We start from the raw sequence: 113,801 nt of genomic DNA, 5'->3' as shown, positions 1-113,801 counted from the left end.
CCCTACGGGCTGCGCGGTGAGCAGATCCCCGAGTTCGCCCGGATGGTCGCCGTCGCCGACGCCTTCGACGCCATGACCTCCAACCGCTCCTACAGCCGCGCCCGGCCGGTCCCGGTCGCCGTCGCCGAACTGGAGCGGTGCGCCGGCACCCACTTCGACCCCCGGATGGTCGACGCCCTCGTGCGGGCCCTGGACCGGCACGGCTGGCGGCCCGCCGTCACCGCCGACGAGACCCCGTCCGGCGGAAGCGTCCCCCAGGCCCGCGAAGCGTCCTCCCCCGCCGGCTCCAGGGAGCGCGCGTGAGGCCCGGCGCCCCCACCGTCGGCGCCGTCCGCGCGGCCGCCCTGCTCCTCGCCCTCGCCGCCCTCGGCTCCACCCTCTGGTCCGGCGTCGACCAGCCCGGCGAGGCCCTCGCCTTCGGCACCCTCGTCGCCCTCGGGGAACTGGCCCGCTGGGGCGCCGCCCCCGGCGAGCGGGAGCCCGCGCCGCTCGCCGCCGCCGGAGCCCTCGCGTACGCCCTGCTGGGGGAGAGCGCCGGGAGCGCCACCACCCACGGCGTCCTCCAGATCGTCGCCGTCGTCGCCGCCGCGAGCCTGGCCGGGATCGTCCCCCACCTCGCCCGGGGCCGGGGCCCGGGCCCCGACCACCTCGCCCGCCGCGTCCTCACGGTCGGCTTCGCCGCCGTCTGCTTCCAGCCCCTCTACAACTCCGGCGCCGTCGTCCGGCACCTCGGGGACGGCCCCCTGTACGTCCTCCTCCTCGGGCTCCTGCTCGTCCTCACCGCCCTGTGGGACGCCGTCCTCGCCGCCCTCCTGCTCCGCGCCCGTACGGGATACCCCTACGGCCCCCTCCTCCGGGACGAGCTGCGCGCCCTCCTCGGCATCGGCTCCGCCGTCTGCGCCACCGGCACCGTCATGGCCCTCGGCGTCGCCGCCGCCGGACTGTGGGCCCTGCCCGTGCTCGCCGTCCCGCTCCTGCTCACCCAGGTCTCCTACCGGCGGTACGAGGCCGTGCGCACCGTCAACCGGCAGACCATCGCCTCCCTCGCCCGGGCGACCGAGGTGGCCGGCTGCACCCCGCCCGGCCACGCTCACCGGGTCGCCGCCCTCAGCGCGGCCGTCGGGCGCGAGCTGGGCCTCTCCGGCACCGAGCTGACCGTCCTCGAACACGCGGCGCTCATGCACGACATCGGCCAACTCTCCCTGGTGGACCCGGTCGAGGGCGGCGCCACCGCCCTCCTGCCGGCCGAGGAGCAGCGCCGGATCGCCCTCCTGGGCGGCGAGGTCGTCCGCAGGACCGGGGTCCCGGCGGCCGTCGCCGTGATCGTCGAACGGCAGGCCGACCCGTACCGCGAGCAGCCGCTGCCCGCCCGGATCGTCCGGACCGTGAACGCCTACGACGACCTGGCGAGTGCCGGGCCGGGGACCGGGGTAGGAGGTGGTCCGGGCGCCGCCCTCGGTGCCCTGGAGCGGCTCCGGCTCGGCACCGCCCGGGACCACCACCCGGACGTCGTCGAGTGCCTGGCCAGGGTCCTGGCCCGGGGCGGGGCGGCTGGGGTGACCCCGGCCGTCCCTGGGTAACCCATGGGTAATGAGCGCGCGTCCGACCGGGCATGGTTGGATGCGAACAAGAGGGTGAAGCGACCGGCAGGCGGGAATCGTGAAGATCTTCGGGAAGGTACGGCATCGGCCCTCCGCCTCGTGGCGGCAGGCCACCGACCGCGCGTTCACGCTGATCGGTGACGGCCGGTACGAGGACGCGGGCGCCCTGCTCACGCGCGCGGCGGACCTGGAGCCCTGGCTCTCCGAGTCCTGGTTCAACCTGGCGCTGCTGCACAAGTTCCGGCACGACTGGGAGCAGGCCCGGGCCGCCGGGCTGCGCGCGGTCGCGCTGCTCGACAAGGAGACCGGCGCCCCCGACTGGTGGAACGTCGGGATCGCCGCCACCGCCCTCCAGGACTGGCCACTGGCCCGCCGCGCCTGGCAGGCGTACGGACTGCGGGTGCCCGGGGCCGCCTCCGGCACGGGCGAGCCCGCCGGCATGGAGCTGGGCAGCGCCGCCGTCCGGCTCTCGCCCGAGGGCGAGGCCGAGGTCGTGTGGGGCCGCCGGCTCGACCCGGCCCGGATAGAGGTGCTCTCCATTCCGCTGCCGTCCTCCGGGCGCCGCTGGGGCGAGGTCGTCCTCCACGACGGCGTGCCGAACGGCGAGCGGACCACCACCGCCGGGCCCTCCTACCCGGTCTTCGACGAGATCGAGCTGTGGGCGCCCTCGCCCGTCCCCACCTGGGTGGTCCTCCTGGAGGCCGCCACCGAGGCCGACCGGGACGCCCTGGAGCAGCTGGCCGCCGAGGCGGGCTTCGCCGCCGAGGACTGGTCGTCCTCCGTGCGGCTGCTCTGCCGCGCCTGCTCGGAGTCGACCATGCCGAGCGCCGAGGGCGAGGGCGAGCACTCCGACCCGCACGACCACAGCGAGCCGGGGCACCCCGGGCCGCTCGGCCACCGCTCGCCCGGCGAGCTGTGGGTGCCGGAGCGGGAGTGCGGCATCGCCGCCCCGGCCGGTCTGGTGCGCGGGCTCCTCGACGGCTGGGTGGCGGACAGCCCGGACAGCCGCGAGTGGCGGGATCTCGAAGAGGTCTGCTGAGCGGCCCGTCCCTTCCCCGTAGGCTGTCCTCCGACGGAATCGGGTTTTCAGGAAGGCGCGGCCGGACATGGCGCAGCAGGAGACGGACGAGCAGACGCAGATCAACGACGGCTTCGTCGTGGACACGGAGGACTGCGAGGCGCGTGAGCTCGCCTACCGTGAGCGCGGCACGGCCCGCCCGATCACGGTCGTCGGCAACCCCGTGCTGCACAAGGAGTGCAAGGACGTCACCGAGTTCGGCGACGAGCTCGCGGCGCTGATCGACGACATGTTCGCCAGCCAGAAGGCCGCCGAGGGCGTGGGCCTGGCCGCGAACCAGATCGGCGTGGACCTCAAGGTCTTCGTCTACGACTGCCCGGACGACGAGGGCGTCCGGCACACCGGCGTCGTGGTCAACCCGGTGCTCCAGGAGCTGCCGGCGGACCGCCGCGTCCTGGACGAGTCCAACGAGGGCTGCCTCTCCGTGCCGACCGCCTACGCCGAGCTGGCCCGCCCGGACTACGCCGAGGTCCACGGCCAGGACGCCCAGGGCAACCCGATCAAGGTGCGCGGCACCGGCTACTTCGCCCGCTGCCTCCAGCACGAGACGGACCACCTCTACGGCTACCTCTATATCGACCGCCTCTCCAAGCGGGACCGCAAGGACGCCCTGCGACAGATGGAGGAGGGCACCCCGCGCTACGAGGTCGTCGCCAACGACTGACCGCGCCTGGCTCGTACGGCGTGGTGGGTGACCTGCCACCCACCACGCTGTTTCGCATCCGAGGAGTGCCGACCGTCCGGTTCCTTCCGGAAACGACGGGCGCGCGGTCGGCTTTCCGCCGTATCGTGGAAACCCAGCAGCCTCTCCATCAGGAGGTACTGCCGTGGTCCGGAGGGGTGGGGCGTGTCCGATCTCCATGTGCGTATCACCGGCACCGAAGCCGAGTTGAAGGGGTTCCTGGGTCTCCTGGGCTACGAGGAGGGCCTCCGCGTCGTCGAGACACGAAGGAGCGCCCCGGTCCGACCGTTGGGCGACGAACCCTTCGGAGTGAGCGAGGTCGTCTCCCTGTGCGTCGAGATCGCCACCGCGCTGGGCACGACCGCCGCTTACGACATCATGTCGAGTCGCTTCCGCCGATACCGCGACGGACGTCGACACATGGAGATCGAACGCATCGACCCGGCGCCTGACGAGCAGGAGGGCGAGTCCGGCGACGGCCGGGAGGACTGATGCGCTGTGGACTTTCCTGACACGGATCACTTCTCGTGCAGCGTCTTCAACTCCCGTAGCGGATCGTACGCCTTCGACCCGGCCACATTGATGCAGCGGCGCCCCTCCTACGACAGGGAGAATCCGGTCAGCGAGGGGGTCACGTCGATCCAGCACGAACGTGCCCACTGGTTCCAGTTCTCCGGATCGACCTTCGGTGCCCTCTTGATGTCCCTGCATCGGGCGGAAGAGACACTGCTGCTCTTCGGTCTGCGGGAGAAGGTCACGGACCCGGCCGCCCTCGCCTACGTCCGTCGCGGGATTCGCACCCGGCGGTCGGTCTTCTCCCCACGGCAGGCGGATGTCCCGATGCCGGAGCAGGTCGCCGACCTCGCCGACACGTACGCGCGTCTGCGCACGGCGCGATTCCACCTCACGGACGGAGAGGAGGGGGGCCGCCGGTTCAGCGGCTCCGCGGAAGCGATTGCCGAAGCGTTCGTCGAGGCGGACAGCGTGTACGCCCAGCACACCGGAGGCGTGCGGCCCTGGCCCCGCGGGGCTGTAGCCGAGGTGTACCAGAGAGCGCTGCGTGCGCGTCCGGCGGTACGGGACGGCGTGGAGCTCACGGCCAGGAACCTCTTGGAAGCGGGAGCCGTCCTGAACGAGTTGGCGGGCATCGTCGTCTCCGGATGGCCCGAGTGGAGGTTCGAGGCGGGGAGCAGGTACCGGCCCATGCCGAGTGAATTCCGCTACCTCGTCGATGACGTCCTGACGACTCTTCCCCCGGGGTACGGCGCCCCTATCCGGCTGGCTCTGGAGGAGTGGGGGCCACATCTGCGCGGCTTCGGCGAGACGGCGGACAGATTCGGGATGGCGTTGCCGACCCTCGCCTGTTGCATCGACATCTCTGTCAACCCACCGATTCCTCCGCTCTGTCCGCCGGTAGGGTCTCCCTGGGCGGCGATCTATCCGCCCCTGCGTTTTCTGTCCGCCGTCAGAGCCGTCTCCGAACTGGGCTTGATCGAGGAGTTTCCCACGGCGGAGACCTACGAGGAGTACAGAAGGGAGGTCTGCCGGCTGTCGGGTCTCCGCGTCGGACACATGACGGCCAGATCGTTTCAGCATCCCCGGCTCACCACGGAGTTCTTCACCTCGGAAACAAGCGGTGTCGCCGCTCTCGAATTCTCTTCGTTCGACTACCTGATCTGGGCCGTCGAGTCGATGAACGTCTTCAGGTCCCAGCACCCGCTGCGGTGGTCCATGCCGTTTCTGACGAATGTTCTCTTCGACGGCTGGGACCCCTTCCAGGTACTGTTCGGAGAGTTCTCCGCCGTGATGTCCGCCCCGCTCTTCTGGACCGGAGAGGACTTGGGCTGGGGGCTGATCTCCTCACATGTCGCTCGCCGCATCGTCGTCGAGAAGGCGGTGTACGCCCTGGTGCAGGGGGCGGTACTGAGGGACGGAGAGGTCGATCTCGCGAGCCGGTTTCCCCTCCGTTTCCTGGGTGCCGAGGAGAACCGGGCACTGATCGCCGCAGTCGCGGCACATACGACCGGAATCCCGGAGTTCGCGGAGCGAGAAGTGTACCGGGAAACCGGACACGAGCCCGAGGAGTCTCCACGACCGCCCGAAGCCGCACCGAGACATCCTCGCGAGATCCACGTGTTCCGCGTCGAGCGGGAGGACGTCGTCAACGGCGATGTGGCGAGGCTGAATTCGTTCATCGAGCGACTTCGTGAGGACCCGCTTGCGAACGCGCGGACGGTCGACCTCCGCTTCGACTCCTACGGCATGGACGAAAACGAGCTGTGGAACATACCGGAGGTGACCGGGTTCCTGCTCGCCGTTCGGGAAAAAATTCCGCACTGGTCCTGGTACTTCACGGCGGAGTCAGACCTTACCCACTGCGCGGGGCTTGTCCTCATCTTCCTGGCCGGCGTCGAGAATCGATTCGCGATCACGGAAGATCACTGCATTCAGTGGCTGCTTGAGGTCACGGGCGACGCACTGGTGTCGGAGGGGGAGCGGGCCGGGGCGGATCTGGAGCGATTGACGGCCATGACGAACGACATCGCCGCCGCGGTGATCTCCCTCCTGAGTACGTCCTTCCCCTGAAACACGCCGAAGGCGGGCCCGCTCGGGAGCGGCCCCGCCTTCGATTACCCGGACGAGCCTCCGGACCTAGAAGTCCTCGTCCAGGTCCACCGAGCCCTCGACCGCCACCTGGTAGGCGGACGGGCGGCGCTCGAAGAAGTTGGTCAGTTCCTGGACGCCCTGGAGCTCCATGAAGGAGAACGGGTTCTCCGAGCCGTAGACCGGGGCGAAGCCGAGGCGCTGGAGGCGCTGGTCGGCGACGCACTGGAGGTACTCGCGCATCGACTCGGTGTTCATGCCCGGCAGGCCGTCGCCGCACAGGTCGCGGCCGAACTGCAGCTCCGCCTCGACGGCCTCCTTCAGCATGTCCGTGACCTGCTGCTGGAGCGCGTCGTCGAAGAGCTCCGGCTCCTCCTTGCGGACGGTGTCCACGACCTCGAAGGCGAAGTTCATGTGCATCGTCTCGTCGCGGAAGACCCAGTTGGTGCCGGTCGCCAGGCCGTGCAGCAGGCCCCGGGACCGGAACCAGTACACGTAGGCGAAGGCGCCGTAGAAGAACAGGCCCTCGATGCACGCCGCGAAGCAGATCAGGTTCAGCAGGAAGCGGCGGCGGTCGGCGGCCGTCTCCAGGCGCTCGATCTTCTCGACCGAGTCCATCCACTTGAAGCAGAACTGCGCCTTCTCGCGGATGGAGGGGATCTCCTCGACCGCGTCGAACGCGGCGGCGCGGTCGTCCGGGTCGGGCAGGTAGGTGTCGAGCAGCGTCAGGTAGAACTGGACGTGCACGGCCTCCTCGAAGAGCTGCCGGCTCAGGTAGAGCCGCGCCTCGGGGGAGTTGATGTGCTTGTAGAGCGTCAGGACCAGGTTGTTCGAGACGATCGAGTCGCCCGTCGCGAAGAACGCGACCAGACGGCCGATCATGTGCTGCTCGGCCGGGGTCAGCTTGGCGAGGTCGGCGACGTCCGAGTGGAGGTCGACCTCCTCGACGGTCCAGGTGTTCTTGATCGCGTCCCGGTAGCGCTCGTAGAAGTCCGGGTAGCGCATGGGACGGAGGGTGAGTTCGAAGCCCGGGTCGAGCAGGTTCTTCTCGGTGTTCGGGGTGGACATTACTGGCAGGCCTCGCAGGACTCGGGGTTTTCCAGGGAGCAGGCGACCGCGTCGGGGTCGGCGACCTGCTGGACGGGGATGGGCGCGGCGGCCGCAGTCGACGCCTGGGCGGCGCGGGCGATCCGGGTCGCCGGGCGGGAGCGCAGGTAGTACGTCGTCTTCAGGCCCTGCTTCCAGGCGTACGCGTACATCGACGACAGCTTGCCGATGGTGGGCGTCTCCAGGAACAGGTTCAGCGACTGCGACTGGTCCAGGAACGGGGTGCGGGCGGCGGCCATGTCGATCAGGCCGCGCTGCGGGATCTCCCAGGCCGTGCGGTACAGGTCGCGCACCTCGGCCGGGACCCAGGTGAAGCCCTGCACCGAGCCGTTGGAGTCGCGCAGCGCCTCGCGGGTCTGCGCGTCCCACACGCCGAGCTTCTTCAGCTCGTCCACCAGGTACGAGTTGACCTGGAGGAACTCGCCCGACAGCGTCTCGCGCTTGAACAGGTTGGAGACCTGCGGCTCGATGCACTCGTACACGCCGGCGATCGAGGCGATCGTCGCGGTCGGCGCGATGGCGAGGAGGAGGCTGTTGCGCATGCCGACGGCGGCGATCCGCTCGCGCAGCGCGGACCAGCGCTCCGGCCAGTTCAGCTCGACGTCGTAGTGGTCGGGGTGCAGCACGCCGCGGGCCGCGCGGGTCTTCTCCCAGGCCGGGAGCGGGCCGTTGCGCTCGGCGAGGTCGGCGGAGGCCTCGTACGCGGCGAGCATGATCCGCTCGGCGATCCGGGTGGAGAGCGCCCGCGCCTCGGGGGAGTCGAAGGGCAGCTTCAGCTGGAAGAAGACGTCCTGGAGGCCCATGGCGCCCAGGCCGACCGGACGCCAGCGGGAGTTGGAGCGGCCCGCCTGCTCGGTCGGGTAGAAGTTGATGTCGACGACCCGGTCGAGGAAGGTGACGGCCGTGCGGACGGTCGCGTCCAGGCGCTCCCAGTCGATGTCCGAACCGACCACGAACGCGCCGAGGTTGACCGAGCCCAGGTTGCAGACCGCGGTCTCGCCGTCGTCGGTGACCTCCAGGATCTCCGTGCAGAGGTTCGAGGAGTGGACGGTGTGGCCGGGCTCGGCGGTCTGGTTGGCCGTCCGGTTCGAGGCGTCCTTGAAGGTCATCCAGCCGTTGCCGGTCTGGGCCAGGGTCCGCATCATCCGGCCGTACAGGTCGCGGGCCGGCATCGTCTTGCGGGCCAGGCCGGCCGCCTCGGCCTTGCGGTAGGCGGCGTCGAACTCCTCGCCCCACAGGTCGACCAGCTCGGGCACGTCCGAGGGGGAGAACAGCGACCACTCGGCGTCGGCGTTCACGCGGCGCATGAACTCGTCCGGGATCCAGTGCGCCAGGTTCAGGTTGTGCGTGCGGCGCTGGTCCTCGCCCGTGTTGTCGCGGAGCTCCAGGAACTCCTCGATGTCCGCGTGCCAGGTCTCCAGGTAGACGGCGGCGGCGCCCTTGCGGCGGCCGCCCTGGTTCACGGCGGCGACGGAGGCGTCGAGGGTCTTCAGGAACGGCACGATGCCGTTGGAGTGCCCGTTGGTGCCGCGGATCAGCGAACCGCGGGCGCGGATGCGGGAGTACGAGAGGCCGATGCCGCCCGCGTGCTTCGAGAGGCGCGCGACCTGGTGGTAGCGGTCGTAGATGGAGTCCAGCTCGTCCTGCGGGGAGTCCAGGAGGTAGCAGGAGGACATCTGCGGGTGGCGGGTGCCGGAGTTGAAGAGCGTGGGGGAGGACGGCAGGTAGTCCAGGCGGCTCATCAGGCCGTACAGCGCGGCCACCTCGTCGAGCGCGCGGACGCTCTCGTCCTCGGCCAGGCCGCAGGCGACGCGCAGCATGAAGTGCTGCGGGGTCTCGATCACCTTGCGGGTGATCGGGTGGCGCAGCAGGTAGCGCGAGTAGAGGGTGCGCAGGCCGAAGTAGCCGAAGCGGTCGTCGCCGGCCCGGTCGATCGTGGCGTCGAGGCGGTCGGCGTGCAGCGCGACGAACTCGGCGGTGCGGTCGGCGATCAGGCCCTCGCGGTGGCCGACGGCGACCGAGGAGGAGAAGTTCACCGAGCCCTGGGAGGCGGCCTCGTCCGCGATGGTGATGGTGAGGAGCCGGGCGGCGAGCCGGGAGTACGCCGGGTCCTCGGCGATCAGGCCGGCGGCCGCCTCGGTGGCCAGCTCGCGCAGCTCCGCCTCGTCCGCGGCGGCGCTGCGGCCGCGGAGCGCGGCGGCGGCGACCCGGCCGGGGTCGGTGTCGGGGAGATCGGCGGTGAGGTCGGTCAGGGTCCGCAGCAGTACGGTCCCGGGGCCGTCGCTCTCGACCGCGGAAGCCTCGGCCGAAGCCGGATCGGCGGGCGCGATGGTCACGTGGGGGCTCTCCCTCGCTCGGCTCGGGGCCTCGGCGGGGGAAAGGGCGGACGGGCGGGCGTCCACGCACGACGCACCGCGTCCACCGGCCCACTCCGCGAGGCCCGGACGTCTGTGACACCCGGAACGGAAGGACCGGGCGCACTGTCGGCAGGTGTTCGGACTCACCCCGGACGAAACCGCACGAAGTACACCGTTGCGGGACAGTTCCGGATTCGCGCCGGATTCCCCTGCGTCGACAGCGAGGACGAGCATACATGTGGGGGGCGCCGCTCGCGGAACCCCCCACATGTTGTGTCGCCCCTGGGACGTGACGCGAGTTCAGAAGTCCAGGGAGTAGGTGCGCAGAGAGTGATCGGGGATCGGCTCCCAGTCCCGGTGCGGGGTGCGGACGAAGCCCATGCGCTCGTAGATCCGGTGCGCCGCGACCATCTCGGCGCCCGTGGAGAGCACGATCCTGGCACACCCCGGAAGGGCCCTCGCGCGGTCGACACAGGCCCGTACGAGTGCCTCCCCGACGCCCCGGCCGCGGGCCTCCCGGGCGACCGCGAGCATCCGGAACTCGGCCTCCCCGGCCACGGCGATGTCGGCCCATGGGGTGCCGCCGGGGGCGAAGGTCACCCCGCCGACGATCCGCCCCGCCGCGTCCCCGGTGTCCTCCGCGACGAGGACCTCGCTCTCGCGGGCCCGCCGCGCCGTGTCCCGCAGCACCGCCAGGTAGGAGTCGTCCGCCCCGTGCGCCAGCAGCCCGTCGTCCAGATAGGTGCGCCCGGTCAGCTCGCCGAGCACCTCGTACTCCTCGGGCCGTACCGCCCTGATCGTGAAGTCCATGGGGGAAAGTGTGCCCGCCGGGAACGCGACGGGGCCCGGGGCCTCCTGGCGGAGGTCCCGGGCCCTTGGCGCCGGTGGGTCAGTGCGTGGGGACGGTGACCTTCTCCATCTCGGTCTTCACGCCCGGGTCGCCGGCGTCGGCCGTGTAGTCCGACGGGGAGGTCTCGTCGATGCCCTCGGGGGCCTTGACGGCCTTGAGGACGAAGGTGAGGACGACGGTGACCAGGACGTTGAGCACGAAGGCGGTGAGGCCGATGTAGCCGATCTCGCCGATGCCCGGGATCTCGGCGGAGGAGCCGCCGAAGTGCTTCTGGGTCGGGCTGGCGACGCCGTACGCGGCGGCCGTGCCGTAGACCATGCCGACGGCCCAGCCGGCGAGCAGCGCCCAGCGGTGGAACCAGCGGGTGAACAGGCCGCCGACCAGCGCCGGGAAGGTCTGCAGGATCCAGATGCCGCCGAGCAGCTGGAAGTTGATCGCGACCGTCTTGTCCATGGTGAGGACGAAGGCCAGGGCGCCGACCTTCACCAGGAGCGAGACGATCTTGGAGACCTTGGTCTCCTGCGCCGGGGTCGCGTCCTTCTTGATGAAGTCCTTGTAAATGTTCCTGGTGAAGAGGTTGGCGGCGGCGATCGACATGATCGCGGCCGGGACGAGCGCGCCGATGCCGATCGCGGCGAACGCGACGCCCGCGAACCAGTCCGGGAACATGGTCTCGAAGAGCTGCGGGATGGCGAGCTGGCCGTTCTTCACCTGGATCCCGGCGGCGATCGCCATGAAGCCCAGCAGCGCGAGCAGGCCCAGCATCAGGGAGTACAGCGGCAGGATCGTGGTGTTGCGGCGGATGACCTCGCGGCTCCGGGACGACAGCGTCGCCGTGATGGAGTGCGGGTACATGAAGAGCGCGAGCGCCGAGCCGAGGGCCAGGGTCGCGTACGTCCACTGGCCGGCCTCGCCGGGCACGAGCGCGCCGCGCGGCTTGTCGGTCGCCGGGTTGGTCTGCGCGTACGCCTCGCTCGCCCTGGCGAAGATCTCGTCGAAGCCGCCCAGCTTGATCGGGATGTAGATGATCGCCACCGCGATGACGATGTAGATCAGGGTGTCCTTGACGAAGGCGATGAGCGCGGGGGCGCGCAGGCCGGAGGAGTACGTGTAGGCCGCGAGGACGCCGAAGGCGATGAGCAGCGGCAGGTCCTTGATGAACCAGTGGGTGGTCTCGCCGCCGCCGACGCCCATCACGTCCAGGACGGCCTGGATGCCGACCAGCTGGAGCGCGATGTACGGCATGGTGGCGAGGATGCCGGTGACCGCCACCGCGAGCGACAGGCCCTTGGAGCCGAAGCGGCCCCGGACGAAGTCGGAGGTGGTCACGTACCCGTGCTTGTGCGAGACCGACCACAGGCGGGGCAGGAAGGTGAAGATCAGCGGGTAGACGAGGATCGTGTAGGGGACGGCGAAGAAGCCGGCCGCGCCCGCCGCGTAGATGGCCGCCGGGACGGCGACGAAGGTGTACGCGGTGTAGAGGTCGCCGCCGAGCAGGAACCAGGTCACCCAGGTGCCGAAGGACCGGCCGCCCAGACCCCACTCGTCGAGGCTGTGCTCGTTCTCGGCCTTGCGCCAGCGCGAGGCCAGGAAGCCCATGACCGTCACGGCCAGGAAGAAGAAGACGAAGACGCCGAGCGCCACGCCGTTCACGCCGTCCTTCATCGCGCGTCACCCCCCTTGCGGGACCGCTGGTCCCGCTGCCACAGCTTGTACGCGACCATGGTGAGCGCGGTGGAGACCAGCACCCAGAGCATCTGGTACCAGTAGAAGAAGGGGATGCCGGCGAAGAGGGGTTCGGTCTTCGCGTAGGAGCTCACCCAGAGCATCGCCACGAACGGGGCGACGAGACAGAGCGCGATCACCACCCGCAGGGGGGTGATGGTCGGTTGTTTCCCTTGTGCCACTTCTGACATGGCGATTCCGTCCCCTCGCTGATCACCTCGGTAATGCTGGGGAAATCTAGGGGACGCGTCCGCTTCATGGAACCCCTGTCCGCATAACGGATGCGATTTGTCAGAACCGGCCCTCTTTGGTCGCCCGCGGTGCCGCGGGAAGGGAATACGACATTCCCGGAAACGCGGGACGGCCGCACCCCTCGGGGGTGCGGCCGTCGTCCGGGAGCCCTCGCGGCGGCTCAGCCGTTGGGGCGCTTGAGGCGGGCCACGAACTTGTACCGGTCGCCGCGGTAGACGGACCGCACCCACTCCACCGGCTCGCCCTGCGCGTCCAGCGAGTGGCGGGAGAGCATCAGCATCGGCAGGCCCACGTCCGTGCCGAGCAGCCCGGCCTCGCGCGGGGTGGCGAGGGAGGTCTCGATGGTCTCCTCGGCCTCGGCGAGGTGCACGTCGTAGACCTCGGCGAGCGCGGTGTAGAGCGAGGTGTACTTCACGAGCGAGCGGCGCAGGGCCGGGAAGCGCTTCGCCGACAGGTGGGTGGTCTCGATCGCCATCGGCTCCCCGCTGGCGAGCCGCAGGCGCTCGATGCGGAGCACCCGGCCGCCGGCCGAGATGTCGAGCAGCCCGGCGAGGGTGTCGTCGGCGGTGACGTACCCGATGTCGAGGAGCTGGGAGGTGGGCTCCAGGCCCTGGGCGCGCATGTCCTCGGTGTACGAGGTGAGTTGCAGCGCCTGGGAGACCTTGGGCTTGGCGACGAAGGTGCCCTTGCCCTGGATGCGCTCCAGGCGCCCCTCGACGACCAGCTCCTGGAGGGCCTGGCGCACGGTGGTGCGGGAGGTGTCGAACTCGGCGGCGAGCGTCCGCTCCGGCGGGACCGGCGTGCCGGGCGGCAGCGTCTCGGTCATGTCGAGCAGGTGCCGCTTCAGCCGGTAGTACTTGGGCACGCGCGCGGTACGGGTGGGCGTCCCGCTCTCTGTCTCCGTGCTGCCCGCGTCCGTGGCCATGGCCTGCCTTCCCGACTCCTGTGCTGTTGCCGTCACCGGCTCCTCCGTCTGTCGCGGCTCACATGGTGGCACGCTTCATGTGCCTCCACGGTTTCTCCTGCCGATATGTGCCGGTTCGGCGAGGAGGAGTCGTCCCCTGCTTCTTATACACCGTGATATCCCCCGTTGGTCTAGGCCATTCCGGCGAGAGGTGAGAGGCTTCCCCCGGCGGAACAGGAGGGCCCCTCCGCTCCGCCGGGGGTGCGTGCGGTGTCTCCGGAAGGGTGGCGACTGGCGTGAATCCTGCGGTCGTGGCCGGACGTAGACCAGGTGTCGGTCCGATAACGGACGCCCTTACCCGTCTTGCGCACCCTTGACACCCAAAAAGGTCTAGGCCAAGCTCCGAGTACTGGTCTAAACCATTAAAGACCAGGTCCCAGCCCCACGAGCATTACCCGACGTATGTCTTCGCGCGGTGGGCAGGGGGGTTGCAGGCATCCCTGAGGAGGGTGGCGTGAAGCGCAAGCTCATCGCGGCGATCGGCGTCGCGGGCATGATGGTCTCCATCGCTGCATGTGGTTCCGACAGCGACAAGGCCAAGGACGGCGACAAGGGCACGGCCGGGGGCGACAAGACCCTGACCGTCTGGGTGATGGACGGTTCCGCTCCGGACGCCTGGATGGCCGAGCTGAACAAGGCCTTCGAGGCCAAGCACCCGGGCGTCAAGGTCAAGGTCGAGAAGCAGATCTGGAACGGCATCCAGGAGAAGGTCACCACCGCCCTCTCCGAGGACACCCCGCCGGACGTCCTGGAACTCGGCAACACCCAGACCGCGGGCTACGCCGTCACCGGCGGCCTCGCCGACCTGTCCGGCGACAAGGACAAGCTCGGCTACGACGCCTGGAACAAGGGCATGGTCGCCTCCAACGAGCTGGACGGCAAGCTCTACTCCGCCCCGTGGTACGCCGCCAACCGCGTCGTCGTCTACGACAAGGCCGCCTTCAAGAAGGCCGGCGTCACCCCGCCGAAGACCCGCGCCGAGTGGATCGACGGTCTGAAGAAGCTCAAGGCTTCCGACCCGAAGTCGCAGGCGATCTACCTGCCCGGCCAGTCCTGGTACGTCCTCGCCGGTCTCATCTGGGACGAGGGCAGCGACCTGGCGGTCAAGGACGGCGACAAGTGGAAGGGCAACCTGTCCTCCCCCGAGGCCGTCAACGCCGTCAACTTCTACAAGGAGCTGGCGTCCTTCTCCACCGCTCCGAAGGACAAGGACGAGGCGACCCCGCAGCAGTCCACCGACGTCGTTCCCAAGGGCGGCGTGTCGTCCTGGATCGGTCTCGGCTGGGAGGCCGGCGGCGCGATCGACGCCATGAAGAAGGCCGGCAAGACGGCCGACTTCGGCTACTTCCCGATCCCGGGCAAGACGGCCGACAAGCCGGGCTCCGTCTTCCTCGGCGGCTCGAACCTCGCCATCGCCGAGCGCTCCAAGAACAAGGACCTCGCGAAGGAGTGGCTGGCCCTCGCCGCCGGCAAGGAGTTCATGACGAAGTACGCCGCCGCCACCGAGGGCGCGCTGCTTCCCAACTCCGACGCCGCGCAGTTCAAGCCGGCCGCGGGCTCCTTCGCCGAGGCCATGGCCCTCTCGTCCGCCTCCGGCAAGGTCACCCCGGTGACCCCGGGCTGGGCGAACGTCGAGACCGCCCCGAACCCGATCAAGGACTTCATGACCAAGGTCCTGAAGGGCGAGGACGCCAAGGCGGCCGGCGAGGCCGCCGACAAGATCATCAACGAGCGCATCAACCAGCAGTGATCCATAGCCCGGTGGTGCGGCCGGTGGCACGCCGGCCGCACCACCGGTGCTTCTCAGTGGTGCAGTGATCAGCGGCCCGTTCCCCCGGGCCGTGCCCCGGTGGGCGCGGGAGCCCCAGAACCGCGAGGAATAAGACCATGACCGTGGACTCCCAGGGGACGGCGACCGCCGGTCCTCAGGACGCGCCCGGAAGGGCGGCAAGGAAGTCTCAGACTCCGCCCCCTCCTTCGGGCCCGAAGGAAGTCCTTCAGCCTCCACGCGGCAGACGCTCCCTGCCCGGTGGGCTGCTGCCTTACCTGCTCGTCGCGCCTGCCCTGCTGTCCATGGCGGTGCTGCTGCTCTATCCGCTGATCCGCAACGTGATGCTCTCCTTCCAGCAGCTCAACCGGAAGGAATTCATCACCCGCGAGACGGTCTGGATCGGCTTCGACAACTACACCGATCTCCTCGGTGACTCGCACTTCTGGTCCGTCGCCGTCCGAAGCGTCGTCTTCACGGGCGTCAACGTCGCCCTGATCATGGTGATCGGCACCGGCATAGGCCTGCTGCTCAACCGCCTCGGCAAGAAGATGCGCCTGGTCCTCTCGCTGGCCCTGATGTTCGCCTGGGCCATGCCGATCGTCGCCTCCGTCACCGTCTTCCGCTGGCTCTTCGACGAGCAGTTCGGCGTCGCGAACTGGGTGATGCGTACGCTGGGCTTCTCCGGCTACGAGCAGCACAACTGGCTGGAGACCGGCTTCTCCACCCTCGTCATCATCCTGCTCCTGCTCGTCTGGGGCTCGGTCCCCTTCGTCGCCCTCAACATGTACGCCGGCTTGACCACCGTCGGGTCCGAGCTGTACGAGGCCGCCAAGATGGACGGCGCCAGCGGCTGGCGGACCTTCTGGGCCGTGGTCTTCCCGAACCTGAAGTCCTTCTTCATGATCACCACGTTCCTGGAGATCATCTGGATCTTCAAGGCGTTCGCCCAGGTCTACGCCATGAACGCCGGCGGCCCCGACCGCGGCTCCGAGACCCTCCCGGTCTACGCCTACATCGAGGGCGTCGGCCAGTTCCACTACGGTGTCGCCGCCGCCATCTCCATCCTGACGATCGTGATGCTCGTCGCGGTCATGTCCTTCTACTTCCGCCTGATCCTGAAGCAGGAGGAGGAGCTGTGAGCGCCACCACCCAGACTCCGCAGAAGCTGCGCACCAGGAAGCCGCTCACGGTCGGCGCGATCGCCAAGAACCTCAGCGCCCTCGTCATCGCCGTGGTGTTCGTCTTCCCCGTCTACTGGATGTTCTCGTCCTCGCTGAAGCCGCAGCACGAGATCCTGACGAAGGACCCCGTCTTCGTCTTCACGCCGACGCTGGAGAACTACACGACGGCGACCGGCGTCGACCTGTTCTGGACGTACGTCCGCAACAGCCTCACGGTCACCGTCGGCGCCGTGCTGCTCGCCCTCCTCGTGGCCCTGGCCGCGAGCTTCGCGATCGCCCGCCTGAGGTTCAAGGGGCGCAAGGGCATCGTCCTCATCGTGATGATGGCGCAGATGGCCCCCTGGGAGGTCATGGTCATCGCGATGTACATGATCTCCCGCGAGAACGACCTGCTGAACAGCATTCCGATGCTCACGCTCATCTACTTCGTGATGGTCCTCCCCTTCACGATCTGGACCCTGCGCGGCTTCATCGCCGCCGTCCCGGTCGAGCTGGAGGAGGCCGCGCAGATCGACGGCTGCACCCGGGGCCAGGCGTTCCGCAAGGTGATCTTCCCGCTGCTCGCCCCCGGCCTGATGTCGACCTCGCTCTTCGGCTTCATCACGGCCTGGAACGAGTTCGCCATGATCCTCATGCTGAACAAGGACAAGGAGTCGTCGACCCTGACGCTCTGGCTGACGCAGTTCCAGACGGCGTTCGGCAGCGACTGGGGCGCCACCATGGCCGCCTCCACGCTCTTCGCCCTGCCCGTGCTCGTCGTCTTCCTCTTCCTCCAGCGCAAGGCCGTCGGCGGAATGACCGCCGGCGCGGTGAAGGGATAACGGCTCCCATGACGACACTGCTCCACGCTCCGGACACCCTGACCCGCGACGCGCTCACGGTCCTCCAGCCCGGCTTCGTCGGCACCACCGCCCCCGACTGGCTGCTCCGCCGCATCGGCGAGGGCCTGTCGTCGGTCGGCCTCTTCGGACGGAACATCGTCACCCCCGAGCAGCTCACCGCGCTCACCGCGCAGCTGAGGGCCGAGCGGGACGACGTCCTCGTCGCCATCGACGAGGAGGGCGGCGACGTCACCCGCCTGGAGGTCAAGCAGGGCTCGTCCTTCCCCGGCAACTACGCCCTCGGCAGCGTCGACGACGTCGAGCTCACCCGGGCCGTGGCCCGCGAGCTCGGCCGCCGGCTCGCGCAGTGCGGGGTGGACCTCAACTGGGCCCCCTCCGCGGACGTCAACTCCAACGCCGAGAACCCGGTCATCGGCGTCCGGTCCTTCGGACCCGACCCGGACCTGGTCGCCCGGCACACCGTGGCGTACGTCGACGGCCTCCAGGGCGTCGGGGTCGCGGCCTGCACGAAGCACTTCCCCGGACACGGCGACACGAACGTGGACTCCCACGACGCGCTGCCCCGGATCGATGTGGACCTCGCCACACTGCACGCCCGTGAGCTGGTACCTTTCCGCGCGGCCGTCGCCGCGGGTACCAAAGCGGTCATGAGCGCGCATATCCTTCTGTCCGCGCTCGACCCGCACCGTCCGGCCACCCTGAGCCCGCAGATCCTCACCGGTCTGCTGCGCCAGGAGCTGGGCTTCGAGGGGCTGATCGTCACCGACGGCATGGAGATGCAGGCCGTCTCGGCGACGTACGGCATCGAGCGCGGATCCGTCCTCGCCATCGCCGCGGGCGCCGACGCCATCTGCGTCGGTGGCGGGCTGTGCGACGAGGACACCGTGCTGCGACTGCGCGACGCGCTCGTCACCGCGGTACGGACCGGTGAACTGCCCGAGGAGCGGCTGGCCGACGCCGCGGCGCGCGTGCGCGCCCTGGCGGCCTGGACCCAGGCGCAGCGGGTCAGGGGGGCTGGATCGGTGCCGGGCGCGGCAGTGCAGGAGGGGACCGCGCCCGGCGCCGACATCGGACTCGTCGCCGCCCGCCGGGCCCTGAAGGTGACCCGCGGGGAGCGCCCGTACACGCCGGTCACCGGCGCCCCGTACGTGGCCTCCTTCACCCCGGTCGCGAACTTCGCGGTCGGTGACGAGACCCCCTGGGGGATCGCCGCGGAGCTGGAGCGCCTGCTGCCCGGCACGGAGACCGGCTCGTACGACGAGTCCTCCGCCGAGTCCGTCCTCGCCGCCGCGGGGGAGCGGCGCGTGGTGGCGGTCGTACGCGACCTCCACCGGCACCCGTGGATGATCCGGGCCCTCGACGGCCTCCTCGCGGCCCGCCCCGACACCGTCGTGGTCGAGATGGGCCTCAACGAGGCGGAGCCCCGCGGGGCCCTGCACATCGCCACGCACGGCGCGGCCCGGGTCTGCGGCCGCGCGGCCGCCGAGGCCGTCGTCGGGACCGGCGCCTGACGGTCGCCCGCACCCGTCCCGTACGAAGGGGCCCGGCACCTGTCTCCAGGTGCCGGGCCCCTTCGCGTCGTCGCCGCCGGGGGTTCCGGGCGGCTCAGATGCCCTGCCAGGCCGGCTTGGCGGCGAAGGTGTGGCGGAAGTAGTCCGCGAGCTTCAGCTTGGAGGCGGCGGCCTCGTCCACGACGACCGTGGCGTGCGGGTGCAGCTGGAGCGCGGAGGCCGGCACGAGCGCGGCCACCGGGCCCTCGACGGTCTGCGCCACGGCCTCGGCCTTGCCCTCGCCGGTGGCGAGCAGCACCAAGTGGCGGGCCTCCAGGATGGTGCCGATGCCCTGGGTGATGACGTGGTGCGGCACCTGCTCGATGTCGTCGTCGAAGAAGCGCGCGTTGTCCACCCGGGTCTGCTCGGTGAGCGTCTTGATCCGGGTCCGGGAGGCGAGCGAGGAGCACGGCTCGTTGAAGCCGATGTGCCCGTCGGTGCCGATGCCGAGGATCTGGAGGTCCACGCCGCCGGCCTCGCGCAGGGCCCGGTCGTACTCCTCACAGGCCGCCTGGACGTCCTCGGCGGAGCCGTCGGGCCCCATGAAGGCCTCCGGGGAGAGCCCCAGCGGCTCGACGACCTGCCGGAGCACGGTGGAGCGGTACGACTCCGGGTGCCCGGCGGGAAGGCCGACGTACTCGTCCAGCTGCGCGATCCGGGCCCGCGAGGCGTCCACCGAGCCCGCCCTCACCTGGGCGGTCAGGGCGTCGTAGATGGGCAGCGGAGTCGAACCGGTGGCCACGCCGAGCAGCGCGTCGGGCTTGCGGCGCAGGAGGTCGGCGATGCCGTCCGCGATCAGCTCGCCGCCGGCCTTGGCGTCCTTGACGATGACAACTTCCACGCTGTGCCTGCCGATCTGGTGAGGGGCTGGGAAGGGGTCCGGTGGTATAGACCAATCTAAGGTCAAATCTAGCAGAGGAGCGGCCTCCCTCCCATGCCGTTCCGCCCCCCGGACGGCCCCGCTCCCATCGTCTGCCGCACCGGCCCCCTCAGCCACTCGACCCCCGGCCCCGGGGGTCCGAATCCGGGCGCGCCCGGCCGAGGAAAGCGACGGAGGCGGGGGTGGGGGAGGTGGGGGAGGCGGGGGCGCACGCCCGGGTAAGGGCCTCCGGGTCTCCGTGACGGCCCCTGAAACACCCGCGGGCCGCGGCGCCCGGCGGGACCCTCAGCCCGCCCGGCACCGCAGCCCGGAGTTGCTCGGCCGGGGGTGTGCGGTCCCTCGGCCGTGTGGGAGGTCTCGACGCAGTCAGGGCAGAGAGCGTCGGGTACCTCGTTCCACCCTCCTGTGCGGGGAGGATGGAGGCTCTGTTGCGTTCATTGTGGACTAGACCATTCTTGTCTGTCCATCCACGGGAACGCGGTGTTTCCCGGCCCATACTCCAACACGCGGCCCCGGAGATCCAGGTTCACCGCCCCCGAATTCCGCGGGTACGCTCGCACCGTGCCCTCCATGAACGACCTCGTGCGCCAGCACACCGCCCTGAGCGACTCCGACCTCGAGTGGCTCCACCTGCTGGTGTCGGAGTGGCAGCTGCTCTCCGACCTCTCCTTCGCCGACCTCGTCCTCTGGGTCCCGACCCTCGACGGCACGCGGTACGTCTCCGTCGCCCAGATGCGGCCGAACACCGGCCCCACCTCCTACCAGGACGACATGGTCGGCCACCTGGTCCCGCGCGGCCGCCGCCCGCTGCTCGACGCCGCCCTCGACGAGGGCCGGATCGTCCGCGAGGGCGACCCGGAGTGGCGCGAGGAGGTCCCGGTGCGGGTCGAGTCGATCCCCGTGCGGCGCGAGGGCCGGGTCCTCGGCGTCATCGCCCGCAACACCAACCTGCTGACCGTCCGCACCCCCTCCCGCCTGGAGCTCACCTACCTCCAGTCGGCCTCCGACCTCGCCCAGATGATCGCCGCCGGAACGTTTCCCTTCCCCGGCGAGCAGGTCGACATGGACTCCTCGCCCCGCGCCGGCGACGGCCTCGTCCGCCTGGACGCGGAGGGCATCGTCCAGTACGCCTCGCCCAACGCCCTCTCCGCCTACCACCGGCTCGGCCTCGCCGCCGACCTCGTCGGCCAGCACCTCGGCCAGATCACCGCCGAACTCGCGCCCTCCCGCGGCCCGGTGGACGAGGCCCTGGTCACCCTGGCCTCCGGCTACGCGCCGCGCGAGTTCGAGGTCGAGGGCAACGGCGGGGTGATCCAGCTGCGGGCGATCCCGCTCAAGCCCAAGGGCACCCGCATCGGTTCGCTCGTCCTGCTCCGGGACGTCACCGAACTGCGCCGCCGCGAGCGCGAGTTGATCACCAAGGACGCCACCATCCGGGAGATCCACCACCGGGTGAAGAACAACCTCCAGACGGTGGCCGCCCTGCTGCGCCTCCAGGCCCGCCGGATGGACTCCGACCGGGGCCGCGAGGCCCTCAACGAGGCCGTGCGGCGCGTCGGTTCGATCGCCATCGTCCACGAGACGCTGTCCCAGAACCTGGACGAGCGCGTGGAGTTCGACGAGATCGCCGACCGCGTCATCGCGATGGTCGCGGAGATCTCCCCGGGCAAGGTCACCTGCCGGCGCAACGGCCGCTTCGGCATCCTCGACGCCGAGGTCGCCACCCCGCTCTCCATGGTCCTGACCGAGGTCCTGCAGAACGCGCTCGAACACGCCTTCGCGCAGGGGGAGCAGGGCACGGTCGAGGTCTCCGCCGTCCGCGGCGAGGCCCGGGCCGACGCCCGCCTCCTCATCACGGTCAAGGACGACGGCCGCGGCCTGCCCGAGGGCTTCGACCCGCAGCGGGCCGGAAACCTCGGCCTCCAGATCGTACGGACCCTGGTGGAGGGGGAGTTGGGCGGAACCTTCGACATGCTGCCGGGCGCGGAGCGCGGTACGAAGGTGGTCCTCGACATTCCCGTACAGCCGCAGAAGTAGCGCCGGGCGGCGGCGCACAGCAGCGAGCCCCGGACCGAAGGGGATTCGGTCCGGGGCTCGAATGCTGTGGGTTACTACTGCGCGCTGCGACTCAAGGGCGGTGATTGCACACGCGATGTGTGCGCCGCTCGCCTGAGGCTGTGAGTGGGGCGTCAGGCGCTGGCGTTGCGCGCCCGGTTGCGAGCGGCACGGCGCTTCATCGCGCGGCGCTCGTCCTCGCTGAGGCCACCCCAGACGCCGGAGTCCTGGCCGGACTCGAGCGCCCACTGCAGGCACTGCTCCATGACGGGGCAGCGGCGGCAGACGGCCTTGGCTTCCTCGATCTGCAGCAGCGCAGGACCGGTGTTGCCGATGGGGAAGAACAGCTCGGGGTCTTCCTCACGACAAACGGCGTTGTGACGCCAGTCCATGGCTGCTACCTCTCTTGGTATTACGTGCAGGTTGCTTGTGAATGTGAACGCTTTCACGAATCCCCCCGCAAGGGAAGGGCCGACTGCCAGATCAACTGGTGTGGTCCTTGGACTGAGGAGGGGTTCTGGCTCTCAGTGGAGGCCGGTCTTGCGGGCCGTCCCGATCGCCAAGAAGAGACTCGCAAACCTCGGCAGCGGATACAAGCCCTTCTGGAAAGTTTTTTTTGATTCCTCGGTGTCGGCTAGGTCACAGCCGTACTTCTTAGGGGTGGATGCGCGCCTAAACGTTCGAGTGAAAGGACTTTGGGCCCTTCCACTCACACAATCACACGCAGTGCACGGCGAACGCCTGTGAACGTCACGCTCGTACGCAGTCCCAGGTGGTCTCCGTCCATCTGGAGGGGGAGTGGGACCTTCGAATGCAAGGTGAAGTCGGTCAGATCGTGCAGGGAGACCGCGTGCTTGCCGCGAGGCCCGCGTTCCGGGGACGAAGTGAGCAACTGGGTGGCATACCGGGCGACCGCCGGGGTAGAGAGACGCCTCAGTCCGAGCACGTCCAGCGCGGTTTCGAAGGAGGCCTCCGGAGACGCGTACACCGGACGATTGCCCAGGTAGGTCCAGGGGGAGGTGTTGCAGATTATGGAGAGGACCAGGTCCTCGACCGGCTCCGCGCCCGGGTGCTCCAGGGTGATCGTGCCGTGCCGGCGGTTCGTCTCCCCCAGGAACTGGCGCACCACCTGGCGCAGATAGAGGGCGTGGGTGGATCTCTTCCCGCGCTCCCGCTGCTGTTCGACCCGGCCGATGACGCTCGCGTCGAAACCGAGGCCGGCGCAGAAGGTGAACCAGCGGGACGGCACCGCTTCGTCGTCCGTGCCCGGCGTCCCGGAGGCGAGCCCGAGGCTCACCGTACGTGTTCGCTCCTCACGCAACGCGTCGAGCAGGGCACCGGTCGCCTCCACCGCGTCGTTCGGCAGTCCGAGCGCGCGGGCGAAGACGTTGGTCGACCCGCCGGGGACGACCGCGAGGCCGGGGAGCCGCTCCGGATCGGGCCCGCCGTGCAGCAGTCCGTTGACCACCTCGTTGACCGTGCCGTCCCCGCCGAGGGCCACGACCAGGTCGACGCTTCCGGTGTCGGCGGCCCGTCGGGCCAGGTCACGCGCGTGTCCGCGGTACTCGGTGGTGACCGCCTCCAGCTTCATCTCGCTGGCGAGCGCGTGGATGAGGACGTCACGGGTGCGGGCACTGGTGGTGGTGGCTGCCGGATTGACCACGAGAAGTGCGCGCATGGTCGCCAGCGTACCTACCCGGCGGTACCGGGCCCAGTCCCGGCCCGCTCGGCGGCACCCGGCCCCGGCGGTCCCGGGAGCGGCCCCGCTACCCTGCCTTCCATGAGCAGTGCGGAGCAGACCCCCCTCAGCGGTACGGAGCGGACCCCTGTCGGCGGTGCGGAGCAGACCCCTCGTCCCACCCGTCTCGCCGCCGCGGCGGCCGTGGCCGGCGTCGAGGCGCTCGGGCTCGTCGCCGGGGGTGTGTACATGCTGGTGAAGGCCCTGACCGGGACGTCCGGCGACCTCACCGGCGCGGTGACGGGCGCCGTGACCCTCCTCGTGCTCGGCCTGATCCCGCTCGCCGCCGCCCGCGGCCTGTGGCTGTGCCGCTCCTGGAGCCGGGGCCCGGCCGTCATCACCCAGATCCTGGCCCTGCCGGTCGCCTGGCAGATGCTCCAGGCGAACAGCGCGCTGATCCCGGCGGGCGCCGTCCTCGCCGTCCTGGCCGTCACCGGACTCGTCCTCCTGGTGAGCCCGGCCACGACCGAGGCGCTCGGCATCCGGCGCCCCGGCCAGGACACCCCGTGAACGGATCACCGGTGAACAGATCCCGGTGAAGAGAACGCCGGTGGGGATCCCGTGCATAGAGCTCTGTAAGCGGGGCAAGCGAACGGACAGCGGCGGGTCCTACTCCTCCACCAGAAGCTTCTCCCGCAGCTGGGCGAGCGTCCGGGCGAGCAGCCGGGAGACGTGCATCTGCGAGATGCCCACCTCCTGCGCGATCTGCGACTGGGTCATGTTCCCGAAGAAGCGAAGCAGCAGGATCCGCTTCTCCCGGGGCGGCAGGTCCTCCAGGAGCGGCTTGAGCGACTCGCGGTACTCGACCCCTTCCAGGGCCTCGTCCTCCGCGCCCAGCGTGTCCGCCACCGCGGGCGACTCGTCGTCGGTGTCCGGGACGTCCAGGGAGAGCGTCGAGTAGGCGTTCGCCGACTCCAGCCCCTCCAGGACCTCCTCCTCCGAGATTCCCAGCCGCTCGGCCAGCTCGTGCACGGTCGGGGAGCGGCCGTGCTGCTGGGAGAGCTCCGCCGTGGCCGTGGTCAGCGAGAGCCGCAGCTCCTGGAGCCGGCGGGGCACCCGTACCGCCCAGCCCTTGTCCCGGAAGTGGCGCTTGATCTCGCCGACGACCGTGGGCGTCGCGTACGTCGAGAACTCGACCCCGCGCTCCGGGTCGAACCGGTCCACCGACTTGATCAGGCCGATCGTCGCCACCTGCGTCAGGTCGTCCAGCGGCTCGCCGCGGTTGCGGAAGCGCCGGGCCAGGTGCTCCACCAGCGGCAGGTGCATCCGCACCAGCCGGTTGCGCAGCTCCGCCTTCTGGGGGGAGCCCTCGGGCAGCTCGCGCAGCTCGACGAAGAGGGCGCGGGCGCCGTTCCGGTCGTGCGGGGCGGGGGCGGCGCGGGTCTCCGGCGCCTCGCCGGCCCCGTCGCCGGTCCCGTCGTCGTCCGGGGAAGCGTCCTTCTCCCCGGCCCCGGCCCCGTCCTCGTGCCCGACGGCGCCGGGCTCCGGGGGCCCGGAAGCCTCCGCGGGCGCCTCGGAACCCGCGGAGACCCCGGGGACGCCCGGCGTCCCGGCACCCTCGTGCTGCTGCTCGTGCTCGCTCATCTGGTCCGCCCGCTCCGTAGCGACCTCATGCGGCCGCGCCTTCTGCCCGGGGATGCCGGCCGTCGCGTCCCCGCTCCTCACGCCGGGCCTGGCCCCGCGCCGCGCTGTTTGTACAGGCTGATCGAGACCGTGCGGTCGTCGGCCACCGACGACTCCACCTTCCCGGCCAGCGCCGACAGCACCGTCCAGGCGAAGGTGTCCCGCTCGGGAGCACGGCCGTCCGTCGTCGGGGCGGAGACCGTCACGTCCAGCGAGTCGTCGACCAGCCGGAAGACGCAGCTGAGGACGGATCCGGGCACGGCCTGCTGGAGCAGGATGGCGCAGGCCTCGTCGACCGCGATCCGCAAGTCCTCGATCTCGTCGAGGGTGAAGTCCAAGCGCGCCGCGAGGCCGGCCGTGGCCGTACGCAGCACGGACAGATAGGCACCCGCAGCGGGCAGCCGGACTTCCACGAAGTCCTGGGTCCCGGGCTCGCCTGCGATCTGGGACACCCTCACCTCCAAGGTGGCACAAACTCATTCGGGGCTCGGGGGTAGAGGCCCCCGAACCGGGCGGTACGCAGGGGGCTGCGCAGTCCGCCGTGACGCTATCGCGATCCGTCCCGCCGTGTCGCCGTGCGTTCTCCGACCCCGTCACGGCCCGTCACCCATGGTAGGCCCCTGGGTGCGGACGGTGGACGAAGGCCTGTGGACAACGGAACCGAGCGACCGGCGGAGGGGTGACGTACCCACGCGGGAGCCCGTCGAACCGCGCGCCGCGCAACCGTCAGACGATCGCACCGTCCACGAAGCACCAGCGCCACCGCTCGCCCGGCTCGAAGGTCCGCATCACCGGGTGCCCGGTCGAGGAGAAGTGCGCGGTCGCGTGGCGTCCCGCCGAGGAGTCGCAGCAGCCCACGTGCCCGCAGGTCAGGCAGAGCCGCAGCTGGACCGGATGCGTTCCGTCCGCCAGGCACTCGGGACAGGTGTCGGTCAGCGGCGCCGGTTCGGGGCGCGGCAGTTCGGCAAGGTGCGGGCACTCGCTCATGATGGCCAGGTTACGTCGCGGTACGGACGAGGCGGTACGGACGAGAGGGCGGACGGACGGGCATGGACGCACTGCAACTGGTGGGACTGGTGGCGGCGAGCGCCGCGATCGCGGGGGCGGCCCGCCGGACCCCGGTGCCCGCCCCGCTGCTCCTGGTCGCCGTGGGCCTCGCCGCCTCGTACGTCCCGGGCGTTCCCGACTACACGCTCGACCCGCACGTCGTGCTGCCGCTGATCCTGCCCCCACTCCTCTACACGGCCGCCGTCGACTCCTCCTACCTCGACCTGCGGGCCAACGTCCGGCCCGTCGCCCTGCTCTCCGTCGGGTACGTCCTCTTCGCGACCGTGGCCGTCGGCTGGCTCGCGTACGTCCTCGTGCCCGACCTGCCGCTCACCGCAGCCCTCGTGCTCGGCGCGGTGATCGCCCCGCCGGACGCGGTCGCCGCCACCGCCATCGCCCGCAAGCTGGGCCTGCCGAACCGGATCACCACGATCCTCCAGGGCGAGTCCCTGGTGAACGACGCCACCGCGATCACCGCCTACAAGGTCGCCCTCGCGGCGGCCGTCGGCGAGGGCGTCACCTGGGCCGGCGGGGTCGGGGAGTTCGCGCTCGCGGCCGTCGGCGGCATCGGCGTCGGCCTGGTCCTGATGGTCCCCATCCACTGGCTCCGCGTCCACCTGCGGGAATCCCTGCTCCGGAGCACCCTCGCCCTCCTCGTCCCCTTCGTCGCCTACGCGGCCGCCGAGGAGGTCGGCGCCTCCGGGGTCCTCGCCGTCGTCGTGGTCGGCCTCTTCCTCGGCCACCGCGCCTGGCAGGTCGACTTCGCCACGCGGCTCCAGGAGGAGGCCGTGTGGAAGATGGTCGCCTTCATCCTCGAATCCGCCGTCTTCGCCCTGATCGGCCTCCAACTCCCGTACGTCGTCCAGGGCCTCGGCCGGTACGGCGTCGGCGAGGCGGCCGGGTACGCGGTCGGCGTCTTCGTCGCCGTCGTCCTGGTCCGCTTCGTCTGGGTCTACCCGGCGACCTTCCTGCCCCGGTGGCTCTCCGCCCGCGTCCGGGAGCGGGAGCCCGGGGTGGACTGGCGGGCGCCGCTGGTCGTCGGCTGGGCCGGGATGCGCGGGGTGGTCTCGCTCGCCATCGCCTTCTCCATCCCCGTCGTCGCCGACGGCGAGGAGTTCCCCGCCCGCAACCTGGTCCTCTTCCTCACCTTCACCACCGTGATCGGCACCCTGGTGGTGCAGGGCCTCACCCTGCCGCCCCTCATCCGGCTCCTGAAGCTCCCCGGCCGCGACCGGTACGCCGAGACGCTGGCCGAGGCGCAGGCCCAGAGCGAGGCCTCGCGGGCCGCCGAGGAGCGCCTGGACGCGCTGCTCGCGGACGAGCGCAACGCCCTGCCGGAGCCCCTCGCGGACCGGCTGCGCACCGTCCTCGAACGGCGCCGCAACGCCGTCTGGGAGCGGCTCGGCTCGGTCAACGAGACCACCGGCGAGACCGCCGACGACACCTACCGGCGCCTCGCGCGCGAGATGATCGCCGCCGAGCGGGAGGTCTTCGTGCGGCTCCGCGACGAGCGCCGGATCGACGACGAGATGATGCGCACCCTGCTCCGCCGCCTCGACCTGGAGGAGGCGGCCGCCTACCGCGAGGAGGCGGACGGCTGAGCCCCGTCCGGGGCGCCCGTGACCACCGCCGCGATCCGGGTGCCCGGCGGGAACGCGCCCTCCTCGGCCAGGGTCACCAGGCCGTGCAGCATTTTGGCCACATACAGTCGCTCGATGGCGAGTTCATGCCGTTTCTCGAAGTCCTGTGTGAACGCCTCCAGAGCCGGGGACACGCGCGCGTAGCCCCCGCCGTGGAAGCGCTCGTCCAGGGACCAGTCGCCGCGCGGACCGCCGAACGCCGCTTCCTGGAGGGCCCGGACCTCCCCGCCCAGGAAGCCCCCCTTGAGGACCGGGAAGCCGAGGGCCCGCCGCCCGGGGCCGAGACCGGCCGCCAGGCCCGCCAGGGTGCCGCCCGTCCCGCAGGCGACGGCGACCGCGTCCGCCGCCCCCGCCAGCTCCCGGCCCAGCTCCGCGCAGCCGCGCACGGCGAGCGCGTTGCTGCCGCCCTCCGGGACCACGTACGCGCCCGCGGGCGCGCGCTCCAGGAGCGCCGCGAGGACGGCGGGATCGCTCTTCGCGCGGTACGTGGACCGGTCCACGAACTCCAGGCGCATCCCGTCCGCCGCGCACCGCGCGAGGGAGGGGTTGAGCGGGCGTCCGGCCAGCTCGTCGCCCCGGACCACCCCGACCGTGGGGAAGCCGAGCAGCCTGCCGGCGGCCGCCGTCGCCCGCAGGTGGTTGGAGTACGCCCCGCCGAAGGTGAGCACGGGCCGCCCGGCCGCCGCCTCCAGGTTGAGCGCGAGCTTGCGCCACTTGTTGCCGGGCAGGTCCGGGTGGATGAGGTCCTCGCGCTTCAGGAGCAGCGTGAGGCCGCGCCGGGCGAAACGTTCGTCCTCCACCGGCTCCAGGGGCGAGGGGAGCCGGGGCCGCAGCCGGGAGAGGTCGAACGCGTTCACCCGGCCATTGTGCCGCCGGGCCGCGCTCGGGACGGCGGAGGGCGGCCGGAAGCGGCAGGTGGAGGCGCGGGCGGAGGGCGGGCGGGGGACGCGGGCGGAGGGCAGGTGGGGACGCGGGAGGAGGGCGGCCGGAAGCGCGGATCACCGCATCCGCTCGGCGATCCGCTCCCGCATGGAGGCCATCGTGAAGCCTCTCGGATCCGACTTGCCCGGCTGCCACTCCAGGTGGCCGATGACCGACCGGTGGGTCCAGCCGTGCACTCGGCACACGGCCGCGGCCGCCTTCGCGATGGCCTCCAGCTGGACCTTCGGCCACGGATCCACGCCGTCCCCGAGGTTCTCGCACTCGAAGCCGTAGAAGTGCCGGTTGCCGTCCGTGGTGGCCTCGTCGTCCGGGGGCAGGCGGCGCTCGGCGATGACCGCCCGGAGCACCTCGTCGTCGCCGAGCCCGGCGTGGTTGGCGCGGCCGTAGCCGACGAGGTGGACCGTGCCGTCCTTGGCGATCACGCCGTGGCAGAGCGGCCCGGGCAGGCCCGCGTAGCCGTCCCGGCAGATGCGGACGGTGCCGGCGGTGCCCCGGGTCACGGTGTGGTGGATCATCACGCCGTGCACCGGGCCCCAGGGGCCCTTGTGGTTGCGGTTGTGGGTGGACCAGTCGCCTACCTGGACGACCGCGAGGCCCTCGGCGCGCAGCGCGGTGAGGAACCTGTTCGCGGACATGGGTGCAGCCATGGCTGACTCCTTCCGGAGGACGGGTGGGGTTCCGGAGTACCGGAGTCCGCCGCTCCGCCGCCATCCGTTCGGACGGTGTGCGAGCCGATCCGGACAGGGGGCCGGAGGGGCCGCCGTGACTGGACTGTCCGGATGGAAAACCAGTGACATGCCCCGAAGATCTTCGAACAGTCCCACTCGATTGTGTAATGGCGCCGACACGCTGCGTACTGAAAGGCTGCTCTCGCAACTCAGTCATACGAGAGGGAGTTCCATGTCCGTAGGTTCGGTTGGCGACGAGGTCCGCGCGGAGCAGCAGGCGCCGCAGCAGAGTCTCGGCACCGCCGCCGCGCGGAACCTCGCCACGACCACCAAGTCGGCCCCGCAGATGCAGGAGATCACCTCCCGGTGGCTGCTGCGGGCGCTGCCGTGGGTCCAGGTGCAGGGCGGCACGTACCGGGTGAACCGGAGGCTCAGCTACTCCGTGGGGGACGGGCGCGTCACCTTCGTCCAGACCGGAGAGCGCGTCGCGGTGATCCCCGCCGAACTCGGCGAACTCCCCGCCCTGCGCGGTTACGAGGACGAGGACGCGCTGTCCGAGCTGGCGTCCCGCTGCACCCAGCGGGAGTACGCGGCGGGCGAGGTCATCGCCGCCGCGGGTGCCCCCACGGACCGGGTGTACCTCCTCGCCCACGGCCGGATCGAGCAGATCGGCGAGGGGCCGTACGGCGACGAGGCCGTCCTCGGCGTCCTCGCCGACGGCTCCTACCTCGGCGAGTCCTCCCTGATCCGCGAGGACGCCACCTGGGAGTGGACCGCCCGCGCCGCCACCGCCTGCACGGTCCTGGAGCTCACCCGGGCCGACGTGCGGAACCTCGCGGACCGGGCCGGCTCGCTCGCCGCCCACCTCGCGACCGTCGCCGCCCTGCCCGAGCAGCGCACCAACAAGTACGGCGAGGCCGCCATCGACCTCTCCGCCGGCCACGTCGGCGAGGCCGTCGTCCCGCACACGTACGTCGACTACGACGCCTCGCCCCGCGAGTACGAACTGAGCGTCGCCCAGACCGTGCTGAAGGTCCACAGCCGGGTCGCCGACCTCTACAACCAGCCGATGAACCAGACCGAGCAGCAGCTGCGGCTCACGGTCGAGGCGCTCCGCGAGCGCCAGGAGTACGAGCTCGTCAACAACAAGGAGTTCGGCCTCCTCTCCAACTGCGACTACGAGCAGCGGATCCAGCCCCACGACGGCGCCCCCAGCCCGGACGACATGGACGAGCTGCTCTCCCGCCGCCGGGGCTCGAAGATGTTCCTCGCCCACCCGCGCGCCATCGCCGCCTTCGGCCGCGAGCTCAACAAGCGCGGACTGGTCCCCGAGACCATCGACGTCAACGGCAACCGCATCCCGACCTGGCGCGGCGTGCCGATCTACCCGTGCAACAAGATCCCGGTCTCGGACGCCCGCACCACCTCGATCATCTGTATGCGTACCGGCGAGGCCGACCAGGGCGTGATCGGTCTGCACCAGACCGGCATCCCCGACGAGATCGAGCCCAGCCTCTCCGTCCGCTTCATGGGCATCGACGAGCAGGCGATCATCTCCTACCTGGTCACCGCCTACTACTCGGCGGCGGTCCTCGTCCCGGACGCGCTCGGCGTCCTGGAGAACGTCGAGGTCAGCCGCTGGCGCTGAGCCCGTGACGCCCGGCGGCGGGGGCGGACCCCCCGCCGCCGGGCGCTCCCGGCCCGCCGCGGCGGACGACCGCCGCGAAGGACGCGAAGGAAGTGACCGTGACCATGACCAGCGCGGATGCCGCCACCGGCGGCCAGGGGGCCGTGACGCTCCTGGACCGGACGCGGACGGCCGTCCAGCCCCAGCTCCGCTCGACCGTCGAGACCCTGCCCGGCTCCATACGCCGGGTGGCGATGTACCACTTCGGGTGGGAGCACGCCGACGGCACCCCGGCCGCCGAGCAGGCGGGCAAGGCCATCCGGCCCGCCCTCGTCCTCGCCGCGGCCCGCGCGCTCGGCGCCGAGGAGGCCCGGGCCGTGAAGGCCGCCGCCGCGGTGGAGCTCGCCCACAACTTCACCCTGCTCCACGACGACATCGTCGACGGGGACCCGACCCGGCGCCACCGGCCCACGGCCTGGACGGTCTTCGGCATCCCGGACGCGCTGATAGCGGGCGACGCGATGAGCGCGCTCGCCCTGCGGCTGCTCGCCGAGGACCCGCACCCCGCCTCGGCGGCCGCCTCCGCGCGCCTCGCCGCCTGCATCATCGAGCTCTGCGCGGGACAGCAGGCGGACTGCGCCTTCGAGCAGCGCGGCCCGCGCGAGGTCTCCCTCGACGAGTGCACGGCCATGGCCACCGCCAAGACCGGCGCGCTGCTCGGCTGCGCCTGCGCCCTCGGCGCGCTCTACGCCGGCGCGGACGAGGAGGAGGTCGCGGCGATGGACGCCTTCGGCCGGGAGGCGGGGCTCGCCTTTCAGCTGATCGACGACCTCATCGGGATCTGGGGGGACCCGGAGCGCACGGGCAAGCCGGCCGGGGCCGACCTGGCCGCCTACAAGAAGTCGCTGCCCGTGGTGGCGGCGCTCGCCTCCGGGACCCCGGCGGGGGAGGAGCTGGCCGAGCTGTACTCCCGGCCGGTCCTCGACGTGGCGGGGGTGCGGGCGGCGGCGGACGCGGTGGAGCGGGCCGGCGGGCGCGACTGGGCGCAGGCCCAGGCGGCCGAGCGCATGGGCCGGGCCGTCGAGTACCTGGCGCAGGCGGTCCCGGACCTGGCGGCCGCGGGGGACCTGCTCTCCCTGGCGGAGTTCGTCACCCGGCGCACGCGCTGAGTCCCGTCCCGGCGCCCGGGACGGTCAGGCCTCGGGGACGACGCGGGTGACCACGGTCTCGATCAGGTCGTCCAGGTCCCGTTCGCCGTGCAGGTCGGGGACGGTGAAGTGGTCGAGCAGCAGCCCGGTGAGGGCGAAGTAGAGCAGCCGGACCGTGTCCGCGTCCCCGGGCATCCCGGAGTCGAGGTGCAGCCGGACGTTCTCGTCCAGGTCGGAGCGGAGCACCCCGGTGAGCCGGCTCCGCAGCTCCGGCCGGCGCACGGCTTCGAGGCGCAGTTCGAAGAGCCCCAGGTAGCAGGCGCGTTCGGCCGCCATGCGCCGGGCGAGCCAGCGCATCAGCTCGACCACCAGCTCCCTGCTGGGTTCGGGCCGCAGGGCGGTGTCGATGGCGCCGGGGGCCGGGGTCAGCCGGACGAAGATCCGGTCGGCGACCTGGGAGAGCAGCAGGTCCCGGTCGCTGAAGTAGTTGGACGAGGTGCCCGTGGGGACTCCGGCCCGGGCGTCGACCGCCCGGAAGGTCAGACCGCGGGCGCCTTCGTCCGCCAGTACCTCGATCGCGGCGTCGAGCAGGGTCGTACGGCGTTCCGGGTTTCTCGCCACGTGGGGCTCCATCCGTGCTGAGCGTGTGCGCCTCGACGATAGGGCTTGCGTAACCACTACAGATGAAGCACTATAACTGTCGTGGTTGCGAGAGCGGCCACGTCCAGCACCCCCGAGCACCCCCGAGGAAGAGGACCGGTTTGCGCAAGCTCACCTACTACATCGCCTGCACCATCGACGGCTTCATCGGCGACCCCGAGGGCGACGCCACCTCCATGTTCAAGTTCACCGAGGGGCCGTACGCCCAGTGGATGGGAGCCGAATACCCCGAGACGATCCCCACCCAGGGCCGGGAGGCCTTCGGCGTCGACGGCCCCAACAAGCACTTCGACACCGTCGTGCAGGGGAGCGGGTCGTACCGGCTCGCCCTGGACGTCGGTGTCACCAGCCCCTACAACCACCTGCGCGAGTTCGTCGCCACCCGCTCCCTGACCGAGTCGCCCCACCCGAACGTCGAGCTGATCCACGACGACCTGGTCGGCCGCGTCCGCGAACTCAAGGCCGAGGACGGCCCGCTGGGCGTCTGGCTCTGCGGCGGCTCGACCATCGCCGGGGAGCTCGTCGACGAGATCGACGAGCTGATCATCAAGACCTACCCGCAGGTGTACGGCACCGGAATGCCGATGTTCGGCGCCGGTTTCGAGCCCCGGGACTTCACGCTGGACGACGTGCGCGCCTTCGACAACGGCGTGGTCGTCCGCACGTACTCCAGGAAGCGGTAGCACGGACGTACGGGGCGGCCGGAGGCGTACGAAGGTGCCGGAAGCCGCGACACCGCACGTGACCGGCAAGAGCGGCGAGACCGGGAGAAGTCCGGCCCCGGGGCGACCGGACGCGCGGTGGAGCCGGTCATACCGCTACAGTCCGCGCATGTCATCGGAGTCGACGGAAGTCTGGACCGGCTGGTACCGGGACCGCAGCGGCGCGGAAGCGATCGTCATCACGGCCGACGGGCGGCGCGTCGCCGTCCGGATCAGGGGGGCCGAGTACGCGGGCGAGAGCTTCGCCGCGCTCGCGGCCGCGGACGGGCAGGCCCTCACCGGCTGTGTCCTGGAATGGGACCTGCCGCTCCCCGTCGTCGTGGACGGCGCCTCCCAACAGGCCACGCTGAGCTGTCTGCTGACCCTCGGCGAGCGGTCCGACCTCAGCCTCGCGCTGCACTACGGCGGCGCCGCCTTCGAGGCGTGCGTCGCGGGGGGCGACTTCGAGGGGGCCCTCGACCGGGTCCGGCGCCAGCTGCCGCCCGGCGCGGACTTCGGCCGTCGGCTCCTCCAGCCGGCCTGACGGCCCGAAAGCCCCGGAAACGGGGACGGCGGCGCCCGGGGAGGGACGCCGCCGCCGTACTCGTACCGGTCCTGCCCGTCAGCCCTTGAAGGCCGAGGCGAGGCCGTAGCGCCACAACTGGTCGACGCGCGCCCGCTCCTGCGCGTTCGGCTGGGCGTTCCGGCAGGACGTGCCGGGGCCGCCGCCCGACATCAGCTCGCTGCACGGACCGCTGTAGCGGTCCGGGAGCCCGAGGACGTGCCCGGTCTCGTGGGCGGTCACCCGGGTGGAGTCGTACTGCTGGTTCTGCCGGTAGTCGAGGAAGATGTAGCCGCTGCCGTGGCCGTCGGTGCTGGCGTACGAGCCGCGGGAGTCGTTCCCCTCGTAGTAGCGGAAGTCGGGGTTGCTGCCCTCGACGAGCCGGACGTTCACCACCGAGCTGTTCCATATCTGGGTCGAGCGGGCGATCTGGGTGCGGAAGCTCGGCGCGTTGGAGGCGCTGTAGACGACCGTGACGGCGGCCGCGCCGGGGGCGGCGGCCCGCTTCTTCGCCACCGACTTCACGACGGCGTCGAAGAAGGCCTGGTTGGCCTTGGCCTCCTCGGCCGAACCGGCGTACGCCACCTTGCCGTTGGCGGGGGACACGGCCCGGTCGTCGGGCGCGGCGGCGGCCGGGGACGCGCCGAGGGAGACGGCGAGACCGAGGCCGAGGGCGGTGGTCAGCGCGGAGGCGAGGACCTTGGAACGAGGCATGGGGGGCTCCTCCTGTGTGGGGTTGGGGAGAGTCTGGGGGGAGCCGGGACGCGCGGGGATGATGTCAACCGCCGATAGCCCCACCGCATCACCTCCCTCCTCCACCGCATCACCTCCCTCCCTCACCGCATCATTTCCCTCCTCCTCCCCAACGACCTTGGAATGAAAGGTGATTGAGGGGTTCCGGGTATCTGGTGCGACTCAGGGAGCCGCCCTACCCTCGGGGCATGGAGCTGGAGGTGAGACATCTGCGCGCGCTCTGCGCCATCGCGGACGCGGGCAGCCTGCACAAAGCGGCACGTCAACTGGGCATGAGCCAGCCCTCGTTGACCACCCAGCTGCGCCGGATCGAGAACTCCCTGGGCGCCGAGCTCTTTTCGCGCGGCCGCACCGGCTGCCGCCCCACCCCGCTCGGCCGCTCGCTGCTCAGCCGGGCCCGCCCCCTGGTCGCCGACATGGCCGCGCTCGTCACCGAGACCCGGGCCGCGGCCGCCCGGGCCGGCGGCCCCGGGCTCCGCGTCGGCTCCACCGCCAGCCGGGCACTCCCCGGCTGGCTGCGCCGGCTCCGCCAGCGGCTGCCCGGCACCGAGGTCGGCCTGCGGGTGGACGTCTCCGCCCACGCACTGCTCCGCATGGTCGCCGCCGGGCAGCTCGACGTGGCCTTCGTGCACGAGGTGGAGGGCTGCCCGTTACAGGTCCCCGAGGGCCTCACGGGACGGGTCCTGGTCGCCCGCGAACCGCAGTTCGTCTCCATGGCCCGCGACCACCCGGCCGCCGCCCGGCCCGTCGTGGACCTCACCGACCTCGCCGACGACCACTGGATGGTCGACCCGACCGTCGACGGCGAATGGGACGGCCTGCGCCGGGTCCTGCACGCCGCCGGGATCGACCCGCCGCTGCTGCACGGCGACTACCACACGGCCGCCTCGCTCATCGTCCTCGGCGAGGCCGTCGCCCCCTGCCAGCCCACCTCGGGCCCGCGCGAGGACATGGCCGTCCGCCCCCTGCGCGGCGACCCCCTGGCCGTCCGCCTCCTGCTGTACGCGCGCCCCGGCGCGCCCCTGGACGTCCTGTACGCGGAACTCGCCGCCGCCTACCGCGAGGCGGCCCTGCGCGCGGCCCCGTACCGCGAATGGTTACGGGGACAGGGGGCGGCGGCGGGCCTGTCGGTGGGGCCGTGCCTGACGCCGGTGTGAACGGCGGTGTCCGTGCCGGTGTCCGCTCTTGTGCCCGTACCCGTGTCCGTACCCGCGCCGGTGTCTGTGCCCGCACCCGTCCCCACGCCCCGGAAATCCCTGGCCCGCCCGCCGCGCGCCGACGCACACTCTCCGGGTGATCACCCTGCACCCCGTCCTGGAGACCCGCCCGACCGCCGGCTTCGACCTGTGGCCGGTGGCGGCCCTCGCCCCGTACGGCTTCCTGCCCCTGAGTGGCGACCTGACGCCGGCCGAGATCGGTACCGCCGTCATGAGCATCGCGATGGCCAACGACATCGAGCCGGAGGACGGATCGCGAAAGCCGCAGGACCCGCTGGGGTCCCTCCTCCACGGCCTGCTCACCCTGGACGACCTCTTCGTCCCCGGCGGCCTGCAGGTCACCGACACGGAGACCGGCGTCGTCCTGTCCCCGGGGTGCTGCAACGGCCTGGAAGAGCGCGGCGACTGGTCGGAGGTTGTCGACGGCGACGGGGCGGCCTCCTTCGGCCACGACCCCTTCCCGACCGCCGAACGGACCGGCGCCCGGGCCCGCCTCACCGTCGACGCGGACCGCGAGGACAGTCCGGTGATCGACCTCCCCCTCACCGACCTGCGCCGTCTCCTCACCACCGCGGAACACGACCTGACGGCCTTCCTCCACCTGACCGCCCGATGGGCGACCACCCACCTCCCCACCCACGCGACCCGTCTTCACGGGGCCCTCGCCCGGGCCCTGGACCTGTCCGGCCGGCCGACGCTCCCGCCGCCGGGCACGGAACCGGCTGGAACACTGCGGCCATGAGCGACGCAACGACACCGGACCCTCCCGGCCCCCTGCCGCCCGGCGCACGGGCGGAGTTCGCCGGTACCGCCTGGGAGGAGCTGCCGCACGTCTGTACGGGGCGGCACGGGGTGGCCGACACGCAGGACGTCCTCGTCGGGGTGCTCGCCGCCGACCCGGCCCGGCGGGCGCGGGCGGTGGAGGACCTGTACCGGCTGCTCCTCCACCGGGAGCGGGTGTTCCCGGCGACCGCTGCGCGCCGAACTCCTCAACTGGCTGGCTTCGTTCGCCGACATCGCCCGCCTGGACGTCGAGGACGGCGTCGGCACGGCGCGGGATCTGGCCGCCGCCCGTGCGGCACGGCCGGCGCTCCACGACCGCGTCGCGGATTTCTGCGCCGCCGACGATCCGCTGGTGAGGGAGGCCGCGCTCGCGGCCACCGCCCTGCTCCTGGCCGATCCCGCCCTCGCCCCGTCCGTACCCCGGTACGCGCCCGCCGTTCGCGAGGTTCTTGCCGTAAGCGCGGACTCGTCCTACCGGTGGATCGCCCGGGAGCGCCTGGCGGCCTGGGGCGAAGACGTCACCGGTCTCGTCGTCGCGGAGGAGGAACGCCGCGCGGCCCTGGGCCGGGCACGCGAGCTGGCGGACGACCCGTTCGCGGAGGGGCAGGGACAGGCGATCCGCCTGCTGGAAGAGCAGCCCGAGGACACCGCGGCACCGGAGCGGTTCGGCCGCCGGGGCAGGGGCCGGGGTGCGCCGACGGTCCCGTACGGGCCGGCCCCCGAGCCGCCCGTGGCCGCCCCGGGAAGTGAGGAGGGGTACCGGGGCCCGTGGCGGATCGCCCGGGAGGAGGAGCGCGCCGAGTGGACGTTCACGCCGTACGTAGGGGTGGGCCCCCTGCACTTCGGGATGAGCTTGGAGGAGATCATCCGCGCCCTCGGCGAAGGGCCGGCCGTCTCGTCCTCCTCCCACCACGGCGAGGGCCGACGGCTCGACTACGCCGACTTCACCGGGAGCGGGATCAGGGCCCTCTTCCGGAACGGCCGCCTGGGATGCGTCGCCGTGGACGCCCTCACCGGCCCCCAAGTGCGGCTGGACGCGGCCCCGCTGACCGGCTGTGTACCCTCCCGCGTGGAGGACTGGCTCGTCCGCCGCACGGCACCACGGCCCGGCAGCCTGACGTACAGCCCTGCCGCCGATCCGGTCTTCGCCGACCTCGGCCTGGCGATCCGGTCCCAGCGGGCCGGTGACGTCGTCCTGGCCCGGCCCCTCTTCCTGCTCCACGACTGGCTCGACCTGTGGCACGCGCTCCCCGGCGAGGAGTGGAACCACTCCTGAGGGTCACCGGGGGAGGTTCCGCCGGACGAACGGCGCCGTCCCCAGGACGACCGCGGCGAAGACGACCAGGCGCTGGAGGCCTGGCTGAGCGGCGAGATCACTGTGCCGGAGGCCGTACACCGCGTACCAGTTGGCGGCGAGGTCGGTCGCCACGACGACGCAGGCGAGGTCGAGCCCCCGGCGTTCGCCCCGGAGCAGGAACACGCCGGCGAGCGCGTCGAACAGCGCCGGCGACGACCAGTAGAGGTTCAGCCACCCCGGCGCCCAGCCGTACGGGCGCAGACCGTGGCGCAGGAGGTCGGCGACGTGCGCGGAGGCACCGACGAAGAGCAGGACGGCCGCGATGCCACAGGCCGACACGGCGACCCAGCGCGGGGCGTGGCGCATCCATCCGGTCACGTCGCGGATCGTCTCACCCGCCGACCCGCCCCGTCAGCACGCGACGGCGACCGCGACCCGCTGAACACGACCGCACCCGGGCCGCCGTGGACGCCTTGTTCGGCGGCCTGCGGACCGGGTGCGGTCGGATGAGCGGCGCGGGTCGCGCCGCTCGGTGGGAGATCAGGCCTTCTTCGTCTCCCAGAAAATCCGGTCGATCTCGGCGATGAGCTCCAGCGCCTTCTCGCCCGTCTTCGGGTCCGTCGACGCCTTGGCGGCCGAGAGGGCCTTCAGGGTGTCGTTGACCAGCTGGTTGAGCTCGGGGTACTTCTCGAAGTGCGGGGGCTTGAAGTAGTCGCTCCAGAGCACCGAGACGTGATGCTTGGCGAGCTCCGCGCGCTGCTCCTTGATGACCGTGGCGCGGGCCCGGAAGTGCGGGTCCTCGTTGGCCTGGTACTTCTCCTGGACAGCCTTGACGGACTCGGCCTCGATGCGGGCCTGGGCCGGGTCGTACACGCCGCACGGGAGGTCGCAGTGGGCGCTGACCTTCACCTTGGGGGCAAACAGGCGGGAGAGCATTGAGCCGTCCTTCCTCGTGATCGTCTTCTCAGGTGGGACATTACTCGGTGAGAAGGGCGTTTTCTCGGGCGCCCCCTGGGGCTTAGGTCAAAAGTCCAGGGTCTCCATGGGACTCGTGTACGAGTGGACGAGTGGATCGGGAGGTGCCGGATGAGCGGGTCGGGGCGGGAGCGGGCGGGGGAGGCCGGGGCTCCGTTCGGGATCGCCGAGGTGACGGGCGTGTCGATGGTGCCCACGCTGCTGCACGGGGACCGGCTGCTCGTGCACTACGGCGGGCGGCTGCGGCCCGGGTGCGTGGCCGTGCTGCGCCATCCGCTCCAGCAGGACCTGCTCGTCGTGAAGCGCCTGATCGAGCGGCGCGACGGCGGCTGGTGGGTGCTCGGCGACAATCCGGACGCCGAGGGGGACAGCCGGGTCTTCGGCGCCGTACCGCCCGAACTCGTGCTCGGGCGGGTCCGGGCGCGCTACCGGCCGGTGACGCCGGGGCGTCAGCGTTCGGCCGGGGTGGTGCTCTCCTGGCTCGCCTCGTGCGTCAGGCCCGTGCGGTCCGTGCGCTCCGCCTCCAGGCGCTTGCGGGCCCGGTAGGCCGCCACGTTGGCGCGGGTCGCGCAGCGGTCGGAGCAGTAGCGCCGGGAGCGGTTGGTGGAGGTGTCCAGGTAGGCGTTGCGGCAGGGCGGCGCCTGGCACAGGCCCAGCCGGTCCGCGCCGAACTCGGTGAGGTGGAAGGCGAGGCCCATCGCGCAGATGGCCGCGTACCCCGTCGTCGCGTTCGAGGAGTGGTCGGCGAGGTGCATGTGCCAGCGCGGCCGGCCCTCCTCGTCGAGGAAGTCGTGGCCCGAGATCTGGGGGCTGACCGGGAACTCCAGGAGCAGCGAGTTCAGGAGGTCCACGGCGCCCGTGTGGTCGCCCTCGTCGGCCGCGGTGAAGACCGCCCGCAGCCGCGTCCGGATCGCGCGGAAGCGGGGCAGGTCCGCCTCGGTGACCCGCCGGGCCATCTGGGAGGCCTCCCCGAAGAGGTCCCGCACCACCTCGACGGAGGTCAGGGAGTCCTTGCCGCGGGCCGGCTCCTCGGTGTTGACCAGACGCACGGCGAAATCCGAGTAATGGGCCAGTTCCACTTGTAGTCCTTACTTCGGCGGGCTAGTGTCTCGGTCGAAGGGGGTAACGACTGTTTTCCCTTCGAGGGTATTACGAAGTGGGGAGGGCGCGGCGATGACCGGAACCGACTGGGCGGGCTGGCAGCAGAGCTGGGACCGTCAGCAGGAGTGGTACATGCCGGACCGCGAGGAGCGGTTCCGCGTGATGCTCGACATGGTCGAGGCGGTGGTGGGACCGAAGCCCCGCGTCCTCGACCTCGCGTGCGGTACGGGAAGTATCACGGATCGGCTCCTCAAGAGGTTCCCGGAGGCGACCAGTACCGGCGTCGACCTCGACCCCGCCCTCCTCGCCATCGCCGAGGGACACTTCGCCGGGGACGAGCGCGTCGCCTTCGTGACCGCCGACCTCAAGGACCCCGCGTGGGCCGCGGACCTGCCGTACGACGCGTACGACGCCGTCCTCACCGCCACCGCCCTGCACTGGCTCCACAGCGAGCCCCTCGCCGCCCTCTACGGGCAGCTCGCCGGGCTCGTCCGGGACGGCGGCGTCTTCATGAACGCCGACCACATGATCGACGAATCCACGCCCCGCATCAACGCCGCCGAGCGCGCTCAGCGGCACGCGCGCATGGACCGCGAGAAGGCCGCCGGCGTCCTCGACTGGGCCGACTGGTGGGCCCTCGCCGCGCAGGACCCCGTCCTCGCCGGGCCCACCGCCCGCCGCTTCGAGATCTACGGCGAGCACGCCGACGGCGACATGCCCTCCCCGCGCTGGCACGCCGACACCCTCCGCGCCGCCGGCTTCGGCGAGGCCCGGACCGTCTGGGCCTCGCCCTCCGACACCCTGCTCCTCGCGGTGAAGTAACCGCCGGGTACGCGGGAAGGGGCGGTACGGGAGATCCCGTACCGCCCCTTCCCGTACGCCCTACAGCACCTTGGACAGGAACGCCTTCGTCCGGTCGTGCTGCGGGTTGCCCAGGACGTCGCGCGGGTTGCCCGACTCGACCACCACGCCGCCGTCCATGAAGACCAGCGAGTCGCCGACCTCGCGGGCGAAGCCCATCTCGTGCGTGACGACGACCATCGTCATGCCCGACTCGGCCAGGTCCCGCATGACGTCGAGGACGTCGCCGACCAGCTCCGGGTCGAGCGCCGAGGTCGGCTCGTCGAAGAGCATCAGCTTCGGCTCCATCGCCAGCGCGCGGGCGATCGCCACGCGCTGCTGCTGGCCGCCGGAGAGCTGCGAGGGGTAGTTCCCCGTCTTGTCCCGCAGGCCGACCCGGTCGAGCAGGCGCTCGGCGCGCTCGCGCGCCACCGCCTTGGACTCGCCCTTGACCTGGATGGGCGCCTCCATGACGTTGGCCAGGGCCGTCATGTGCGGGAAGAGGTTGAAGCGCTGGAAGACCATGCCGATGTCGCGGCGCTGGAGCGCGACCTCGCTGTCCTTCAGCTCGTAGAGCTTGTCGCCCTTCTGGCGGTAGCCCACCAGGTGCCCGTCGACCGAGAGCCGGCCGGCGTCGATGCGCTCCAGGTGGTTGATGCAGCGCAGGAAGGTCGACTTGCCGGAGCCGGACGGGCCGACCAGGCAGAAGACCTCGCCGTTGCGGACCTCCAGGTCGATGCCCCGGAGGATGTGGGCGGCGCCGTAGGACTTGTGGACGCCTTCGGCCTTGACCATGGGCTCGCCGGTCATCGGGACACCTCCGGGCGCTTGAACGTGCTCAGGTTCGCCTTGATCCGCTGCCAGGGGGTGGGCGGCAGGTTGCGGGTCGAACCGCGGGAGAAGCGACGCTCCAGGTAGTACTGGCCGACGCTGAACACGCTGGTCAGCGCGAGGTACCAGATGGAGGCGACGAAGAGCATCTCCATCACGGCGCCGGCCGTGCTGCCGATGTTCGACGAGGCCCTCAGGAGTTCGGTGTACTGCACGGCCGAGACCAGCGACGAGGTCTTCAACATGTTGATGAACTCGTTGCCCGTCGGCGGCACGATCACCCGCATGGCCTGCGGAAGGACGATCCGGCCCATGGTCTTCGTCTGGGACATGCCGAGCGCGTGCGCCGCCTCGGTCTGGCCCTCGTCGACCGACTGGATGCCGGCCCGGACGATCTCCGCCATGTAGGCGCCCTCGTTCAGGCCGAGGCCGAGCAGGGCCACCATGAACGGCGTCATGACGTCCACGGTCTCGTTCTTGTAGATCGGCCCGAGGTCGATGTACTGGAAGATCAGCGACAGGTTGAACCAGACGAGCAGCTGCACGTAGACCGGCGTGCCGCGGAAGAACCAGATGTAGAGCCAGGCCACCGCGCCGGTGACCGGGTTCTTGGACAGCCGCATCACGGCGAAGAGCACGCCGAGGACGAGGCCGAGCGCCATCGAGGCGACGCTGATGAGGATGGTGTTCCACAGGCCGCTGATGATCGACGGGTCGAACACCTTGTCCCACACCGTGTCCCAGATGACGTTGCCCTGGGAGAAGGCGTAGACCAGCCAGCCGAGGAGGGCCACGACCACCACGGCGCTGACCCAGCGGCCGTAGTGCCGCACGGGAACGGCCTTGATCGCCTCGTACGGGCTGGAGCCCGCGGGGTCGGACCCGGCCGGAGCGGCGGCCGGGTCCTTGTTGATCTTGTCAGTCATGACGACTGCCCTTCAGTGGTGCGACGAGGTCACTTGCCGGCGTTGACGGTGGCCGACTTGACCGCGCTGTCCTCGACGTCCCACTTCTTCAGGACCTCGGCGTAGGAGCCGTCCTTGATGATGGCGTCGAGCGCTTCCTTGACGGCGTCGCGTAGCTGGGGCTTGTCCTTGGAGACGCCGATGCCGAAGAGGCCGACGTCGCTCTGGCTGCCGACGACCTCGAAGTCGTTGCCGCCGCCCGAGGTCTTCGCGATGTACGCGGCCACCGGGTAGTCGTTCAGGTCGGCGACCGCCCCGCCGGCCTTGACGCGGGTCTGGGCCTCGGCGTCGGTGTCGAAGGCCTGGATCGTCAGCTTCTTGTCGCCGCACTTGGCGGCCTGCGCCTTGAAGGTGTCCTCGTAGATCGTGCCGCGCTGGACGGCCACGGTCTTGCCGCACAGGTCGTCGAGGGAGTTGATGCCCTGCGGGTTGCCCTTCTTGACCAGGAGGGAGACGCCGGAGCTGAAGTAGTCGACGAAGTCGATGCCCTTGCCGATCTTCTTCCCGGCGTCGTCCAGGCCCTCCTGACGCTTCTTGTTGTCCGTCATCGAGGACATGATCAGGTCCTGGCGGCCGGTGTAGATCGAGGTGATCAGGCCGTCGAAGGTGCCGGAGACGAACTCCAGCTTCACGCCGAGCTGCTTGCTGAGGGCCTGCGCGATGTCGGGGTCGACGCCGACGATCTTGCCGCCCTCGGTGAACTCCATCGGGGCGTACGAGGCGTCCGTGCCGACCTTGATGACGCCGGACTTCTGGATCTCGGCCGGGAGCTTCGAGAAGAGCGGGGCGGTGGAGGCCGGCTTCTGGGAGGGCGAGGTGCCCTCCGCCGAGCCGCTCTCGGTCTGGTCGCCGCAGGCGGTCAGCAGCATGGAGCCGGCGACCGCGATGGCGGCGACCGCGGCAAGACGGGACGTGCGGGTCTTGGCGGCGGTCGTACAGCGCGTGGAGCGTGCGGTCATGGTCGGGTTCCTCCGGCGTATCAGGGAGATGCCAGGTGGCCACGTACGCATCTTCGAGTGTCGCGGCCTTGTGTGATTACGGCATCTTGCCATTCGGACTGCCTCAAACAGGCGGCCACGGATGTCAAAATCGGGTAACGGGTGACCCCCGAATCGCGACGGACCGCTCCATCAGGGCCGGACCTTCTGCGGAATCCCTTCCCCGGCACCGAAAAATCTCCGGTTGATCTCGCCATTCGGACGACGGGAAGGCCACCAATCGGGTGCCCTGGGCATCTATGCGGACATCGTGTGACGTGTCATCACCCGACCGTGCCCGGATGCTCTCGGTATGAGTCGTGTCACCGAACGGGTATGGACTCGTCTGCGGTGCCGTCCGTCCGGTAAGAAGGATCCTTACACCCCTCATCCGGGGCTCAGGGCGCGTTGTGCGGCGTGCCCGAGCGGCTGCCCGACCAGGCGGCCGCGGTGCCTCCCCACCCCTCCTCAACCAGGAGCGGCCACCCTCAAATGAAACAGACTCAAGGGGTCAACCCAATGGCAGCGGAGATCGTCAACCCTCGCAACGACAGCGGTACGGAAGCTCCCGAGGAGCCCTTCGATCCTGTCTTCGCCCTCCACCGGGGCGGCAAGATGGCCGTGCAGGCCACCGTTCCCCTCCGGGACAAGGACGACCTGTCCCTCGCGTACACGCCCGGCGTCGCCAAGGTGTGCACCGCGATCGCCGAGCAGCCCGAACTGGTCAACGACTACACCTGGAAGTCCCAGGTCGTCGCGGTCGTGACCGACGGCACCGCGGTGCTCGGCCTCGGCGACATCGGCCCGGAGGCCTCCCTCCCGGTCATGGAGGGGAAGGCCATCCTCTTCAAGCAGTTCGGCGGCGTGGACGCGGTCCCGATCGCCCTCGCCACCACCGACACCGACGAGATCGTCGAGACCGTCGTCCGGCTCGGCCCCTCCTTCGGCGGCGTGAACCTGGAGGACATCTCGGCCCCCCGGTGCTTCGAGATCGAGCGCAAGCTCCAGGAGCGCCTCGACATCCCGGTCTTCCACGACGACCAGCACGGCACCGCGATCGTCACCCTCGCGGCCCTGCGCAACGCGGCGAAGCTGACCGACCGGAACCTGGGCAACCTGCGCGCCGTCATCTCCGGCGCCGGCGCGGCCGGGGTCGCCATCGCCAAGTTCCTCCTGGAGGCCGGCCTCGGCGACGTCGCCGTCGCCGACCGCAAGGGCATCGTCAGCCGCGACCGCGGCGACCTCACGGACGTCAAGCGCGAGCTCGCCGAGATCACCAACAAGGCGGGCCTGACCGGCTCCCTGGAGGACGCCCTGGCCGGCGCCGACGTCTTCATCGGCGTCTCCGGCGGTACGGTCCCCGAGGCGGCCGTCGCCACCATGGCCCCGAACTCCTTCGTGTTCGCCATGGCCAACCCGAACCCCGAGGTCCACCCCGACGTCGCGCACAAGTACGCGGCCGTCGTGGCGACCGGCCGTTCGGACTACCCGAACCAGATCAACAACGTCCTCGCGTTCCCCGGCATCTTCGCCGGCGCGCTCCAGGTCCGGGCCTCCCGGATCACCGAGGGCATGAAGATCGCCGCGGCGAACGCGCTCGCGGACGTGGTCGGCGACCAGCTCGCCGCCGACTACGTGATCCCGTCGCCGTTCGACGAGCGGGTCGCCCCGGCCGTCACCGCCGCGGTCGCCGCCGCCGCCCGCGCCGAGGGCGTCGCCCGCCGCTGACGCGCCTCCGGCACGCCCGAAGGGCCCCGTTCCGCACACCGGGACGGGGCCCTTCGGCGCCCGAGGGGCTTCGGTTCGTGCGGGGCCCGTACGGGGTGCGGATCCGGCGTCCGGGGGCTTCGGGGGCCATGCGGACGGGGTGCGGGCCCGTGTCCAGGAGCTTGTACGGGGACGGGCCCCGTGTCCAGGGATCGCCGGGCGACACGGGTCACACCGGGGCGTGGTTCCCCCGCCCGCCCGCGCGCCCTAGGGTCGGGGCCATGTTCGCTGCCTACGCCGCCCGAATCGACCGTGACCAGCCGCTGAACGGCCTCGAGTTGGGCGAACGCCCCGAACCCGAGGCGCGGGCCGGATGGACCACCGTCACCGTGAAGGCCGCCTCGCTCAACCACCACGACCTGTGGTCGCTGCGCGGAGTGGGCCTGCCCGAGGAGAAGCTGCCGATGATCCTCGGCTGCGACGCCGCCGGAATCGACGAGGACGGCAACGAGGTCGTCCTGCACTCCGTGATCGGCCAGACGGGTCACGGCGTCGGCCCGGACGAGCCCCGGTCCATCCTCACCGAGCGCTACCAGGGCACCTTCGCCGAGCGGGTCACCGTCCCCCGCTGGAACGTGCTGCCCAAGCCGAAGGAGCTCTCCTTCGAGGAGGCCGCCTGCCTCCCCACCGCCTGGCTGACCGCGTACCGGATGCTCTTCACCAACGCCGGTGTGCGGCCCGGGGACTCGATCCTCGTGCAGGGCGCGGGCGGCGGCGTGGCCACCGCCGCCATCGCCCTCGGCAAGGCCGCCGGCCTGCGGGTCTTCGCCACCAGCCGCGACGAGGAGAAGCGCAAGCGGGCCGTCGAGCTGGGCGCCGTCGAGGCGTACGAGGCGGGGGCGCGGCTCCCGCAGCGGGTGGACGCGGTCATCGAGACCGTCGGCGCCGCGACCTGGTCCCACTCGGTCAAGTCGCTGCGGCCGGGCGGCACGCTCGTCATCTCGGGCGCCACGAGCGGCGACCGCCCCTCGCACGCCGAGCTGACCCGGATCTTCTTCCTGGAGCTGAAGGTCGTCGGCTCCACGATGGGCTCCAAGGACGAGCTGGAGGACCTGCTGTCCTTCTGCGCGGCCACCGGCCTCCGCCCGGTCATCGACGACGTCCTGCCGCTGGACCGGGCGCGGGAGGGCTTCGAGAAGATGGCCGCGGGCGACCTCTTCGGAAAGGTCGTCCTGACGACCTCTTGATGACTCGTCAGTAGTACTGATGGGATCTCCGGCACGCGCACCCCGAACACACCGCCGTGCCGGAGGTCTTCCATGCCGCGAACCACCTGGCGAACCACTCTGCTCGTGAGCGCCCTCGTCGCCGCGCTGCTCGCCCCGACCGCCGCCCGCGCGGAGCCCCGCGCCGGGGCCGCGGGCACGGGCGGCGGCATCCCCGCCCTCACCGACGAGCACGGCCGCGTCCTCACCCTGCGCGGCTGGAACGTCGAGGACAAGGCGAACCGGGGCGACGCCGCCCTCTCCGCCGTCACCGAGAAGCACTTCCGCGACATGCGGGCCAAGGGCTTCAACTTCGCCCGCCTCCTGGTCTTCTGGGACGACCTGGAACCCCGGCCCGGACGGTACAGCCAGACCTACCTGCGGAAGATCGAACGGATCCTGGACTGGGCGGAGAAGCACGACGTCAAGGTCCTCCTCGACGCCCACCAGGACGTCTTCGGGCCCGCGTTCGGCCACCGGGGCATCCCCGAGTGGGCGACCAGGACCGACGGACTGCCCTTCACTCCGCGCCCGGACGACTGGTTCTCCGAGTACTTCGAGCCCGCCGTCCAGCGGGCCTTCACCCATCTGTACGAGGACGAGGACCTGAGGCGCGTCCAGGCCCGCATGTGGCGGGTGCTCGTCGGCCGCTTCGACGACCACCCGGCCGTCCTCGGCTACGACCTGATCAACGAGCCGATGGGGGAGGTCCGGGAGGGCGAGGACCTGGCGACGGCGGCCCGGCGCATCGAACGGGACCAGCTCACCCCGCTCTACAACCGGCTCGCCGACGCGGTCCGCTCGGTCGACCGGGACGCCTGGATCTTCGTCGAGCCGACGCCCATCGTGGGCGAGGGCGTGCCCACCGGGCTCGGGCGGATCGACGACCCGAAGGTCGTCTACGCCCCGCACTTCTACAACACCGGCATGGAGGCGGGCGCCGACTACGACCCCGCCGCCGGCTGGATCGAGAGCTACGAGCGGGCCGTCACCCGCTACCCTGAGCAGTACGGCGTGCCCGTGGTGGTGGGGGAGTGGGGGCCGCTCAACAACTCCCTGCCGAACATGAACCGCTTCTACCGCGACGCGATGTCCTCCCTCGGCCGCTACGGCTCCGGCTGGGCGGGCTACGTCTGGTGCTACGGCGGCGGCTACTGCGCGGTCGACGGCACCGGGGCCTTCCGCACCAACAAGGAGCTGACCGCCGAGCCGTACGCGGAGGCGGTCGCGGGCCGGGTCCGCTCCACGACGTACGACCCGGCGGCCGGGGTCTACCGCCTCGCGTACGACGCCGCCGGGCGCCGCGGCTCCCGGGTCACCGAGCTCTCCCTGCCGCCCGGCGACTGGCGCGTGACGGCCCGCGGCGCGGCCCTCGTCCTCCGCAAGGACCGCGGCAGGACCTGGATCCTCGCGGCCCCGGACACCCACGTGACGGTCACGGCGACCCGCCGCTGACAGCGGGGGGGGCGCCAGCCAGGGGAGCTGGGGCTTGAGCCCGTACGGACCGGGGGGTCCTGGGCCTGTACCGACCTGGGAAGCTCCGGGGCCATGCGGACCGGAAGGGCCCGCGGCTGTACCGGTCTGGGGCTCCGGGCTCCTGCGGACCGGAAGGGCCTGAGCCTTTACGGGCCCGAGGGGCCTGAGGGGCCCGAGGGGCCTGAGTCCGCGCGGGCCCGGCCGGTCCTTACCGTCCGTTCATCCCCGCCGCCTCACGCCTTCCGTTCGGGGTTCAGCAGGTTCGTGACGTGGTGGGCCGCCGTCGAGAGGTGGCGGCGGGTTTCGGTGAGCTGTTCCGGGGTCACCCCGTGGTCGCGGGCCGCGTCCCGGATCTCGTCGCGGAAGCGGTCGAGGAGACGGTCGAGGTCGCGGGCCGGGTCGCCCGAAGCCTCCACATCCCGCGCCCACTCCGGTGCCTCGGCGGCCGGCGTCTCGGCGGCCGGGGGCGTCGTGAACGGCGGCTCCCGGTCGGCGCCGGCGGCCTTCGGATGGGTGGTGCCCGTCACCAGGTCCCCGAGCTGGGCCGTGATGCCGGAGATTCCCTCCCAGACGCCCTTGGGCCAGTCGCCGCGCGAGAAGCGGTCCTGGACCTCCTCCTGCACCTGCTGGGCGATCCGCTGGAACTCCTTCGCCTGGCGGCGCGCGGACCGGGCCTCCTCGCGAGCCTCGCGGGCCTGCTGCTTCCACTCCTGCCCGACCCGGCGCAGCTCCTCCTTGGCGTCGGCGAACGAGGAGGGCTCCGCCGTCCGGGTCCGGCCCGCCGCCGCGCGCATCTCGCTGCGGACCCGGCCGGCCGCGCCGCGCACGTCGTCGCGGATCTCCGCCGCCAGCTCCGACACCGATTCGCGGATCTCCCGCTCCAGGTCGTCCAGCTCGGCACCGCGTCCGTCCAGCTCGGCGCGGCCCGCGTCGGTGATCGAGTACACCTTCCGGCCGCCCTCGCTGGCGTGGGTGACGAGCCCCTCGGCCTCCAGCTTGGCCAGGCGGGGGTAGACCGTGCCGGCCGAGGGCGCGTAGAGGCCCTGGAAGCGCTCCTCCAGGAGTCTGATCACCTCGTAGCCGTGGCGCGGGGCCTCGTCGAGCAGCTTGAGCAGGTAGAGGCGCAGGCGGCCATGGGCGAAGACGGGTGGCATGTCAGAGCACCTTTCCGGTCGCAGAGGGGGTGGAGGAGGGGCCGGCGCCGGTGTCCTCGTCCGCCTCGGGACGGCGGAGCAGGGCGATGGAGCCGGAGACGGTGGTGGCCTTGAGCGTGCCCCGGCCCGAACCGAGGGTGCCGGTGACGGTCTTGGTGCCCCACTGGCCCCCCACCCGGAGGTCCTCGAAGGCGTTCGACACGGAGCCGCTCGTGGTGCTCGCCTCGACCCGGGCGTCGGCCGGGTGCGGGAGCCGGATGGCGACCTCGCCGGAGACGCTGGTGAGCCGGATGTCGGCGGGCGGACCGTCGAGCCCGGCCGGGTCCAGGTCGACGACCATGTCGCCGCTGACCGTCTCGGCCCGCACGGAGCCGCCGGCGCCCTCGATCACCGTCACGTCCCCGGTCACGGAGTTGGCCCGCAGGGCGCCCGTGACCGACTGGGCCTCCAGGTTTCCCGAGACGCTCTCGGCGCGGACCGGGCCGGAGAGCCCCAGGAGGGTGGTGTCGCCGCTGACGCCGCGCACCTCCGTACGCCCTCTGACGCCGGAGACGACGGCCTCGGCGCCGACCACGCCGACCTCGACGTCCGCCCCCGCGGGGACGGCGACGGAGACGACGGCCCGGCGCCGGTACTCCTTGCGGTCGAACCACTTGAGGACGCTCTTCCACTGGAGGTCCTCGTACCCCACGGTCAGGGTGGAGCCGTCCTGCGAGACGACCAGCGGCGGGCCGTCGATCTCGGAGATCTCCACGCGGGCGGAACTCTCGTCCGTCCCCACCACGTTCACCGTGCCGTTGACGACGCGGATCCGCAGGCGCGTCACGGGGTCGGCCGGCGCGAGCTTCGTCGGCTCGGTGACGGACCACTCTGTCATGGTGCTGACCTCCCGTATCGGCAACGCAATATATCGCGTCTCTCGATGAACACGATATATCGCGGTTCGGTGAAGTCAACCCTGACTCATCCCTGAGGCGACGGGTGCAATCACCCCCTTGTGCGGACAAATTGCCCTAGCGTAGGGGCATGAACGCGACATCCGGACCGAACCCCGTCGGGGCGCTGCTGCTCTGCCGCGCCGAGCCCCCGGCGGTCCGGCCGCCGGCCCGGCTGCTCGGGGAACACCTGCTCCTCGCCCCCGCCGGCCCCGGCTGGAGCGTGCTCGTACCGGAGGGGAAGCCCTGGCTCCACGGCGGGGAACCCGTCGAACAGGTCGTCACCGGCTGGGCCACCGCCCTCGCCGTCCCCGCCGCCACCTGGCCCGTCGTCGCGCTGTGGTGGGACCGCGACCGGGCCGGGCTCACCCTCGCGGCGGGCTTCCGCCGCACGGTCGGCTACACCTGGCTCGCGGACGGCACCCCCGTCGGCGAGGACGAGGCCATGCGCACCTTCGCCGCCCGGCTCGCCCTCGACCCCGTCCTCGACGTGCAGGCCCTCGAACCGCTCACCGGGCCCGACCCGGAGGCCGACGCCCACAGCCGGCTCGTCGGGGTCGTCGCGGTCCTCGCCCGCGCCGGGCTCGCGCTGCCCACCGGCCTCGCCCCCGGCGACCACGCCGACCGGCTCCGCTCCGTCGCCCTCGCCCAGGGGGCCGAACCGATCGAAGGAGCCGCCTGGAGGGACGCGGTCCGCGCCGAACTCGACGTGGTGGAGGAAGGGCCCCTCGGCCCGTACCTGCGCGGGCCCAGGGCGCGCGTGCTGGGCGGGGCGCAGCTCCTGGCGGGGGTGCCGCTGCTGCTCTGGGGCGCCGGCCGGCGCAGCGGCGGCTGGGCGACGGCCGGGGCCCTGCTCGTCGCGCACGGCGCGCTCGGACTCGCCTACGACCGGCTGCGGGAGCGGTGACCGCGCGCCCGGGAGCGGCGCGTTTTACGGCCGTAAAACTTCGGTTGCCCCTCGCGGTGACCGTGCTTCCGGGGGCGACGAGCGTACGCCCGCGTCCTACTCCTCGTCGTCGTCCTCGTCGTCCAGACGGGCCAGCCAGGTCGCGAGGCGCTCGACCGGCACCTCGAAGTCGGGGTTGAGGTCGACGAACGTCCGCAGCTGCTCGGCGAGCCACTCGAAGGTGACCTCCTCCTCGCCCCGACGCTTCTCCAGTTCCTCGATGCCACGGTCGGTGAAGTACATGCGATCAGGATAGGCCGTGTCCCCGGCGTGCCCCGCCGTCTCCTCCTGTCCCCTGTCGCCCGTCAGTCCCACCGATTAGCCTTCTGGATCCAACAACGCTTCGGGGAGCGGGGGCCGCTGTGGCGCAGGGGATCGCTCGGATTCGGCTGGACGACGGCACGCCCGTGTGGGCGCGGGTCGGGGACGCGGAGGAACTCGGCGGGGGCGGCGGGTTCCAGGACACCGGCGTCAGGGACCGGGTGGTCTCGATGGCCGGGGGACTCACGGACGTCGTGCGCGGGGTGGTCGGCTCGCTGCGCGCCGGGCTCGACCCCCAGGGACCCGTCGAGGTCGCCGTCAGCTTCGGCATCGAACTGACGGCGCAGTCCGGCAAGGTGATCGGCGTCCTCGCGGACGGGTCGGGCACGGCCTCCGTGAACGTCTCCCTCACCTGGACCGAACCGGGCCCCCGGCCCGTGCCGGACGCGGCCACCGCCCTCGACGCGACTCCGGCTGCCCACGCGGCCCCGGCTCCTGACGCGGCCCCGGCTGCGGGCGTCACCCCCGCGCCGGGCACCGCGCCCCCGCCCGGCACCGCCACCGCCCCGGACCCGGTCTCCGCCGTGAGCACCGCGCCCGCGCCCGCCCCCGCGTACCGGCCGCCTGCCGTGCCCCCGGTCCCCGCCTCGCCCCCCGTACCCCCCACGCCCCCCGTCCCGCCTGCGCGCGCCCCCCTCCCGGAGGGTGTCGCGCCGCCGCCCGGGAGCGGTCCGCACGCGCGCGTGGCGGACGACGGAGCCGCATGAGCGCCTTCGACGCTCTCGTGCGCCCCGCACTGGTACGCATCGCCGCTCCCGGCAGCGGGTATGACCCGCACGGCGACCGGTACTGGGGCACCGGCTTCTTCATCGCCCCCGGCTGGGTGCTGACCTGCGCCCATGTCGTGGCCGAGGGGGGAAGCGCGGTGTGGAGGAGCGAGCCGGCCGTCGGCGTCACCTGGGAGGACGGCGAGACCACCCGCGAGGCCACCGGCACCGTCGTGCTCGCCCTGCCCCGCCCCGAGCGGCCCGAGGACCCGCCCGACCGGTGGGCCTTCCCCGACGTCGCGCTCCTGCGCGTGCCCGGCACCCAGCAGGCGTCCTGCGTGCGCCTCGGCGAGCGCCCGCCCGTCCCGCCGACCGCCGTCGGCCTGCACGGCTGGTCCCGCGAGACCGGCGAACTCGGCGTCCGGCACGTCCAGGGGCAGCTGATCGGCAGCGACGGACAGGCCCTGATCACCGACTGGGTCATGCCCGTCGAGGGCTGCTCCGGCGGCCCCGTCGTCGACCTCGCCCAAGGGGCCGTCGTCGGCCTCAACAAGGGACGCGGACGCGACGGCGGGGCCGTCGTCCCCGTCACCGCCCTGCGCCGCCTCCACGACCTCCCCGGCGGCGGCGCGATGGGCGAGGCGCTGCGCGCCCACGACCGCCACCACCTCGCCCGCTACCGCTCCCTCGACGACCGGCCCGACTGGACCCGCGCCCAGCGGCTGCTGCCCGCCTCCCACGGCGTCAGCCCCGGCCTGCGCACCCAGCTGTACGGGCACTTCGCCGAACTCCCCGCGCCCACCGCCCCCGGCGAGGTCATGGACCTCATCGACCAGGTCAAGGCCTGGATCAGGGACGACGACCTGCCGGACGCCCTGGAGGACGACCCGCGCACCTGGAGCGAGGGCGCCGGACTCCTGCGCGGCCTGCGTGCGCCCCGCCGGGACGGCGTCCGCGACCTCGACCTCGACGCCGTCCTGCTGTACGCGGCCCACGTCGTCCGGCACGTCTCCGGGCGGTACGGCGAGCGGGCCGACACCGCCGCCCTCACCCGCTGGATCGTCGACGAGTCGGGCGACGCCGACCGGCACCTGAGGCGCGCGATCGACCGGCTCGTCGGCCCCGGCCGGGCCGCGCCCCTCTCCGTACGCGAACCCCGCGCGCGTGCCGACGTCCTCCTGGAGATCGACACCCCCCGCTACGACCGGCGCTACCCCTGGCGGGTCAAGCTCCTCCTCGACGGGCACACGGTCAGCCCGCTCCACTGCGACGACCGGGGGGTCGAGCGGGCCCGGCTCCGGGAGACCCTGCGCGAACCGCTCGCGGACGCCCTCCGGCGCGGCGACAGCGGACCGCACCTGGCCGCCGTGGAGGCCGTGCTGCCCCGCGAGCTCTTCGACGAACCCCTCGACACCTGGCGGCTCGAACCGCCCCAGGGCCCCGAGGACACCTGGGCCACCACCCTCGGCCAGCGCCGGATCGTCGTCATCCGCGACGCCCGCCGCCACGACCGCGAACCGGCCCCCGAATGGCGCGAGCGCTGGGAGGCGGGGGAGCGCGGACCGCTGCGCGCCGCCCCGCTGCGCGCCGAGGTGCCGGGCGCGGGCCCCGGCGCCCACACCGCGCGCGTGCGCCGGGAGACCTGGGCGGAGGCGTACGACCGGCTGCGCGACGCCGAGGGCGGCACCGTCCCCGTCTACTGCGGCCCGGTCGGCAGCGGCGACGGGCTCATGGCGATGAACGCCGCCCTGGCCGCCGGCCACCCCCTGGCCCTCTGGCGGACCGGCGCCCACGACCACACCGACTGCGCGGAGTTCCACGAGCGGGCCGACCGGCTGCTCGCGGACGCCGCCACCGCCTGGGGCGTGCGCGGCCCGGTCCGCTCCCTGCGCACCCGCGCCCCCGACCGGGCGGCCGGCCCCGAGGCGCGGGCCGCCTACGGGTGGGCCGAGACCATCGCCGTACTCCTCGACCCGCCCGACCGGCCCCCGCACGGCGGGCGACTCGAGGCCCCGCCCCTGCTCGGGGAGGGGGAGCAGTGACCGGAGCGACCACCGGGACGACGGCACCCCGATCCGGCCGGAACGGGCATCGGCAGGCCCCGCCCCCGGGCGGTATTTTCGACGCGCCCGGCACCGACACCACAGCCAGGAGGAGTCCCTCGTGAACGATTGGCGGATCTACCGTGGTGCCGGTCTCCCGCACGACGAGATACGGCGGCTGCCCGCCCCGCCGCCCTGGCGCGACTTCTCGGCCGGCGGCGCGGACGACACCCTGGCGGGCTCCGGCCGGAGGCTCGGCGTCCGCCGCAGGCTCGTCCAGAACCACCACCCCAGGCCCGCCGAGACCGACGCCGTCAACGCCGCCCTGTACCTGCGGCGTCCGCTCCTCGTCACCGGGAACCCCGGCACCGGCAAGTCCACCCTCGCCCACGCCGTCGCCCACGAACTGGGCCTCGGGCGCGTGCTGCGCTGGCCCGTCGTCAGCCGCACCACCCTCCAGGACGGCCTCTACCGGTACGACGCCATCGGACGGCTCCAGGACGTCCAACTGGAGCGCGCCCGGCCCGACTCGACCGGCTCCGCCGCCGCGACCCCGGCGGGCATCGGCTCGTACATCCGGCTCGGTCCGCTCGGCACCGCCCTGCTTCCCTCCGAGCAGCCCCGCGTGCTGCTCATCGACGAGCTGGACAAGAGCGACCTCGACCTGCCGAACGACCTCCTGAACGCCTTGGAGGAGGGCGAGTTCGCCATCCCCGAGCTGGAGCGGCTCGCCGACCGGGAGCCCGTCGTGGAGGTCCTGAGCGACGACGGGCGCAAGGTGCGGATCTTCGGCGGCCGGGTCCGCTGCACCACCTTCCCCTTCATCGTCCTCACCTCCAACGGCGAACGGGACTTCCCCGCCGCCCTGTTGCGCCGCTGCATCCGCCTGGAGCTCGAACCGCCCGGCGAGGAGCAGCTCGGCGCCATGATCGAGGCCCACCTCGGGGCCGACGCCGCCACCGGCGAGGGCGAACGGGACCTCGTCCAGCGGTTCCTGAACCGCGAGCCCGGCGAGGTGATCGCCACCGACCAGCTCCTCAACGCCCTCTACCTCACCCAGCACGCCTCCCGCGCCGAGCGGGTCACCCGGGAGCGCATCGCGGACATGCTCATGCAACCGCTCGACCAGCCGAGGTGAGGACCGGATGCACCGGCCGGACCGGCCGCACCTGGAGGAGCTCGCCCGCAGACTGAGGGCCGGCGGCCAGGACCCGACCGCCGAGGACCTCGCGGACGCCCTCTGGCTGGCCCGCTGGCTCCCCGGGCCCGAGCCGGAGACCGGCGGCCCCCTGGGGACCGGTCCGCTCCCCGGTACGCCCGGGGACGGCGCCGACGACCGGGAAACGGACCGGGACCGGGAACAGGACTCGGGTGGTTCCTTACGGGCGGAGGACGGTTCCGTACGGGGCGGGGACGGTTCCGTACGGGGCGGGGACGGTTCCGTACGGGGCGGGGACGGTTCCGTACGGGGCGGGGACGGTTCCGTACGGGAAGACGGTGACGCGGGCGGGGGCGCGGGTCCGGGCGGGGGCGCCCGGGAGTCCGTCTCCCTCCACATGCGCGCCGGAGCCCCCGGCGCGCGTGGCGGCGCGGGACGCGCGGAGCGGGGCGCCGGGCTGCCCGTCCGCGCCCCCGGCGCCAACGCCCTGCCCGGCCTCCTCGGCCTCCAGAAGGCCCTCCGCCCCCTGCGCGACTACGCCCCCGCCCCGCCCCGGCCCGGCGAGGGCGTCCTCGACGAGGAGGCCACCGCCGAGCGCAGCGCCGCCGCCGGCGTCCTCACCCCCGTCCTGCGCCCCGCCGCCGGCCACCGCCCCGACATCCAGCTCCTCATGGACACCGGCCCCGCCATGGGCGTCTGGAGCCGGATGGTCGAGGAACTCCGCCAGGCCTGCCAGCAGTCCGGCGCCTTCCGGGACGTCCAGGTGCACCGCCTGTACGACACCGGCGACGGGCCCCCGCTCGTCACCACCACCTCCGGTGCCGACGGCCGGCCCCGGCTGCGCCCCGTCGACCAGCTCCACGACCCCACGGGCCGCCGGCTCACCCTCGTCGTCAGCGACTGCGTCGGACCCCTCTGGCAGCGCGGCGCCGCCCAGCGCTTCCTGCGCCAGTGGCCCGGCCGCGCCCCGCTCGCCCTCGTCCAGCCCCTGCCGCCGCGCCTCTGGCCCCGGACCGCGCTCCCCGCCGAACCAGGCACCTTCCAGCGCTCCGCGACCCCCGGCGGGCACACCTCCTTCCGATCCGACGACGAGCCCTGGGGCCCCCTCCTGCCCGGCCGCCGGGCCGTCCCCGTCCTCACCCCGACCCCCGAGGCCTTCGCCTCCTGGGTCCGCCTCCACACCGGCCACGGCGGCGACGCCGTCCGCGGCTGGGCCGCCCGGCTCGCCCCCGGACCGGCCGGACCCGCCGCCCCCCGGGCGCCCCGCGTCCCGCGCGGCGACGAGGAACTCCTCCGCGCCTTCCGGGCGGGCGCCTCGCCCGGCGCCCTCCGGCTCGCCGTGCACCTCGCCGCCGCGCCCCTCACCCTCCCCGTCATGCAGCTCGTCCAGCGCGCGATGCTGCCCGACACCGGTCCCATGGAGCTGGCCGAGGTCCTCCTCAGCGGACTCCTGCGGCGCCTCCCCGGCCCCACTCCGTACCCCTGCTTCAGCTATCCGCCGGGCGTCCAGCAGCACTTCCTCGGCTCGCTCGATCCCAGCGCCGCCGCCCTCGTCCTCAAACACTGCTCCGCCTACGTGGAGCGCAATTTCGGCCAGGGGATGCGGAACTTCCCGGCGCTCGCCGCCGCCCGTCTGGCCGGCGCGGAGGCCGGGGACGAACCGGAGGCCGGGAGCGCCGCCGCGCCGCCCGACGCGACCGACGAACCCCTCGGGCCCGACAGCGCCGAGACCGAGCTCTTCGCCCGCATCCCCGCGCGCGTGCTCCGCTTCTACCACCCCGACCTCGTCACCCCCGACCCGCTCACCGAGGCCCGCCGCCTCCTCGCCCAGGGCCGGGGCCAGTCCGACCCCGCCCTCCTCGCCGGTGCCCGCGAACGCGCCGAGGCCGCCCTCCCGGCCGAACCCGTCGAGGCCCGGATCGTGCTCGCCCGCGCCCTCCACGCCGAGGCCGGCACCGCGGCCGCCCGGCGCTCCGACCGGCGCGCGGAACTCCTCGCCCGGGCCGCCGACACCCTCGTACGGGCCGGGGAACTGGCCGGGACCGGCGACGAGGCGTGGGCCGAGGCACGGCTGGAACTCGCCGTCGTCCACCACGCGCTGTGGCGCGACACCGACGACCCCGGCCACCTCGACGCCGCCCTCGACGCCCTCGCCGGGCCCCCGGAACACTGGCCCGAGACCACCCGCCACACCCTCCACCTGCGCCGGGGCCGCCTGCTCCTGGCCCGGGGCGACGGCGCCGCGGCCGCCGGGGAACTCACCGCCGCCCTCGGCCTCCGGGAGAGCGCTCCCGTCCTCCTCGACCTCGCCGACGCCCTGCGCCTCGCCGGGGCCGGACCCGACCGGATCGCCCCCGTCCTCGACCGCGCCGCGCCGCTCCTCGGCGACGGCCGCGCCCTGCGGCTGCGCCACGCCACGGCCCGCGCCCGGCTGTACGACGCGGTCGGCGACGGGGCCGCCGCCGACGCGGCCTACGAGGAGGCCACCCTCCTCGCCCCCGCCGACAGCGGACAGCGCGGCCGGACCCTGCTCGCCTGGGGCGGCTCCCTGCTGCGCCGCGCCGCCGCCGGCACCGGCACGGCCCCCGTCGACCGGGCCGAAGGGGTCCTGCGCGAGGCCCTCACCCGGCTGCCCGCCGACGCGCCCGAACGGGCCGGGGCCCGGACCCTGATCGGCAGCGTGCTCGCGCTCCGCTTCCACCGCGCCGGGTTCCTGCCCGACCTCTTCGAGAGCCGCCACCTCCTGGAACAGGCCGTCCGCGGCACGGAGGAGCCGGGGGCGCGGGCCGAGGCGTGGCTGCAGCTGGCCCGGGTGCGCCTGGAGCTGTCCGAGGTGGCCAGGGACGGCCTGATCGGCGCCGCGCTCACCGCCTACCGCAACGCCGAGGAGGACGCCCGCGCCGCCCACGGCGACGACCCGGGCTCGGTCACCGCCGCCCGCGCCCTGCACGGCCAGGGGGCCGTCCTGCTCCTGATGGGGCGCCCCGGCCGGGCCGGGACCGCGCTGCGCGCCGCCGCCGAACGCTGGCGACGGCTCACGGGCGGCCTGACAGAGGTGGATTGGGGCGACGTGGAGCGGACCAGGACGCTGCTCGGGACGGCGGAGGCCGCGTACGACAACCCGGCCGTACGGCCGGACGAGCGGGAGCGGCGGGGCATCGCGCCCCCCTGGTGGACCTTGGCCGATTCGTTCGGGTGAGCGGCGTGACGACGGGGGGCGCACATGAGCGCAGTTGAGTCGAACGTGTTTCCGGCTTCCCGGCGTCGGGAAGAACCGCTCCGCCGCTACGACTGCGGGGGACGGGCGCCGGTGAGGAGGAGCCGAGGGTGTTCGAGCACACGGGGTGGACGAGTGGTGCCGGCCGCGACGCCGACCGCACGGCACACCTGCCGGACCGTCCCGTACGCCTGCCGGACGGCGCGGCACACCGGCCCGACCGCGTACTGCCGTCTCCGTCCGACCGCGCGACGCGCCTGCCCGACCGCCCCGCACGCCTGCCGGACCGCGTACTGCCGCCCCCGGCCGACCGCGCGGCACCCCCGCCCGACCGCGTTACGCGCCTGCCCGACCGCCCCGCACACCTGCCCGATCTCGCCGCCGTCGACCTGCGCACCCTGCGCGTCCTGGACGACCCGGCGCTCGTGGCCGAGGTCGACCGCGTCCTCGGACGCGCGGCGGAACTGGGCGAGTCGTGGTTCTCCGACGAGGGCGCCGAGTGACCTGACCGGCACCGGCATCTGCCTCTGCCTCTGCATCTGCCTCTGCATCTGCCGGACGGTTGCGTGGTTACCGGGGACGCCGAACACCCCGCCCCACCCCCCAAGGAGGCGGCGGTGACCCACGTTCCCCCCTCCGCCGCCCTTCTCGGGCTGTTCGCGCGGACGCGGCCCACGCAGGACGGTGTCGTTCTGCTCCGTTCCGCGCTGCACGCGCGTCGGCTCGTGCTGCTCAAGGCGCTGCTCGTCCGGGTGCACCGGCACCGGGCGGAGCTCGGCGGTGGTGTGGGCGGGCGGTTCGAGGCCGCCTGGGACCTGCTCGAACGGGCGGAGCGGCGCGCGCCGTCCGCCGTCCGCGACCTCCTCGACTACCCCACCACCGGCGGCTGGCTCGCCGCCGCGCTCACCGCGCCGCCCGGCCCGGACCTCGACGCGCGGCTCGCCCACTTCGACGCCCTCGCCCTCACCGCCGCGCTCCGCGCGGGCTGCGCCCTGGACCTCACCGTGGCGAGCCCGCACGGCACCCTGCCCCTCACCGGCCTCGGAAGGCTGCTGACCGGGGCGGACCGGGTCACCGTGCGGACCGCAGGCCGCCACGCGCGGATCGCCCCCGAGGGCGCCGGACCCGACCGGACCGTCCTGCTCCCGCGCGACCCCCGCTCCGGGCGCCCCGCAGACGCCGGGACCGGCTGGAGCCCCGTGCTCCGGCTCCCCGGCGGGACCGCCGTCCTCGACGACCTCGACCCCTACCGGGTGCCGCGCGGCGGCATCGGCAACCCGCCCCGTACCGGCGTGGAGGCCGGACCCGCCGGGCGGGCCGTCTGGGCCGAGCAGTGGCGGGCGGCCCTCCGCCTCCTCGACGCCACCGACCCCGGCCGCGCCGGGGAGGTCCGGAGCCTCGTCCGGGTCCTGGTGCCGGTCGCCCACGCCGAGAAGGGGACCGGCCCCTTCGGCGCCACCCTCCGCGCCGCCCCCGGCGCCGTCCTCGCCGCGCTGCCCGAAGGTCCCCGCGAGATGGCCGAGGTCCTCGTCCACGAGACCCAGCACACCAAACTGGCGGCCGTCCACGAACTCGTACCGCTCCACAACGCCGGACCGGCCACCGTGCACCGGGTCGGCTGGCGCACCGACGCCCGCCCGATCGCCGGGGTCCTCCAGGGCGCCTACGCCCATCTCGCCCTCACCGACCTGTGGCGGCGCGCGGCCCGCTCGACCGGACTGCCCGCCCCCTGGCGCACCCGGGCCGGGCAGCAGTTCGAAAGATTCCACCATCAGGTGGGCCGGGCCCTCTCGGTCCTGCTTGAATCCGATGAACTGACCAACGCGGGAAGGGAGTTCGCCCGCCACATGCAGCAGCACCACGCGCGTCTCGGCGCCACGCCCCGAGCACTTCGGTGACACTATGCACGCGCGTGACGACACCGCGTGGCGTGCGAGCGGACAGGGAGAGGTACACATGGCGGAACAGGCGCGGCCGGCCGGGGGCGGAACCCCGCGCGGAAGCACGGCACCCGAACACGTCCTGGTGGTGTTCCCCGGATACCACCGGCCCTGGGCCACCTGGATCAGCCAGCGCCTCGATCTGCACGGGGTCCGCGCCACCCCGCACCGCTGGGACCCGCCCCGCGAGGTCCCCCTGGAGGACTCCCTCGGCGACCTGCTGCTCGCCCGCGGCCAGGTCCTCCTCGTCCTCAACGACTGGTTCTTCGAACTCGGCCCCCGCCCCGCCGGCGAGTGGAACGACGTCCTGCGCGGCTTCGTCGCCGCCCACGCCGACCGCTTCGCCGCCGTCAACCTCACCAACCGGCCCCTCCTCCCGGCCACCGCCGTCCTGGAACCGGCCGGCCTGTGGGGCGTCGGCGAGGACGAGGCGGAGGCCCGCCTCCTCGGCCGCCTCGGCATCGAACCCCGCCGCTCCGCCGCCCGCCGCATCCCGCCCGGCGCCCTCGCCCGCTACCCCGACACCCCGCCCGAGGTCTGGGGCGAGGTTCCGCGCCGCAACCCCCGGTTCACCGGCCGCGACGACCTCCTCACCGCACTGCAGGAACGGCTCATGGACGCCGAACGCGGCAACGCGGCCTGCACCCTCCTCGGCATGTCCGGCATCGGCAAGACCCAGATCGCCGCCGAGTACGCCCACCGCTTCAGCCCCGACTACGACGCCGTCTGGTGGGTCAGCTCCGACGACCGCAACGTCCAGCGCGACCGCTTCGGCGAACTCGCCGTCGAACTGGGCCTCCCCGTCGGCAACGAACCCGGCGAACGCATCCGCGCCGTCCGCGACGCCCTGCGCCGCGGCGACCCGCACAGCCGCTGGCTGGTCGTCTTCGACGGCTGGGACGACATCAGGGACGTCGGCGTCATGCTCCCGCACGGCCCCGGCCACGTCCTGATCACCTCCCGCAACCGCCTCTGGGGCGAACACACCGACCTCCTGGAGGTCGGCGGCTTCGCCCGCGCCGAGTCCACCGGCTACCTCATGCGCCGGGCCCCGCACATCACCGCCGCCGAGGCCGACGAGGTCGCCCACGAGTTCGGCGACGTCCCCCTGCCCCTCGTCCAGGCCGCCGCCTGGCTCGGCGAGTCCGGCATGGAGGCGCCCGAGTACCTCCGCATGGTCCGCGAGGGCCGCCTCTCCACCGTCGACGACCCCACCGGCGGCGAGGGGATGCCCAACGCCTCCCTCACCTCCTGGTCGATACTGATCAACCGGCTCCGCCGCGCCCAGCCGCAGGCCGTCGAGATCCTCAGCTTCTGCGCCTCCTTCGCCCCCGGCCGCATCCCCCTCGGCCTGGTGCGCGCCTATCCGCAGGCCGAACTGCCCGAGGACCTCCACTGGATGGTCAACGACCTGCCGGCCTGGACCCGGGCTCTCGACACCCTGGTCAACTACTCCGTCCTCACCCGGGAGACCCGCGGCCCCGTCAGCACCGACATGGGACCGCACCAGGAGTCCGTCCACATGCACCGCCTGGTGCACGACATCGTCTCCCGGCTCACCGATGGCACCCACCGCGCCGCCCACCGCAAGGCCGTCCGCACCCTGCTCGCCGAGGCCGACCCCGGCAACCCCATGGACAGCCGCAACTGGCCCCGTTACGCCGAACTCCTCCCGCACCTCGAACCCTCGGGTGCCCTGGAGAGCCGCGGCCCCCGCATCCAGAACGCCGTCCTCAACTGCCTGCGCTACTGCTACCGCAGCGGCGAGTTCAAGGCGGGCATCCGGCTCGCCGAGCGGATCCGGCTCAGCTGGAGCGGGTTCATGGACCCGGTGGCCCAGCCGATGCTCACCCTGACCAGCCAGGAGGGCAACATCCTGCGCGCCGCCGGCCGGTTCCGCGAGGCCCACGTCCTCGACTCGGCCGCCCTCGAACGGCTCCGCGCGCAGACCCCGCGCAACGAGCACGCCGAACTCATCGCCCACAGCGCCGCCGCGAGCAACCTCCGCTACCTCGGCCAGTACACCGAGGCCGAGGAGCTCCAGCGCCGCCTCCTCGACGAGTCCCAGCGGATCCTGGGCGAGAACGAGTTCATGACCCTCCTCGCCCGCCACAACCTCGGCGTCAGCCTCCGCCTCCTCGGCCGCTATCAGGAGGCGTACGACCTCGACGCCGAGAACCTCGCCCGCCGCGAGACCGTCCTGCGCGCCCGCCACGCCAACACCCTCAACTCGGGCAGCGCCCTCGCCCACGACCTGCGCCTCCTCGGCCGCTACCGCGACGCCCTCGTGCGCCAGGAGGCCAGCGTCCGGCTGCACGTCCAGGTCCTCGGGCCGCAGCACCCGCAGACCCTCTCGGCCCGCGCCCAGCTCGCGCTCTGCCGCCGCCGCGAGGGAGGCGCCCAGCAGGACATCGGGACGCAGATGGCGAGCCTCCTCGAACAGATCGAGCAGGTGCACGGCCGGGAGCACCACACGACGCTCACCTTCATCAACAACTACGCTAACTACCTGCGCGAACACGGGGACCTCGACCACGCCCGCGAGCTGACCGCCGAGGCGGAGGCCGGATTCCGCTCGATCCTCGGCCCCGCCCACCCCGTCGCCACCGGCATGGTCGCCAACACCGGCCTCGTCATGCAGGCCGCGGGCGACCGCTCCGGCGCCCTCGCCCTCCTGGAGTCCGCCCTCGGCGGCTTCACCGCCACCCTCGGCCCCGACCACCCCTGGGTCCTGGGCTGCGCGCTCAACGCCGCCGCCGCCCGCAACTTCAACGGGCGCGTCGGCGACGCCGTCGAGCTGAGCCGGGAGACGCTCCGCCGCGCCCGCCGGGTCCTCGGCGACGAGCACCCGCTGACCCTCTCGTGCCGGATCGCGCTCGCGGCCGACCTCCGGGGGGTCCGCGAGGTCGAGGAGGCGGGGAAGGTCGAGGAGGACGGGCTCCTGGCCCTCACCAGGACCCTCGGCGCGCAGCACCCGCACACCCTCTCCGCCCGCCAGCGCAACCGCCCCTACTGGGACTTCGAGGCCTACCTCGGCTGAGGACCCCACGAGGACCCGGGGCCTGAAGAGCTGCGGAAACGCCGGAGGCCCGGCACCCCCGAGAAGGGGAGCCGGGCCTCCGCTGTCACGCGCGAGCGGTACGGGATCAGGCGTCGAAGACCTCGTTGACCAGCTGCTGCTGCTCCGCCTGGTGGCGCTTGGCCGAGCCGACCGCCGGGGAGGAGGAGTGCGGACGCGAGATCCGGCGCAGGCGCTCGCCCGCCGGGATGTCCGCGCCGACCGCCAGGTCCAGGTGGTCGATCAGGTTGAGCGCGATGAACGGCCAGGCACCCTGGTTCGCCGGCTCCTCCTGCGCCCAGATGTACTTCGCGGCGTTCGGGTACTTGGCGATCTCGGCCTGGAGCTCGGCACCCGGCAGCGGGTACAGGCGCTCCAGACGGATGATCGCGGTCTCCGTGTCACCGCGCTTCTGGCGCTCGGCCTCCAGGTCGTAGTAGACCTTGCCGGCGCAGAAGACGACCTTGCGGACGTCGGCCGGGTCGACCGTCGCGTCGCCGATCACCGGGCGGAAGCCGCCGGTGGTGAACTCCTCCACCGTGGACGCCGCCGCCTTCAGGCGCAGCATCGACTTCGGGGTGAAGACGATGAGCGGCTTGTGGTGCGGGTTGTGGACCTGCCAGCGCAGCAGGTGGAAGTAGTTCGACGGCAGCGTCGGCATGGCGACCGTCATGTTGTCCTGGGCGCACATCTGGAGGAAGCGCTCCGGGCGCGCGGACGAGTGGTCCGGGCCCTGGCCCTCGTAGCCGTGCGGCAGGAGCAGCGTGACGCCGGAGGTCTGGCCCCACTTCTGCTCGGCGGAGGAGATGAACTCGTCGACGACGGTCTGCGCGCCGTTGACGAAGTCGCCGAACTGGGCCTCCCAGACGACCAGGGCGTCCGGGCGGGCCAGCGAGTAGCCGTACTCGAAGCCCATCGCCGCGTACTCGCTGAGCAGCGAGTCGTAGACGTTGTAGTGGGCCTGGTCCCCGGCCAGGTAGAGCAGCGGGGTGTAGTCCTCGCCGGTCTCCTGGTCCACCAGGACCGCGTGGCGCTGGCCGAAGGTGCCGCGTCGGGAGTCCTGGCCGGAGAGCCGGACCGGGGTGCCCTCCATCAGCAGGGAGCCGATGGCGAGGGTCTCGCCGAAGCCCCAGTCGATGGTGCCGTCGTCGATGGACGCGGCGCGGCGCTGCATCTGCGGCAGCAGGCGCGGGTGGACCGTGATCCGGTCCGGGACGTTCACCTGGGACTCGGCGATCCGCTTCACGACCTCCTGGGAGACCGCGGTGGTGACGGCGACCGGGAACTCGGCCTGGGCGTCCGGGACGTGCACCGAGGACGGGGCGGCCGTGGTGGCCTCGCGGACCTCCGCGAACACCTTCTCCAGCTGGCCCTGGAAGTCCTGGAGCGACTGCTCCGCCTCTTCCAGGGTGATGTCGCCGCGACCGATGAGCGACTCGGTGTACAGCTTGCGCACCGAACGCTTCTTGTCGATCAGGTTGTACATCTGCGGGTTGGTGAACGAGGGGTTGTCGCCCTCGTTGTGACCGCGGCGGCGGTAGCAGATGAGGTCGATCACGACGTCCTTGTTGAACGTCTGGCGGAACTCGAAGGCGAGCCGCGCGACGCGGACCACGGCCTCCGGGTCGTCGCCGTTCACGTGGAAGATCGGCGCCTCGATCATGCGGGCCACGTCGGTCGCGTACATCGAGGAACGCGAGGACTCCGGGGCGGCGGTGAAGCCGACCTGGTTGTTGATGACGATGTGGACCGTGCCGCCGGTGCGGTAGCCCCGCAGCTGCGACATGTTCAGCGTCTCGGCGACGACGCCCTGGCCGGCGAAGGCCGCGTCGCCGTGGAGGGCGATCGGCAGGACGGTGAAGTCCGTGCCGCCCTTGTTGATGACGTCCTGCTTGGCGCGGACGACACCCTCCAGGACCGGGTCGACCGCCTCCAGGTGCGAGGGGTTGGCGACCAGGGAGACCTTGATCTGCTCGCCGTCCAGGCCCGTGAAGGTGCCCTCGGCGCCCAGGTGGTACTTGACGTCGCCGGAGCCGTGCATCGACTTCGGGTCGAGGTTGCCCTCGAACTCGCGGAAGATCTGCGCGTACGACTTGCCGACGATGTTCGCCAGGACGTTCAGCCGGCCGCGGTGGGCCATGCCGATGACGACCTCGTCGAGGCGCGACTCGGCGGCCGAGTCGATGACCGCGTCGAGCAGCGGGATGACGGACTCGCCGCCCTCCAGGGAGAACCGCTTCTGGCCGACGTACTTGGTCTGCAGGAAGGTCTCGAAGGCCTCCGCCGCGTTCAGCCGGCGCAGGATGCGCAGCTGCTCCTCGCGCTCCACGCGGGAGTGCGGGCGCTCGACGCGGTCCTGGATCCACTTGCGCTGCTTCGGGTCCTGGATGTGCATGAACTCGACGCCGGTGGTGCGGCAGTACGAGTCGCGGAGCACGCCGAGGATGTCGCGGAGCTTCATCATCGACTTGCCGGCGAAGCCGCCGACCGCGAACTCGCGCTCCAGGTCCCACAGGGTGAGGCCGTGCTCGGTGATGTCCAGGTCGGGGTGCTTGCGCTGCTTGTACTCCAGCGGGTCGGTGTCGGCCATGACGTGGCCGCGGACCCGGTACGAGTGGATCAGCTCGAAGACGCGCGCGGCCTTGGTGACGTCGTCGTCGTGGGAGGCGTCGATGTCGCGGAGCCAGCGGACCGGCTCGTAGGGGATGCGCAGGGCCTTGAAGATCTCGTCGTAGAAGCCCTCCTCGCCGAGGAGGAGGTTCGCGACGATCCGCAGGAACTCGCCGGAGGCGGCGCCCTGGATCACGCGGTGGTCGTACGTCGAGGTCAGGGTCATGACCTTGGAGATGCCCAGCTTGTTCAGGGTGTCCTGGGAGGTGCCCTGGAACTCGGCCGGGTAGTCCATCGAGCCGACGCCCATGATGACCGACTGTCCGGGCATCAGACGCGGCACGGAGTGGACCGTGCCGAGGCCGCCGGGGTTGGTCAGGGAGACGGTGACGCCGGAGAAGTCCTCCATCGTCAGCTTGCCCACGCGGGCGCGCTTGACGATGTCCTCGTACGCCTGCCAGAACTCGAAGAAGTTGAGCGTCTCGGCCTTCTTGATGCCCGCGACGACGAGCTGGCGGTCGCCGTTGGGCTTCACCAGGTCGATCGCGAGGCCGAAGTTCACGTGCTCCGGCTTGACCAGGGTCGGCTTGCCGTCCTTCTCCGCGAAGGAGTTGTTCATGGACGGCATGGCCTTGATCGCCTGCACCATCGCGTAGCCGATGAGGTGCGTGAAGGAGATCTTCCCGCCCCGGGCGCGCTTCAGGTGGTTGTTGATCACGATCCGGTTGTCGAAGAGCAGCTTCACCGGGACGGCGCGGACGGACGTGGCCGTCGGCACCTCCAGGGAGGCGTTCATGTTCTTCGCGACCGCGGCGGCGGGGCCGCGCAGCGTGATCAGCTCGGGACCGGCCGGGGCCTCGGTCGCCGGGGCGGCCTTGGCGGCGGGCTTCGCGGCGGCCGGAGCGGCCTGGGCGGCGGCCGGCTTGGCGGCCGCGGGGGCCGCCTTCACCGCGGCCGGGGCGGCGGGAGCCGCGGCCGGCTTCTGGGCGGCGGGAGCCGGAGCAGGGGCGGGCACGGAGGCCGGAGCGGCAGGCGCGGCCTGTGCGGGGCCCGTCTGCGGCGCGGCGGGGGCGCTCGGCGTGCTCTGGGTGGGCGCCGGGGCGGCCGGGGTCTCCGACGTCCCGGGCTTGTAGTCGGCGAAGAAGTCCCACCAGGCACGATCGACCGAATTCGGGTCCTGGAGGTACTGCTGGTAGATCTCGTCGACGAGCCACTCATTGGCACCGAAGGCGGTCGCAGGGTTCTGGCCCTGCCCGTCTTGGTCGGTCGGGGAGCTCGGGGTACTGGGGGACTGAGACGACACGGCGGCAACCGCCCTCTTCCGCTTCACAAGGTGATGGACAGCGGAAATAAAGGCTACGCCTGTCCGGCCGGGAGGTGCAGGCCGGGCACTCCAACGTCGCGCAAGTCACACTTGACGGGGTGTTTCGGAGCCGTGAATGGCGGGAAACAAGCGTGGTTCCGCTGGTGTGAGGGTACGGAAAAGCATCGGTACGGCCCCCTTCGGCCGCACCCCTGATCGCACCCCGTTCACGTGCGCGGAGGTCTCACCCCCGTACACGCAGAACGTGTTCTTCCGGTTCGAACCCTACGTCAATCCGTCGGTGGACGACTGCCCGGAAGAGTGACTCTGATGCGGCACCCGCGTGATGATTCGGCCACGCCGATCTCGCCGCCGTGCAGATCGACCGCCCAGCGGGCGATCGCGAGCCCGAGGCCCGTCCCGCCGTCGCTGCCGGGGCCCTGCCGGCGCGAGGCCGAGCCCCGGTTGAACCGCTGGAAGACCTTGTGCCGCTCGGACTCCGGGATGCCGGGGCCCTCGTCCTCGACCTCCAGCTCCAGGGAGTCCGGATACGGGCCGCGCCGGGCCCGCACGGTGACCCGGCCGTGCGGCGGTGAGTGCTTCACCGCGTTGTCGATCAGGTTCGCCATCACCTGGTGCAGCCGCTCCGTGTCCGCGTGGGCGGCCAGCTCGGGCGGCGACACGTCCAGGTGCAGGTGCACGTCCGTGCGGTTGTGCAGGCCCGAGGTGGACGACAGGCCGCGCTGGGACGCGGCGAGGTTCGCCTCCCGCAGCACCCCCGACAGATACGGCCAGACCTCGAAACGGCTTCCCCGCAGGGCCACGACACCGTTGTCAAGGCGTGACAGGTCGAGGAGCGTCTCCACCAGCCGTCCCAGCCGCTCGGTCTGCTTCAGGGCCGACCGCATCGTCTCGGGATCGGCCTCGGAGACCCCGTCCACGACGTTCTCCAGGACGGCCCGCAGCGCGGCGATCGGGGTCCGCAGCTCGTGCGAGACGTTGGCCACCAGCTCCTTGCGGTGCCGGTCCACGGCCTCCAGGTCGTCCGCCATGCGGTTGATCGTGGACGCGAGGTCGCCCAGCTCGTCCCGCCGGTCCGCGCCCCGCACCCGGCGGCTGAAGTCGCCGCGCGAGATCGTCCCGGCCACCGTGGTCATCTCGTCCAGCGGCGCGGTCAGGGACTGCGCGACGAACTGGGTGATGAGCAGGGTCGCGATCATCGCGAAGATCGTGATGTACCGGAACTCGGTGGACGTGCGGATCGCCACCAGGGCGAGGCAGGAGGTCAGCAGGACCGCCCCGACGACGAGCGCGCCGAGCTTGGTCTTGATGGAGATCACGATCCGGTGGCGCCGCCGCCGCCCGCCCCGGGGCCCGCCGGGCCCGTCGACCGCGCCCGGTCCGCTCGTCATGCCCGGCCCGCTCGTCACGCCCGGCCCGCCGGATCTCCCGGGCCCGTTCGCCCCGCTCGCCCCGTCCGCCGCTCCCGGCCCGCCGGCTCCGCCCCGCTCCTCCGGCCGCTTCGCTTCCTCCGGCCCGCCGGGCCTGCGGGGGCTCATGGCGCCGGGGTCTCCAGCGCGTAGCCGACGCCGTGGACCGTGCGGATCCGCTCGGCCCCGATCTTCCGGCGCAGCGCCTTGATGTGGCTGTCCACGGTCCGGGTGCCCGAGGCGTCCGCCCAGTCCCACACCTCGGCGAGCAGCTGCTCGCGGGAGAGGACCGCGCGGGGGGTGCTCGCCAGACAGACGAGGAGGTCGAACTCGGTCGGGGTCAGGTGCACGTCCTCGGTGCGGACCCGGACCCGCCGCTGGGCGTGGTCGATCTCCAGTTCGCCCAGGCGCAGGATGCCGCTGCGCGGGGTGACCGCCGCGAGGGCGGCCCGCTCGACCCGGCGGAGCAGCACGTGCACCCGGGCGGCCAGCTCGCGCATCGAGAACGGCTTCGTCATGTAGTCGTCCGCGCCGACGCCGAGTCCGACCAGCATGTCGGTCTCGTCGTCGCGGGCGGTCAGCATGAGGACCGGGACGGGCCGCTGGGCCTGGACCCTGCGGCACACCTCCAGGCCGTCGAAACCGGGCAGCATGATGTCCAGGACCATCAGGTCGGGCTGCCAGGCCTCGGCCGCGTCGACGGCGGCGGGACCGTCGGTCGCGGTCTGCACGAGGAAGCCCTCGGCGCGCAGGCGGGCGGAGATCGCCTCCACGATCGTGGCGTCGTCCTCGACCACCAGGACGCGCCGCTGGGCCCCCGGAGTGGCCGCCGCACCGTGGTGAGTGGTGTGTGTCTGCTCCATTGCCCCGCCTCGCGTCGCCGATGTCGGTGCAGCAGCCTAGAGGTACCGGTGGTGTCCCGGCTATCCAGGAGTCAGCCGGGACGTACGGCGAGGTGGACCGCGTCCGGGACGCCCCGGGCAACGGGCACCTCTTCCGTCCGTACCCCGCTGAATCCGGCATTCCGCAAGGTTGCTTCGAAATCCCCGGAGGGCCGCGCGGACCACACGGCGAGGATCCCGCCGGGGTTCAGCCGGGCCGCGCAGGCCGCCAACCCCTCGGCGGAGTAAAGGGATTCGTTGTCCTCGGTGACCGTCCAGTCGGGGCCGTTGTCGATGTCCAGGCAGAGGGCGTCGTAGGTGTCGGTGGAGGTGTGGACGTGCTCCACCAGGTCCGTGTGCAGGATCACGGTCCGGGGGTCGGCGAGCGCGGCCCCGGAGATCGCGGCGAGCGGCCCCCGCCGGTGCCAGTCGATGATCGCCTCCTCGCGCTCGGCGACCACGATCCGGCCCCAGCGGGAGTCGGCGGCGGCGTGGGCGAGGGAGAAGCCGACGCCGAGCCCGCCGACGAGCACGGAGGCGCCGGCCCGGCGCTCCCCGGGGAGCGCGGCGAGGGCCGCGTCGATCAGGAGCCGTTCGGAACGCCCGTCGGAGGTGTCCATCAGGAAGGTGCCGTTGGCGATGATCTCGTAGTGCTCGTCGCGGCGGCGCAGGACGACCTCTCCGTGGGGTCCTTCGCGCCGGTCGAGGGTCACGGGTCCTGACATCGTCGGTCGCTCCGCTCTCGTCGTCTCGTCGGATGGTTCCCGCCATCCTCGCCGGGCGACGGCGACGACCACAAACGCGTTACGGGACCGGGCGTTCGTGCCCCGGGCCCCCGCCCGGGAGGCCCCTCCCGACACCCCCCGCCCACGCCCCTCCCACCCCCGCCCCACCCCCGACCGGGCCCGCGCCGGACCTTCACCGCCCCCGGGCCCCACGCCGGACGCCCCGCCGCGCGTACAGGGCGGTGCCCGCGGCGAAGACGGTCGCCGCCGCCGTCCACGCCGCGCCCGCCGGGCCGAGGACGACGACCGAGAGCCGGTCCGAGGGGTCGTAACCGGGGGCGGTTTCCAGCCATCGGGCGGCCCGTGCGGCGACCGCCGTCGTACCGACGAGAACGGCGAACGCGCCGGGCAGGCCACGGGAACGGGAGCAGAGGAGAAGGGGGGAGAGGGGCCTCACCGGACGGGCACCTCGTCCGGGTCGCAGGGGTCCGCCGCCGGATGGCGGGTCAGATGGGAACGCTGCCCGGCCACCTGGCGAACGGGGGCGCCGGGCAACCCCTTCAGGCGTGCGTTCGGCGGGGCGAGGGCCGCCGACACCTCCGGCGGCGGCTTCGCGTCCAGGGCCGTCACGCGCACCTGCGGGGCGCGACAGTCGCACGCCCTCTCTGTCGCGGGCGGGCCCCGGCGGCCTCAGGGGCTCGTCGGCGGTCCGCCCTCCGGGAGGGCGTCGAAGACGCGCTGGAGCGCGGGCGGGCGCTCGCCGTCGCCCGCGACGACCACGCGGTGGCGGTAGGCCACCTCGTACTGGAAGCCGTCGGCGATCGGCCGTCCGGTCGGCCGCGCCGGTACGAGGGCGAAGGCGGGGTCCTCCAGGGCCGCGCGCAGCTCGGCGGTCTCGGCGGGGGTCTGTCGGCCGGTCCGGGGCGGCTTGTCGCCGGAGATGACCGTCCACGCCCCGTCCCGGTGGACGACGAGCCGGTTCCGGACCCCGGCGAAACCGCCGGTGACGGTCACCCGGACGAGGACCTGACCCGGCCGGGGGTCGTCCCTCGGGGCGCTCGGCCCGGTCGTGGTGCCGGGGGTGCCGGGGCTGGTCGTGGTGCCGGGAGGGTTCGGCCCGGTCGTGCTCGGGCCCGACGTGCTCGGCACGGCCGTGGTCCCGGGCGCACCGGGTGCCGGGGGAGCCCCGGAGCCCGAGCCGCAGCCGGCCGCGCCGCCCGCCAGGACCGCCGCGAGCAGCATGGCCCCGCATCGTCTTCCCCGTACGCCTCGTCTCGTGGGACTCATGGGAGGAGGATGCCCGGCGGGGCGCCTCCCCGCAGCCGGACGACGGGATTCCGCCGCCGTCCGGAGCGTCCGGGGCTCAGACCTCCCCCCGTACGATCCCGGTCAGCGGCCCCCGGTACTCCCAGCCCAGCGCGCCGTAGAGCCCTCGGCCGTCCGTGGTCGCGGAGAGGACCCCGGTCGTGGCGCCGGCCCGGGCGGCGGCGGCCTCCAGGGTGAGCATGACGTTCGCGCCGAGGCCCCGGCGCCGGTGCGCCGGGTCCGTCTCGATCTGGTCGGCGACGGCGGTGGCGCCGGTCGGGGCGATCTGCCCCCGGGCGGCGAGGGTGCCGTCCGGGGCGAGGATCCGGACCCGGACGACGCCGTCCCGGACCTCGACGTTCCGGGCGTACCCCTCGGGCGGCGCGGGGCGGGCGCCGGGGTCCAGCGCCTTGACCATCATGAAGCCGGGATCGTCGGGGATCGTCCACCCCTCGGTGATCCACGGCGCCACCTCCTCGGCATCCGCCATCACCTTGAGCCAGCTGTACGGCTCGGTGAGCCGCCCGCAGAGCGCGCCGACGGTGACCGCGTCGGGCGCGGGCAGCACGTGCCGCAGGACGTGCCGGGGGAGCCCCACGTCGATCCGGTACCCCCACGGCTGGTCGACGGCGGCCGGGGTGCCCCGGGAGACGGTCCAGCCCTCCACCCACGCCGATGTAATGGCTCGCATATCCATGGAGGTATTACATCTGCTGTTCGGCGAGGCGCGCGAGAGTGATCGCTCAGAGCGAACAGGTGTCCGGGAACATCGATGGGCTCACAAGCATTGAGTCCATACAGCTCAACTTGACTGCCGAAGGGGAGATCATGGCTTCCGAGTCCATGGCGTCCGCGCCGCTCACTCTGCCTGTGCTGCCGCTCGACGACGAGGTCGTGCTGCCCGGAATGGTGGTGCCGCTGGACCTGTCCGACAACGACGTACGGGCCGCCGTCGAGGCCGCCCAGGCCGCCGCGCGGCCGGGCGGGGGAAAGCCGCGGGTGCTGCTCGTGCCCCGCGTCGACGGCACCTACGCCGCCACCGGCGTCCTCGGGACCGTCGAGCAGGTGGGACGCCTGTCCGACGGGGACCCGGGCGCGCTCGTGCGCGGTCGCGGCCGCGTCCGCATCGGTGCCGGGACGACCGGCCCCGGCGCCGCCCTGTGGGTCGAGGGCACCGCCGTCGAGGAGACCCTGCCCGACCCGCTGCCCGGCTCCGTGACCGAGCTGGTCAAGGAGTACAAGGCGCTGGCCACCACCTGGCTCAAGAAGCGCGGGGCCTGGCAGGTCGTCGACCGCGTCCAGCAGATCGACGGCGTCGGCGCCCTCGCCGACAACTCCGGCTACTCGCCCTTCCTGACCGTCGCCCAGCGGATCGAGCTCCTGGAGACCGCCGACCCGGTCGCCCGGCTGCGCCTGGCCACCGCCCAGCTCCGCGAGCACCTCGCCGAGCAGGACGTCGCCGAGACCATCGCCAAGGACGTCCAGGAGGGCGTCGACAAGCAGCAGCGCGAGTTCCTGCTCCGCCGCCAGCTCGAAGCCGTCCGCAAGGAGCTCCGCGACCTCAACGGCGAGGCCGAGGGCGACGAGTCCGACGACTACCGCGCCCGCGTGGAGGCCGCCGACCTGCCCGAGAAGGTGCGGGAGGCCGCCCTCAAGGAGGTCGAGAAGCTGGAGCGGTCCAGTGACCAGTCCCCCGAGGGCTCCTGGATCCGCACCTGGCTCGACACGATCCTCGAACTCCCCTGGAACGAGCGGACCGAGGACCGGTACGACATCCGGGGCGCCCGCGCGGTGCTCGACGCCGAGCACGCCGGCCTGGACGACGTGAAGGAGCGGATCACCGAGTACCTGGCGGTGCGCAAGCGGCGCGCCGACCGCGGTCTCGGCGTGGTCGGCGGGCGCCGGGGCGGAGCCGTCCTCGCCCTCGTCGGCCCGCCCGGCGTCGGCAAGACCTCCCTCGGCGAGTCCGTCGCCCACGCGATGGGCCGCGAGTTCGTCCGGGTCGCCCTCGGCGGCGTCCGGGACGAGGCGGAGATCCGCGGCCACCGGCGCACGTACGTGGGCGCCCTGCCCGGCCGGATCGTCCGCGCGATCAAGGAGGCCGGGTCCATGAACCCGGTGGTCCTGCTCGACGAGATCGACAAGGTCGGCTCCGACTTCCGCGGCGACCCCGCGGCGGCGCTCCTCGAAGTCCTCGACCCGGCGCAGAACCACACCTTCCGCGACCACTACCTGGAGGTCGAGCTCGACCTCTCCGACGTGGTCTTCCTGGCCACCGCGAACGTCCTGGAGTCCATCCCGGAGGCGCTCCTCGACCGCATGGAACTGGTGCGGCTCGACGGCTACACCGAGGACGAGAAGGTCGTCATCGCCCGCGACCACCTGCTGCCCCGGCAGCTGGAGCGGGCGGGCCTGGAGCCCGGCGAGGTCGTCCTGGAGGAGGCGTCGCTGCGGAAGCTGGCCGGCGAGTACACCCGCGAGGCCGGCGTCCGCACCCTGGAGCGGTCGATCTCCCGGCTGCTGCGGAAGGTCGCGGCCCAGCACGAACTGGGCGACCGCGCGCTGCCGTTCACGGTCCGCCCGGAGGACCTGCGGGAGCTGATCGGGCGCCCGCACCATGTGCCCGAGTCGGCGCAGGACCCGGCCGAGCGCCGGACGGCCGTGCCGGGCGTCGCCACCGGACTCGCGGTGACCGGCGCGGGCGGCGACGTCCTCTTCGTGGAGGCCTCCCTGGCCGACCCGGAGACCGGCGCCGCGGGGCTCACCCTCACCGGACAGCTGGGCGACGTGATGAAGGAGTCGGCGCGGATCGCGCTCTCCTTCCTCCGCTCGCACGGCGCGGAGCTGGAGCTGCCCGTCACCGGCCTCAAGGACCGGGGCGTGCACATCCACTTCCCGGCGGGCGCGGTCCCCAAGGACGGGCCCAGCGCGGGCATCACGATGACGACCGCCCTCGCCTCCCTGCTGAGCGGCCGGCTCGTCCGCACGGACGTGGCCATGACCGGCGAGGTCTCCCTCACCGGCCGGGTCCTGCCCATCGGCGGCGTGAAGCAGAAGCTGCTCGCCGCGCACCGGGCGGGCATCACCACGGTCGTGATCCCCAAGCGGAACGAGGCCGACCTGGACGACGTCCCGGCCGAGATCCTGGAGAAGCTGGAGGTCCACCCCGTGACGGACGTCCGGCAGGTCCTGGAGATCGCCCTCGCCCCGGCGGAGGTGCCGGTGGGCGTGGCCGCGTAACCCCTGGTCGAGAGCGGGGTGTTCCCTCGGGGACACCCCGCTCCGGCACGTCCGGACACCGGTCCGGGGGCGGCTCCGCGATGTCAGTCCCGGCTGTCATGATCGTACGCATGAACGAAGACGCCTTCTGGGCTCTCATCGACGAGTTGAGCGGCCGCCCCGGCACCCGGGACGAGCGGCTGGAGTGGCTGGAGGGGGAGCTGCTGCGGCGTCCGGCCGAGGAGAGCGTGGCGTTCCAGGTGCGCCTGGAGAAGGCGTGCGGGGCGGCCGACACGCACGCGCTGTGGCGGGCGGCGGACCGGATCGAGGGCGGCCGCTGCACGGACGACGGCTTCCACTACTTCACGCTCTGGCTGGTGGGCCAGGGACGGAAGGTGTACGCGTCGGTGCTCGCCGACCCGGACGCGCTGGCCGACGTGTCCGACGTACGGGCGCTCGCGGGGCGGTACCACGGCGACTGGGACGACGACGAGTGGCCCGAGTGGGAGGAGCTCGACTACGTCGCCCAGGACGCGTACGACGAGCTGACCGGCCAGGAGGACGACGACGGGGAGGACTTCCTCGAAGCGGTGGAGGCCGCGGAGGCCTTGGAGGAGGACGAGGGGGAAGAGGACGGGGAGCGCGGGGCGGCCGGGCCGGAGGGGTTGGCCCTGCCCCGGCTCACCGCCCTCTTCCCGCTCGGGCCGTCCGGCTCCTAGGGGCCGCCCGGCCCGAGCGGGACCGGGCGGCGCCCCGGAGGACGCGTGGGGGGCGCGTCAGGAGGCGGACGTGTTCCGGCGGCGGCCCAGGAGCAGGCTGCCCGCCGCGAAGGCGGCGAGGGCGCCCGCGCCCGCGAGGGCCGGGACCAGGGGGGAGGAGGTTCCGGCGGCTTCGGCGGAGAGCGCCGGGGGCCGCTCGTCGCCGCCGTGGCCCGCGTGGCTCACGGTGGACAGGGCGGCGCCCGCCGCGATGCCCGCCTCGGTCGGGGCCTTCGCCGGGGTCGCGGCCTTGGCCGCCGTACCGCCGAAGGTGACGTCCGAGCAGCTGTAGAAGGCCTCGGGGCTGTCGTTGCGCTGCCACACCTTGTAGACGATGTGACGGCCGGTGCGGGCCGGCAGGGTGCCGGTGAAGTTGTAGTAGCCGTCGGTGGCGGTGCGGGTGGTGTGGTGGACCGCGACCGGGGTGGCGTCCAGGTCCGACCACTTCAGGGGCTGGGTCGGGTCGAAGCCGGCCTTGGTGATGTAGACCGTCATGGTGCCCGAATGGGCCGCCGTCGCCCGGACCTTGAAGTCGAAGGAGCCGGCGGCGACCGCCGTCGCGGGCCAGTCGGTGCGCGCCCAGTCCAGGGCCCGGTACTTCTCGCGGTTCGCCGAGCAGAGCTTGCCGTCCGGGATGAGGGAGCGGTGCTGTCCGTCCGCGTTGGCGATGTTGACCTCGTTCCAGTCGTAGAGCGGCTGGGTGCCGGAGTCGGCGACGAGGTCCTTGCACACCTGTGACCTGGGCGTCTCGGGGCCTTCGGCGTAACAGGCGGCCACCCGGCTCACGGGGTTGAAGACGGCCCCGTGGGCACTGGCCGCCGTGGGGGTGAGACCGACGAGCGCGGCGGCGGACAGGGCCGCGGCACCGGCGGCGGTGGCGCGGCGGACGGAAGGCAGGGAGGACATGCGGGGGCTCTCTCTCGTGCGTGGGGGAGTACGGAACGAGCAACGCGCGCGGGACGCGCGGAAGTTGAAACCCGGGCGACCGCCGTAGAGCCTCGCATTGGTCCATACCAATGAGCAAGGGGGTGGAGGGAAAAAACGGGTGCGGCCCCCCGGGGCGCGCTGTGCGCCCGGGAGGCCGCGGGAAGGGGGGCGTACGGGGAAGACGTCAGCCGTTCGCGAGCGCCCGCACCCGCGAGAGGTCCCCGTTGAAGCGGTTGTGGTCGCCGACCGTCGGGCCGGTGGAGGTGTACTGCCACATCGTGTAGTACTCCCAGCCGGCCGGCAGCGTCCCCACGGCGGAGGCGTACCGCGCGACCCACAGCGGGTTGGTCGCGCCGAAGCCGGCGTGGTTGCCGGTGCACTGGGTCCACCAGCTCGTCGCCGTGTAGATGACGGCGTCCCGCCCGGTCCGGGCCTTGTAGCGGTTCAGGAAGTCGCGGATCCAGGTCACCATCCCGGCCTGGGTCTTGCCGTAGCAGGTCGCGCCGTACGGGTTCCACTCGATGTCGAGCACGCCCGGCAGGGTCCTGCCGTCCTTCGACCAGCCGCCGCCGTTGTCGACGAAGTAGTCGGCCTGGGCCGCGCCGCCCGTGGTGTCCGGGGTGGCGAAGTGGTACGTGCCCCGGATCATGCCGACGTCGTACGAGCCGTTGTACTGCTGCGTGAAGAAGGTGTTCTTGTAGTAGGTGCCCTCCGTCGCCTTGACGTAGGCCCACCGGACGCCGCTGTTCCACAGGGTGGACCAGGCGACGTTCCCCTGGTGGCTGGAGACGTCCACGCCCTCCGTCTGGACGGCCCGGGTCGGCGCGCCGGGGGTGCCGTCGCGCCCGTCGTGCGCGAGGACGCCCATGCCCATGCTGGCGGTGCCGCGGGCGGGCGCCTTCCGGACGTCCGCGTCCGGGGCGGCTCCGGCGGGGCCCGCGAGGGGGAGGAGGAGGGCCAGGGCCGCGAGGGCGGCGCCGGCGAGGGTCGTTCCGGATCTGTGCACACGCATCGCGTGCCTCCGAAAGGCTCGTGGGGAGAGGGGCGACACGTCCTGGTGTGGACATGTCAGTGGGGTGGCGGAAACGACGCTACGCACGTAGACCCGCCCGTGGAAGGGGACCTGGTCGCCGCCGTTGGTCTACTCCTGCGAAATACTGGAAGAGCTGCGGAAACGGCCGCGACGGGAAGAAACTTTCAGCGACCGAAAGGCCGCGGGCGTGGCGGAAGCACGCCACGGAAAACACGCGGGAGGCACTGACGTGCAGGGAAGCGGTACGGGACGCGAGGGCGGGGGCATCCCGCGGGCCCTGAGCGGGGGCGGGGCGCCTGGCCTGTCGGCCCTTGGCGGGGGCGGGTCCGTGCCTCCGGCGCCGGGCGAGGCCCGAGCCGCCTCGCCGTCCCCTGGCGGGACCGGGGCCACGCCTTCGGCGCCGCGTGAGGCCCGAGCCGCTTCGTCGGCCCCCGCCCAGGATGGGGCCGAGGCCGCCCCGACTGTCCCCGGTGGGACCGGAATCGCGGCACAGGCCCCCGGCCAGGGACAGGCCGCCCCATCGACCCCCGGCGGAGCCGGGCCCGTCCCGTCGCCCCCCGTGGACCGGGAGTTCCTCGCTCTGGAGCGTGAGCTGGCGGTCTTTCTGCGGCGGGCGCGGGCGCAGTCCGGGGAGATGGCCCGGGAGGTGCATCCCGAGTTGGAGCCCGCCGCCTATGGGCTCTTCGTGCGGCTCGATGACGCCGGGCCGCAGCGGGCCACCGAGCTCGCCGGGTACTTCGGGGTCGGCAAGGCGACCATGAGCCGCCAGCTCAGGGCGCTCGAAGACCTCGGTCTCGTCGCCCGCGACCCCGACCCCGCCGACGGCCGGGCCTCCCTCGTCCGCCTCACCGAGGAGGGCCGCAACCGCTTCCGCCGCGTCCGCGACGCCCGGCGCGAGCGCTACGTCCGCAAGCTCGCGGACTGGGACCGCGCGGAGGTCGCCGAGCTGGCCCGCCTCCTGAACCACTTCAACGTACGGGCGGAGGGCTGAAGGTCCAGTCACCCCGGCAGCGTCAGCTCCACGTACGCCGCCGTCGCGTCGTCGTGCCGCTTCCAGCGCCGTACGCCCCCCGCCGCCGCGTCCGCGACCTCCCGCTCCCGCACCCGCCGCAGCAGCCCGGCCGGTCCCTCCGTCCGCAGGACGCCGAAGCAGTCCGCCCAGTCGCCCTCGCCGAACAGGTCCACCCAGCGGCTCGCCCCGTCCGTGAGCGCCGCCAGAGCCCGCACCTCCGCGCGCGGCACCGTCCCGGTCACCGCCCGCTCCGCGACCGCCGGATCGGCCGCCGCCGTGAAGAAGCCGCCCTCCCGGTTCCGCAGCCGGTCCGTCGCCGCCACGGAGCGCAGCACCTCGGCCGGCACCCGGTCCAGCCGGTCGTCCAGCACCGCCCGTACCGCCCCGTCCGGCCCCTCCAGGAGGAGGACCGAGTCGGAGAGGACGAGGTGCTCGACCACCGCCCCGTCCCAGCGGGCGAGGACCACGGTTGCCTGAGGCGTCCTTACGTGAGAAAGGTCACAGCTCCCCCGATGGGCGTCCGCGGTGCGCCGGATTGCCAGGGAGAGGATCTCGGACAGGGAGACGTCCGGCCGGGAAGCGGACAGTTCGGTCAAAGCCCCGCCGAGGCGGGCGGCGAACCACGGCACGCCGTGCACACAACCGTCGTCGCCGGCGGGCGGTGTGACGCCGTCGAGGAGGACGAGCGTCCCCCTGCCCTCCGCCGCGAACAGGACGGTGGCCGTCCAGTCCTCATTGGGGCGTTCGGGGCTGCCGGGAAGGGAGAGGACGTCGCTGCGCATGGAGCCCAGTGTGCCCGGACCCGCGCCCGTCCCCACCAACCCTTCACCGGACCCGCGAATGACGGGAAAAGGCCTGTACCAACCGGGCGGACACGGAGGAAGGAGCGGAACGGACGCCGTCGCGGACCTGCGGGCGGGCATCCTGCCAAAGGCCGCCCGGAAGATCCAACCGGGGCCGCTCCCGGGCCTTCGGACCCCGTCCGGGGAAGTTGTTCGCCAACTCGGGAGTGTTGTTCACTCGTTCGGGTGGCGGAGCGGCCGATGCCCGTCCCCTTCCCGGAAGCGCTGGAATGGTCGGAAGCCGTATCGGGGGTGGGGGCGCTCCATGTGATCGGCCGTCACCTCTGCTTTGTGGCTGGACGAGTCAAGAATGCGAGCACCGGTGCAGATGAAGCGGCCTCGGAGCAAGAACGGCACGCGGAGCCAGAACACCGGTGTACCGCCGGCCCCGGGCGCCGCCACGGCCCCCGCCGGAGGCGCGGCCGCCCCCGACCGGGCCCCGACACAGCCGCACGCCCCCGCGCAGCCCGCCGCACCCGCCGGCCGCGCCAAGCGCGTCCGCAACCGCCTCGTCGCCGGCGTCGCCCTCGTGGGCGTCACCGTCCTCGCCGCCGGAGCTCCCGCGATCCTCGCCGCCTCCGCCGAGCTCACCGACTCCCAGCGCCTGGTCACCCTCGCCGAACTCGACCGACAGGCCGTCACCCTCGCGCACTCCCTCGCCGACGAGCGCGACGAGGTCGTCGCGTACATCGCCGCCGGACGCGACGCCCAGACCGGCGACGCCGGGAAGAAGCGCCGGGTCACCACCGTCCGCTCCACCCGCGTCGACCGGCAGATCGACGAGATCCGCCCCGCCGCCTCCACGGAGCTCCGCCGCGACCTCGCAGGCGTCCCCTCCGTCCGCCGCGCCGCCCTCACCGGCAAGGGCACGGCCCTGGAGGCCCACAAGGCGTACTCGGACGTCATCGACAAGCTCCAGGCCCTCGCCGACGAGCTGGCCGACCGGACCCCGGCCCGCGCCGCCGACCCCTCGCTCACCGAGGCCACCCGCGCCCCCGCCGCCCTCGGCCGCGCCGTCGAACAGGCCTCCGCCACCCGCGGCCTGCTCCTCGCCGCGCTCGCCGTGCCCCAGCCCGAGCCCACCGGCGAGTTCCGCTACGACGCCACCACCGGCACCTACGTCCCCGAGGAGCCGAAGGGCACGGCGGAGGCGAACCAGACACGCGACCGCCTCACCGCCGCCGCCCAGCAGGCCCGCGTCCGCGAACTCGCCGCCCTCGGCGACTTCGACCAGGCCGCCGGGGCCGCCGCCCGCGACTCGCTCGCCGGCACCGTCGCCGGACCCGACGTCAAGAGCGCCGAGCGCTCCCTCGCCTCCCTCACCGACCAGCCCCGGCTGACCGACGCCGAGCGCAAGACCGACCCGGCCGCCCTGGAGGCCGCGCTCTCCGCCCGCGTCGAGCAGATGCGCGGCGTCGAGTCCGCCCTCGCCGCCCAGCGCGTCGAACGCCTCTCCGCGCTCCGCGACGACGACGTCACCGCGCTCGAACTGCGCCTCGCCTTCCTCGGCGGCTGTCTCCTCGTCGCCGTCGGCGTCTCCACGTACGTCGCCCGCAGCCTCACCCGGCCGCTCGCCGTCCTCCGCATCGGCGCCGCCCGGCTCGCCGCCGCCCCCGAGCCGCAGACCGAGGAGCCGGTCCGCTTCACCGGCCGCAACGACGAGTTCGCCCAGGCCGTCCGCTCCCTCAACACCCTGCACGGCAAGCTCGCCGGCCTCGCCGCCCGCACCGGACACCTCACCGCCGAGCGCACCGACCTGGCCGCCGACAAGGAGGCCCTCGCCGCCGAGCTGGCCGCCCAGCGCGCCGAGCTCCAGGGGCAGGTCGCCCTCCTCACCGCCGAGCTCGAAAAGCTCCGCGGTACCGTCCGGCACACCTTCGTCAACCTCTCCCTGCGCAACCTCGGGCTCGTCGAGCGGCAGCTCGGCGTCATCGAGAAGCTGGAGGAGCGCGAGCAGGACCCGGACCGCCTCGGCACCCTCTTCAAGCTCGACCACATGGCGACCGTCATGCGCCGCCACAGCGAGAACCTCCTCGTCCTGGCCGGCCACGAGCACGTCCACGGGCACGCCGGGGCCGTCCCGCTCGTCGACGTGCTGCGCGCCGCCGTCAGCGAGATCGAGCGGTACGAGCGGGTCACCATCCAGTCCCTGCCGCCGCACGCCCAGATCGCCGGCTTCGCCGCGGACGACCTGAGCCACCTGGTCGCGGAGCTCCTGGAGAACGCCACCTCCTTCTCGCCGCCCGACGCCGAGGTCCAGCTCTCCGGCTGGCTCCTGGAGACCGGCGAGGTGATGCTCTCCGTCCAGGACTCCGGCATCGGCATGACCCCCGCCCGCTTCGCCGAGCTGAACGCCCGCCTGGCCGAGGCCGACCCGGACGCCTTCGAGGGCGAGGGGCTCGGCATGAGGGTCGTCGCCCTGCTCGCCGCCCGCCACGGCGTCCGCGTCGAGCTGCGCGAGCAGCAGCCGGGCGGCACGGCGGCCGTCGTGGTCCTGCCGCTGCCCCTGCTGCCCACCGCCCCGCCGGCGGCCGTGACGGAGCCCGTACGGGGCCCGGGCACGGCCCCCGTCATCCAGCTCCCCGGCTCGGTCGCGGAGGCCAACTCCAACACCCTGCCGTCCCGCACCCGCGACCCGCTGGTGGAAGCGGCGGAACGCGCGTTCGCGGAGGCGGCGCCCTCCGGGGGCCACCCGGAGGACACGGCGGAGGAGCCGTACGAGCCGGATGCCGTCCCCGAGGAGCCGTACGACCCGGAACCGCGGCGGACGGCCGAGGAGCCGTACGTCCCCGAGCCCGAGCCCGCGCCCTCGGAGTCGTACGCGAGGGAAGCGGCCCACGCCCCGGAGTCCGTCTCCGAGACCACGCTCCAGGTCCGCCTCCCCGCCCCGCCACCGGAGCCGGACGCCCACGAGCGCGCGGCCGACGCGGACGCCGACACCACCCCGGCACAGCCCGTCGTTCCGGCGGAACCCGTCGCCGACCAGCCGCTTCCCGGGCCGCGTTCCGGGCAGTGGGAACGGGTCACCGACAAGGGCCTGCCCAAGCGCACCCCCCAGGTGGTGCGCCAGGCCGGACCCGCCGCCGCTCCCCGGGGCGGCGGCGTGGACGCCGAGGCCCTGCGCCGCCGGCTCGGCGGCTTCCACCGGGGCGCCGAGGCCGGGCGCCGGGACGTGGAGGCGGAGAGGGGCACGACGGGGATAGCGGACGCAAGGACCGCACGTACAGAGGAGAAGACGGGGGACACAGTCGAGGAGGCACGCAGTTGACCGCGACGGGAACGTTCGGACTGAGTACGGAAGCCCGCAACCTGCAATGGCTGCTGGGAAATCTGGTCGAGGAGGTGCCCGGGGTCCGCTCGGTCGCCGTCGTGTCCTCGGACGGCCTGATGCTGCTGTCCTCGGACCCCGCCACCCAGCAGGACACCACGGCCGCCGAGGAAGCCGGCCGTCCCCAGGGGCCGCGCGGCTCCAGCGCCGACCTGGCCACCATCGTCTCCGGCATCGGCAGCCTCACCATCGGCGCCGCGCGCCTGATGGACGGCGGCGGGGTCAAGCAGACCATGGTGGCGATGGACGAGGGCAGCGTCTTCGTCATGTCGATCAGCGACGGCTCGCTGCTCGGCGTGCACGCCACGCCCGACTGCGACATGAGCGTCGTGGCGTACCACATGGCGCTCTTCGTGGGCCGCGCCGGTCACGTACTCACCCCCGAAGTCCGCAGCGAGCTGCGCAAATCGTTGGAGAGCCCCCAGTGACGGCCATGTCCTCGGTTCCTCACTCCTTCAAGCTGCCGGTACGGGGAGAGGGGCGCCGCCCCGCGCGCGTGCGCCCCTACTCGCTGACCGGCGGCCGTACCCGCTTCGGCCACGTCCTGCTCGTCGAGACCTTCGTGGCGGCGCTCGAAGCGCCCGCCGCGCGCAAGGTCCTGACGGACGGCGGGCCCGGCGCCCGCGGTCTGATGCCGGAGATGCGGGCCATCGTCGAGATCTGCCGCCGGATGCGGACGGTGGCGGAGATCTCGGCGCTTCTGAAGATGCCGTTGGGCGTCGTCCGGGTGCTCCTCAGCGACCTGGCCGACCAGGGAAAGATCCGTGTGTACGGGACCGGTCACGGCACCGGCCAGCCCGACCGCGCGCTCCTCGAAAGGGTGCTGAGTGGACTCCGTCGTCTCTGACGCCTCCGCCGTCTCCGGGACCGTCCCCGTCCCCGGAGGCGTCGCCGAAGCCGGCCCCGCCGCCCCGGCGGCCGTCGGCATCCCCGCGCAGCCCCGCCCCGATCCGCTCGCACCGGACGCCGAGGACGGCGCGCAGGACTGGCAGCTCGACCACACCCGCGCCCCCACGGCGACGAAGATCGTCGTCGCGGGCGGCTTCGGCGTGGGCAAGACCACCTTCGTCCGGGCGGTCTCCGAGATCACCCCGCTCCAGACCGAGGCCCTGATGACCCGGGCGAGCGAGGACACCGACGACCTCACCGCCACCCCGGACAAGCTCACCACCACGGTGGCGATGGACTTCGGCCGGATCACGCTCGACGACGACCTGGTGCTCTACGTCTTCGGCACGCCGGGACAGCAGCGCTTCTGGTTCATGTGGGACGACCTGGTGCGCGGCGCGATCGGGGCGATCGTGCTCGCCGACACCCGGCGCCTCACCGACTGCTTCCCGGCCCTCGACTACTTCGAGAGCTGCGGGCTCCCGTACATCGTGGCGGTCAACCACTTCGAGGGCAGCGAGCCGTTCGAGGCGGAGGACGTCAGGGAGGCGCTGACCGTGCCCCCGCACGTCCCCGTGGCGATCATGGACGCGCGCAAGCGCTACAGCGTCGTGGAGACCCTGCTCGCCATGGTCGCGCACGCCCTGGACGCCACCCCCGAATAGCCCGCCTCCCCCTCATTGACGCCACGCCAGGAGCACCACCCATGCGGAAGATACTCATAGTCGGGGCCGGACAGTCCGGTCTCCAGCTCGCCCTCGGACTGCAGTCGCGGGGGTACGAGGTCACCCTCATGTCGAACCGGACGGCGGACGAGATCCGCGCCGGCCGGGTCATGTCCACCCAGTGCATGTTCGACACCGCCCTCCAGCACGAGCGGGACCTCGGGCTCAACTTCTGGGAGTCCCAGGCGCCCCGCATCGAGGGTCTCGGCGTCTCCGTCGCGGGCCCCGACTCCTCCCGCCTCATCGACTGGGTCGGCAGGCTGGACGGGTACGCCCAGTCCGTCGACCAGCGGGTCAAGATGGCCGGCTGGATGGAGACCTTCGCCCAGCGCGGCGGCCAGCTCGTCATCCACGGCGCGGCCGTCGGGGACCTCGACTACTTCTCCCGCAACTACGACCTGGTGCTCGTCGCCGCCGGCAAGGGCGAGCTGGTCTCCATGTTCGAGCGGGACGCGTCCCGCTCCCCGCACACCGAGCCGCAGCGGGCGCTCGCCGTCGCGTACGTCCACGGCCTCGGCCCGCGCCCCGAGCACCCGGACTTCGACGCGGTCCGCTGCAACGTCGTGCCGGGCGTCGGCGAGCTGTTCGTCATGCCGACCCTCACCACCGGCGGCCGCGCCGACATCCTCTTCTGGGAGGGGATCCCCGGCGGCCCGCTCGACGTCTTCAAGGGCGTCAAGGACCCCTCCGAGCACCTGGCGCTCACGCTGGAGCTGATGGAGCGGTTCACGCCGTGGGAGTACGCGCGGGCCACTAAGGTCGAACTGACCGACGCGGGCGGCACCCTCGCCGGCCGGTACGCCCCGACCGTCCGCAACCCGGTCGGCCGGCTCCCCGGCGGCGGCCTGGTCCTCGGCGTCGCGGACGTCGTCGTCGCCAACGACCCGGTCACCGGCCAGGGCTCCAACTCGGCCTCCAAGTGCGCGGCCGCGTACCTCTCCTCGATCGTCGAACAGGGCGACGCGCCCTTCGACGAGGCCTGGATGCGCGCCACCTTCGACCGCTACTGGCAGACGGCCCAACACGTCACCAAGTGGACGAACGCGATGCTGGCCCCGCCCCCGGAGCACGTCCTCAACCTCCTCGGTGCCGCCGGCCAACTCCAGCCCGCCGCCGACCGCTTCGCCAACGGCTTCAACGACCCCTCCGACTTCGAGAACTTCTTCTACGACCCGGAGAAGACGGGCGCGTACCTGGCGTCGCTGACCCAGGACTGACGAGGACGGGCCACCGCCACGACCGCCGAAAACCGGTCGTGGCGGTGGCCCGTCGGCGGCTGTGCGGTGGGTGTCCTCCTGAACGTGGAGATCTGGGTGCTCGGGCTCGTCACGCTCGTGGACCGAGCGCCCGGCCGGGCGGTTCAGGCGTGGTCGAAGCCCTCGTCCCCGCCCGTCCTCGCGCCCTCCGGAAGGTCCGGTGGGGCGTACGAGGCCAGGGCCGTGTCGTCCGGGTCCGGGCGTACGGCTCCGAGCAGGGGGTTCGCGGCGAGGGGGGAGACCTTCACCTTCGCGCCGGGGCGCGGGGCCTGGACCACCAGGCCCTCGCCCAGATAGACCGCCACGTGGGTCGCGCCCGGGAAGTAGAGCACCAGGTCCCCGGGGCGCAGCTTCGCGAGGGGGACCCGGGGGAGCGTCGCCCATTGCTCCTGGCTGGTCCGGGGGATCTCGCGGCCCGCCGCCGCCCACGCCCGCTGCGTCAGGCCCGAGCAGTCGTACGCCTCCGGGCCCTCCGCCCCCCACTCGTACGGCTTGCCGATCTGTGCCACCGCGAACCGCAGGGCCTCCGCGCCCGCTTGGGACGGGGTGCGCGGGCCGTCCAGGACGCCGGAGTCCAGCAGTTCGCGCTGGGCGCCCGCCGTCTGCGTCCGCTCCAGTTCCGTGAGGCGGGTGAGTTGGGTCGGGGAGAGGGCGGCGAGGAGTTTCTCGACCTCCTTCAGTTTCGTCCGGACCTCGTCGCTCCGGGTGCGCTGCTCGGCGGTGAGGCGCCGCTGCCGGTCCAGGGCCTTGTGGGAGGCGCTCGCGAGGGCGTCGGCCCGGCGGGCGGCCGTTTCGAGCCGGGCGACGGTCCCGGCCCGGTCCCGGCCCTCCCGGGCCGCCAGCCGCTCCCGGTCCATGGCCGCCCGGGGGTCCGGGGCGAAGAGCACGTCCAGGTACGAGGAGAGCTCCGACCTGCCCTGGTACTGCTCCCGGGCGATCCGCCCCGCCTGGGCGCGCTCCCGGTCCAGGGCCTTCCGCGCGGTGGTGAGCCGGACCGCGAGGTCCTTCGCGTCGGCGGTCCGGAGCCTCAGCCGCTCCTCGGCGGCGTTGTACCGCTCGGTGGCCTCCTCGGCCTGCCGGTAGAGGGTGCGCAGCCGGGTGAGCAGGCCGGTGACCGAGGTGCCGCCGGGAGGCGCGAGGGCGGCGGCGTCGTCGTCCGGTTCCGTGTCCTCCGGGCCGGTGGGGGCGGTGGAGGCCGTCGGCACGGGGACCTTCGGGTCCACCGGGCCCACCGGTTCCCGCTCCGGGTCCGGCCGGGCGATCGGGGCCCGAGCCGGAGGCTCCACGGGCGGGTCCGCCGGGTCGGCGCCCGCCGTGACCGGTCCCGTGAGCGCCGTCAGCGCGGCGAGCGCTCCCGTGCAGACCGTGCGCAGCAGCCTTCGTGACACGTCACCACCTCCAGGGGGATGATGACGGTTTATTTTGTGCGATTACCGGATGAACGAGGGCGCGTCCGGTGCCCTCACCCGGTCGGACTCACCCGGTCGGACTCACCCGGTCGGACTCACCCGGTCGGACTCACCCGGCCGGACTCATCCGGTCGGACCGGAGTCGGCGGCCCTCCCGCCCGGCTTCGACCACGGCCACTTCAGCTCGCGCCGCTCCCGGCCCCCGGGCGCGTACGCGTAGACCCAGCCGCGCTGGAGGCCGAGCCGCTTCGTGTACCCGGCGGGCTCGCGCCGGTAGGCGTACACCGTCGGTGGGTTCCCGTCGTGCGCCGGGACCGGGACCTCGTACCACCTCGGCGGGTGGCCGGTCGGGCCGAGCAGGATCGGCAGGACCCGGCCGTCCAGGGGTCCGCCGCGGAAGGGGGTGTTCTCGCTTCTCACCCCTCCAGTCTCTCCCGCCGCTCCCGCGAGGGGCTCGCCGTCCCCGCGTACGGCTCCACCGGCCCCGCGTACGGCCCCACTGGCCCCCCGCGCGGCTCACAGCAGGTGGGCCGCCTCGCTCACCACCGGGATCACCCGGCGGGCCAGGGCCGCCACCGGCCCCTCGGGCGTCTCCTGGGCGAGCAGCCGCCGGACGACCCCCATCGTCTCCCCGTCGCCCGCCGCCGTCGCGGTGAGCAGGGCGACCAGGTGGTCCACCATCCAGTCGCGCAGCTCCGCCGCCGGGGGCCGCTTCTCCTCGCCCAGCCAGATGAGCGAGGCGGCCTCCACGGCGGCGATCCACGTTCGGACCAGCATCCCGAGCCGGAGGCCCGGCCGCTCCACCCCGAGGTGGAGGAGGATCTGCTCGGCGGCGGCCCGCCGCACCTCGTCCACGATCGCCGTGGTCTGCGGGGTCTCGACGACGCTGCCGCCGCGCAGCAGGGCGCTGAACCCGGCGTCGTGCCCGTCCACGAAGGCCAGGTAGCGGTCGAGCACCCGGCCGAGCCGCTCCGTGGGAGGCCCGTCCAGGGGCTCGGCGAAGCAGCGGTTCAGGGCGTCGGCGGAGGAGCGCAGGGCGGCCTCGTACAGCTGCTGCTTGCCGCCGGGGAAGTAGCGGTAGACGAGGGGCCGCGAGACGCCGGCCGCCTCGGCGACGTCGTCGAGCGAGACGTCCTCGGGCGGCCGGTGGGCGAAGAGCCCCAGGGCCGCGTCGAGCAGCTGGCCGCGCCGCTCCTCGACGCTGAGCCTGCGGTAGGCGGGCGTGGCGGGACTCGTCATGCCCCGCAGCGTAACCGCGCGCCTCCCCGGCCGGGCGCCCGGACCGGGCCTCCTCAGGCCAGCAGCCCCGAGGACTTCCACAGCCGGCGGCCCGGTCCGCGCAGGATCCCCACGTCGTCCAGGAAGTCCGTCAGCCGCTTGGCGCCCGCCTGCATGACCTCCCGCCGGTGCCCGCTCGCCCGCACCTGAGCGACGGCCTCGCGCCGGTCCAGGCCCACCGCCTCGTACACCCCCGGGTTGACGAAGCAGACCGAGAAGACCCGGGCGGCCTCGCCGCAGCTCAGCCGGGTGAACTCGCGCTCCCAGCGCGGCGCGGTCACCATCTGGCGGCGCAGCTCCTCGCGGGCGTACCGCACGTGGCGGGCCTCCTCCACCACGTGGATCCGCGTCACCCCGCGCACCAGGGTCTGCACCCGCTCGTCCGGGAACGTCAGGCGCTGCATCCAGTCCAGGATCTCCTCGCCGAGCAGCGTGGAGGCGAAGGAGCCCGGGGTGGTGGAGACGGTCTTCAGGATCCGCGCGAGGTTGTGGTAGACCCGCGGCACCGGGTACGCGGGGGTGCCGCCGCGCCGGATCAGCCGGGCGAACATCATCGAGTGCCGGCACTCGTCGGCGATCTCGGTCAGCGCGTACCGCACGTGGTGGCTGGTCAGCGACTTGTCGTAGATGTGCCGGACGAGCAGCTGCATGAGGATGATCTCGAACCAGACGCCGAGGGAGGCGAGCGAGGCCGCCTCGTGGCGCGAGAGGTCGATCCGCTGCTCCTCGGACATCCGGCGCCACAGCGGGGTGTCGTAGAGGGAGACCAGCTCGGGCGGCCAGAACCACTTCCCGTCCTCGAAGGGCGCGTCCCAGTCCAGCTCGGCGTCCGGGTCGTAGGAGTGCTTGCGGGAGGACTCCAGGAGGCGTTCGGCGACCTGCTCGCGGTCGCGCAGCGGCCCCAGCGCGTCCCGGACGAGGGTGAAGTCGGGCTCGTGGAAAGGGCTCATGTGGAGACACTTCGCAGGGCTCGCCGTCGCGTTACCGTGGGTCACCCGCTATTGGACTGCTCGTCAGCAATGTCGTCAATCCTTCGCGCGCGACCCCGTTCGACTTGTTGACGGGCCGTCAACAGCGTGTGAGCCTGCTCGGGTCGGACCTGAGCAGGTCGGCGGAAGGAGTCGTCCATGTCGACGCACGACCTCTACGCGAACGCCCCCGACGGAGCCGTCTGGGACGTGCCGGCCGCCGGCGCCGCCCGCTTCTCCTGGGACTACGACGACGGCCGCGACCGCCTCCTCGCCCTCTATCGGAAGGGCAAGGACAAGCAGTGGGACGGCGCCACCCGCATCGACTGGGACCTGGAGGTCGACCCGTACGACCCGCTCGGCACCCCGGACGAGGCCCTGGACCTCCACGGCACCCGCCACTGGGCCAAGCTGACCGACAAGGACCGGGGCGAGCTGCGCCGCCACTACTCCTCCTGGCAGTTCAGCCAGTTCCTCCACGGCGAGCAGGGCGCCATGATCTGCGCCGCCCGGATCGTGGAGTCCGTCCCCGACCTCGACGCCAAGTTCTACTCGGCCACCCAGACCATGGACGAGGCCCGGCACGCCGAGATCTACGGCCGCTTCCTCCACGAGAAGGTCGGGATGCTCTACCCGATCGACGACAACCTCAAGGGCCTCCTCGACGACACCCTGCGCGACTCCCGCTGGGACATGCCCTACCTCGGCATGCAGGTCCTCATCGAGGGCCTCGCCCTCGCCGCCTTCGGCATGATCCGCGACACCACCGACAAGCCGCTGCCGAAGCAGATCCTCGCGTACGTGATGCAGGACGAGGCCCGGCACGTGGCCTTCGGCCGGATGGCCCTGCGCGACCACTACCGGCAGCTCTCGGACGCCGAGCTCCGCGAGCGCGAGGAGTTCGTCATCGAGGGCTGCCACCTGATGCGCGACCGGCTGCGCGCCACCGACGTCCTGGTGAACTTCGGCGTCGCGCGCAAGGAGGCCGAGGAGCTGACCGAGCGCAGCGAGTTCCTCCGGCTCTTCCGCAAGCTGCTCTTCAGCCGGATCGTCCCCTGCGTCAAGGACATCGGCCTGTGGGGACCGCGCCTCCAGAAGGCCTACCTGGACATGGGCGTCTTCGACCTCGGCGACTCCAACCTGGACCTGCTGATGGCCCAGGACGAGGAGATCGCGGAACGGCTCGACGCGGAGCGCTTCGCGGCGGAGGAACGGGACCGGGCGGCGGAGGTGACGGCGGCGATCGAGGCGGGCGCGGAGTAGGCACCCCCCGGAGCCGGGGCCCTGCGTCGCCCCTCCTACCTCCGTGCCTCCTACCTCCGCGCCTCCGCCTCCAGCCGCAGCGCCTCCTCCATCACCGCCCGCGCGATCGGCGCCGCGCTGCCGCCCCCGCTGATGTCCGTACGGGAGGCCTCCGCGTCCTCGACCACCACCGCCACCGCCACCGCCGGCCGGGCGGAGTCCTCGCCCTGCGCCCAGGCGATGAACCAGGCGTACGGGGTGCCGGTGTTGCCGAAGCCGTGCTGGGCCGTGCCGGTCTTGCCGCCGACCCGGGCCCCGGGGATCGCCGCGTTCGTCCCCGTCCCGTCCTCCACCGCCCGCACCATCAGCTCCTGGAGCCGGAGCGCCGTCGAGGGGTTCATCGCCTGCCGGTAGGCGCGGCGCGCGGTCCGCTCCACGGTCGCGCCGCCGGAGGTCGTCGTGCGGTCGACGAGGTGCGGGCGGGCGATCTCGCCGTTGTTGGCGACCGCCGCCGCCACCATCGCCATCTGGAGCGGGGTCGCCGTCGTGTCGAACTGCCCGATCGAGGACAGGGCCAGCTGGTCCGGGCTCATCTCCCGGTCGAAGGTGGACCTCGCCACCCACGACGGCACCCGCAGCCCCGTGTCGTTGAAGCCGAACCGCTCCACCGCGTCGACCATCCCCGGCAGGCCCACCTCCACCGCGAGCCCGGCCATCACCGTGTTGCACGACCACTGGAGCGCGTACGCGAGGGAGGCGTCGCCGCAGCCCTTCGCCTCGTTCGGCAGCACCTGCCGGGTGCCCGGCAGCACGAACGGGTCCGGGGTGTCCGTCGGCGCGTCCACGTCCCGCACCACGCCCGCGTCCAGGGCTGCCGCCGCCGTCACGACCTTGAACGTGGAGCCCGGCGGGTACGTCTGCCGCAGCGCCCGGTTCAGCATCGGCCGGTCCGGCGCGGAGTTGAGCCGCTCCCAGGCCTCCTTCACCCCCGGGCCCGTCCCGGAGAGCACCCCCGGGTCGTACGAGGGCGAGCTGACGAGCGCCAGGATCCGGCCGGTGGCCGGCTCGACCGCCACCACCGCGCCCCGCTTCCCCTCAAGACCCCGGAAGGCGGTCTCCTGCATCGGCGCCCGGAGGGTGGTGATCACGTCGCCGCCGGGCTCCCGGCCCCGGGTGAGGCCGTTCAGGAGCGGCAGCGGCGCCAGCATCGGCTCCGTGCCCGCCAGGACCGCGTCCTCGGCGTCCTCGACGAGCGTCGTGCCGTACGTCTGGGAGGCGTGGCCGGTCAGCGGCGCGTACAACGGCCCCTGGCGGTAGGCGCGTTCCCAGCGCAGCTGCTGTCCGCTGTCCCGGGAGGCCGTCACCGGCTTCCCGTCGACGACGATCTCGCCGCGCGGCTGTGCGTACCGGGCGATCGCGATCCGCCGGTTGGCCGGGTCGTCGTCGAGCGACCCGGCCTCGACGACCATCACGCGGCCCGCGTTGACGAACAGCGCGGCCAGGAGGACGAGACAGAGCGCGGCGGCGCGCCGGATGTAGCGGGTCACCGGACCTCCCCGGAGCCGGAGGGGCGCCCGGCCGTACGCCCGGCCGCGCGTCCGCCCGTGCACCCGTTCACAGCGCCCCCTCCTTGACCCGCGCGAGCTCCCCGGTGTCGGCCGACTCCGGCCGTGGCGCGCGGGCCGAGTCGCTGACCCGGACGAGGAGGGCGACGATCACCCAGTTGGTCACCACCGAGGAGCCTCCCTGCGCCAGGAACGGCATCGCCATGCCGGTCAGCGGGATGAGCCCCATCACCCCGCCCGCGATCACGAAGACCTGGAGCGCCACGATCGAGGCGAGCCCGATCGCGAGGAGCCGCCCGAAGGGGTCGCGCAGCAGGAGGCCGGCGCGGTAGCCGCGGCCGACGAACAGCGCGTACAGCAGGAGGAGCGCGGTCAGGCCGACGAGCCCCAGCTCCTCGCCGGCCGTCGCCAGGATGAAGTCGGACTTGGCGGCGAAGCCGATGAGGACGGAGTGGCCGAGGCCGAGCCCCGTGCCGAGCATCCCGCCGGCCGCGAAGGCGAACAGGGACTGGGCGAGCTGCCCGGGGCCCTCGCCCGCCCGGATCGAGGCGAAGGGGTCGAGCCAGTCCTGCACCCGGCTGTGGACGTGCGGTTCGAGCGAGCCGACCAGGAAGGCGCCGGCGGAGGCGAGCACCAGGCCGACCGCGATCCAGCCGGTCCGGCCGGTCGCCACGTACAGCATGATCACGAAGAGGCCGAAGAAGAGCAGCGAGGTGCCGAGGTCCCGCTCCAGGACGAGGACGCCGACGCTGAGCAGCCAGATCGCGACGATGGGCCCGAGCACCCGGCCCGAGGGGAACTGGAACTTCCAGATCCGGCGGCCGGTGTACGCGAGCGCGGTGCGGTTGGCGGCGAGGTACGCGGCGAAGAAGACCGCGAGCAGGATCTTGGCGAACTCGCCCGGCTGGAAGGAGAGCCCGCCGAGCCTGATCCAGATCCGGGCGCCGTTCACGGCGGGGAAGAAGATCGGCAGCAGCATCAGGGCGAGCGCGGCGGCGACGGAGACGTACGCGTACCCCTGGAGGGTGCGGTGGTCGCGCAGCAGCAGCACCACCAGGATGAAGAGCGTCACCCCGAGCGCCGACCAGACCAGCTGGGTGGTCGCCGCCCGGTCGTACGGCGTCTCCAGGTCGAGCCGGTGGATCAGGGCCAGGCCCAGGCCGTTGAGCAGGACCGCGATCGGCAGCAGCAGCGGATCGGCGTACGGGGCGCCGAAACGGACCGCGAGGTGGGCGACGAGCGCGAGCAGGCCGAGCCCGGCCCCGTAGCGGGCGGCGTCCGGCGGCACGGCGCCGCCCCGGGCGAGACCGACCGCGGCGTAGCCGTAGACGGCGATGAGGACGGCGCAGACGAGGAGGGAGAGTTCCACGCCGCGGCGCTTCGGGACGGGGACCCCGGGCGGGGGCGCGTCCGTTCGCGGTGCGGTCATGGAGCGCAACGTAGCAAGCGGTGCGCGCTATGTCCCTTTTGCGGGCCGGTGTGCCGCCGCGCTCCTCCGGCGGCCCTCCCCGCCGCCCTCAGGCGTGCCCCTCCGGCTCCTCCGGCTCCGGACCGGACGGGTGGACGTACTCGGGGAGCCGCAGCCAGGCCTCGGCGCCCCCGCCGGGCGCTCCGGCGAAGACCAGCCCGGCGCCGATCACCTCCGCCTGCCCCACCGCGATGGTCAGTCCCAGGCCGTGCCCCTTGCCCCCGTTCTCGGTGCGGAACCGCTGCGGGCCGGACTCCAGCAGGTACGCGGGATACCCGGGCCCGTGGTCCCGCACGGTCACCACGGGGCCGTCCACCGTGACCACCACCGGGGGTGCCCCGTGCTTGTGGGCGTTGGCCACCAGATTGCCGAGGACCCGTTCCAGGCGCCGCCGGTCCGTCTCCACGGTGGCGTCCCGGACGACCCGCACCTCCGTCTCCGTGCCCGAGGCGCGGACCACCCGTTCGGCCAGCGGGCCGAGCTCGTGCACCGCCAGGTCCACGGTCTCGTTGCGGGCGTCGAGCCGCGAGATCTCCAGGAGGTCCTCGGTGAGCGCGCGCATCGCCCGCACCCTGTCCCGTACGAGCTCCGAGGGGCGGCCCTCCGGCAGCAGTTCGGCCGCCGCCGTGAGTCCGGTCAGGGGGGTGCGCAGCTCGTGCGCCACGTCGGCGGTGAACCGCTGCTCGCTCTGCAGCTTCCGCTGGAGGGAGGAGGCCATGGTGTCGAGCGCGCCGGAGACGGTCGCCACCTCGTCCTGGGGCCGGGAGGGGTCCTTCGTCCTCGGGTCGTCCACGCGCGCGTCCAGGTCCCCGGCGCTGATCCGCCGGGCCACCCGTGCGGTGAGGTGCAGCCGGCGGGTGACCCGGGTGACGGCGAAGACGCCCACGACCAGGGTCGCCCCGATCGCCAGGACGGAGGAGCCGAGGAGCGAGCGGCCGAGCGCGTCGATCGTCCCGGCGCTCTGCGTGTAGTCGAGGCGCACGGCGAGGGCCCGGCCGTCGGCGGGGCCCGCCGCCCACATCGCCGGCCGGCCCCCGCGGTCCGCGACCACCGTGCCGCGCTCGCCCCGCAGGGCGAGGAGCCGCAGGGCGGCCGGGAGGTCCGGCGGATCGACGCCCGCGAACCGGGGCAGCGGCTCGCCCGCCTCGTACAGGTCGGTGACCTCCCCGAGCCGGACCAGCGCCTTCTCCCGCGCGTCGTCCACGGTCTGCCGGGTCACGGACACGTGGACGAGGGCCCCGAGCAGCGCGGCCAGGGCGCAGCACATCACCGCGATGAACACGGCGGCCTTCCAGGTGAGCGTCGCGGTCCACGCGGGCCGCACCACCTTCACGGGGCCTCCTCCGGAGGGGGTGGGGGTACGGGGGCGGTTCCGGAGGGCCGGGTGCCGGGGGGCCGGGCGCCGCCGGGGACGAGACTGGAGGGTCCGGCGCCTTCGGGCCCGGCTCCGGAGGGGCCCGTGCCGGAGGGCCCTGCCCCGGAGAGCCCGGCATGGGAGGCCGTTGCGCGGGAGGGCGCCGCATCGGAAGGTCCGGTATTGGTGGAGCCCGTACCGGGGGAGCCTGTACTGGTGGAGCCCGTACCGGAAGGCCCCGCAGCGGGGGAGCCCGTGCTGGAAGGCCCTGCGTTGGAGGGCCTTGCGCCGGAGGACCCCGCACCGGGAGGCCCCGCAGCGGGGGACCTCGTACCGGAAGACCTTGCGCTGGAGGGCCTTGTGTCGGAAGGCCCGGTATTGATGGAGCCCATACCGGAGGGCCCCGTACCGGAAGGCCCAACAGCGGGGGACCTCGTACCGGAAGACCCTGCGCTGGAGGATCCCGCGCCGATGGACCCCGTACCGGAGGAGCCCGCGCCAGAAGGCCCCGCGCCAGGGGACCCCGTGCGGACGATCTCGTCGCGGGTGGGCAACATGCTGCCCTGCCGCTCGTCCCAGGACCAGGCCGTGCGGTACTCGTACCCGGGGATGCCGGCCGAACCGACCCGCATGATCAGGTCGCGCCCGGCCAGCTCCACGCTGATGACCTGGTCCACGGTGGACATGATCCGGGTGAGCCCGCCCCGCTCGGCGCGGTAGACCCGTACGGCGACCTGCTGCTCCGGCATCCGGATCCCGACGATCAGCTCGTCACGCCCGTCGCCGGTGAGGTCCCGGTAGTACGGTCGCATGACCGGACAGGCCCCCGGCTCGCGCACGCACGCCTCGACGGCCCGCGCGGTCTCCTCGTACAGCCCGTCCGCCCCGCTGCGCGCGTCCGGGTGGGCGCGCACCTCCGCGCGGACGACCTCCACCGCGTCGACGGAGCGGACGTCGTCGCCGGTGACCCGGATGCCGGGGACGCGCTGGATGTCGGACTCGCCGTAGTCGATCGGCGGATTCGTGGCGGGCGGCAGATCGGGCCAGAGCCGTACGGGCCCCACCGCCGGGCTCGTGGGCCCGGCGCTCTCCAGGCCGCCCGTACCGGCGGATCCGCACCCGGCGAGCACGGCGGCGCACAGCGCGCACAGGACGCCGACGGCGCCGTGCACTCCGCGCGGTCCCACGTGGCCACCTGCTCCCGGTCGGTCTACGGACTGTCCCGCTCCCCGTAGACCTTATGCGGACCGAAGTCCTTTTTGTCTCCCGAGCGGCCGGGTCCACCGCCGGGCGCCCGGTCTCAGCGCGCTCCCCGCTCCATCCGGGCGAGGGCCGCCCGGCACAGGGTGAGCAGCTTCTCGTCGAGGTGCACGTCGTGCGTGCCCGAGACGCCCTCGCGGGCGTTGTGCCGGCGTCTGCGGGTCAGCTCGGTGAGGATCACCAGCTGGGCCCCCGAGGCGGCCGGGCCCATCTCCGCCAGGCACTCCGCGATGTCCACGCGCGCGTGCCGGTTCTCCTCCCAGGCGGCGAGCAGCACCGGAAGGGCCTCCTCCGTCTCGCCGGTCACCCGCCACAGGGCCGCGGCGGCGCGGACCCGCACCCACAGGTCCCGCGAGGCGAGGGCGGGCCGCAGGACCGGGGCCGAGGCGGCCGCCGCCGGGCCGATCTCGCCGAGGGCCCGGGCGGCCGCGCACCGGTCCGCGTCCGGCAGCCCCGGCCGCAGCCACCGCTCCAGGGCCGGCAGCACCTCCGCCGGGTCCTCCCCGACCGCCCACAGGGCGCGCGCCGCCGCCGAGGAGACGGCGGCCGACTCGTCGGCCAGCAGCTCCCGCAGGTCCGGTACGGCCTCCCGGGCGGCGGGCCCGAAGGCCGCGAGGGCGCGCAGGGCGGCCTCCCGCACCCGGTCGGGCCGGTTCGCGGGCGCGCCGCGCAGCACCCGCAGCACCTCGGGAAGGGCCTGGGCGCCCCGGACGGCGGCCAGCGCGTAGAGCAGCGGGGCCGCCCGGTCGTACAGCAGCTCGTCCAGCTCGACCCGGGCGAGCCGGCGCCGGAGCGCGGGGGCGAGCATCGCGGCGGAGGGCCCGAGGCCGTCCGTGGCGTACAGCAGCTCCCGCCGCACCTCGCCCTCCTCCAGGGCGCGGGCGAGCAGCGGCACCGCGCGGGCGTCCCCGGCGCGGGCGAGGGCGATCAGCGCCCCGTCCCGCCCGGACCGCCCGGCGGAACCGCACCCGCCGACCGGCCCCGGGGGAGCCGGGGCCAGGCGCGCCGCGAGCGCGTCGGCGGCGGGCGCGCCCAGCTCGAAGAGCCGCTCCAGGAAGGCGGAGGCGGCCTCCCGGAGCCGGGGCTCGGGGTCCTGGAGCTGGTCGCCGACGAGCCGGACGACCTCCTCGTACCGCCCGCGCCAGACCCGTATCAGCCCCCCGCACAGCCAGATCGCGTCCGAGCGCTGCCCCCAGTCGGGGCTGCGGAGCTGGGCGAGGACCAGCGCGATCCGGTCGTCGACGCGGTCGTCGAGCGCGGCGTGCAGCGTCCGCAGCAGCTCCTCGGTCCAGGGCGCGGGCCGGCCGGCCGCGTGCTCCTCCAGGAGCTCCCGCACCTGCCCGATGAGCGTCGGGGCGGCGCCCCGGGGCGTGTCGGACCCCGGCGCGGGGACGGACGCGGTCCTGATCTCCTCGAGGAGGGCCGTCACCCACGGCACGACGTCGTCGGGGATGTCGCCCGGCGCGCAGCGCGCCCGCTGGGCGAGGGCCGCGAGCCGGAGCCCCGGGTCCTGGGCGGCGCGGGCGAGCCAGCCGAGCCACTCGACGGTCTCGGCGCGCAGCGACGCGTGCCGCAGGGCGATCTGCCCGACGGCCGCCACCAGGGCGAGCCGCACCTCGGTGTCGCGCTCGACGGTGAGCCGCTCCCGCAGCAGGGTCAGCACCCGGGCGGGCTCGGGGTGCAGCGAGGCGAGCGCCCACGGCGCGGCGAGCCGCACCTCGGGGTCGGGGTCCGCGACGAGCCCGAGGAAGACGCCGGCTCCGGCGGCGATGGCGGCGGCGGCCATGGCGTAGTTGGCGGCCGGAATGAACTCCCCGTCCTCGCAAGGGTGTTCGCCCATCTCCTCGTCGTCGTCGAGCTCGATCCCCCCGATGCTGGTGAGGAGTTCGACGATGCAGCCCCGGTCCTGGACCCCGGGATCGGCGACGAGTTCGAGCAGGAAGGGGATGCAGGCGAGCGTCGAGTCGTAGACGTCGCCCTGATGGTGCACCGCCCCGTACATGCCGTCGAGGGCCGTCTCCCGCTCGGCGGGATCGGCGGAGGCGAGTCCCCGGAGCAGCTCCGGCACGTCGTCCGCGGGGCCGTACGCATGTCCCAGCGAGGCCCAGTCGACCTCCTCGATCCCCGTCAGCATGGCCATGCCGCCTTCCCCGTGAGCGCTGTACCAGGCAGCAAGTGTGCACCACAGGACGGACAACAAGGCCGTACCGCCGATACCCACCCCGAGGGAGGGCCGCCTTCCGGTCTCTTTGCGCCATGTACGCTGCGGAGCAAGGCAGTTGCCCTGCGTACCCGCCTCCCGGGGCCCCGCCGCCCCCGGCCCGGACGCGGCTTCCTCCCCACGGCCCCGACCGGACCGCCGTCACCCGCGCGGGCGGTCGGGATCCATGACCGGGCGCCCGCCCGCCCCCGCTCCGGCGCGGAGACGGGGTGCCGGGAACCCCCTCGTACCGCTCCATACGTGGCGTGATGTCGCCCATGAGGAGAACGGCTCCGGGGCGGGGCGTACCGCAGGCCTTGACGCGGGGGGACCGCCCGGCATCGGTTCGGCCCGGCGCCCTCCAGTACCCGATCGGCATCGGTCCGGAGCCCCTCCGACACCCGACCGGCATCCGCTCGGCATCCGTCCGGCGCCCCTCCGGTACCGACCGGCATCCGGCTGGCCCCTCCAGTACTCACCCGGCGCCCGCCCGCCACTCACCCGGCCGAGTACCGCCGTCCGGGCGGAAGTTCACTTGACTCCCTCTCCACGGCGCGGGCGATGATCGGGCCATGACTGCCTCATCCTCACCCTCACCCTCACCCTCACCCTCACCCTCGTCCTCGTCCTCGTCCTCGTCCTTCGACCCCAGGGCGCTGCTCGCCGAGAGCCGGCTCGGCGTCCTCGCGACCATCAAGGCGGACGGACGTCCGCAGCTCTCCCCCGTCCAGCCCTCCTACGACGAGGAGGCGGGCGTCGTCCGCGTGTCGACCACCGCCGGAACGGCCAAGACGGCGAACCTGCGGCGGGACCCCCGGGCCACCCTGGAGGTCACCGGCCCCGACGGCATGTCCTGGGCCACCGCCGAGGGCGTCGCCACGCTCACCGGCCCGGGGACCGACCCGCACGGCCCGGAGGTCGAGGCGCTGGTGGAGTACTACCGGGCCGCCGCGGGCGAGCACCCGGACTGGGACGAGTACCGCGCGGTGATGGTGTCCGACCGCCGGGTCCTGATCACCATGACCGTCGACCACGTGTACGGCGCGGACATCAGCTGACGGGCGGCGCCGGGGAGACGCCGGCGCCCCCGGCCGGCCGCTCCGCCGGGGCGGCCGGCCGCTTCCCCCGCGCCCGGGCCGGCGCCGAACCGAAGGACTGGCGGTAGTCCGTGGGCGTCACCCCCACGTGCAGGGTGAAGTGGCGGCGCAGGTTGGCCGCCGTGCCCAGACCGCTGAACTCGCCGATCCGCTCGACCGGCAGGTCGGTCGTCTCCAGGAGCGTCCGCGCGTGCGCCAGACGCTGGTTGAGCAGCCACTTGAGCGGGGTCATCCCGGTGGCGGCCCGGAGGCGCCGGAAGAAGGTGCGGGTGCTCATCCCGGCCCTCCCGGCCATGTCGTCGACGGTGAGGGGCTCGTCCAGGTGGCGGGCGGCCCAGTCCAGGACGGGCGCGAGGCTGTCGTCGTCGGTGACCGGGACGGAGAGGTCCACGAACTGGGCCTGGCCGCCCGGCCGGTGGCCGGAGACCACCAGGCGGCGGGCGAGCTGGTTGGCCACGTGGGCGCCCAGGTCGCTGCGGACGAGGTGCAGGCACAGGTCGAGGCCGGCCGTCATGCCGGCGCTGGTGAGGACCCGTCCCTCGTCGACGTAGAGGACGCTGTCGTCGACCTCCACCTCGGGGTAACGGGCCGCCAGGTCGGCGGTGTTCATCCAGTGCGCGGCGGCCCGGCGGCCGTCGAGGAGCCCGGCCTCCGCGAGCGCGAAGGCCCCGGTGCACAGCGAGACCACGCGGGCGCCGGAGGCGTGGGCGCGCCGCAGGGCGTCGGTGAACTCGGCCGGGAGGGAGGCCCCGTGGCGGGCGACGGCGTCCGGCACCGAGGGCACGATCACGGTGTCGGCGGTGACGAGGTCCTCGATCCCGTGGGAGGTGCGGACGGAGAAGCCCCGCGCCGGTTCCGTGGCGGAGGGCGGGGACACGGAGCAGACCCGCAGGTCGTACCAGGGATCGGCGAGGTCCGGCTGGGGATCGCCGAAGACCGCGTAGGCGATGGCCGTCTCGTAGACCTCGCAGACCCCCATGTCCGTGTCGTTGACCAGGGCGATGGCGACGGAGCCGGGATGCATGACGCCGAGGGTACGGCAGTAATTTTGCGAAGGTCGGCACTTCCGCCACTGTCGGCCCGCTCTCCGCCGGTGCGAGGGTGCGGGTGAGGGGCGGGCGGCCGCGACGCGATCACGCGAGCCGCACCGGCCACACACACGACGCGCACCGCGGGGTGAGCGGGAACGGGAGTACTCCATGCCGAGAACCGACGGATCACAGGCGCCGGTGACGGTCATCGGGCTGGGTCTGATGGGCCGGTCCCTGGCCGCCGCCTTCCTGGCGGCGGGCCACCCCACCACCGTGTGGAACCGCACGGCCGCCAAGGCCGACGGGCTCGTCGCCGGGGGCGCCGCCCTCGCCGGTTCGGTCGGGGACGCGATCGCGGCGAGCCCGCTGGTCGTCGTCTGCGTCACCGACTACGCCGCCGTGCGCGAACTGCTCGACCCGCAGGCCGGTTCGCTCGACGGCAAGGTGGTGGCGAACCTGACGACGGGCACCTCGGAGCAGGCCCGCGAGACGGCCGCGTGGGCGGCCGGCCTGGGGGTCCGCTACCTCGACGGCGCGATCATGGCGATCCCGGCGGACATCGCCACCGAAGCGGCCGTACTCCTCTACAGCGGCCCGGCGGAGGCCTTCGAGGAGCACGGGGAGACGCTGCGCGCGCTGGGCGCGGCGGGCACCACGTACCTGGACACCGACCCGGGTCTGTCGGCGCTCTACGACATGTCGCTGCTCGGCATCATGTGGGGCGTCCTGAACGGCTTCCTCCAGGGCGCCGCCCTGCTCGGCACCGCGCAGGTCAGGGCCACGGCCTTCGCCCCGCTGGCCAACACCATGATCAAGGTGGTGACCGAGTACGTGACCGCGTACGCCCCCCAGATCGACGCGGGCGCCTACCCGGCCGACGACGCCACCGTGACGGTGCACCGGGACGCCCTGGAGCACCTCGCCGAGGAGAGCGAGAAGCTCGGCGTCAACGCCGAACTGCCCCGCCTCTTCAAGGCGCTCACCGACCGCGCGGCGGCCGACGGCCACGCGGGCAGCAGCTACGCGGCCCTGATCGAACAGTTCAGGAAGCCCTCGTCCTGACGGCGCCGGGCCACCGGCGCCCCTCGCTCAGCCGGTACGGGTGGGCAGCATGCCGCGCATCAGTTCGGCGACCTCCCCGGCACGGTCGGAGAGGAAGAAGTGACCGCCCTCGAAGACGCGCGTCCGGAAGGCGCCGGAGGTGTGCCCGCCCCAGGCCTCGACCTCCTCGACGGTCGCCTCGGGGTCCCGGTCGCCGGCCAGGGCGACGACGGGGCAGGTCAGCGGCCGGCCGGTGGTGTCCTCGTACGAGGCGAGCGCCCGGTAGTCCCCGCGCAGCGCGGGCAGGACCAGCTCCAGCAGGTCGGGCTCGTCGAACACGGCGGAGTCGGTCCCGCCCAACCCGCGCACGCGTGCCACGAGTTCGTCGTCCTTCAGGGGTACGTGCCGGGCCCGCCACCCGGCGGCGGCGGGCGCGCGACGCCCCGACACGACGAGGAGGTCCGGCTCCCCGCCGGGCAGCCTCGCGAGCCGCACGGCGACCTCGTACGCCAACGAGGCCCCCATGCTGTGCCCGAGCAACGCCCGGGGCCGTCCGTCCGAGGGCCCCATCGCCTCCGCGACGAGATCGGCCAGCCGGTGCAGGTCCTCCACCGGAGCCTCGTGCAGCCGGTCGAGCCGCCCCGGGTACTGCACGGCCGACACGTCGACGGCGGGGGAGAGCGCCAGGGCGAGGGGCCGCCAGTAGGAGGCGGAACCACCCGCGTGCGGAAAACACACCAGCTCACACCCGGCGGCACTTCCCCCCACCCCCACGGGAAACCGCCGCAGCCATGCATCACGCGCCCGACCCATTCCGCCCCACCTCACCGTCACCGCACTTCGAGGCCCCCCACCACCCGGGCCACTGCCAGGCATCGTAGAAGCACCACTCGGCCCGGCACCGGTCAAGGGCCAAGACTGCCGGTCACGGGCAATGTCCGCTTCGGACAGCCGTGCGAGAGTGGGGCCGACGAGGCGCACGACCGAACCACATGGGGGAAAGCATGGCCAAGCCCGTACGCGCACACATAGGCGAGAAGAAGATCCACTGCCTGATCTGCGGAGGCGACGTCTTCCGCGAGCGCGAGGTGAAACTGAACAGCACCGGCATGGAGTTCTTCAACCTGGCCTGGGCGAACGAGTCCGCCACCGGCCTGATCTGCACCTCCTGCGGCCACGTCCACCTCTTCGCCCACGGCAACCTGAGCCTCTACCGGGTCTCGGAGTAACCCGCACCGCCTGGAACGAACCTGAAAAAGGGAAATGGAACGCATAGAAGCCGAACTGCTCACCGACGGCACCAACGACGCCGTACTCCGCCTCCCGAACCGCAACTTCCCCGGCCTCCTGATCCAAGGAGACACCCTCAGCATCCTCCAGAACGACCTCGCCGAACTCGCCGACCTGTGCGCCACCGGCAACCTGGAGGAGGCCCAGCACGCGGCGAACATCCTCCACGCCGACCTGAGCGCGAAGCTCGAGCGCTACACGAGGGCCCTCGAAGAGCACGGGATCCCCCGCCCCTTCTGACCCGCGGACCGACCGAATCGACCAGCGACGCGAATACCGCCCGCCACGTGGCCCGTATACATCCACGGATTCACCAACAGGTCACCGCGCGAGCCGCAAGGACGTCATCGTTCTCGACTTCGCGGCGAAGAACCAGGGGCACAGGGACTGGCCAGTCCCGTGGCCTCTGCCGGCCTGCCGGCCAACCCGGAAGACTCCACCCTCCTGCCTGGCGCACCGAGGATCCACACCTCGACGCCCACCCACGACCAGGCGTGCGGCGGGCCGAATGGGTGGTGCAGATGCGGCGCCACGATCGGCACTGAGATGTCCGAGGGCTACACCCCGTACGAGCTCCCCCTCGTTCCGGGCGCGGTAGTCGAGGAACAGGCCGTTATGCGGTAGTGAGTGCGTCGGCGATGTCCTGCATGTCCTCGGTGACGACATCGGCCTGCGCCTCGGTGAACTGGTTTGCCTTGTAGGGCACGTTGGAGTAACCGATGGCCGTTGCACCGGCTGCGCGGGCCGCCTGGATGTCGCTGAGGGAATCCCCGATCAGGGTGCAGCTCGTGACGTCGATGTGCATCCGCTCGGCCGCCGTGATGAGCGGGAACGGGTTCGGCTTCATCAGGTGGAGCTGTTCGGAGGGGCGACCCACGATCTCCGTGACGTACTGCCGCAAGCCGTTGAGCTCCAGGAAGGCCCGTACGCACTCGGCGGAGTTGTTGCTCACCACCGCGACGCCCCGGCCGGCCGCACGTGCTGCCCGGAGGGCTTCCACCGCTCCCGGGATCGGCTGTCCGGCGACCGCGACGGCTCGTACTTCGGCGGCCGTCAGGGCCTGCTCGATCCTCTGGCCCAGTTCGGTGTCGGCCTCGTGCGCGATGCGCAGGACCTCGATCGGGTCGTCCGTCTGCGCGGCCTTCGCGCCCGCGGCTTCGTCCTGGGCGGAGAGGAGGGCGGCCAGCTCTCGTGCGACTTCGGGTGCCGGAAGGCCCGCGAACACGTCGCATACCGGCCCGTCAAAGCCGAAGAGGACGACGCGGGCGTTCGCCAGGGTTTCGATGAGCTGGTCGGCGTGCGTCAAGGTCGAAGTCCCTTCCGATGGTCTCCCGGACGCTGTCGCATCGCATCCGGGCTTGCTGGGCCCGTCTGAGGACTCGGCGTCGTGGATCCCGATCGTCTTGCCTTGAATGACGGCCTTATTCAGGCGGATCGGGTGGGGCTTGAAGAACCGCGTGCTGCTGTAGGCACAGACGCTGATCCCGGTCGCGGCGCTCTCCGCCCGATGCGTGTTCATCAGCAGCGAACCGCCCTCGGCCTGCCCGGCTGCCGTCGCCCGCAGGGCCTGCACCCGCATCCGTCGTGACTTCCAGGACGACCGCACACACCCGCGAGACCTGCGCCGAACCCGACGCTCAGGGAGGCGCGCCGATGACCGTGTCCCAGAACCATGCCGTCGAGCCGGGCGGTGTGTCGTGACGGATTTTCTGGCGGCGGCGTGAGGGGCTTGCTTCCCCATACGGAGAGTGCGGTCCGGCAGGCGTCGCGCGGCTCTGGTGGGTGCAGGTGCCGAGGACGACCAGCGGCGCGCGTGGGCGCGGGGCGTTACTTCCGACCCGGAGTCCACTTCATGCCGAGCCGGTACGCGCGGGAGATCACGTCCTGCACGCCGGGGCCGTCCTGCGGGGTGAACCAGCGCACCTCGCGCCCGATGACGAGTTCGCCCTTCTGGCGCTTGATGAGAGCGATGGCACAGGCATGCGCCTGGGGTGGGCATTCGTCCAGGACCACCCGGAAACGGTCGCCGCGGTCGGAAGGCAGGGTCACCACGGCATCGAGACCACGGAAGTCGCCGGACCCTTCGTATATGTAGACGAAGAGCAGGAGCTTCTGGAACTCGGCCTGGTGATCCAGATTGATGACAAGGTTCTCTCCCACCGCACGGGAGCCGGTCCGGTCGTCCGCGTCCAGCGCGACGTACGGGAAACGATCTACCGCGCCGAACGCATTGCCCAGAGCCTGGACCACGGTCTTCGTGCCGTCGGCGCACCGGATCATGCAACCGAGGTCGAGATCCACTGTTCTGGCTGTGGCCGACCGCAGTGACGCTCGGATGCGGCCGAACAGTCCACGTGCTTCACCGGCCGTGCGTGGGGCGGCGACCTGCGGCGAGGTCCAGTTGAGGTTGACCTTGATCAATCCCGATGTCACGCCGTGTTTGTCCAGGGAGACCGTGGGAGCGGCCTTCGTCAGGTTCACGGTGGCGGGCTCGGTCATGCGGCACCTTTCGGGGGAAGGCGCGGCGGAGGGGGGAGCGGTCGACGACCTTACCGGTGGGGAGGCTAGGCGGCGCGGAGGGACGGCCTGGTCCAAGGCGGGCTCGTCGGCCGGGCGGTGGAGCCGACACGACCCGGGAAGCGCCCGAACGCGAGGGAGACACTGCTTTCGGTTCCCTGCGGGAGGTGGAGGCCGCTGTCGGAGTCAGACCTTGATGACGGTGGTGTGGCTGCCGCACAGGACTATGAGGTCCTCTGGGTTCGAAGTCAGGACAGTGACTGGTCCGGGGGCCGCGAGGGCGGTGGCCGCGAGCATCGCGTCGATGGCGTACTTGTGGCCGTGCAGGCCGGCGTCGGCGAGGAGCGCGGCGGCGTGGCGGGCGATCGGTTCGGTGACCGGTTCGACGACCAGGCGGGAGAGCGTCCACTCCAGGGCCGGGCGGTTGATGCGGGGGTGGACCACTTCGACGAGGGTGGCCGCCGAGGTGATCACGCGGAGGTCGTCGGCACGTGCCAGGGCGAGCCAGCCGGTGACCGTACGGTCGCGCAGGACGGCCTTGGCCAGTCCCTCGCTGTCGAGGACGAGGGTGCCACCGGGGACTGCGGGGGAGGGGGTCACGCCGCGCTCGCTCCGCGCTCGGTCTGCTCGCGTCGTGCCTGGGTGAGCTGGTCGCGCAAGGACTGGATCTCTTCGTCCGTGACAGGCCCGTGTTCGGCCTCGGCCACGGTGATGAGCTCGTTGAGGTTGTCGCGCTCGATCTGGCGGGCGACGGCCGCGGCCACGTAGGCGGACAGGCCGGAGGGGCCGCTGCGGGCCTTGGCGGCTTCGGCGATGTCGCGCGGCATGGTGATCGAGTACTTGCCGGTGGGCTCGCTCATGCTACTTATCCTACCTCTCATCCTCCCCGCTGAGGGCGGCGATCACTTCACGCGACCGGAGGCGTGCCGGGGCAGGTCGCGGCGAAGACGCGCAATGAGATCGAACAGGGCCGGCTTCGTGTTGATCCGCCGGCCGACGTCAGCCGACGCATCACCGGGACCGTCGAACAGGTCGCCCCCTGTGCCGTCGCCGACCCCGTACAGGCCCGGAACCCGCCCTGCGCGGGAGGCTTCGAACGGGAGTGTGGGCGAAGGCTGGACCCGCCCGCCGGGAGATACACGTACGGTGCCGCTCCCGCCCGAACTCGTCTGCCTGTGGCGGCTTCGGTACTGCGGGCGACAGCCGGCTGTTCTTCAGCGAGAAGGTCGGCATCCTGGGATCCGCCCCATACGACCGCGCCCGGCACGAGGCCCGTGAACTCGCTCTCCCGCCGGGCCCGCGGGCAGCACTCCTCGCCAACAGGCGCATCGACGTGCTTCCGAACGGCCTCATCCGGCAGGCGGGTTGAGGTGAAAGTGCAGGCCGCAAGCTTCTGGGTGAAGAGAAGTCAGGAAGTGCAACGCACATGAGCCGCATGCGTTCCGGCATCGACAAAAAGCCTCTGACCCGCATTTCTGCGGGTCAGAGGCTTCTTTGGCACTTCTCGCGAAGTGCCCCCGGCAGGATTCGAACCTGCGCACACGGCTCCGGAGGCCGCGTGCTTCTTAGTCGTCTATGCAGGTCAGAGGCCTAAGAGCCGGTAGCTAAGCCTGGCCGGTCCACAAATAGGCCGCGTCCAACCGAGGCGCCTTCGGGCCTCACCCGACAGTGATGTGGGCACACGGGCTTCGCTGTTGGTATCCCCCGAGTACCCCAGCTCCAACGGCTTCCCAGAAGCCCTTGGAGTCACGGAGGTGCCCACCCAAGGTGTGCCACGACAGACCCGGATGCTCGATCCGCAGCGCCGCGAGGCCGGCGGAGGCTAAACCGCACCGTTGATATTCCGGCAGTGTGTAGGGCTGCTCGACCCACCCGAGCTGACAGTCCGGGCAGACCTGGTAGTCCACGCTGAATGCGAACTCGCCGTCCAGATTGGCTGCACGCTCACGCCAGCCTTGCCGTTCCCCCGAGAGGGTGTCTTGCCATGGCGTGTCCAGCTTCGGCACTCTCGTCCATCCACGTTGCCGCCCGAACCGCCCGCGGCTCACCCGCTGCAATAGGTCGGCCCACCTCTTCCGCCCGGGCGCCCGCCCCACTTCATGAGCACGGCTGGCTAACTGGTGCGCTGCCTTCTGATCGATGGCCATGCCCTCCTCGTTCCCACTGCGGACCCGGGCAGTTCAAGTGATCGAGGGCGAGCCGAGGGGTAGGACCGTACCGGAAGTCGACTGCGCAGAGCTGGTGAGTGCTAACCGGTCGGCTGCGAGGAAGGAGGCTCCATGGCCGTGTCGTTTGGGTTGGCCGCTCTGTCTGCGTCAGACGACGCCGGCCTGCCCCTGATGCGGCTGCTCCAGCTGTTGTTCCCGCTTGCGTTGCTCCATCCGCAGCATCTCTACGTTCTCCGCGAACCTCTCCAGGTTGACCGCCGCGTCCGCATCCGAGTATGGCGCAATGCCCAGATCGAAGGCCATGGCATGCTGTTCTACCTGGTCCGCGGTCTGCTGAAGGTTGTATGCCCGCTCACGGAATTTGAAATAGCCCGTCACCGCGGTTGCAAATGCCAGGAACGACCCCAGCGCGATCAGAATCGTCTTACCCGGCTGCGGGGTTTCCCAGAAAGCCGTAGTTGCCGTAGTCCCTACGGACGCGAAGAACACCCCCCATTGGAACCAGTTGTGAATACGCCGATAGAACTTTGTATCCTGCCTCAGGCGCTCTATCACTCGCGGTATGCGCTCCCGGTAGCCATCCCTATGCTCCCTCGCTGGGCGCGCCCTTGAAGCGTTGAGAATCCATAGGTCATGGATGATCTCTAGATTTCTGCGGAGCAGGAACACAGACTGGACGCCGTGTTTCTCGTCCTTCACCCGCAGAATGAAGCCGACTAGGAACACCACCACTAGGGCCAGCGTCACCGCGATGGCCACGATGTTAAATGTGCGCAGGTCCGGAACTTCTTCTGGCCATAGGTTTCCCCACCCGGCTACTGCCAGAACCAGCGGCACCGCCACAAGCGGTACCAGCCGGAGCCACCGCGACAAAATAGCCCTGCGTATACGGCGCTCCGCTATCGCGACGTTTCGCCGGTAGGTGATAACGCTGTTCGCGTACTCGTACTGCTGGGCAGGCTCGATGCTCCACCCGTAATCTTGTTTTGGGTCATCGAGAGATTCAATTACCTCCTCAACAAGACTGCCCCATGTGGAATTTGAACCAGCAGTGAAAAGAGCATCAAGGCGCATGTACCGCTTGTATCGGTCAGGTGACCCATACTTTTGATGGAAAACGTACGCGCCATCACTGTCGTATCTGACCTGCCTGGCTATTTGAACATGTAAAGTCCATTTAAGTTCTTCTCTGCCAGTCTTCCAGGCAGCGGAGAGAATCGCGTCTACGCCCTCCCAGGTCAAAACGAAGTCTTCGGGGAGGAGCGTGAGTATGTCGGCCTCGGACAGCCGCTGGTCTTCGTGTGCGAGGTTACGTAGGACATCACCCACCCACGGTTTGTAACTGCCGGCGGTCTCGGGTTCACGTTCGCGCGGCACGTCAGTAAGGCGAGACATCGTGGAGGGGCTCCCGGTCAAGGGTTGTGGTGTGTCGTAGACGGCACGCTACCGCTGCCCTGCCTTTCATGTGCAGGTAACCCTCTAACCTGATAGCGGAGTTGGCCCCTTGTCCCTAAAGGAGCGCCTCAGGCACCGCGTTAGCACGCTTGCTGAGCCCACCACTTCCCCCAACTCCCATCCCGTCTGCCGTCGACCCACACTCCGTGGAGCAGGCGCGGTGCCGGGCGTCCAGGTGGAGCGCGCCACTGTACGAACGACCTGGACGCCCGGTGCCGTGTCTGCTCGGCTCTGCCTGGGTCGACGGCAGACGGGATGGGAGTTCCCACCGCAACACCCCACGGCCGGCACCCGCTCACGGAGCCCCCGCCCATCCTGGTGCTTGTTGCGCCCCCGCCGGAGGCATCGTCTTGAGTCGCACTCGCCCAGGGCCTCAGCCGCATCGTGGTTCGCCACTCATCAACCCGAGCTGTTAGGCGAGCGGCCCGGCGTCCGGGCCGCCGCTGGCGAAGACAGAGCGGCGGCTCGGGCGACGGGCCGCGCGCGCCGCGCTGTGCGCGGCGGGTGCCTTGATGAGGTAGAGAAACTTGTAACAGCTCCCTGTTACTCCTCCGGCTACTCCGCTGTTAGCGCATCTGCGATGTCCTGCATGTACTCGATGACGACGTCGGCTTGTGCCTCGCTGAAGAGATCCGCCTTGTGAGGCTTGTTGGCGTAACCGATGACCGTTGCTCCGGCTGCGTGGGCTGCCTGGATGTCGGTGAGGGAGTCGCCGATCAGGGTGCAGCCGGTGATGTCGATGTGCATCTGTTCAGCGGCCGTGATGAGCGGGAACGGGTTCGGCTTCATGAGGTGGGGCTGTTTGGAGGGGCGGCCCACGATGTGCGTAACGTACTGCTGCAAGCCGTGGAGCTCCAGGAAGGTCCGTACGCACTCGGCGGAGTTGTTGCTCACTACCGCGACCCCTCGATCGGCCGCACGTGCTGCCCGGAGGGCTTCCGCCGCTCCCGGAGTCGGCTGCCCGGCCACCGTGACGGCTCGTACTTCGGCGGCCGTCAGGGCCTGCTCGATCCTCTGGCCCAGTTGGGTGTCGGCCTCGTGCGTGATGCGTAGGACCTCGATCGGGTCGTCCGTCTGCGCGGCCTTTGCGCCCGCGGCTTCGTCCTGGGCGGAGAGGAGGGCGGTCAGTTCTCGTGCGACTTCGGGTGCCGGCAGTCCCGCGAACACGTCGCACACGGGGCCGTCGAAGTCGAAGAGGACGACGCGGGCGTTCGCCAGGGTTTCAATGAGCTGGTCAGCGTGCGTCAAGGTCGAAGTCCCTTCCGATGGTCTCCCAGACGCTGTCGAACCACATCTGGGCTTGCTGGACCTGCTGGGCTCCGCCGGACGTCTCGCCGTCGTTGATCGAGTGGTGAAAGAGGACGGTGTCCTTGCCCACGAGGTCGTAGATCTCGATCGTCTCGCCCTGGGCGACGACCTTATTCGGGCGGATCGGGTAGTACCCGAAGAAGGCGTCTTCGTTGTTGATCACGTAGAGCTTGAAGAACTGCGTGCCGCTGTGGACGCGGACGCTGATCCTGGTCTCGGCGACCAGGCCAAGGTGCCCGAGCTCGGTGATGGCGTCCCGGATGCTGCGGGTGTAGCCGACCATGATGTCGTGCATACGGTCGCGGAGCCGCTTGTCGTCGGCTCCGTCTTCCATGCGTACGGGTGCGGCCTGCGGCACGGACATGTCCGGGACGAGTATCCGCATGGTGATGCTCGACGGCGTGAGCCTGCCGATCCGGATCTTGTCGAGCGGCTCTTGAAGGGCACCGTGCAGGGTCTCGCTGGAGAATCCCGCAAAGTCGATGGTGACGTGGTCCTTGGCGAACGCCTGCTCAACGTACGGCCGTAGCCCCGCCGGCCTTTCCGTTCGATTGCGCACGTAGACGCCGCTGCCCTTGCGGGAGACGACAAGCCCTTCGTCTTCGAGGTCACGCAACGCACGCTGGATCGTCGCCCGCGCGAACCCGTACAGCTCCGTCAGTTCCTTGTGGGACGGGAGCTTCTCGCCGGGGCCCAGTCGGCGTGTACGGATGGCGGCTCCCAGGCTGCTGGCCACCTGCTCGTAGGGCGCTCGGTCGTCGTCTGGGTCGAGGGGCTCGGGGACAAAGGTCATAAGCCGATGGTAGGCGAGCGGCCTAGGTCAGGACAGTCATGGCAGTCATGTCGTTGACATGGCTAGCCATCTCCCTTATCTTCGAGATGTGACCAACCGGGTTAGCCAAGTTGGTCATCCAGCTTCCTGCTGTCTTCTCTGAAGGAGAGACCATGCCGTCGTTCAAGGTGGATACGTCGACCGCCATGGTGTTCGTCGCCACGGCCCCCGTCCCGAAGCTCAAGAACAAGCAGACCGGTGAGCGTGCCATGGACCACGAGACCGGTGCCGGGCTCTCGGTCGTGGGCCTTCTGATCTCGGATGAGGGGGAGGGCAACCTCTACCAGGTGGCGGTCCCGGAGACCGGTCTCCCCGACGGCCTGATGCCGGGTATGCCGGTGTCGGTGATCGGGCTCAAGGCCCGGGACTGGGAGAACACGATCAACGGCCAGGCCCGCCACGGCATCTCGTTCCGCGCCGTCGCGGTCACCCCGATGGGCGCCTGACCATGACGGACCTGTCGACGTTATGGGAGGTCGGTCTCCCGCTCGCCGGAACCGCCGGCACTCTCGGCTACGCCAAGGCCCGGGCACCGCGCGTGTTCTGGTCGCTGGTGGGTCTGCCGGTGGCGACGACGCGGTTCGCGGTGACCTACCGGTCCACGATGGATGTGTGCGGGCTGACCGTGCAGCCGTCCCGCTTCCGTGCCTTCCTGGTCCGTAACGTCGCCCGCCGTGCCGACGTTCAGCCGGTTCCGCCGAAGGTCCGCCGGGTCCGGGGCAGCATGACTGGCCTGCGCATCACGCTCCGCCTTCCGGCCGGTCTGGAGCCCGCGGATGTGATGGCGGCCTCCGAGCGGTTGCGGCACGCCTGGGGCGTCCATTCAGTCACCGTGGTGACGGTGAAGCCCGGCTTCGTGGAGCTGCGGATGACCGGCTATGACGTTCTTCGCCGGGTGCGGATGCCGCGCCGTGTCGTGTCGGGACCGATGTCGGTTCCGGTCGCGCTGCGGGAGGACGGTACCGCCTTCGTTCGCGACTACCTCAAGGTCCCTCACGCGCTGACGCTGGGGGCGAATCAGTCGGGCAAGTCGATGTATCAGCGCAACCTGATCGCCGGACTCGCCCGTCTCCCGGTCGCTCTGGTCGGCATCGACTGCAAGCGCGGTGTCGAACAGCGCGGCTACGCACCCCGCCTCTCCGCCCTGGCCACCACCCCCGAGGAGGCCGATGACCTCCTGGAGGTGCTGGTGGGGGAGATGGAAGAGCGCTTCGACCTCCTCAGCGCTTACGGGGCCGGTGACATCTGGGCCCTGCCCGACGACGTCCGCCCTGCCCCGGTGGTGGTCCTAGTGGACGAGGTCGCGGAACTGTTCCTCGTGGCGACGAAGAAGGACGAGGAACGCCGGGACCGCATGGTCACCCAGCTCATCCGCCTCGGCCAGATGGCCCGCGCCGCCGGCATCTTCCTGGAGGTGTGCGGACAGCGCTTCGGCTCCGACCTCGGCAAGGGCGCCACCGCCCTGCGCGCCCAGCTCACCGGCCGGACCGTGCACCGGGTCAACGACAAGCAGACCGCCGAAATGGGCGTCGGCGACATCGCCCCCGACGCCGTCGTCACCGTGCTGACCATCCCCCCGGACCGGCCCGGCATCGCGGTCGCCGGGGATACCTCCGGCGGCTGGTCCCGCATCCGCACCCCCCAGCTCACCGCCGCCGAAGCCGCCGCCATCTGCGCCGCGCACGCTCACCTCACCCCGGACCTGCCCGCCCTCGCCGCCTACCGGCCCGCTGTCCCGGTCTATGTCGGCGCCCCGGCACCTGTCCCGCTGGTCAAGCCGTCCCCGGCGACCCCCTAGCGACTCCCCTCCCCACCTCGGTGGCGTGACCGTCTCACGCCAGGTCCCTACCCGACCCATGCCCGAAAGGAGGTGAACCCCTCATGTTCCGCACACTCCGCCTCGACGCCGTGCTCATCCAGGCCGTCATAGCCGGGGCCCTGTCCTTCGCCCACCTGCACGACCTGGCCGAGGCGGCCGGACAGGACGGATGGAAGGCCTGGGCCTACCCGGTCTCCGTCGACCTGCTCCTGGTCGCCGCGTGGCGCCGGATGCGCAAGGACGGCGGCAACCGCGACGCCTGGCTGTGGTTCGCCATCGCCCTGATCGCATCCCTCGGCGCCAACGTCGCCACCGCCGGACTCCTCGACCTCGGCAACGTCCCGCCGTGGCTGCGCATCCTCGTCGCCGGATGGCCCGCCCTGGCCTTCCTCGGCGGCACCCTCCTCGCCCACGCACCCCACCCCGAACCAGAACCCGAACCCACCCCCGCCCCGGAGCCCGAACCGGCCACGCCCAAAGAGCCCGCGACCGATCTGGTCGTAGAACGCGCTCCGGAGCCTGCTCCGCAACCGGCCCCCGAGCTCCCGCCGGCCGAACCCGCCACCGCCGAGACCTCGCCGGAGCCCGTCCCCGGTCCGCCTGCGGTGGTCCCGGTGCCGCCCGCGCTCCTCGCGCACGCACAGAAGATCGCGGACGTCCACCGGGCCCAGACCGGTGAGCCGATCGACGCGGAAACCCTCCGCACCCGCCACGGAATGCCCCCGGCCCTCGCGGA

Annotated in this window: 102 protein-coding genes, 1 tRNA gene, 1 pseudogene and 1 riboswitch (1 of these 105 running past the window's edge); of the genes and pseudogenes, 49 read left to right on the top strand and 55 right to left on the bottom strand. The window is 72.4% G+C overall.

Annotation, left to right across the window (positions count from 1 at the left end):
- The 6 genes from ACIQD7_RS27450 to ACIQD7_RS27425 all read left to right on the top strand — a co-directional run.
- Positions 1-303, top strand: partial view of an HD-GYP domain-containing protein gene (locus ACIQD7_RS27450; protein WP_402445190.1) — the 3' portion only. It extends 1,065 nt beyond the left edge of the window; only the last 303 of its 1,368 coding nucleotides appear in the window; its start codon lies off the left edge, out of view; the stop codon is at positions 301-303.
- On the top strand, positions 300-1,580 hold the full coding sequence (locus ACIQD7_RS27445; RefSeq protein WP_402445038.1) for an HD-GYP domain-containing protein: 1,281 nt from the start codon (positions 300-302) through the stop codon (positions 1,578-1,580). The genes ACIQD7_RS27450 and ACIQD7_RS27445 overlap by 4 nt, the downstream gene beginning before the upstream one ends.
- 79 nt (positions 1,581-1,659) lie before the next feature.
- On the top strand, positions 1,660-2,640 hold the full coding sequence (locus ACIQD7_RS27440) for a hypothetical protein (RefSeq protein ID WP_053646821.1): 981 nt from the start codon (positions 1,660-1,662) through the stop codon (positions 2,638-2,640).
- Positions 2,641-2,707: 67 nt separating this feature from the next.
- Positions 2,708-3,343: a peptide deformylase gene (gene def, locus ACIQD7_RS27435; protein WP_402445036.1), complete on the top strand. Its 636-nt coding sequence runs from the start codon at positions 2,708-2,710 to the stop codon at positions 3,341-3,343.
- 183 nt (positions 3,344-3,526) lie between these two features.
- Complete coding sequence (locus tag ACIQD7_RS27430) at positions 3,527-3,853, top strand: hypothetical protein (protein ID WP_402445034.1); 327 nt, start codon at positions 3,527-3,529, stop codon at positions 3,851-3,853.
- A gap of 6 nt (positions 3,854-3,859) precedes the next feature.
- Positions 3,860-5,947, top strand: coding sequence for a hypothetical protein (locus ACIQD7_RS27425; protein ID WP_402445033.1), 2,088 nt, complete (start codon positions 3,860-3,862; stop codon positions 5,945-5,947).
- A gap of 66 nt (positions 5,948-6,013) precedes the next feature.
- Here ACIQD7_RS27425 and ACIQD7_RS27420 read toward each other — a convergent pair whose 3' ends face one another.
- The 6 genes from ACIQD7_RS27420 to ACIQD7_RS27395 form a co-directional block, all read right to left on the bottom strand.
- Positions 6,014-7,033 (bottom strand): ribonucleotide-diphosphate reductase subunit beta, encoded by a 1,020-nt coding sequence (locus ACIQD7_RS27420; RefSeq protein WP_383413594.1) that lies wholly within the window; start codon positions 7,031-7,033, stop codon positions 6,014-6,016.
- On the bottom strand, positions 7,033-9,408 hold the full coding sequence (locus tag ACIQD7_RS27415) for a ribonucleoside-diphosphate reductase subunit alpha (protein WP_402445032.1): 2,376 nt from the start codon (positions 9,406-9,408) through the stop codon (positions 7,033-7,035). The genes ACIQD7_RS27420 and ACIQD7_RS27415 overlap by 1 nt, the downstream gene beginning before the upstream one ends.
- Positions 9,409-9,539: 131 nt before the next feature.
- Positions 9,540-9,680: riboswitch (cobalamin riboswitch) on the bottom strand.
- A gap of 49 nt (positions 9,681-9,729) precedes the next feature.
- Positions 9,730-10,239: a GNAT family N-acetyltransferase gene (locus ACIQD7_RS27410; protein ID WP_161373840.1), complete on the bottom strand. Its 510-nt coding sequence runs from the start codon at positions 10,237-10,239 to the stop codon at positions 9,730-9,732.
- A gap of 79 nt (positions 10,240-10,318) precedes the next feature.
- Positions 10,319-11,944 carry a monocarboxylate uptake permease MctP gene (gene mctP / locus ACIQD7_RS27405; protein WP_121829621.1) on the bottom strand — a complete coding sequence of 542 codons (1,626 nt, stop codon included), beginning with the start codon at positions 11,942-11,944 and terminating at the stop codon, positions 10,319-10,321.
- On the bottom strand, positions 11,941-12,195 hold the full coding sequence (locus ACIQD7_RS27400; RefSeq protein WP_121829620.1) for a DUF3311 domain-containing protein: 255 nt from the start codon (positions 12,193-12,195) through the stop codon (positions 11,941-11,943). Before ACIQD7_RS27400 ends, mctP begins: the two co-directional genes overlap by 4 nt.
- A gap of 221 nt (positions 12,196-12,416) precedes the next feature.
- Positions 12,417-13,181 carry a GntR family transcriptional regulator gene (locus ACIQD7_RS27395; protein ID WP_053649500.1) on the bottom strand — a complete coding sequence of 255 codons (765 nt, stop codon included), beginning with the start codon at positions 13,179-13,181 and terminating at the stop codon, positions 12,417-12,419.
- 493 nt (positions 13,182-13,674) lie between these two features.
- On the opposite strand from ACIQD7_RS27395, the gene ACIQD7_RS27390 reads away from it, so the two are divergent.
- From ACIQD7_RS27390 to ACIQD7_RS27375, 4 genes are all read left to right on the top strand, one after another.
- Complete coding sequence (locus tag ACIQD7_RS27390) at positions 13,675-14,970, top strand: extracellular solute-binding protein (RefSeq protein WP_402445029.1); 1,296 nt, start codon at positions 13,675-13,677, stop codon at positions 14,968-14,970.
- A gap of 137 nt (positions 14,971-15,107) precedes the next feature.
- Positions 15,108-16,130, top strand: coding sequence for a carbohydrate ABC transporter permease (locus ACIQD7_RS27385; protein WP_402445027.1), 1,023 nt, complete (start codon positions 15,108-15,110; stop codon positions 16,128-16,130).
- A complete protein-coding gene (locus tag ACIQD7_RS27380) occupies positions 16,127-16,993 on the top strand; it encodes a carbohydrate ABC transporter permease (RefSeq protein ID WP_402445025.1) in 867 nt (288 codons plus the stop codon). The genes ACIQD7_RS27385 and ACIQD7_RS27380 overlap by 4 nt, the downstream gene beginning before the upstream one ends.
- An 8-nt stretch (positions 16,994-17,001) precedes the next feature.
- Positions 17,002-18,525, top strand: a complete 1,524-nt coding sequence (locus ACIQD7_RS27375) for a glycoside hydrolase family 3 protein (protein ID WP_402445023.1) — start codon at positions 17,002-17,004, stop codon at positions 18,523-18,525.
- A 94-nt stretch (positions 18,526-18,619) separates the two neighbouring features.
- On the opposite strand, the gene nagB is transcribed toward ACIQD7_RS27375, so the two are convergent.
- Positions 18,620-19,405, bottom strand: coding sequence for a glucosamine-6-phosphate deaminase (nagB, locus tag ACIQD7_RS27370; RefSeq protein WP_121829616.1), 786 nt, complete (start codon positions 19,403-19,405; stop codon positions 18,620-18,622).
- A gap of 609 nt (positions 19,406-20,014) precedes the next feature.
- Here nagB and ACIQD7_RS27365 point away from each other — a divergent pair.
- A complete protein-coding gene (locus ACIQD7_RS27365) occupies positions 20,015-21,481 on the top strand; it encodes a sensor histidine kinase (protein WP_121829615.1) in 1,467 nt (488 codons plus the stop codon).
- Positions 21,482-21,633: 152 nt separating this feature from the next.
- Here the strand turns inward: ACIQD7_RS27365 and ACIQD7_RS27360 are convergent, their stop codons facing one another.
- Positions 21,634-21,891: a WhiB family transcriptional regulator gene (locus ACIQD7_RS27360; protein WP_003953983.1), complete on the bottom strand. Its 258-nt coding sequence runs from the start codon at positions 21,889-21,891 to the stop codon at positions 21,634-21,636.
- Between the two features lie 317 nt (positions 21,892-22,208).
- A complete protein-coding gene (locus ACIQD7_RS27355) occupies positions 22,209-23,177 on the bottom strand; it encodes a diacylglycerol/lipid kinase family protein (protein WP_402445021.1) in 969 nt (322 codons plus the stop codon).
- A gap of 102 nt (positions 23,178-23,279) precedes the next feature.
- Between ACIQD7_RS27355 and ACIQD7_RS27350 the strand changes: the two genes are divergently transcribed.
- Complete coding sequence (locus tag ACIQD7_RS27350) at positions 23,280-23,747, top strand: hypothetical protein (RefSeq protein ID WP_402445019.1); 468 nt, start codon at positions 23,280-23,282, stop codon at positions 23,745-23,747.
- A gap of 99 nt (positions 23,748-23,846) precedes the next feature.
- Here ACIQD7_RS27350 and ACIQD7_RS27345 read toward each other — a convergent pair whose 3' ends face one another.
- The 3 genes from ACIQD7_RS27345 to ACIQD7_RS27335 form a co-directional block, all read right to left on the bottom strand.
- Entirely contained in the window at positions 23,847-25,010 is a 1,164-nt protein-coding gene (locus tag ACIQD7_RS27345; RefSeq protein ID WP_402445188.1) for a SigB/SigF/SigG family RNA polymerase sigma factor, read from the bottom strand.
- Complete coding sequence (locus ACIQD7_RS27340) at positions 24,899-25,312, bottom strand: anti-sigma regulatory factor (RefSeq protein WP_019889334.1); 414 nt, start codon at positions 25,310-25,312, stop codon at positions 24,899-24,901. Before ACIQD7_RS27340 ends, ACIQD7_RS27345 begins: the two co-directional genes overlap by 112 nt.
- 274 nt (positions 25,313-25,586) lie before the next feature.
- The gene (locus ACIQD7_RS27335) at positions 25,587-25,847 is read right to left on the bottom strand and encodes a UBP-type zinc finger domain-containing protein (protein WP_053649478.1); all 261 of its coding nucleotides are present in this window, start codon (positions 25,845-25,847) and stop codon (positions 25,587-25,589) included.
- A gap of 62 nt (positions 25,848-25,909) precedes the next feature.
- On the opposite strand from ACIQD7_RS27335, the gene ACIQD7_RS27330 reads away from it, so the two are divergent.
- Positions 25,910-27,508: a Na+/H+ antiporter gene (locus ACIQD7_RS27330; RefSeq protein WP_402445017.1), complete on the top strand. Its 1,599-nt coding sequence runs from the start codon at positions 25,910-25,912 to the stop codon at positions 27,506-27,508.
- On the opposite strand, the gene ACIQD7_RS27325 is transcribed toward ACIQD7_RS27330, so the two are convergent.
- Positions 27,484-28,404: a 1-aminocyclopropane-1-carboxylate deaminase/D-cysteine desulfhydrase gene (locus ACIQD7_RS27325; RefSeq protein WP_402445015.1), complete on the bottom strand. Its 921-nt coding sequence runs from the start codon at positions 28,402-28,404 to the stop codon at positions 27,484-27,486. The genes ACIQD7_RS27330 and ACIQD7_RS27325 overlap by 25 nt on opposite strands.
- A 141-nt stretch (positions 28,405-28,545) precedes the next feature.
- The gene (locus ACIQD7_RS27320) at positions 28,546-29,136 is read right to left on the bottom strand and encodes an N-acetylmuramoyl-L-alanine amidase (protein WP_202528258.1); all 591 of its coding nucleotides are present in this window, start codon (positions 29,134-29,136) and stop codon (positions 28,546-28,548) included.
- A gap of 253 nt (positions 29,137-29,389) precedes the next feature.
- On the opposite strand from ACIQD7_RS27320, the gene ACIQD7_RS27315 reads away from it, so the two are divergent.
- Both ACIQD7_RS27315 and ACIQD7_RS27310 read left to right on the top strand, forming a co-directional pair.
- A complete protein-coding gene (locus tag ACIQD7_RS27315; RefSeq protein ID WP_121829608.1) occupies positions 29,390-30,805 on the top strand; it encodes a family 2B encapsulin nanocompartment shell protein in 1,416 nt (471 codons plus the stop codon).
- 104 nt (positions 30,806-30,909) lie between these two features.
- A complete protein-coding gene (locus ACIQD7_RS27310; protein WP_402445012.1) occupies positions 30,910-31,953 on the top strand; it encodes a family 2 encapsulin nanocompartment cargo protein polyprenyl transferase in 1,044 nt (347 codons plus the stop codon).
- A 24-nt stretch (positions 31,954-31,977) separates the two neighbouring features.
- On the opposite strand, the gene ACIQD7_RS27305 is transcribed toward ACIQD7_RS27310, so the two are convergent.
- On the bottom strand, positions 31,978-32,553 hold the full coding sequence (locus ACIQD7_RS27305) for a TetR/AcrR family transcriptional regulator (RefSeq protein WP_402445011.1): 576 nt from the start codon (positions 32,551-32,553) through the stop codon (positions 31,978-31,980).
- A 140-nt stretch (positions 32,554-32,693) separates the two neighbouring features.
- Between ACIQD7_RS27305 and ACIQD7_RS27300 the strand changes: the two genes are divergently transcribed.
- Both ACIQD7_RS27300 and ACIQD7_RS27295 read left to right on the top strand, forming a co-directional pair.
- The gene (locus ACIQD7_RS27300; RefSeq protein WP_402445009.1) at positions 32,694-33,275 is read left to right on the top strand and encodes a dihydrofolate reductase family protein; all 582 of its coding nucleotides are present in this window, start codon (positions 32,694-32,696) and stop codon (positions 33,273-33,275) included.
- Between the two features lie 148 nt (positions 33,276-33,423).
- The gene (locus ACIQD7_RS27295; protein WP_121829604.1) at positions 33,424-33,837 is read left to right on the top strand and encodes a DUF6304 family protein; all 414 of its coding nucleotides are present in this window, start codon (positions 33,424-33,426) and stop codon (positions 33,835-33,837) included.
- A gap of 78 nt (positions 33,838-33,915) precedes the next feature.
- Here ACIQD7_RS27295 and snpA read toward each other — a convergent pair whose 3' ends face one another.
- On the bottom strand, positions 33,916-34,569 hold the full coding sequence (snpA, locus tag ACIQD7_RS27290; protein WP_402445007.1) for a snapalysin: 654 nt from the start codon (positions 34,567-34,569) through the stop codon (positions 33,916-33,918).
- A 227-nt stretch (positions 34,570-34,796) separates the two neighbouring features.
- Between snpA and ACIQD7_RS27285 the strand changes: the two genes are divergently transcribed.
- From ACIQD7_RS27285 to ACIQD7_RS27275, 3 genes are all read left to right on the top strand, one after another.
- Positions 34,797-35,765 carry a LysR family transcriptional regulator gene (locus ACIQD7_RS27285; RefSeq protein WP_205613813.1) on the top strand — a complete coding sequence of 323 codons (969 nt, stop codon included), beginning with the start codon at positions 34,797-34,799 and terminating at the stop codon, positions 35,763-35,765.
- Positions 35,766-35,901: 136 nt separating this feature from the next.
- Entirely contained in the window at positions 35,902-36,567 is a 666-nt protein-coding gene (locus tag ACIQD7_RS27280) for a hypothetical protein (protein ID WP_402445005.1), read from the top strand.
- A gap of 393 nt (positions 36,568-36,960) precedes the next feature.
- On the top strand, positions 36,961-37,884 hold the full coding sequence (locus ACIQD7_RS27275; RefSeq protein WP_402445004.1) for a hypothetical protein: 924 nt from the start codon (positions 36,961-36,963) through the stop codon (positions 37,882-37,884).
- Between the two features lie 3 nt (positions 37,885-37,887).
- Here ACIQD7_RS27275 and ACIQD7_RS27270 read toward each other — a convergent pair whose 3' ends face one another.
- The gene (locus ACIQD7_RS27270) at positions 37,888-38,283 is read right to left on the bottom strand and encodes a hypothetical protein (protein ID WP_402445002.1); all 396 of its coding nucleotides are present in this window, start codon (positions 38,281-38,283) and stop codon (positions 37,888-37,890) included.
- Positions 38,284-38,445: 162 nt separating this feature from the next.
- Complete coding sequence (sodN, locus tag ACIQD7_RS27265; RefSeq protein ID WP_053640538.1) at positions 38,446-38,841, bottom strand: superoxide dismutase, Ni; 396 nt, start codon at positions 38,839-38,841, stop codon at positions 38,446-38,448.
- Positions 38,842-38,991: 150 nt separating this feature from the next.
- Between sodN and sodX the strand changes: the two genes are divergently transcribed.
- A complete protein-coding gene (gene sodX / locus ACIQD7_RS27260; RefSeq protein ID WP_121829595.1) occupies positions 38,992-39,426 on the top strand; it encodes a nickel-type superoxide dismutase maturation protease in 435 nt (144 codons plus the stop codon).
- Here the strand turns inward: sodX and ACIQD7_RS27255 are convergent.
- Entirely contained in the window at positions 39,330-39,959 is a 630-nt protein-coding gene (locus ACIQD7_RS27255) for an ABATE domain-containing protein (protein WP_121829594.1), read from the bottom strand. The genes sodX and ACIQD7_RS27255 overlap by 97 nt on opposite strands.
- A gap of 94 nt (positions 39,960-40,053) precedes the next feature.
- Here ACIQD7_RS27255 and ACIQD7_RS27250 point away from each other — a divergent pair, with 94 nt between their 5' ends.
- A complete protein-coding gene (locus ACIQD7_RS27250) occupies positions 40,054-40,803 on the top strand; it encodes a class I SAM-dependent methyltransferase (protein ID WP_402444999.1) in 750 nt (249 codons plus the stop codon).
- Positions 40,804-40,863: 60 nt separating this feature from the next.
- Here the strand turns inward: ACIQD7_RS27250 and ACIQD7_RS27245 are convergent, their stop codons facing one another.
- From ACIQD7_RS27245 to ACIQD7_RS27235, 3 genes are read right to left on the bottom strand one after another with little or no spacing between them, the layout of a single operon-like run.
- Entirely contained in the window at positions 40,864-41,631 is a 768-nt protein-coding gene (locus ACIQD7_RS27245; protein WP_121829592.1) for an amino acid ABC transporter ATP-binding protein, read from the bottom strand.
- A complete protein-coding gene (locus tag ACIQD7_RS27240) occupies positions 41,628-42,578 on the bottom strand; it encodes an amino acid ABC transporter permease (RefSeq protein ID WP_402444997.1) in 951 nt (316 codons plus the stop codon). The genes ACIQD7_RS27245 and ACIQD7_RS27240 overlap by 4 nt, the downstream gene beginning before the upstream one ends.
- Before the next feature lie 29 nt (positions 42,579-42,607).
- Positions 42,608-43,576 (bottom strand): ABC transporter substrate-binding protein, encoded by a 969-nt coding sequence (locus ACIQD7_RS27235; RefSeq protein WP_121829590.1) that lies wholly within the window; start codon positions 43,574-43,576, stop codon positions 42,608-42,610.
- Positions 43,577-44,113: 537 nt separating this feature from the next.
- Between ACIQD7_RS27235 and ACIQD7_RS27230 the strand changes: the two genes are divergently transcribed.
- The 3 genes from ACIQD7_RS27230 to ACIQD7_RS27220 all read left to right on the top strand — a co-directional run bounded on the left by ACIQD7_RS27230 (position 44,114) and on the right by ACIQD7_RS27220 (position 48,021).
- On the top strand, positions 44,114-45,322 hold the full coding sequence (locus ACIQD7_RS27230) for an NADP-dependent malic enzyme (protein ID WP_121829589.1): 1,209 nt from the start codon (positions 44,114-44,116) through the stop codon (positions 45,320-45,322).
- 260 nt (positions 45,323-45,582) lie between these two features.
- A complete protein-coding gene (locus ACIQD7_RS27225) occupies positions 45,583-46,548 on the top strand; it encodes a zinc-binding dehydrogenase (RefSeq protein ID WP_121829588.1) in 966 nt (321 codons plus the stop codon).
- A 72-nt stretch (positions 46,549-46,620) separates the two neighbouring features.
- Positions 46,621-48,021: a cellulase family glycosylhydrolase gene (locus tag ACIQD7_RS27220; protein WP_402444994.1), complete on the top strand. Its 1,401-nt coding sequence runs from the start codon at positions 46,621-46,623 to the stop codon at positions 48,019-48,021.
- 254 nt (positions 48,022-48,275) lie between these two features.
- Here ACIQD7_RS27220 and ACIQD7_RS27215 read toward each other — a convergent pair whose 3' ends face one another.
- Positions 48,276-49,196 (bottom strand): helix-turn-helix transcriptional regulator, encoded by a 921-nt coding sequence (locus tag ACIQD7_RS27215; protein WP_402444993.1) that lies wholly within the window; start codon positions 49,194-49,196, stop codon positions 48,276-48,278.
- Between the two features lies 1 nt (position 49,197).
- Positions 49,198-50,073, bottom strand: coding sequence for a DUF4097 family beta strand repeat-containing protein (locus tag ACIQD7_RS27210; protein WP_402444991.1), 876 nt, complete (start codon positions 50,071-50,073; stop codon positions 49,198-49,200).
- A 149-nt stretch (positions 50,074-50,222) separates the two neighbouring features.
- Here ACIQD7_RS27210 and ACIQD7_RS27205 point away from each other — a divergent pair, with 149 nt between their 5' ends.
- Positions 50,223-51,038 carry a hypothetical protein gene (locus tag ACIQD7_RS27205; RefSeq protein WP_402444989.1) on the top strand — a complete coding sequence of 272 codons (816 nt, stop codon included), beginning with the start codon at positions 50,223-50,225 and terminating at the stop codon, positions 51,036-51,038.
- 96 nt (positions 51,039-51,134) lie between these two features.
- Here ACIQD7_RS27205 and ACIQD7_RS27200 read toward each other — a convergent pair whose 3' ends face one another.
- A complete protein-coding gene (locus ACIQD7_RS27200; protein WP_037674049.1) occupies positions 51,135-51,320 on the bottom strand; it encodes a DUF6104 family protein in 186 nt (61 codons plus the stop codon).
- Between the two features lie 119 nt (positions 51,321-51,439).
- On the opposite strand from ACIQD7_RS27200, the gene ACIQD7_RS27195 reads away from it, so the two are divergent.
- The 7 genes from ACIQD7_RS27195 to fxsT all read left to right on the top strand — a co-directional run bounded on the left by ACIQD7_RS27195 (position 51,440) and on the right by fxsT (position 63,503).
- On the top strand, positions 51,440-52,105 hold the full coding sequence (locus tag ACIQD7_RS27195; RefSeq protein ID WP_402444987.1) for a CU044_2847 family protein: 666 nt from the start codon (positions 51,440-51,442) through the stop codon (positions 52,103-52,105).
- Complete coding sequence (locus ACIQD7_RS27190; protein WP_391056208.1) at positions 52,102-54,147, top strand: trypsin-like peptidase domain-containing protein; 2,046 nt, start codon at positions 52,102-52,104, stop codon at positions 54,145-54,147. Before ACIQD7_RS27195 ends, ACIQD7_RS27190 begins: the two co-directional genes overlap by 4 nt.
- A gap of 121 nt (positions 54,148-54,268) precedes the next feature.
- Positions 54,269-55,285 carry a MoxR family ATPase gene (locus tag ACIQD7_RS27185; RefSeq protein WP_121833910.1) on the top strand — a complete coding sequence of 339 codons (1,017 nt, stop codon included), beginning with the start codon at positions 54,269-54,271 and terminating at the stop codon, positions 55,283-55,285.
- A 7-nt stretch (positions 55,286-55,292) separates the two neighbouring features.
- The gene (locus ACIQD7_RS27180) at positions 55,293-58,505 is read left to right on the top strand and encodes an SAV_2336 N-terminal domain-related protein (protein ID WP_402444984.1); all 3,213 of its coding nucleotides are present in this window, start codon (positions 55,293-55,295) and stop codon (positions 58,503-58,505) included.
- Between the two features lie 128 nt (positions 58,506-58,633).
- A complete protein-coding gene (locus ACIQD7_RS27175) occupies positions 58,634-59,026 on the top strand; it encodes a hypothetical protein (protein ID WP_402444982.1) in 393 nt (130 codons plus the stop codon).
- Positions 59,027-59,140: 114 nt separating this feature from the next.
- Entirely contained in the window at positions 59,141-60,421 is a 1,281-nt protein-coding gene (locus ACIQD7_RS27170; protein ID WP_402444980.1) for an aKG-HExxH-type peptide beta-hydroxylase, read from the top strand.
- Positions 60,422-60,479: 58 nt separating this feature from the next.
- Entirely contained in the window at positions 60,480-63,503 is a 3,024-nt protein-coding gene (fxsT, locus tag ACIQD7_RS27165) for an FxSxx-COOH system tetratricopeptide repeat protein (protein WP_402444978.1), read from the top strand.
- A 106-nt stretch (positions 63,504-63,609) separates the two neighbouring features.
- Here the strand turns inward: fxsT and ACIQD7_RS27160 are convergent, their stop codons facing one another.
- From ACIQD7_RS27160 to ACIQD7_RS27125, 8 genes are all read right to left on the bottom strand, one after another.
- The gene (locus ACIQD7_RS27160; protein ID WP_402444976.1) at positions 63,610-67,434 is read right to left on the bottom strand and encodes a multifunctional oxoglutarate decarboxylase/oxoglutarate dehydrogenase thiamine pyrophosphate-binding subunit/dihydrolipoyllysine-residue succinyltransferase subunit; all 3,825 of its coding nucleotides are present in this window, start codon (positions 67,432-67,434) and stop codon (positions 63,610-63,612) included.
- Between the two features lie 290 nt (positions 67,435-67,724).
- Entirely contained in the window at positions 67,725-68,846 is a 1,122-nt protein-coding gene (locus ACIQD7_RS27155) for an ATP-binding protein (RefSeq protein ID WP_402444974.1), read from the bottom strand.
- A gap of 143 nt (positions 68,847-68,989) precedes the next feature.
- On the bottom strand, positions 68,990-69,727 hold the full coding sequence (locus tag ACIQD7_RS27150; RefSeq protein ID WP_062752240.1) for a response regulator transcription factor: 738 nt from the start codon (positions 69,725-69,727) through the stop codon (positions 68,990-68,992).
- Positions 69,728-69,798: 71 nt separating this feature from the next.
- On the bottom strand, positions 69,799-70,470 hold the full coding sequence (locus ACIQD7_RS27145) for a spermidine synthase (RefSeq protein ID WP_402444971.1): 672 nt from the start codon (positions 70,468-70,470) through the stop codon (positions 69,799-69,801).
- Positions 70,471-70,663: 193 nt separating this feature from the next.
- The gene (locus tag ACIQD7_RS27140) at positions 70,664-70,927 is read right to left on the bottom strand and encodes a hypothetical protein (RefSeq protein WP_402444969.1); all 264 of its coding nucleotides are present in this window, start codon (positions 70,925-70,927) and stop codon (positions 70,664-70,666) included.
- Positions 70,924-71,100, bottom strand: coding sequence for a hypothetical protein (locus tag ACIQD7_RS27135; RefSeq protein ID WP_402444967.1), 177 nt, complete (start codon positions 71,098-71,100; stop codon positions 70,924-70,926). The genes ACIQD7_RS27140 and ACIQD7_RS27135 overlap by 4 nt, the downstream gene beginning before the upstream one ends.
- A gap of 60 nt (positions 71,101-71,160) precedes the next feature.
- The gene (locus ACIQD7_RS27130) at positions 71,161-71,757 is read right to left on the bottom strand and encodes a hypothetical protein (protein WP_402444965.1); all 597 of its coding nucleotides are present in this window, start codon (positions 71,755-71,757) and stop codon (positions 71,161-71,163) included.
- Between the two features lie 76 nt (positions 71,758-71,833).
- Complete coding sequence (locus tag ACIQD7_RS27125) at positions 71,834-72,472, bottom strand: GNAT family N-acetyltransferase (protein ID WP_402444963.1); 639 nt, start codon at positions 72,470-72,472, stop codon at positions 71,834-71,836.
- 131 nt (positions 72,473-72,603) lie between these two features.
- On the opposite strand from ACIQD7_RS27125, the gene lon reads away from it, so the two are divergent.
- Together lon and ACIQD7_RS27115 are read left to right on the top strand one after the other, a co-directional pair.
- Positions 72,604-75,015, top strand: a complete 2,412-nt coding sequence (gene lon, locus ACIQD7_RS27120) for an endopeptidase La (RefSeq protein WP_402444961.1) — start codon at positions 72,604-72,606, stop codon at positions 75,013-75,015.
- Between the two features lie 110 nt (positions 75,016-75,125).
- Positions 75,126-75,713, top strand: coding sequence for a DUF4240 domain-containing protein (locus ACIQD7_RS27115; protein WP_402444959.1), 588 nt, complete (start codon positions 75,126-75,128; stop codon positions 75,711-75,713).
- A gap of 57 nt (positions 75,714-75,770) precedes the next feature.
- Here ACIQD7_RS27115 and ACIQD7_RS27110 read toward each other — a convergent pair whose 3' ends face one another.
- Both ACIQD7_RS27110 and ACIQD7_RS27105 read right to left on the bottom strand, forming a co-directional pair.
- Positions 75,771-76,649, bottom strand: a complete 879-nt coding sequence (locus ACIQD7_RS27110) for a lytic polysaccharide monooxygenase (protein WP_391056405.1) — start codon at positions 76,647-76,649, stop codon at positions 75,771-75,773.
- Positions 76,650-76,863: 214 nt separating this feature from the next.
- Positions 76,864-77,691, bottom strand: a complete 828-nt coding sequence (locus tag ACIQD7_RS27105) for a lysozyme (protein WP_402444957.1) — start codon at positions 77,689-77,691, stop codon at positions 76,864-76,866.
- Positions 77,692-78,271: 580 nt separating this feature from the next.
- Here ACIQD7_RS27105 and ACIQD7_RS27100 point away from each other — a divergent pair.
- The gene (locus tag ACIQD7_RS27100; RefSeq protein ID WP_121830382.1) at positions 78,272-78,703 is read left to right on the top strand and encodes a MarR family winged helix-turn-helix transcriptional regulator; all 432 of its coding nucleotides are present in this window, start codon (positions 78,272-78,274) and stop codon (positions 78,701-78,703) included.
- A gap of 8 nt (positions 78,704-78,711) precedes the next feature.
- Here ACIQD7_RS27100 and ACIQD7_RS27095 read toward each other — a convergent pair whose 3' ends face one another.
- Positions 78,712-79,506 carry a hypothetical protein gene (locus ACIQD7_RS27095; protein WP_402444955.1) on the bottom strand — a complete coding sequence of 265 codons (795 nt, stop codon included), beginning with the start codon at positions 79,504-79,506 and terminating at the stop codon, positions 78,712-78,714.
- 370 nt (positions 79,507-79,876) lie between these two features.
- Here ACIQD7_RS27095 and ACIQD7_RS27090 point away from each other — a divergent pair, with 370 nt between their 5' ends.
- From ACIQD7_RS27090 to ACIQD7_RS27070, 5 genes are all read left to right on the top strand, one after another.
- Complete coding sequence (locus ACIQD7_RS27090; protein ID WP_402444953.1) at positions 79,877-82,834, top strand: nitrate- and nitrite sensing domain-containing protein; 2,958 nt, start codon at positions 79,877-79,879, stop codon at positions 82,832-82,834.
- Positions 82,831-83,322, top strand: a complete 492-nt coding sequence (locus ACIQD7_RS27085) for a roadblock/LC7 domain-containing protein (protein ID WP_121830380.1) — start codon at positions 82,831-82,833, stop codon at positions 83,320-83,322. Before ACIQD7_RS27090 ends, ACIQD7_RS27085 begins: the two co-directional genes overlap by 4 nt.
- Positions 83,323-83,327: 5 nt before the next feature.
- A complete protein-coding gene (locus ACIQD7_RS27080) occupies positions 83,328-83,741 on the top strand; it encodes a DUF742 domain-containing protein (RefSeq protein WP_121830398.1) in 414 nt (137 codons plus the stop codon).
- Between the two features lie 79 nt (positions 83,742-83,820).
- Positions 83,821-84,447: a GTP-binding protein gene (locus tag ACIQD7_RS27075; protein WP_402445186.1), complete on the top strand. Its 627-nt coding sequence runs from the start codon at positions 83,821-83,823 to the stop codon at positions 84,445-84,447.
- 41 nt (positions 84,448-84,488) lie between these two features.
- Positions 84,489-85,724, top strand: coding sequence for a styrene monooxygenase/indole monooxygenase family protein (locus ACIQD7_RS27070; RefSeq protein ID WP_402444951.1), 1,236 nt, complete (start codon positions 84,489-84,491; stop codon positions 85,722-85,724).
- A 143-nt stretch (positions 85,725-85,867) separates the two neighbouring features.
- Here the strand turns inward: ACIQD7_RS27070 and ACIQD7_RS27065 are convergent, their stop codons facing one another.
- The 4 genes from ACIQD7_RS27065 to ACIQD7_RS27050 all read right to left on the bottom strand — a co-directional run bounded on the left by ACIQD7_RS27065 (position 85,868) and on the right by ACIQD7_RS27050 (position 89,400).
- Complete coding sequence (locus ACIQD7_RS27065) at positions 85,868-87,151, bottom strand: NlpC/P60 family protein (protein WP_402444949.1); 1,284 nt, start codon at positions 87,149-87,151, stop codon at positions 85,868-85,870.
- Between the two features lie 144 nt (positions 87,152-87,295).
- Positions 87,296-87,592, bottom strand: a complete 297-nt coding sequence (locus ACIQD7_RS27060; RefSeq protein ID WP_402444948.1) for a hypothetical protein — start codon at positions 87,590-87,592, stop codon at positions 87,296-87,298.
- 96 nt (positions 87,593-87,688) lie between these two features.
- The gene (locus ACIQD7_RS27055) at positions 87,689-88,411 is read right to left on the bottom strand and encodes a TetR/AcrR family transcriptional regulator (protein WP_121830376.1); all 723 of its coding nucleotides are present in this window, start codon (positions 88,409-88,411) and stop codon (positions 87,689-87,691) included.
- A gap of 53 nt (positions 88,412-88,464) precedes the next feature.
- Positions 88,465-89,400: a diiron oxygenase gene (locus ACIQD7_RS27050; protein ID WP_121830375.1), complete on the bottom strand. Its 936-nt coding sequence runs from the start codon at positions 89,398-89,400 to the stop codon at positions 88,465-88,467.
- 177 nt (positions 89,401-89,577) lie between these two features.
- Between ACIQD7_RS27050 and ACIQD7_RS27045 the strand changes: the two genes are divergently transcribed.
- Complete coding sequence (locus ACIQD7_RS27045; protein WP_402444946.1) at positions 89,578-90,681, top strand: ferritin-like domain-containing protein; 1,104 nt, start codon at positions 89,578-89,580, stop codon at positions 90,679-90,681.
- A 50-nt stretch (positions 90,682-90,731) separates the two neighbouring features.
- Here ACIQD7_RS27045 and ACIQD7_RS27040 read toward each other — a convergent pair whose 3' ends face one another.
- From ACIQD7_RS27040 to ACIQD7_RS27020, 5 genes and pseudogenes are all read right to left on the bottom strand, one after another.
- Positions 90,732-92,207, bottom strand: coding sequence for a penicillin-binding transpeptidase domain-containing protein (locus tag ACIQD7_RS27040; protein WP_402444944.1), 1,476 nt, complete (start codon positions 92,205-92,207; stop codon positions 90,732-90,734).
- 67 nt (positions 92,208-92,274) lie between these two features.
- A complete protein-coding gene (locus ACIQD7_RS27035; RefSeq protein WP_121830372.1) occupies positions 92,275-93,654 on the bottom strand; it encodes an FtsW/RodA/SpoVE family cell cycle protein in 1,380 nt (459 codons plus the stop codon).
- A gap of 88 nt (positions 93,655-93,742) precedes the next feature.
- On the bottom strand, positions 93,743-95,026 hold the full coding sequence (locus tag ACIQD7_RS27030; RefSeq protein ID WP_402444942.1) for an ATP-binding protein: 1,284 nt from the start codon (positions 95,024-95,026) through the stop codon (positions 93,743-93,745).
- A 521-nt stretch (positions 95,027-95,547) separates the two neighbouring features.
- Positions 95,548-96,234: pseudogene (locus tag ACIQD7_RS27025) on the bottom strand (hypothetical protein); the annotation flags it as partial.
- Between the two features lie 113 nt (positions 96,235-96,347).
- A complete protein-coding gene (locus ACIQD7_RS27020) occupies positions 96,348-98,441 on the bottom strand; it encodes a HEAT repeat domain-containing protein (protein ID WP_402445184.1) in 2,094 nt (697 codons plus the stop codon).
- A gap of 638 nt (positions 98,442-99,079) precedes the next feature.
- Here ACIQD7_RS27020 and ACIQD7_RS27015 point away from each other — a divergent pair.
- Positions 99,080-99,565, top strand: coding sequence for a PPOX class F420-dependent oxidoreductase (locus tag ACIQD7_RS27015; RefSeq protein ID WP_402444940.1), 486 nt, complete (start codon positions 99,080-99,082; stop codon positions 99,563-99,565).
- Here ACIQD7_RS27015 and ACIQD7_RS27010 read toward each other — a convergent pair.
- The gene (locus tag ACIQD7_RS27010; protein ID WP_402444938.1) at positions 99,558-100,628 is read right to left on the bottom strand and encodes a GlxA family transcriptional regulator; all 1,071 of its coding nucleotides are present in this window, start codon (positions 100,626-100,628) and stop codon (positions 99,558-99,560) included. The two genes, ACIQD7_RS27015 and ACIQD7_RS27010, sit on opposite strands and share 8 nt — an antisense overlap.
- Positions 100,629-100,803: 175 nt before the next feature.
- Between ACIQD7_RS27010 and ACIQD7_RS27005 the strand changes: the two genes are divergently transcribed.
- On the top strand, positions 100,804-101,697 hold the full coding sequence (locus tag ACIQD7_RS27005; RefSeq protein WP_402444936.1) for an NAD(P)-dependent oxidoreductase: 894 nt from the start codon (positions 100,804-100,806) through the stop codon (positions 101,695-101,697).
- Positions 101,698-101,724: 27 nt separating this feature from the next.
- Here the strand turns inward: ACIQD7_RS27005 and ACIQD7_RS27000 are convergent, their stop codons facing one another.
- Entirely contained in the window at positions 101,725-102,489 is a 765-nt protein-coding gene (locus ACIQD7_RS27000) for a thioesterase II family protein (protein WP_402444934.1), read from the bottom strand.
- 191 nt (positions 102,490-102,680) lie between these two features.
- Between ACIQD7_RS27000 and ACIQD7_RS26995 the strand changes: the two genes are divergently transcribed.
- Both ACIQD7_RS26995 and ACIQD7_RS26990 read left to right on the top strand, forming a co-directional pair.
- Entirely contained in the window at positions 102,681-102,905 is a 225-nt protein-coding gene (locus ACIQD7_RS26995) for a hypothetical protein (RefSeq protein ID WP_121830172.1), read from the top strand.
- A gap of 34 nt (positions 102,906-102,939) precedes the next feature.
- Positions 102,940-103,206 (top strand): DUF6959 family protein, encoded by a 267-nt coding sequence (locus tag ACIQD7_RS26990; RefSeq protein ID WP_402444931.1) that lies wholly within the window; start codon positions 102,940-102,942, stop codon positions 103,204-103,206.
- Positions 103,207-103,579: 373 nt separating this feature from the next.
- On the opposite strand, the gene ACIQD7_RS26985 is transcribed toward ACIQD7_RS26990, so the two are convergent.
- From ACIQD7_RS26985 to ACIQD7_RS26950, 8 genes are all read right to left on the bottom strand, one after another.
- Positions 103,580-104,545 (bottom strand): HAD family hydrolase, encoded by a 966-nt coding sequence (locus ACIQD7_RS26985; protein WP_402444929.1) that lies wholly within the window; start codon positions 104,543-104,545, stop codon positions 103,580-103,582.
- 248 nt (positions 104,546-104,793) lie between these two features.
- Positions 104,794-105,465 (bottom strand): hypothetical protein, encoded by a 672-nt coding sequence (locus tag ACIQD7_RS26980; RefSeq protein ID WP_402444928.1) that lies wholly within the window; start codon positions 105,463-105,465, stop codon positions 104,794-104,796.
- Positions 105,466-105,669: 204 nt separating this feature from the next.
- Entirely contained in the window at positions 105,670-106,083 is a 414-nt protein-coding gene (locus tag ACIQD7_RS26975; protein WP_402444926.1) for a PIN domain-containing protein, read from the bottom strand.
- Positions 106,080-106,343 carry a CopG family transcriptional regulator gene (locus ACIQD7_RS26970; RefSeq protein ID WP_401545064.1) on the bottom strand — a complete coding sequence of 88 codons (264 nt, stop codon included), beginning with the start codon at positions 106,341-106,343 and terminating at the stop codon, positions 106,080-106,082. Before ACIQD7_RS26970 ends, ACIQD7_RS26975 begins: the two co-directional genes overlap by 4 nt.
- Before the next feature lie 652 nt (positions 106,344-106,995).
- A tRNA-Arg gene (locus ACIQD7_RS26965) sits at positions 106,996-107,098 on the bottom strand.
- 700 nt (positions 107,099-107,798) lie between these two features.
- Positions 107,799-108,980 carry an SLATT domain-containing protein gene (locus tag ACIQD7_RS26960; protein WP_402444923.1) on the bottom strand — a complete coding sequence of 394 codons (1,182 nt, stop codon included), beginning with the start codon at positions 108,978-108,980 and terminating at the stop codon, positions 107,799-107,801.
- Positions 108,981-109,661: 681 nt separating this feature from the next.
- Entirely contained in the window at positions 109,662-110,354 is a 693-nt protein-coding gene (locus tag ACIQD7_RS26955) for an HAD family hydrolase (protein ID WP_402444921.1), read from the bottom strand.
- Positions 110,341-111,207: a GntR family transcriptional regulator gene (locus tag ACIQD7_RS26950; RefSeq protein WP_109185030.1), complete on the bottom strand. Its 867-nt coding sequence runs from the start codon at positions 111,205-111,207 to the stop codon at positions 110,341-110,343. Before ACIQD7_RS26950 ends, ACIQD7_RS26955 begins: the two co-directional genes overlap by 14 nt.
- A 152-nt stretch (positions 111,208-111,359) precedes the next feature.
- On the opposite strand from ACIQD7_RS26950, the gene ACIQD7_RS26945 reads away from it, so the two are divergent.
- The 3 genes from ACIQD7_RS26945 to ACIQD7_RS26935 form a co-directional block, all read left to right on the top strand.
- Complete coding sequence (locus ACIQD7_RS26945; RefSeq protein ID WP_391055881.1) at positions 111,360-111,692, top strand: hypothetical protein; 333 nt, start codon at positions 111,360-111,362, stop codon at positions 111,690-111,692.
- 2 nt (positions 111,693-111,694) lie between these two features.
- Positions 111,695-113,044, top strand: coding sequence for an FtsK/SpoIIIE domain-containing protein (locus tag ACIQD7_RS26940; protein WP_402444919.1), 1,350 nt, complete (start codon positions 111,695-111,697; stop codon positions 113,042-113,044).
- 83 nt (positions 113,045-113,127) lie between these two features.
- Positions 113,128-113,801: DUF2637 domain-containing protein (locus ACIQD7_RS26935; protein WP_402444917.1), on the top strand; the 674-nt coding region annotated here is incomplete at its 3' end.

Source organism: Streptomyces sp. NPDC093071 (assembly GCF_044754545.1).
Lineage (GTDB): Bacteria > Actinomycetota > Actinomycetes > Streptomycetales > Streptomycetaceae > Streptomyces.
Note: the sequence above shows the minus strand (reverse complement) of the source record. Positions and strands in the feature narration are given on the sequence as shown.

Bases quoted from the DNA above. Each gene is read 5' to 3' on its own strand.
- def (WP_402445036.1), top strand. From the start codon at position 2,708: ATGGCGCAGCAGGAGACGGACGAGCAGACGCAGATCAACGACGGCTTC.
- ACIQD7_RS27420 (WP_383413594.1), bottom strand. From the start codon at position 7,033: ATGTCCACCCCGAACACCGAGAAGAACCTGCTCGACCCGGGCTTCGAA.
- ACIQD7_RS27410 (WP_161373840.1), bottom strand. From the start codon at position 10,239: ATGGACTTCACGATCAGGGCGGTACGGCCCGAGGAGTACGAGGTGCTC.
- mctP (WP_121829621.1), bottom strand. From the start codon at position 11,944: ATGAAGGACGGCGTGAACGGCGTGGCGCTCGGCGTCTTCGTCTTCTTC.
- ACIQD7_RS27400 (WP_121829620.1), bottom strand. From the start codon at position 12,195: ATGTCAGAAGTGGCACAAGGGAAACAACCGACCATCACCCCCCTGCGG.
- ACIQD7_RS27395 (WP_053649500.1), bottom strand. From the start codon at position 13,181: ATGGCCACGGACGCGGGCAGCACGGAGACAGAGAGCGGGACGCCCACC.
- ACIQD7_RS27385 (WP_402445027.1), top strand. From the start codon at position 15,108: ATGACCGTGGACTCCCAGGGGACGGCGACCGCCGGTCCTCAGGACGCG.
- ACIQD7_RS27375 (WP_402445023.1), top strand. From the start codon at position 17,002: ATGACGACACTGCTCCACGCTCCGGACACCCTGACCCGCGACGCGCTC.
- ACIQD7_RS27365 (WP_121829615.1), top strand. From the start codon at position 20,015: ATGAACGACCTCGTGCGCCAGCACACCGCCCTGAGCGACTCCGACCTC.
- ACIQD7_RS27360 (WP_003953983.1), bottom strand. From the start codon at position 21,891: ATGGACTGGCGTCACAACGCCGTTTGTCGTGAGGAAGACCCCGAGCTG.
- ACIQD7_RS27355 (WP_402445021.1), bottom strand. From the start codon at position 23,177: ATGCGCGCACTTCTCGTGGTCAATCCGGCAGCCACCACCACCAGTGCC.
- ACIQD7_RS27350 (WP_402445019.1), top strand. From the start codon at position 23,280: ATGAGCAGTGCGGAGCAGACCCCCCTCAGCGGTACGGAGCGGACCCCT.
- ACIQD7_RS27335 (WP_053649478.1), bottom strand. From the start codon at position 25,847: ATGAGCGAGTGCCCGCACCTTGCCGAACTGCCGCGCCCCGAACCGGCG.
- ACIQD7_RS27330 (WP_402445017.1), top strand. From the start codon at position 25,910: ATGGACGCACTGCAACTGGTGGGACTGGTGGCGGCGAGCGCCGCGATC.
- ACIQD7_RS27320 (WP_202528258.1), bottom strand. From the start codon at position 29,136: ATGGCTGCACCCATGTCCGCGAACAGGTTCCTCACCGCGCTGCGCGCC.
- ACIQD7_RS27315 (WP_121829608.1), top strand. From the start codon at position 29,390: ATGTCCGTAGGTTCGGTTGGCGACGAGGTCCGCGCGGAGCAGCAGGCG.
- ACIQD7_RS27310 (WP_402445012.1), top strand. From the start codon at position 30,910: ATGACCAGCGCGGATGCCGCCACCGGCGGCCAGGGGGCCGTGACGCTC.
- ACIQD7_RS27295 (WP_121829604.1), top strand. From the start codon at position 33,424: ATGTCATCGGAGTCGACGGAAGTCTGGACCGGCTGGTACCGGGACCGC.
- snpA (WP_402445007.1), bottom strand. From the start codon at position 34,569: ATGCCTCGTTCCAAGGTCCTCGCCTCCGCGCTGACCACCGCCCTCGGC.
- ACIQD7_RS27285 (WP_205613813.1), top strand. From the start codon at position 34,797: ATGGAGCTGGAGGTGAGACATCTGCGCGCGCTCTGCGCCATCGCGGAC.
- sodN (WP_053640538.1), bottom strand. From the start codon at position 38,841: ATGCTCTCCCGCCTGTTTGCCCCCAAGGTGAAGGTCAGCGCCCACTGC.
- sodX (WP_121829595.1), top strand. From the start codon at position 38,992: ATGAGCGGGTCGGGGCGGGAGCGGGCGGGGGAGGCCGGGGCTCCGTTC.
- ACIQD7_RS27250 (WP_402444999.1), top strand. From the start codon at position 40,054: ATGACCGGAACCGACTGGGCGGGCTGGCAGCAGAGCTGGGACCGTCAG.
- ACIQD7_RS27245 (WP_121829592.1), bottom strand. From the start codon at position 41,631: ATGACCGGCGAGCCCATGGTCAAGGCCGAAGGCGTCCACAAGTCCTAC.
- ACIQD7_RS27240 (WP_402444997.1), bottom strand. From the start codon at position 42,578: ATGACTGACAAGATCAACAAGGACCCGGCCGCCGCTCCGGCCGGGTCC.
- ACIQD7_RS27235 (WP_121829590.1), bottom strand. From the start codon at position 43,576: ATGACCGCACGCTCCACGCGCTGTACGACCGCCGCCAAGACCCGCACG.
- ACIQD7_RS27230 (WP_121829589.1), top strand. From the start codon at position 44,114: ATGGCAGCGGAGATCGTCAACCCTCGCAACGACAGCGGTACGGAAGCT.
- ACIQD7_RS27225 (WP_121829588.1), top strand. From the start codon at position 45,583: ATGTTCGCTGCCTACGCCGCCCGAATCGACCGTGACCAGCCGCTGAAC.
- ACIQD7_RS27220 (WP_402444994.1), top strand. From the start codon at position 46,621: ATGCCGCGAACCACCTGGCGAACCACTCTGCTCGTGAGCGCCCTCGTC.
- ACIQD7_RS27215 (WP_402444993.1), bottom strand. From the start codon at position 49,196: ATGCCACCCGTCTTCGCCCATGGCCGCCTGCGCCTCTACCTGCTCAAG.
- ACIQD7_RS27210 (WP_402444991.1), bottom strand. From the start codon at position 50,073: ATGACAGAGTGGTCCGTCACCGAGCCGACGAAGCTCGCGCCGGCCGAC.
- ACIQD7_RS27205 (WP_402444989.1), top strand. From the start codon at position 50,223: ATGAACGCGACATCCGGACCGAACCCCGTCGGGGCGCTGCTGCTCTGC.
- ACIQD7_RS27200 (WP_037674049.1), bottom strand. From the start codon at position 51,320: ATGTACTTCACCGACCGTGGCATCGAGGAACTGGAGAAGCGTCGGGGC.
- ACIQD7_RS27190 (WP_391056208.1), top strand. From the start codon at position 52,102: ATGAGCGCCTTCGACGCTCTCGTGCGCCCCGCACTGGTACGCATCGCC.
- ACIQD7_RS27180 (WP_402444984.1), top strand. From the start codon at position 55,293: ATGCACCGGCCGGACCGGCCGCACCTGGAGGAGCTCGCCCGCAGACTG.
- fxsT (WP_402444978.1), top strand. From the start codon at position 60,480: ATGGCGGAACAGGCGCGGCCGGCCGGGGGCGGAACCCCGCGCGGAAGC.
- ACIQD7_RS27155 (WP_402444974.1), bottom strand. From the start codon at position 68,846: ATGACGAGCGGACCGGGCGCGGTCGACGGGCCCGGCGGGCCCCGGGGC.
- ACIQD7_RS27150 (WP_062752240.1), bottom strand. From the start codon at position 69,727: ATGGAGCAGACACACACCACTCACCACGGTGCGGCGGCCACTCCGGGG.
- ACIQD7_RS27145 (WP_402444971.1), bottom strand. From the start codon at position 70,470: ATGTCAGGACCCGTGACCCTCGACCGGCGCGAAGGACCCCACGGAGAG.
- ACIQD7_RS27130 (WP_402444965.1), bottom strand. From the start codon at position 71,757: ATGAGTCCCACGAGACGAGGCGTACGGGGAAGACGATGCGGGGCCATG.
- ACIQD7_RS27125 (WP_402444963.1), bottom strand. From the start codon at position 72,472: ATGGATATGCGAGCCATTACATCGGCGTGGGTGGAGGGCTGGACCGTC.
- lon (WP_402444961.1), top strand. From the start codon at position 72,604: ATGGCTTCCGAGTCCATGGCGTCCGCGCCGCTCACTCTGCCTGTGCTG.
- ACIQD7_RS27115 (WP_402444959.1), top strand. From the start codon at position 75,126: ATGAACGAAGACGCCTTCTGGGCTCTCATCGACGAGTTGAGCGGCCGC.
- ACIQD7_RS27105 (WP_402444957.1), bottom strand. From the start codon at position 77,691: ATGCGTGTGCACAGATCCGGAACGACCCTCGCCGGCGCCGCCCTCGCG.
- ACIQD7_RS27095 (WP_402444955.1), bottom strand. From the start codon at position 79,506: ATGCGCAGCGACGTCCTCTCCCTTCCCGGCAGCCCCGAACGCCCCAAT.
- ACIQD7_RS27090 (WP_402444953.1), top strand. From the start codon at position 79,877: ATGCGAGCACCGGTGCAGATGAAGCGGCCTCGGAGCAAGAACGGCACG.
- ACIQD7_RS27080 (WP_121830398.1), top strand. From the start codon at position 83,328: ATGTCCTCGGTTCCTCACTCCTTCAAGCTGCCGGTACGGGGAGAGGGG.
- ACIQD7_RS27070 (WP_402444951.1), top strand. From the start codon at position 84,489: ATGCGGAAGATACTCATAGTCGGGGCCGGACAGTCCGGTCTCCAGCTC.
- ACIQD7_RS27055 (WP_121830376.1), bottom strand. From the start codon at position 88,411: ATGACGAGTCCCGCCACGCCCGCCTACCGCAGGCTCAGCGTCGAGGAG.
- ACIQD7_RS27050 (WP_121830375.1), bottom strand. From the start codon at position 89,400: ATGAGCCCTTTCCACGAGCCCGACTTCACCCTCGTCCGGGACGCGCTG.
- ACIQD7_RS27045 (WP_402444946.1), top strand. From the start codon at position 89,578: ATGTCGACGCACGACCTCTACGCGAACGCCCCCGACGGAGCCGTCTGG.
- ACIQD7_RS27035 (WP_121830372.1), bottom strand. From the start codon at position 93,654: ATGACCGCACCGCGAACGGACGCGCCCCCGCCCGGGGTCCCCGTCCCG.
- ACIQD7_RS27020 (WP_402445184.1), bottom strand. From the start codon at position 98,441: ATGCTGACGGGGATCGAGGAGGTCGACTGGGCCTCGCTGGGACATGCG.
- ACIQD7_RS27015 (WP_402444940.1), top strand. From the start codon at position 99,080: ATGACTGCCTCATCCTCACCCTCACCCTCACCCTCACCCTCACCCTCG.
- ACIQD7_RS27010 (WP_402444938.1), bottom strand. From the start codon at position 100,628: ATGCATCCCGGCTCCGTCGCCATCGCCCTGGTCAACGACACGGACATG.
- ACIQD7_RS27005 (WP_402444936.1), top strand. From the start codon at position 100,804: ATGCCGAGAACCGACGGATCACAGGCGCCGGTGACGGTCATCGGGCTG.
- ACIQD7_RS27000 (WP_402444934.1), bottom strand. From the start codon at position 102,489: ATGGGTCGGGCGCGTGATGCATGGCTGCGGCGGTTTCCCGTGGGGGTG.
- ACIQD7_RS26995 (WP_121830172.1), top strand. From the start codon at position 102,681: ATGGCCAAGCCCGTACGCGCACACATAGGCGAGAAGAAGATCCACTGC.
- ACIQD7_RS26990 (WP_402444931.1), top strand. From the start codon at position 102,940: ATGGAACGCATAGAAGCCGAACTGCTCACCGACGGCACCAACGACGCC.
- ACIQD7_RS26985 (WP_402444929.1), bottom strand. From the start codon at position 104,545: ATGCGGGTGCAGGCCCTGCGGGCGACGGCAGCCGGGCAGGCCGAGGGC.
- ACIQD7_RS26980 (WP_402444928.1), bottom strand. From the start codon at position 105,465: ATGACCGAGCCCGCCACCGTGAACCTGACGAAGGCCGCTCCCACGGTC.
- ACIQD7_RS26970 (WP_401545064.1), bottom strand. From the start codon at position 106,343: ATGAGCGAGCCCACCGGCAAGTACTCGATCACCATGCCGCGCGACATC.
- ACIQD7_RS26950 (WP_109185030.1), bottom strand. From the start codon at position 111,207: ATGACCTTTGTCCCCGAGCCCCTCGACCCAGACGACGACCGAGCGCCC.
- ACIQD7_RS26945 (WP_391055881.1), top strand. From the start codon at position 111,360: ATGCCGTCGTTCAAGGTGGATACGTCGACCGCCATGGTGTTCGTCGCC.
- ACIQD7_RS26940 (WP_402444919.1), top strand. From the start codon at position 111,695: ATGACGGACCTGTCGACGTTATGGGAGGTCGGTCTCCCGCTCGCCGGA.